Source organism: Streptomyces sp. SL06 (assembly GCF_058244745.1).
Window position 1 is genome coordinate 2857354 of sequence record NZ_JBSYOT010000002.1, and the last position, 114924, is coordinate 2972277.

92 protein-coding genes, 4 tRNA genes, 12 pseudogenes and 1 riboswitch (2 of these 109 cut by a window edge) are annotated in these 114924 nt (G+C 69.8%); of the genes and pseudogenes, 32 read left to right on the plus strand and 76 right to left on the minus strand.

What is annotated here, in order from left to right; genetic code table 11:
* From tuf to AC4IHM_RS12950, 5 genes and pseudogenes are all read right to left on the minus strand, one after another.
* A protein-coding gene (gene tuf, locus AC4IHM_RS12930; protein ID WP_490867206.1) for an elongation factor Tu crosses the window boundary here: on the minus strand, positions 1-1188 show its 5' portion. Its footprint begins 6 nt before the window's first position; only the first 1188 of its 1194 coding nucleotides appear in the window; the start codon lies at positions 1186-1188; its stop codon lies off the left edge, out of view.
* A 169-nt stretch (positions 1189-1357) separates the two neighbouring features.
* A pseudogene (fusA, locus tag AC4IHM_RS12935) lies at positions 1358-3485 on the minus strand (elongation factor G).
* Positions 3486-3524: 39 nt separating this feature from the next.
* Positions 3525-3995 carry a 30S ribosomal protein S7 gene (rpsG, locus tag AC4IHM_RS12940; RefSeq protein ID WP_003974303.1) on the minus strand — a complete coding sequence of 157 codons (471 nt, stop codon included), beginning with the start codon at positions 3993-3995 and terminating at the stop codon, positions 3525-3527.
* A gap of 2 nt (positions 3996-3997) precedes the next feature.
* Positions 3998-4369, minus strand: a complete 372-nt coding sequence (gene rpsL, locus AC4IHM_RS12945) for a 30S ribosomal protein S12 (protein ID WP_003948652.1) — start codon at positions 4367-4369, stop codon at positions 3998-4000.
* Between the two features lie 258 nt (positions 4370-4627).
* Positions 4628-5620 (minus strand): glycosyltransferase family 2 protein, encoded by a 993-nt coding sequence (locus AC4IHM_RS12950; protein ID WP_490867207.1) that lies wholly within the window; start codon positions 5618-5620, stop codon positions 4628-4630.
* A 93-nt stretch (positions 5621-5713) separates the two neighbouring features.
* Between AC4IHM_RS12950 and AC4IHM_RS12955 the strand changes: the two are divergent.
* Positions 5714-7004: pseudogene (locus AC4IHM_RS12955) on the plus strand (hypothetical protein).
* A gap of 69 nt (positions 7005-7073) precedes the next feature.
* On the opposite strand, the gene AC4IHM_RS12960 reads toward AC4IHM_RS12955, so the two are convergent.
* The 11 genes and pseudogenes from AC4IHM_RS12960 to AC4IHM_RS13010 form a co-directional block, all read right to left on the minus strand.
* Positions 7074-10973 carry a DNA-directed RNA polymerase subunit beta' gene (locus tag AC4IHM_RS12960; RefSeq protein WP_490867208.1) on the minus strand — a complete coding sequence of 1300 codons (3900 nt, stop codon included), beginning with the start codon at positions 10971-10973 and terminating at the stop codon, positions 7074-7076.
* A 98-nt stretch (positions 10974-11071) separates the two neighbouring features.
* A pseudogene (rpoB, locus tag AC4IHM_RS12965) lies at positions 11072-14558 on the minus strand (DNA-directed RNA polymerase subunit beta).
* A gap of 590 nt (positions 14559-15148) precedes the next feature.
* Positions 15149-15533 (minus strand): annotated as a pseudogene (gene rplL / locus AC4IHM_RS12970) (50S ribosomal protein L7/L12).
* Between the two features lie 123 nt (positions 15534-15656).
* On the minus strand, positions 15657-16187 hold the full coding sequence (gene rplJ, locus AC4IHM_RS12975; protein WP_398916628.1) for a 50S ribosomal protein L10: 531 nt from the start codon (positions 16185-16187) through the stop codon (positions 15657-15659).
* Positions 16188-16490: 303 nt separating this feature from the next.
* Positions 16491-17357 carry an SCO4651 family lipoprotein gene (locus tag AC4IHM_RS12980; protein ID WP_490867209.1) on the minus strand — a complete coding sequence of 289 codons (867 nt, stop codon included), beginning with the start codon at positions 17355-17357 and terminating at the stop codon, positions 16491-16493.
* A gap of 167 nt (positions 17358-17524) precedes the next feature.
* Entirely contained in the window at positions 17525-18367 is an 843-nt protein-coding gene (locus AC4IHM_RS12985; RefSeq protein ID WP_490867210.1) for an SCO4651 family lipoprotein, read from the minus strand.
* Between the two features lie 148 nt (positions 18368-18515).
* Positions 18516-19241 carry a 50S ribosomal protein L1 gene (gene rplA / locus AC4IHM_RS12990; protein WP_193482367.1) on the minus strand — a complete coding sequence of 242 codons (726 nt, stop codon included), beginning with the start codon at positions 19239-19241 and terminating at the stop codon, positions 18516-18518.
* 86 nt (positions 19242-19327) lie between these two features.
* On the minus strand, positions 19328-19762 hold the full coding sequence (rplK, locus tag AC4IHM_RS12995) for a 50S ribosomal protein L11 (protein ID WP_003974315.1): 435 nt from the start codon (positions 19760-19762) through the stop codon (positions 19328-19330).
* A gap of 179 nt (positions 19763-19941) precedes the next feature.
* Positions 19942-20799, minus strand: a complete 858-nt coding sequence (gene nusG, locus AC4IHM_RS13000; RefSeq protein ID WP_490867211.1) for a transcription termination/antitermination protein NusG — start codon at positions 20797-20799, stop codon at positions 19942-19944.
* An 80-nt stretch (positions 20800-20879) separates the two neighbouring features.
* Positions 20880-21167, minus strand: a complete 288-nt coding sequence (secE, locus tag AC4IHM_RS13005) for a preprotein translocase subunit SecE (protein ID WP_490867212.1) — start codon at positions 21165-21167, stop codon at positions 20880-20882.
* Positions 21168-21275: 108 nt separating this feature from the next.
* Positions 21276-21348, minus strand: a tRNA-Trp gene (locus tag AC4IHM_RS13010).
* 303 nt (positions 21349-21651) lie between these two features.
* Here AC4IHM_RS13010 and AC4IHM_RS13015 point away from each other — a divergent pair.
* Entirely contained in the window at positions 21652-22878 is a 1227-nt protein-coding gene (locus AC4IHM_RS13015) for a pyridoxal phosphate-dependent aminotransferase (protein ID WP_490867213.1), read from the plus strand.
* A gap of 125 nt (positions 22879-23003) precedes the next feature.
* On the plus strand, positions 23004-24035 hold the full coding sequence (locus tag AC4IHM_RS13020; protein WP_490867214.1) for an adenosine deaminase: 1032 nt from the start codon (positions 23004-23006) through the stop codon (positions 24033-24035).
* Positions 24036-24371: 336 nt separating this feature from the next.
* On the opposite strand, the gene AC4IHM_RS13025 is transcribed toward AC4IHM_RS13020, so the two are convergent.
* The 9 genes from AC4IHM_RS13025 to AC4IHM_RS13065 all read right to left on the minus strand — a co-directional run bounded on the left by AC4IHM_RS13025 (position 24372) and on the right by AC4IHM_RS13065 (position 29643).
* Positions 24372-25427 carry a UDP-N-acetylmuramate dehydrogenase gene (locus AC4IHM_RS13025; RefSeq protein ID WP_490867215.1) on the minus strand — a complete coding sequence of 352 codons (1056 nt, stop codon included), beginning with the start codon at positions 25425-25427 and terminating at the stop codon, positions 24372-24374.
* An 81-nt stretch (positions 25428-25508) separates the two neighbouring features.
* On the minus strand, positions 25509-25889 hold the full coding sequence (locus AC4IHM_RS13030; RefSeq protein WP_490867216.1) for a DUF3291 domain-containing protein: 381 nt from the start codon (positions 25887-25889) through the stop codon (positions 25509-25511).
* 33 nt (positions 25890-25922) lie between these two features.
* Positions 25923-27386, minus strand: a complete 1464-nt coding sequence (locus tag AC4IHM_RS13035) for an MFS transporter (RefSeq protein WP_490867217.1) — start codon at positions 27384-27386, stop codon at positions 25923-25925.
* 131 nt (positions 27387-27517) lie between these two features.
* Positions 27518-28075: a TetR/AcrR family transcriptional regulator gene (locus AC4IHM_RS13040; RefSeq protein WP_490867218.1), complete on the minus strand. Its 558-nt coding sequence runs from the start codon at positions 28073-28075 to the stop codon at positions 27518-27520.
* Between the two features lie 125 nt (positions 28076-28200).
* Positions 28201-28623 carry a MaoC family dehydratase gene (locus tag AC4IHM_RS13045; RefSeq protein WP_490867219.1) on the minus strand — a complete coding sequence of 141 codons (423 nt, stop codon included), beginning with the start codon at positions 28621-28623 and terminating at the stop codon, positions 28201-28203.
* 7 nt (positions 28624-28630) lie between these two features.
* Positions 28631-29083: an FAS1-like dehydratase domain-containing protein gene (locus tag AC4IHM_RS13050; protein WP_490867220.1), complete on the minus strand. Its 453-nt coding sequence runs from the start codon at positions 29081-29083 to the stop codon at positions 28631-28633.
* Between the two features lie 114 nt (positions 29084-29197).
* Positions 29198-29362, minus strand: coding sequence for a 50S ribosomal protein L33 (rpmG, locus tag AC4IHM_RS13055; RefSeq protein ID WP_003948671.1), 165 nt, complete (start codon positions 29360-29362; stop codon positions 29198-29200).
* A gap of 90 nt (positions 29363-29452) precedes the next feature.
* A tRNA-Met gene (locus tag AC4IHM_RS13060) sits at positions 29453-29525 on the minus strand.
* 45 nt (positions 29526-29570) lie between these two features.
* Positions 29571-29643 (minus strand) — tRNA-Thr (locus AC4IHM_RS13065).
* 260 nt (positions 29644-29903) lie between these two features.
* On the opposite strand from AC4IHM_RS13065, the gene AC4IHM_RS13070 reads away from it, so the two are divergent.
* The gene (locus AC4IHM_RS13070) at positions 29904-31202 is read left to right on the plus strand and encodes an amidohydrolase family protein (RefSeq protein WP_490867221.1); all 1299 of its coding nucleotides are present in this window, start codon (positions 29904-29906) and stop codon (positions 31200-31202) included.
* A gap of 206 nt (positions 31203-31408) precedes the next feature.
* Positions 31409-32065: an SDR family oxidoreductase gene (locus AC4IHM_RS13075; protein ID WP_490867222.1), complete on the plus strand. Its 657-nt coding sequence runs from the start codon at positions 31409-31411 to the stop codon at positions 32063-32065.
* Between the two features lie 10 nt (positions 32066-32075).
* Here AC4IHM_RS13075 and AC4IHM_RS13080 read toward each other — a convergent pair whose 3' ends face one another.
* The 3 genes from AC4IHM_RS13080 to AC4IHM_RS13090 all read right to left on the minus strand — a co-directional run bounded on the left by AC4IHM_RS13080 (position 32076) and on the right by AC4IHM_RS13090 (position 33737).
* Complete coding sequence (locus AC4IHM_RS13080) at positions 32076-32288, minus strand: hypothetical protein (RefSeq protein WP_490870821.1); 213 nt, start codon at positions 32286-32288, stop codon at positions 32076-32078.
* Between the two features lie 277 nt (positions 32289-32565).
* Positions 32566-33084: a hypothetical protein gene (locus tag AC4IHM_RS13085; protein WP_490867223.1), complete on the minus strand. Its 519-nt coding sequence runs from the start codon at positions 33082-33084 to the stop codon at positions 32566-32568.
* A gap of 224 nt (positions 33085-33308) precedes the next feature.
* Complete coding sequence (locus tag AC4IHM_RS13090) at positions 33309-33737, minus strand: DUF6009 family protein (protein ID WP_490867224.1); 429 nt, start codon at positions 33735-33737, stop codon at positions 33309-33311.
* Positions 33738-34064: 327 nt separating this feature from the next.
* Between AC4IHM_RS13090 and AC4IHM_RS13095 the strand changes: the two genes are divergently transcribed.
* From AC4IHM_RS13095 to AC4IHM_RS13115, 5 genes and pseudogenes are all read left to right on the plus strand, one after another.
* Positions 34065-34835 carry a transposase gene (locus AC4IHM_RS13095; protein ID WP_490866929.1) on the plus strand — a complete coding sequence of 257 codons (771 nt, stop codon included), beginning with the start codon at positions 34065-34067 and terminating at the stop codon, positions 34833-34835.
* 241 nt (positions 34836-35076) lie between these two features.
* The gene (locus AC4IHM_RS13100) at positions 35077-36009 is read left to right on the plus strand and encodes a hypothetical protein (protein ID WP_490867225.1); all 933 of its coding nucleotides are present in this window, start codon (positions 35077-35079) and stop codon (positions 36007-36009) included.
* Positions 36010-36722: 713 nt separating this feature from the next.
* Positions 36723-37040, plus strand: a pseudogene (locus AC4IHM_RS13105) (winged helix-turn-helix domain-containing protein); the annotation flags it as partial.
* A 95-nt stretch (positions 37041-37135) separates the two neighbouring features.
* Entirely contained in the window at positions 37136-38350 is a 1215-nt protein-coding gene (locus AC4IHM_RS13110) for an IS30 family transposase (protein ID WP_490867226.1), read from the plus strand.
* Positions 38280-38627, plus strand: a pseudogene (locus AC4IHM_RS13115) (NUDIX hydrolase); the annotation flags it as partial. The gene AC4IHM_RS13110 and the pseudogene AC4IHM_RS13115, both read left to right, overlap by 71 nt.
* Before the next feature lie 75 nt (positions 38628-38702).
* Here AC4IHM_RS13115 and AC4IHM_RS13120 read toward each other — a convergent pair.
* Complete coding sequence (locus AC4IHM_RS13120; RefSeq protein ID WP_490867227.1) at positions 38703-38885, minus strand: hypothetical protein; 183 nt, start codon at positions 38883-38885, stop codon at positions 38703-38705.
* 504 nt (positions 38886-39389) lie between these two features.
* Positions 39390-39471: transfer RNA gene (locus AC4IHM_RS13125), tRNA-Tyr, on the minus strand.
* Between the two features lie 236 nt (positions 39472-39707).
* Here AC4IHM_RS13125 and AC4IHM_RS13130 point away from each other — a divergent pair.
* Positions 39708-40196: a YajQ family cyclic di-GMP-binding protein gene (locus tag AC4IHM_RS13130; RefSeq protein WP_490867228.1), complete on the plus strand. Its 489-nt coding sequence runs from the start codon at positions 39708-39710 to the stop codon at positions 40194-40196.
* A 67-nt stretch (positions 40197-40263) separates the two neighbouring features.
* On the opposite strand, the gene AC4IHM_RS13135 is transcribed toward AC4IHM_RS13130, so the two are convergent.
* Entirely contained in the window at positions 40264-40530 is a 267-nt protein-coding gene (locus AC4IHM_RS13135; RefSeq protein ID WP_490867229.1) for a GlsB/YeaQ/YmgE family stress response membrane protein, read from the minus strand.
* 136 nt (positions 40531-40666) lie between these two features.
* A complete protein-coding gene (locus AC4IHM_RS13140; protein ID WP_490870822.1) occupies positions 40667-40981 on the minus strand; it encodes a YccF domain-containing protein in 315 nt (104 codons plus the stop codon).
* Between the two features lie 115 nt (positions 40982-41096).
* On the opposite strand from AC4IHM_RS13140, the gene AC4IHM_RS13145 reads away from it, so the two are divergent.
* The 3 genes from AC4IHM_RS13145 (at position 41097) to AC4IHM_RS13155 (ending at position 43976) form a co-directional block, all read left to right on the plus strand.
* Positions 41097-41498 (plus strand): YccF domain-containing protein, encoded by a 402-nt coding sequence (locus tag AC4IHM_RS13145; protein WP_490867230.1) that lies wholly within the window; start codon positions 41097-41099, stop codon positions 41496-41498.
* 76 nt (positions 41499-41574) lie between these two features.
* On the plus strand, positions 41575-41802 hold the full coding sequence (locus tag AC4IHM_RS13150; RefSeq protein ID WP_490867231.1) for a hypothetical protein: 228 nt from the start codon (positions 41575-41577) through the stop codon (positions 41800-41802).
* 212 nt (positions 41803-42014) lie between these two features.
* Positions 42015-43976, plus strand: a complete 1962-nt coding sequence (locus AC4IHM_RS13155; protein ID WP_490867232.1) for a recombinase family protein — start codon at positions 42015-42017, stop codon at positions 43974-43976.
* Here AC4IHM_RS13155 and AC4IHM_RS13160 read toward each other — a convergent pair.
* From AC4IHM_RS13160 to AC4IHM_RS13215, 12 genes and pseudogenes are all read right to left on the minus strand, one after another.
* A pseudogene (locus AC4IHM_RS13160) lies at positions 43912-44070 on the minus strand (YccF domain-containing protein); the annotation flags it as partial. The gene AC4IHM_RS13155 and the pseudogene AC4IHM_RS13160 sit on opposite strands and share 65 nt — an antisense overlap.
* A complete protein-coding gene (gene htpX / locus AC4IHM_RS13165) occupies positions 44067-44930 on the minus strand; it encodes a zinc metalloprotease HtpX (protein ID WP_490867233.1) in 864 nt (287 codons plus the stop codon). The gene htpX and the pseudogene AC4IHM_RS13160, both read right to left, overlap by 4 nt.
* Before the next feature lie 261 nt (positions 44931-45191).
* Positions 45192-46715, minus strand: a complete 1524-nt coding sequence (locus tag AC4IHM_RS13170; RefSeq protein ID WP_490867234.1) for an NADH-quinone oxidoreductase subunit N — start codon at positions 46713-46715, stop codon at positions 45192-45194.
* Positions 46712-48286, minus strand: a complete 1575-nt coding sequence (locus AC4IHM_RS13175) for an NADH-quinone oxidoreductase subunit M (protein WP_490867235.1) — start codon at positions 48284-48286, stop codon at positions 46712-46714. The genes AC4IHM_RS13170 and AC4IHM_RS13175 overlap by 4 nt, the downstream gene beginning before the upstream one ends.
* Before the next feature lie 6 nt (positions 48287-48292).
* Entirely contained in the window at positions 48293-50287 is a 1995-nt protein-coding gene (locus AC4IHM_RS13180) for an NADH-quinone oxidoreductase subunit 5 family protein (RefSeq protein WP_490867236.1), read from the minus strand.
* Complete coding sequence (nuoK, locus tag AC4IHM_RS13185; RefSeq protein WP_490867237.1) at positions 50284-50670, minus strand: NADH-quinone oxidoreductase subunit NuoK; 387 nt, start codon at positions 50668-50670, stop codon at positions 50284-50286. Before nuoK (AC4IHM_RS13185) ends, AC4IHM_RS13180 begins: the two co-directional genes overlap by 4 nt.
* On the minus strand, positions 50670-51374 hold the full coding sequence (locus AC4IHM_RS13190) for an NADH-quinone oxidoreductase subunit J family protein (protein WP_490867238.1): 705 nt from the start codon (positions 51372-51374) through the stop codon (positions 50670-50672). Before AC4IHM_RS13190 ends, nuoK (AC4IHM_RS13185) begins: the two co-directional genes overlap by 1 nt.
* On the minus strand, positions 51371-51931 hold the full coding sequence (locus AC4IHM_RS13195; protein ID WP_490867239.1) for a NuoI/complex I 23 kDa subunit family protein: 561 nt from the start codon (positions 51929-51931) through the stop codon (positions 51371-51373). The genes AC4IHM_RS13190 and AC4IHM_RS13195 overlap by 4 nt, the downstream gene beginning before the upstream one ends.
* A complete protein-coding gene (locus tag AC4IHM_RS13200) occupies positions 51931-52899 on the minus strand; it encodes a complex I subunit 1/NuoH family protein (protein ID WP_490867240.1) in 969 nt (322 codons plus the stop codon). Before AC4IHM_RS13200 ends, AC4IHM_RS13195 begins: the two co-directional genes overlap by 1 nt.
* Positions 52896-54422, minus strand: coding sequence for an NADH-quinone oxidoreductase subunit C (locus AC4IHM_RS13205; protein ID WP_490867241.1), 1527 nt, complete (start codon positions 54420-54422; stop codon positions 52896-52898). The genes AC4IHM_RS13200 and AC4IHM_RS13205 overlap by 4 nt, the downstream gene beginning before the upstream one ends.
* Positions 54419-55060 (minus strand): NADH-quinone oxidoreductase subunit B, encoded by a 642-nt coding sequence (locus AC4IHM_RS13210; protein ID WP_490867242.1) that lies wholly within the window; start codon positions 55058-55060, stop codon positions 54419-54421. The genes AC4IHM_RS13205 and AC4IHM_RS13210 overlap by 4 nt, the downstream gene beginning before the upstream one ends.
* Positions 55051-55488: an NADH-quinone oxidoreductase subunit A gene (locus AC4IHM_RS13215; protein WP_490867243.1), complete on the minus strand. Its 438-nt coding sequence runs from the start codon at positions 55486-55488 to the stop codon at positions 55051-55053. The genes AC4IHM_RS13210 and AC4IHM_RS13215 overlap by 10 nt, the downstream gene beginning before the upstream one ends.
* 186 nt (positions 55489-55674) lie before the next feature.
* On the opposite strand from AC4IHM_RS13215, the gene AC4IHM_RS13220 reads away from it, so the two are divergent.
* The 8 genes and pseudogenes from AC4IHM_RS13220 to AC4IHM_RS13255 form a co-directional block, all read left to right on the plus strand.
* Complete coding sequence (locus AC4IHM_RS13220) at positions 55675-56895, plus strand: sensor histidine kinase (RefSeq protein WP_490867244.1); 1221 nt, start codon at positions 55675-55677, stop codon at positions 56893-56895.
* Between the two features lie 145 nt (positions 56896-57040).
* Positions 57041-58408, plus strand: a complete 1368-nt coding sequence (locus AC4IHM_RS13225; RefSeq protein WP_490867245.1) for a sensor histidine kinase — start codon at positions 57041-57043, stop codon at positions 58406-58408.
* 252 nt (positions 58409-58660) lie between these two features.
* A complete protein-coding gene (locus AC4IHM_RS13230; protein ID WP_490870823.1) occupies positions 58661-59320 on the plus strand; it encodes a response regulator transcription factor in 660 nt (219 codons plus the stop codon).
* 257 nt (positions 59321-59577) lie between these two features.
* A complete protein-coding gene (locus tag AC4IHM_RS13235; protein ID WP_490867246.1) occupies positions 59578-61506 on the plus strand; it encodes a 2-oxoacid:acceptor oxidoreductase subunit alpha in 1929 nt (642 codons plus the stop codon).
* Positions 61499-62557 (plus strand): 2-oxoacid:ferredoxin oxidoreductase subunit beta, encoded by a 1059-nt coding sequence (locus tag AC4IHM_RS13240; protein WP_490867247.1) that lies wholly within the window; start codon positions 61499-61501, stop codon positions 62555-62557. The genes AC4IHM_RS13235 and AC4IHM_RS13240 overlap by 8 nt, the downstream gene beginning before the upstream one ends.
* Positions 62558-62740: 183 nt before the next feature.
* The gene (locus tag AC4IHM_RS13245) at positions 62741-63595 is read left to right on the plus strand and encodes an SDR family oxidoreductase (protein ID WP_490867248.1); all 855 of its coding nucleotides are present in this window, start codon (positions 62741-62743) and stop codon (positions 63593-63595) included.
* Between the two features lie 135 nt (positions 63596-63730).
* Positions 63731-64777, plus strand: a complete 1047-nt coding sequence (gene rarD, locus AC4IHM_RS13250) for an EamA family transporter RarD (protein WP_490867249.1) — start codon at positions 63731-63733, stop codon at positions 64775-64777.
* Between the two features lie 97 nt (positions 64778-64874).
* Positions 64875-65051 (plus strand): annotated as a pseudogene (locus AC4IHM_RS13255) (VOC family protein); the annotation flags it as partial.
* 105 nt (positions 65052-65156) lie between these two features.
* Here AC4IHM_RS13255 and AC4IHM_RS13260 read toward each other — a convergent pair.
* Positions 65157-65336 carry a hypothetical protein gene (locus AC4IHM_RS13260; RefSeq protein WP_490867250.1) on the minus strand — a complete coding sequence of 60 codons (180 nt, stop codon included), beginning with the start codon at positions 65334-65336 and terminating at the stop codon, positions 65157-65159.
* Between the two features lie 902 nt (positions 65337-66238).
* Here AC4IHM_RS13260 and AC4IHM_RS13265 point away from each other — a divergent pair.
* On the plus strand, positions 66239-67744 hold the full coding sequence (locus AC4IHM_RS13265; protein WP_490867251.1) for an NsdA family TPR-like regulatory protein: 1506 nt from the start codon (positions 66239-66241) through the stop codon (positions 67742-67744).
* Positions 67745-67772: 28 nt separating this feature from the next.
* Positions 67773-68081: a bifunctional diaminohydroxyphosphoribosylaminopyrimidine deaminase/5-amino-6-(5-phosphoribosylamino)uracil reductase RibD gene (locus AC4IHM_RS13270; RefSeq protein ID WP_490870824.1), complete on the plus strand. Its 309-nt coding sequence runs from the start codon at positions 67773-67775 to the stop codon at positions 68079-68081.
* A 1575-nt stretch (positions 68082-69656) separates the two neighbouring features.
* Here AC4IHM_RS13270 and AC4IHM_RS13275 read toward each other — a convergent pair.
* The 6 genes and pseudogenes from AC4IHM_RS13275 to AC4IHM_RS13300 form a co-directional block, all read right to left on the minus strand.
* Positions 69657-69932, minus strand: a complete 276-nt coding sequence (locus tag AC4IHM_RS13275) for a DUF7848 domain-containing protein (protein ID WP_490867252.1) — start codon at positions 69930-69932, stop codon at positions 69657-69659.
* A complete protein-coding gene (locus AC4IHM_RS13280; RefSeq protein ID WP_490867253.1) occupies positions 69929-70156 on the minus strand; it encodes a hypothetical protein in 228 nt (75 codons plus the stop codon). Before AC4IHM_RS13280 ends, AC4IHM_RS13275 begins: the two co-directional genes overlap by 4 nt.
* A gap of 90 nt (positions 70157-70246) precedes the next feature.
* The gene (locus AC4IHM_RS13285) at positions 70247-71095 is read right to left on the minus strand and encodes a helix-turn-helix domain-containing protein (RefSeq protein ID WP_490867254.1); all 849 of its coding nucleotides are present in this window, start codon (positions 71093-71095) and stop codon (positions 70247-70249) included.
* Positions 71096-71101: 6 nt separating this feature from the next.
* Positions 71102-71617: a DUF6879 family protein gene (locus AC4IHM_RS13290; RefSeq protein WP_490867255.1), complete on the minus strand. Its 516-nt coding sequence runs from the start codon at positions 71615-71617 to the stop codon at positions 71102-71104.
* Between the two features lie 4 nt (positions 71618-71621).
* Positions 71622-71864 carry a hypothetical protein gene (locus AC4IHM_RS13295; protein WP_423421194.1) on the minus strand — a complete coding sequence of 81 codons (243 nt, stop codon included), beginning with the start codon at positions 71862-71864 and terminating at the stop codon, positions 71622-71624.
* A 693-nt stretch (positions 71865-72557) separates the two neighbouring features.
* A pseudogene (locus AC4IHM_RS13300) lies at positions 72558-72722 on the minus strand (transcriptional regulator); the annotation flags it as partial.
* A gap of 147 nt (positions 72723-72869) precedes the next feature.
* On the opposite strand from AC4IHM_RS13300, the pseudogene AC4IHM_RS13305 reads away from it, so the two are divergent.
* Positions 72870-73836: pseudogene (locus AC4IHM_RS13305) on the plus strand (M28 family metallopeptidase).
* Between the two features lie 26 nt (positions 73837-73862).
* On the opposite strand, the gene AC4IHM_RS13310 reads toward AC4IHM_RS13305, so the two are convergent.
* Both AC4IHM_RS13310 and AC4IHM_RS13315 read right to left on the minus strand, forming a co-directional pair.
* Positions 73863-74492, minus strand: coding sequence for a hypothetical protein (locus AC4IHM_RS13310; protein ID WP_490867256.1), 630 nt, complete (start codon positions 74490-74492; stop codon positions 73863-73865).
* Between the two features lie 1361 nt (positions 74493-75853).
* Complete coding sequence (locus tag AC4IHM_RS13315; RefSeq protein WP_490867257.1) at positions 75854-76786, minus strand: NADP-dependent oxidoreductase; 933 nt, start codon at positions 76784-76786, stop codon at positions 75854-75856.
* Positions 76787-76847: 61 nt separating this feature from the next.
* On the opposite strand from AC4IHM_RS13315, the gene AC4IHM_RS13320 reads away from it, so the two are divergent.
* Complete coding sequence (locus AC4IHM_RS13320; protein ID WP_490867258.1) at positions 76848-77450, plus strand: TetR/AcrR family transcriptional regulator; 603 nt, start codon at positions 76848-76850, stop codon at positions 77448-77450.
* A gap of 57 nt (positions 77451-77507) precedes the next feature.
* Here AC4IHM_RS13320 and AC4IHM_RS13325 read toward each other — a convergent pair whose 3' ends face one another.
* The 4 genes and pseudogenes from AC4IHM_RS13325 to AC4IHM_RS13340 all read right to left on the minus strand — a co-directional run bounded on the left by AC4IHM_RS13325 (position 77508) and on the right by AC4IHM_RS13340 (position 81897).
* Complete coding sequence (locus AC4IHM_RS13325) at positions 77508-78392, minus strand: ABC transporter permease (protein WP_490867259.1); 885 nt, start codon at positions 78390-78392, stop codon at positions 77508-77510.
* A complete protein-coding gene (locus tag AC4IHM_RS13330) occupies positions 78379-79374 on the minus strand; it encodes an ABC transporter ATP-binding protein (protein WP_490867260.1) in 996 nt (331 codons plus the stop codon). The genes AC4IHM_RS13325 and AC4IHM_RS13330 overlap by 14 nt, the downstream gene beginning before the upstream one ends.
* A gap of 35 nt (positions 79375-79409) precedes the next feature.
* Positions 79410-80640 (minus strand): annotated as a pseudogene (locus AC4IHM_RS13335) (LolA family protein).
* A gap of 246 nt (positions 80641-80886) precedes the next feature.
* On the minus strand, positions 80887-81897 hold the full coding sequence (locus AC4IHM_RS13340) for a polyprenyl synthetase family protein (RefSeq protein ID WP_490867261.1): 1011 nt from the start codon (positions 81895-81897) through the stop codon (positions 80887-80889).
* 660 nt (positions 81898-82557) lie between these two features.
* Positions 82558-82723: riboswitch (cyclic di-AMP (ydaO/yuaA leader) on the plus strand.
* A 4-nt stretch (positions 82724-82727) separates the two neighbouring features.
* Here AC4IHM_RS13340 and AC4IHM_RS13345 point away from each other — a divergent pair.
* Positions 82728-83222 (plus strand): transglycosylase SLT domain-containing protein, encoded by a 495-nt coding sequence (locus AC4IHM_RS13345; RefSeq protein ID WP_490867262.1) that lies wholly within the window; start codon positions 82728-82730, stop codon positions 83220-83222.
* Positions 83223-83263: 41 nt separating this feature from the next.
* Here AC4IHM_RS13345 and AC4IHM_RS13350 read toward each other — a convergent pair whose 3' ends face one another.
* Complete coding sequence (locus tag AC4IHM_RS13350; protein WP_490867263.1) at positions 83264-84073, minus strand: HAD family hydrolase; 810 nt, start codon at positions 84071-84073, stop codon at positions 83264-83266.
* A gap of 219 nt (positions 84074-84292) precedes the next feature.
* Here AC4IHM_RS13350 and AC4IHM_RS13355 point away from each other — a divergent pair, with 219 nt between their 5' ends.
* Genes AC4IHM_RS13355 through AC4IHM_RS13365 form a run of 3 tightly spaced genes read left to right on the plus strand, consistent with a single transcriptional unit; the run spans position 84293 to position 87541 of the window.
* Entirely contained in the window at positions 84293-85405 is a 1113-nt protein-coding gene (locus AC4IHM_RS13355) for a GNAT family N-acetyltransferase (protein ID WP_490867264.1), read from the plus strand.
* Positions 85406-85433: 28 nt separating this feature from the next.
* Positions 85434-86747 (plus strand): glycosyltransferase family 2 protein, encoded by a 1314-nt coding sequence (locus AC4IHM_RS13360; RefSeq protein WP_490867265.1) that lies wholly within the window; start codon positions 85434-85436, stop codon positions 86745-86747.
* Between the two features lie 38 nt (positions 86748-86785).
* Positions 86786-87541, plus strand: a complete 756-nt coding sequence (locus AC4IHM_RS13365) for a polysaccharide deacetylase family protein (RefSeq protein WP_490867266.1) — start codon at positions 86786-86788, stop codon at positions 87539-87541.
* A gap of 9 nt (positions 87542-87550) precedes the next feature.
* Here the strand turns inward: AC4IHM_RS13365 and AC4IHM_RS13370 are convergent, their stop codons facing one another.
* The 5 genes from AC4IHM_RS13370 to AC4IHM_RS13390 all read right to left on the minus strand — a co-directional run bounded on the left by AC4IHM_RS13370 (position 87551) and on the right by AC4IHM_RS13390 (position 94601).
* Positions 87551-88645 carry a glycosyl hydrolase gene (locus AC4IHM_RS13370; RefSeq protein ID WP_490867267.1) on the minus strand — a complete coding sequence of 365 codons (1095 nt, stop codon included), beginning with the start codon at positions 88643-88645 and terminating at the stop codon, positions 87551-87553.
* The gene (locus AC4IHM_RS13375; protein WP_490867268.1) at positions 88642-89091 is read right to left on the minus strand and encodes a hypothetical protein; all 450 of its coding nucleotides are present in this window, start codon (positions 89089-89091) and stop codon (positions 88642-88644) included. The genes AC4IHM_RS13370 and AC4IHM_RS13375 overlap by 4 nt, the downstream gene beginning before the upstream one ends.
* Before the next feature lie 15 nt (positions 89092-89106).
* The gene (locus AC4IHM_RS13380; RefSeq protein ID WP_490870825.1) at positions 89107-90903 is read right to left on the minus strand and encodes a glycosyltransferase; all 1797 of its coding nucleotides are present in this window, start codon (positions 90901-90903) and stop codon (positions 89107-89109) included.
* A gap of 289 nt (positions 90904-91192) precedes the next feature.
* Entirely contained in the window at positions 91193-93436 is a 2244-nt protein-coding gene (locus AC4IHM_RS13385) for a lipopolysaccharide biosynthesis protein (RefSeq protein ID WP_490867269.1), read from the minus strand.
* Complete coding sequence (locus AC4IHM_RS13390; protein ID WP_490867270.1) at positions 93429-94601, minus strand: DegT/DnrJ/EryC1/StrS family aminotransferase; 1173 nt, start codon at positions 94599-94601, stop codon at positions 93429-93431. The genes AC4IHM_RS13385 and AC4IHM_RS13390 overlap by 8 nt, the downstream gene beginning before the upstream one ends.
* Before the next feature lie 515 nt (positions 94602-95116).
* On the opposite strand from AC4IHM_RS13390, the gene fahA reads away from it, so the two are divergent.
* Both fahA and AC4IHM_RS13400 read left to right on the plus strand, forming a co-directional pair.
* Positions 95117-96349, plus strand: a complete 1233-nt coding sequence (gene fahA, locus AC4IHM_RS13395) for a fumarylacetoacetase (RefSeq protein ID WP_490867271.1) — start codon at positions 95117-95119, stop codon at positions 96347-96349.
* A gap of 276 nt (positions 96350-96625) precedes the next feature.
* The gene (locus AC4IHM_RS13400; protein ID WP_490867272.1) at positions 96626-97564 is read left to right on the plus strand and encodes a M56 family metallopeptidase; all 939 of its coding nucleotides are present in this window, start codon (positions 96626-96628) and stop codon (positions 97562-97564) included.
* 85 nt (positions 97565-97649) lie between these two features.
* Here the strand turns inward: AC4IHM_RS13400 and recQ are convergent, their stop codons facing one another.
* From recQ to AC4IHM_RS13465, 13 genes and pseudogenes are all read right to left on the minus strand, one after another.
* Positions 97650-99698: a DNA helicase RecQ gene (gene recQ, locus AC4IHM_RS13405; RefSeq protein WP_490867273.1), complete on the minus strand. Its 2049-nt coding sequence runs from the start codon at positions 99696-99698 to the stop codon at positions 97650-97652.
* A gap of 223 nt (positions 99699-99921) precedes the next feature.
* Positions 99922-101580, minus strand: a complete 1659-nt coding sequence (gene nuoN / locus AC4IHM_RS13410; protein ID WP_490867274.1) for an NADH-quinone oxidoreductase subunit NuoN — start codon at positions 101578-101580, stop codon at positions 99922-99924.
* Positions 101577-103148 carry an NADH-quinone oxidoreductase subunit M gene (locus AC4IHM_RS13415; RefSeq protein WP_490867275.1) on the minus strand — a complete coding sequence of 524 codons (1572 nt, stop codon included), beginning with the start codon at positions 103146-103148 and terminating at the stop codon, positions 101577-101579. The genes nuoN and AC4IHM_RS13415 overlap by 4 nt, the downstream gene beginning before the upstream one ends.
* A gap of 5 nt (positions 103149-103153) precedes the next feature.
* Positions 103154-105118, minus strand: a complete 1965-nt coding sequence (nuoL, locus tag AC4IHM_RS13420) for an NADH-quinone oxidoreductase subunit L (protein WP_490867276.1) — start codon at positions 105116-105118, stop codon at positions 103154-103156.
* Between the two features lie 14 nt (positions 105119-105132).
* Positions 105133-105432, minus strand: coding sequence for an NADH-quinone oxidoreductase subunit NuoK (gene nuoK, locus AC4IHM_RS13425; RefSeq protein ID WP_003974374.1), 300 nt, complete (start codon positions 105430-105432; stop codon positions 105133-105135).
* A complete protein-coding gene (locus tag AC4IHM_RS13430; protein WP_490867277.1) occupies positions 105429-106268 on the minus strand; it encodes an NADH-quinone oxidoreductase subunit J in 840 nt (279 codons plus the stop codon). The genes nuoK (AC4IHM_RS13425) and AC4IHM_RS13430 overlap by 4 nt, the downstream gene beginning before the upstream one ends.
* Positions 106265-106906 carry an NADH-quinone oxidoreductase subunit NuoI gene (gene nuoI / locus AC4IHM_RS13435; protein ID WP_490867278.1) on the minus strand — a complete coding sequence of 214 codons (642 nt, stop codon included), beginning with the start codon at positions 106904-106906 and terminating at the stop codon, positions 106265-106267. The genes AC4IHM_RS13430 and nuoI overlap by 4 nt, the downstream gene beginning before the upstream one ends.
* A complete protein-coding gene (nuoH, locus tag AC4IHM_RS13440) occupies positions 106899-108275 on the minus strand; it encodes an NADH-quinone oxidoreductase subunit NuoH (RefSeq protein WP_490867279.1) in 1377 nt (458 codons plus the stop codon). Before nuoH ends, nuoI begins: the two co-directional genes overlap by 8 nt.
* Positions 108272-110800 (minus strand): NADH-quinone oxidoreductase subunit G, encoded by a 2529-nt coding sequence (locus AC4IHM_RS13445; protein WP_490867280.1) that lies wholly within the window; start codon positions 110798-110800, stop codon positions 108272-108274. Before AC4IHM_RS13445 ends, nuoH begins: the two co-directional genes overlap by 4 nt.
* Positions 110797-112146, minus strand: a complete 1350-nt coding sequence (nuoF, locus tag AC4IHM_RS13450; RefSeq protein ID WP_490867281.1) for an NADH-quinone oxidoreductase subunit NuoF — start codon at positions 112144-112146, stop codon at positions 110797-110799. Before nuoF ends, AC4IHM_RS13445 begins: the two co-directional genes overlap by 4 nt.
* A complete protein-coding gene (gene nuoE / locus AC4IHM_RS13455) occupies positions 112143-113015 on the minus strand; it encodes an NADH-quinone oxidoreductase subunit NuoE (protein ID WP_490867282.1) in 873 nt (290 codons plus the stop codon). The genes nuoF and nuoE overlap by 4 nt, the downstream gene beginning before the upstream one ends.
* Positions 113012-114347: pseudogene (locus AC4IHM_RS13460) on the minus strand (NADH-quinone oxidoreductase subunit D). Before AC4IHM_RS13460 ends, nuoE begins: the two are co-directional and overlap by 4 nt.
* Positions 114344-114924, minus strand: the 3' portion of a protein-coding gene (locus tag AC4IHM_RS13465) for an NADH-quinone oxidoreductase subunit C (protein ID WP_490867283.1). 175 nt of this gene lie beyond the right edge of the window; the window shows 581 of its 756 coding nt (coding positions 176-756); the start codon falls outside the window, past its right edge; it ends in the stop codon at positions 114344-114346. The pseudogene AC4IHM_RS13460 and the gene AC4IHM_RS13465 overlap by 4 nt, the downstream one beginning before the upstream one ends.

Genomic DNA, 114924 nt, shown 5'->3' on the forward strand with positions numbered 1-114924 from the left:
GTTGATCTTGGTGACCTGGCCGGCGCCCACGGTCCGGCCACCCTCGCGGATGGCGAACTTCAGGCCCTCTTCCATGGCGACGGGCTGGATGAGCTCCACCTTCATCTCGGTGTTGTCACCCGGCATGACCATCTCGGTGCCCTCGGGGAGGGTCACGACGCCGGTCACGTCCGTCGTACGGAAGTAGAACTGCGGACGGTAGTTGTTGAAGAAGGGGGTGTGACGGCCACCCTCGTCCTTCGACAGGATGTAGGCCTGGGCCTCGAACTCGGTGTGCGGGGTGACCGAGCCCGGCTTGATGATGACCTGGCCGCGCTCAACGTCCTCGCGCTTGATGCCACGAAGCAGCAGACCGACGTTCTCACCGGCCTGGCCCTCGTCGAGGAGCTTCCGGAACATCTCGATGCCGGTGACCGTGGTGGTGGTCTTGTCCTGCTTGATGCCGATGATGTCGACGGTCTCGTTGACCTTGAGGATGCCGCGCTCGATACGACCGGTGACGACGGTGCCACGACCGGTGATCGTGAAGACGTCCTCGATCGGCATCAGGAACGGCTTGTCAACGTCGCGCTCGGGCTCCGGGATGGCCTCGTCCACGGCCTTCATCAGCTCGAGGACCGAGTTGCCCCACTCCTTGTCGCCCTCAAGGGCCTTCAGGGCGGAGACCTTGACGACGGGAACGTCGTCGCCCGGGAACTCGTACTCGGAGAGCAGCTCACGCACTTCGAGCTCGACGAGCTCCAGGATCTCCTCGTCGTCCACCATGTCGGCCTTGTTCAGGGCGACGACGATGTACGGAACGCCGACCTGGCGGGCCAGGAGCACGTGCTCCTTGGTCTGCGGCATCGGGCCGTCGGTCGCGGCGACCACGAGGATGGCGCCGTCCATCTGCGCGGCACCCGTGATCATGTTCTTGATGTAGTCCGCGTGACCCGGGCAGTCGACGTGCGCGTAGTGACGCGTCTCCGTCTGGTACTCGACGTGCGCGATGGAGATGGTGATACCGCGCTGGCGCTCCTCGGGAGCCTTGTCGATCTGGTCGAAGGCCGAGGCCTCGTTCAGGTCGGGGTACGCGTCGTGCAGCACCTTGGTAATGGCGGCCGTGAGGGTCGTCTTACCGTGGTCGATGTGACCGATGGTGCCGATGTTGACGTGCGGCTTAGTCCGCTCGAACTTCGCCTTCGCCACTGGGTTCCTCCTGTGGAGTGGTTCTGTACGCCTTACTCATCGGCGCCAGGTGATCTTTGCTGGAAAGCCCGGGTGCCGAGGGCATTCCACCGGTTCGCGGCGGAATGCCCCATGCAGGCTCCGGGGTCAAGCCTAAAGCGTGTGAACGGGGTCCGTTGAACGGAGTCCGTTACTCGCCCTTGGCCTTCGCGATGATCTCCTCGGCGACGTTCCGGGGAACCTCGGCGTAGGAGTCGAACTGCATCGAGTAGCTCGCGCGACCCGATGTCTTGCTGCGGAGGTCTCCGACGTAGCCGAACATCTCCGACAGGGGCACGAGCCCCTTGACGACGCGGGCACCCATCCGCTCCTCCATGGCCTGGATCTGGCCACGACGGGAGTTGATGTCACCGATGACGTCACCCATGTAGTCCTCGGGCGTGGTGACCTCGACGGCCATCATCGGCTCCAGGAGCACGGGCGAAGCCTTGCGCGCGGCCTCCTTGAAGGCCTGCGAACCGGCGATCTTGAACGCGAGTTCGGAGGAGTCGACCTCGTGGTAGCCACCGTCGATGAGCGTGACGCGGACGCCCGTCATCTCGTAGCCGGCCAGGATGCCGAACTGCATGGCCTCCTGCGCACCGGCGTCCACCGAAGGGATGTACTCCTTCGGGATGCGGCCACCGGTGACCTTGTTCACGAACTCGTACGAGGCGTCGCCGCCCTCGATCGGCTCGATCGCGATCTGCACCTTGGCGAACTGACCGGTGCCACCGGTCTGCTTCTTGTGGGTGTAGTCCACGCGCTCGACGGTCTTGCGAATCGTCTCACGGTAGGCGACCTGCGGCTTACCGACGTTGGCCTCGACCTTGAACTCACGGCGCATACGGTCGACCAGCACCTCGAGGTGCAGCTCGCCCATACCACCGATGATGGTCTGGCCCGTCTCCTCGTTCGTGTGGACCTGGAAGGACGGGTCCTCCTCGGCCAGCCGCTGGATCGCGACGCCCAGCTTCTCCTGGTCGCCCTTCGACTTGGGCTCGATGGCGACCTGGATGACCGGCGCCGGGAAGTCCATGGACTCCAGGATGACCGGGTTCTTGTCGTCGGACAGCGTCTCACCGGTGGTGGTCTGCTTCAGGCCCATGACGGCGACGATGTCGCCGGCGCCCACCGACTCGATCTCCTCACGCTTGTTCGCGTGCATGCGGTAGATCTTGCCGATGCGCTCCTTGCGGCCCTTGACCGAGTTCAGCACCGCGGTGCCGGACTGCAGACGGCCGGAGTACACCCGGACGAAGGTGAGCTTGCCCAGGTGCGGGTCGCTCATGATCTTGAACGCGAGCGCGGCCAGCGGCTCGTCCTCGGACGGCTTGCGCTTGACGACGACCTCGGGGTCCTTGACGTCGTGGCCCTCGATGGCCTCGACGTTCGAGCGGGGTCGGCAGGTAGCGCACGACCGCGTCGAGCAGGGGCTGAACGCCCTTGTTCTTGAACGCGGTTCCGCAGAACACCGGGGTGACCGTGGTGTCCTCGGACTTGCCGGAGGCGATGGTGATACGACGGATCGCGGCGTACAGCTGCTCCTCGGTGGGCTCCTGGCCCTCCAGGTACAGCTCCATGATCTCTTCGTCGTTCTCCGCGACGGCCTCGACCAGCTTGCCGCGCCACTCCTCGGCGGCCTCGGTGTGCGTGGCCGGGATGTCGACGGTGTCGTACATCTCGCCCTTGGCGGCCTCGGCGGACCACACGAGCGCCTTCATGCGGACCAGGTCCACGACGCCCTGGAAGTCGGCCTCGGCACCGATCGGGAGCTGCATGACGAGCGGCTGGGCGCCCAGGCGGTCCGAGATCATGTCCACGCAGCGGTGGAACTCGGCGCCGGTGCGGTCCAGCTTGTTCACGAAGCAGATGCGCGGCACGCCGTAACGGTCGGCCTGACGCCACACCGTCTCGGACTGCGGCTCGACACCGGCGACACCGTCGAACACGGTCACGGCACCGTCGAGCACACGCAGGGAGCGCTCCACCTCGACGGTGAAGTCGACGTGCCCCGGGGTGTCGATGATGTTGATCGTGTAGTCGTTGTCCTCGAGCGGCCAGTGACAGGTGGTCGCAGCAGAGGTGATCGTGATGCCACGCTCCTGCTCCTGCTCCATCCAGTCCATCGTGGCAGCGCCGTCGTGGACCTCACCGATCTTGTACGACACGCCGGTGTAGAACAGGATCCGCTCGGTGGTGGTCGTCTTGCCCGCGTCGATGTGGGCCATGATCCCGATGTTGCGGACCTTGGCCAGGTCAAGTGAAGTGGTAGCCATAAGGCTTCAGTCTTCTCTCGGTCTCGATGTGGGTAGCGACTACCAGCGGTAGTGCGCGAAGGCCTTGTTGGACTCGGCCATCTTGTGCGTGTCCTCGCGCTTCTTCACAGCGGCGCCGAGGCCGTTGGAGGCGTCGAGGAGTTCGTTGAGCAGACGCTCGGTCATGGTCTTCTCGCGACGGGCGCGGGAGTAACCGACGAGCCAGCGCAGCGCGAGGGTGTTGGCGCGACCGGGCTTGACCTCGATCGGCACCTGGTACGTCGCACCACCGACACGGCGGGACTTGACCTCGAGGGTCGGCTTGATGTTCTCGAGAGCGCGCTTCAGCGTGATGACCGGGTCGTTGCCGGTCTTCTCGCGAAGGCCCTCCATGGCGCCGTAGACGATGCGCTCGGCGGTGGAGCGCTTGCCGTTCAGCAGCACCTTGTTGATCAGGGAGGTCACCAGAGGAGAACCGTAGACCGGGTCGATGATGACCGGGCGCTTCGGGGCGGGGCCCTTACGAGGCATTCTTACTTCTCCTTCTTGGCGCCGTAGCGGCTGCGGGCCTGCTTGCGGTTCTTCACACCCTGGGTGTCAAGTGAACCGCGGATGATCTTGTAGCGAACACCCGGCAGGTCCTTCACACGGCCGCCGCGCACGAGCACGATGGAGTGCTCCTGCAAGTTGTGCCCCTCACCCGGAATGTAAGCAGTGACCTCGATCCCGCTGGTCAGACGCACACGCGCGACCTTACGCAGGGCCGAGTTCGGCTTCTTCGGGGTGGTCGTGAACACACGCGTGCAGACGCCACGACGCTGAGGGGAACCCTCAAGTGCGGGCGTCTTGTTCTTCTCGACCTTGTCCTGCCGGCCCTTGCGGACCAGCTGCTGGATCGTAGGCACTACTTCTCCGGTTTCTGTGTGCCGAATGGTGAAGCTAACCTGGAACATCTCCGACCCACGCGGTCGGGTGTGTCGAACCCGCGGACCCCGGCCGCCAGGCGGAAGGAGGCGCGGATTGCGGTGGCCGGTCACGGCCCCGGTGCGGTTGTAGGCACGCACGAGGGCCAGGGCACACCCCAGGCACAAGGTCTGAGCGTACCTACCGCATTCGCTGCGGTCAAAACAACTGTGCCCCACCCCCGGTGGCCGCCCGCCCGCTCAGCCCCGCGGCACCGGGATCCGGGGCTCGTCCGGGGCCGCCGTGTCGTGCCGGACGAAGTACGTCGGGCGGTTCTGCACGGCCGTGTATATCCGCCCGACGTACTCGCCGAGCAGGCCGACGCAGATCAGCTGCACTCCCCCGATGAACACCACCCCGGTGAACAGCGAGGTCCAGCCGGGTACCGTGCGGCCCAGCGCGAAGGCGGTCAGCGTGTAGACCAGCAGCCCCAGGCAGACGACGAACGCGCCGGCGCCCAGCCAGGTGGCGATGCGCAGCGGGGCCGCAGAGAAGCCGGTGACGCTGTCGACGGCGAGGCGGACCATGCGGCCCAGCGGGTACTTGGTGCGGCCCGCGGTGCGCGGTGCGCGCTCGTACGTCACCTGCCCGCTCGGAAAGCCCAGCCACGGCACCAGCAGGCGGTACACCCGCTGCTGGTCCGGCAGCGCCTTCAGCGCGTCCACGGCGGCCCGGCTGAGCAACCGGAAGTCGCCGGCCTGCGCGGGGACCGAGGGGCCCGCAAGGCGCCGCATGAGCCGGTAGTAGACGCCCGCCGTCCACCGCTTGAACCCGGTGTCGCTGCTGCGGTCGGCGCGCACCCCGTAGACGATGTCGAGCCCCTCCGCGCGGGCCAGCGCCAGCATCTCGGGGACCTTCTCCGGCGGATCCTGGAGGTCGGCGTCCAGGCTCACCACATAGGCGCCGACGGCCCGGTCCAGGCCGGCGGTGAGGGCCGCCTGGTGGCCGGAGTTGCGCCGCAGCGCGACCACGCGCAGCTCCGGCCAGCCCAGCCGGAAGGCGGCGAGCAGTTCCGCCGTACGGTCCCCGCTGCCGTCGTCCACCGCGACGACCTCGTGCGGGACGCCCAACTCGGCGAGGACCGGCCGCACTCTGCTGACCAGCGCCGGCAGGACCTCTTCCTCGTTGTACATCGGGATGACGACCGACAGCACGACCGGTTCGTGCCGTTCCCCGTCCGGTTCCTCGGGCACCGCGCCTCCCCTCCCCCTGACACTGAGCACAGATGTGCGACTCTTGTGCGATCTTATGGCAGCAATTGACGGTTGAGGGTGGGGATGACAGCCATGGACACGGCCGCCGGCGGCCCGGCGGCCGACCCGTCGGCCGCACCGGAGCGGCGGACCGACGGGCCCCGGGAACGCTTCTGGAAGACCTGGCCGCCCACCCTGCCCGCCGGCGCGCGGTCCTACCTGCCCCCGCTCGTCCTGTACGGCGTCTCGAAGCTCGTCGGCCTCGCCGTCTTCGCCTCCCTGCTGGAGTACGCGGGGGACTACCGCGGGAAGAATCCGCGCTTCGGCGGCGGGGCGCACTGGTGGGAACGTCCTGGCCTCCTGGGACGGCTGGTGGTATCTCCAGGTCGCCGAACACGGCTACCACCCCTCGCTGGTGCCGATCGAGTCCGGGGGCCTGTTCACGGTCCAGCAGAACTCGGTCGCCTTCTTCCCGCTCTACCCGGCCCTGATCCGCATGGTCTCGGAGTCCACGGGCCTCGGCCTGTACGGCTCCGGGATCCTGGTCTCCGTCCTGTCGTCGTTCGTCGCGGCGGCGGGCGTCTTCGCGGTGGTCCGCCTCCTGGCCGGAGCCCGTGCGGGCACGGTCGCCGCGGGACTGTGGGCGGTCGCCCCCGGCGCGGGCGTCGAGTGGGCCGTCTACTCCGAGTCCCTGTTCGTCGCCATCGCCGCCTGGGCCTGCTATGCGGTGATGACCCGGCGCTGGGTGGCGGCCGGACTGCTCGCCTTCGTCGCGGGCCTGAACCGCCCCACCTCCGCCGTCCTCATCGGCGCCGTGGGCCTGGCCGCCCTGGTGACGCTGGCCCGCCCCGGGACGCGGCGCGAACACGGCGTGCGCGGCCCGGTGTACGCGATGCTCGTCGCGCCGCTCGGGCTGCTCTCGTACATCGCCTGGGTCGGCCTGCGCACCGGCGAGGCCACGGCGTACTTCACGCTCCAGCGCGAGGGCTGGGCGCACTTCTTCGACTACGGCGCCTACACCTGGGACGTGCTGCGCAATCTCGCGGTGGGCCGCGGTGACTACCCCTTCGCCTTCTCCACCCCGGACCTGCTCTCGCTGCAACTGGTCCTGGCGCTGCCCTTCCTGATCGCCCTGATGCTGCGCAGGCGGCCCCCGCTGGTGCTCGTCGCGTACACCCTGGCGACCGTCGTCACGGTCCTGGGCACCCAGCAGATGTTCGGCAACACGATGCGCTACCTGCTGCCCGCCTTCCCGCTCCTGCTCGCCCCGGCGGCGGCCCTGAGCCGCCTGAAGCAGCCCGGCCTCGCGGTCTTCTTCACCACGGCCGCGGTCGCCTCCGGCTGGTACGCGCACTACGTCATCTTCGAGCTGGGCGTGCCGTAGGAACCCGCCGCGCACACGCCGAAGGGCGGCCACCCCACGGGGTGACCGCCCTTCGTTCGAACTGCCCGTCTACTGGTTGTACGGACCGTAGTCGTAGTCCTCCAGCGGAACGGCCTGGCCGGAGCCCGTGCCGAACGGCGAGTAGTCGATGTCGTCGTAGCCGACGGCCGAGTACATCGCGGCCTTGGCCTCCTCGGTCGGCTCGACCCGGATGTTGCGGTAGCGGGACAGGCCCGTACCGGCCGGGATGAGCTTACCGATGATGACGTTCTCCTTGAGGCCGATCAGGGAGTCGGACTTGGCGTTGATCGCCGCGTCCGTCAGGACCCTGGTCGTCTCCTGGAAGGACGCCGCCGACAGCCACGACTCGGTCGCCAGCGAGGCCTTGGTGATACCCATCAGCTGCGGCCGGCCGGAGGCCGGGTGACCGCCCTCCTGGACCACACGACGGTTCTCGGTCTCGAACTTCGACCGCTCGACCAGCTCGCCGGGCAGCAGCTCGGCGTCGCCGGACTCGATGATCGTCACACGGCGCAGCATCTGCCGGATGATGATCTCGATGTGCTTGTCGTGGATCGACACGCCCTGCGAGTTGTAGACCTTCTGGACCTCGCCGACCAGGTGGACCTGGACGGCCCGCTGACCGAGGATGCGCAGCACGTCGTGCGGGTTGGTGGCACCCACGGTGAGCTTCTGGCCCACCTCGACGTGATCGCCCTCGCCGACCAGGAGACGGGCGCGCTTCGAGATCGGGAACGCCGTCTCGTCGCTGCCGTCGTCCGGGGTGACGACGAGCTTCTTGGTCTTCTCGGTCTCCTCGATCCGCACCCGGCCGGAGGCCTCGGAGATCGGGGCGACACCCTTCGGGGTACGGGCCTCGAAGAGTTCGACGACACGCGGCAGACCCTGGGTGATGTCGTCACCGGCCACACCACCGGTGTGGAAGGTGCGCATCGTCAGCTGGGTGCCGGGCTCACCGATGGACTGGGCGGCGATGATGCCGACCGCCTCACCGATGTCGACCAGCTTGCCGGTGGCCAGCGAACGGCCGTAGCACATGGCGCAGGTGCCGACCTGGGACTCGCAGGTCAGGATCGAACGGGTCTTGACCTCCTCGACACCGTGGTGCACCAGCTGGTCGATGAGCACGTCACCGAGGTCGACGTTGGCCGGCGCGATCACCTTGCCGTCGATGACGACGTCCTCGGCGAGCATACGGGCGTACACGCTGGTCTCGACGTCGTCCGCCTTGCGCAGCGTCCCGTCGGCCTCGCGCACGGCGATCGGCAGCTTCAGACCGCGCTCGGTGCCGCAGTCCTCCTCGCGGATGATCACGTCCTGGGAGACGTTGACCAGACGACGCGTGAGGTAACCCGAGTCGGCGGTACGCAGAGCGGTGTCCGCCAGACCCTTGCGGGCGCCGTGCGTGGAGATGAAGTACTCCAGCACGGACAGGCCCTCACGGAACGAGGCCTTGATCGGACGCGGGATCGTCTCGTTCTTCGCGTTCGACACCAGACCACGCATACCGGCGATCTGACGCATCTGCATCATGTTGCCTCGTGCGCCCGAGTTCACCATCATGAAGATCGGGTTGGTCTTGGGGAAGTTCTCGTTCATCGCCTCGGCAACCTCGTTGGTCGCCTTGGTCCAGATGTTGATGAGTTCCTGCGTGCGCTCGTCCTTGGTGATCAGACCGCGCTCGTACTGCTTCTGGACCTTCTCGTCCTGCGCCTCGTAGCCCTTGACGATCTCCTTCTTCGCCTCGGGAACGACGACGTCGGAGATGGCCACGGTGACACCGGAGCGGGTCGCCCAGAAGAAGCCGGACGCCTTCAGGTTGTCGAGCGTCGCCGCCACGATGACCTTCGGGTAGCGCTCGGCGAGGTCGTTGACGATCTCGGAGAGCTGCTTCTTGCCGACCTCGTAGTCGACGAACGGGTAGTCCTCGGGCAGCAGCTCGTTGAAGAGCGCGCGGCCCAGCGTGGTCTTCAGGGTGAAGGTGTCGCCCTGCTGCCACTCCGGCTCACCCTCCTCGCGGACCGGGGGAACCCAGCCGCGGGGCGGGATGGTGCCCACCGGGAAGCGGATGTCGACCTTCGACTGGAGCGACAGGTCGCCCGCGTCGAACGCCATGATCGCCTCGGCGGCCGAGCCGAAGGAACGGCCCTCGCCCTTGAGGTCGCGGCCCTCGCCGTCGGTGGTGAGGAAGAACAGACCGAGGACCATGTCCTGGGTCGGCATCGTCACCGGACGGCCGTCGGCCGGCTTGAGGATGTTGTTCGAGGACAGCATCAGGATGCGGGCCTCGGCCTGCGCCTCCGCGGACAGCGGCAGGTGCACGGCCATCTGGTCGCCGTCGAAGTCCGCGTTGAACGCGGTGCACACGAGCGGGTGGATCTGGATGGCCTTGCCCTCGACCAGCTGCGGCTCGAAGGCCTGGATGCCGAGGCGGTGCAGGGTGGGCGCGCGGTTCAGCAGAACCGGGTGCTCCGCGATGACCTCTTCCAGCACGTCGTACACGACCGTGCGGCCGCGCTCGACCATGCGCTTGGCGCTCTTGATGTTCTGCGCGTGGTTCAGGTCGACCAGGCGCTTCATCACGAACGGCTTGAAGAGTTCCAGCGCCATGGCCTTGGGCAGACCGCACTGGTGCAGCTTGAGCTGCGGGCCGACGACGATGACGGAACGCGCCGAGTAGTCGACCCGCTTGCCGAGCAGGTTCTGGCGGAAGCGGCCCTGCTTGCCCTTGAGCATGTCGGACAGCGACTTCAGCGGACGGTTGCCGGGGCCCGTGACCGGGCGGCCGCGGCGGCCGTTGTCGAAGAGCGCGTCCACGGCCTCCTGGAGCATGCGCTTCTCGTTGTTCACGATGATCTCGGGCGCGCCGAGGTCGAGAAGCCGCTTCAGGCGGTTGTTGCGGTTGATCACGCGGCGGTACAGGTCGTTCAGGTCGGAGGTCGCGAAGCGGCCACCGTCCAGCTGCACCATCGGACGCAGGTCCGGCGGGATGACCGGCACGCAGTCCAGCACCATGCCCTTGGGGCTGTTGCTGGTCTGCAGGAACGCGGATACGACCTTGAGGCGCTTGAGCGCCCGGGTCTTCTTCTGGCCCTTGCCGGTGCGGATGATCTCGCGGAGGCGCTCGGCCTCCTCGTCGAGGTCGAAGGACTCCAGGCGCTTCTGCAGCGCCGCGGCACCCATCGAGCCGTCGAAGTAGGTGCCGAAGCGGTCGCGCAGCTCGCGGTAGAGCAGCTCGTCGCCCTCAAGGTCCTGGACCTTGAGGTTCTTGAACCGGTTCCACACCTCGTCGAGGCGGTCGATCTCGCGCTGCGCACGGTCGCGCAGCTGCTTCATCTCGCGCTCGGCGCCCTCGCGCACCTTGCGGCGCACATCGGCCTTGGCGCCCTCGGCCTCCAGCTCGGCCAGGTCGGTCTCGAGCTTCTTGGCGCGGGCCTCCAGGTCGGCGTCGCGACGCTGCTCGACCTGCTGGCGCTCGACGGAGACGTGGGCCTCCAGCGAGGGCAGGTCGCGGGTGCGGCGCTCCTCGTCGACGTACGTGATCATGTACGCCGCGAAGTAGATGACCTTCTCCAGGTCCTTCGGGGCGAGGTCGAGCAGGTAGCCCAGCCGCGACGGGACGCCCTTGAAGTACCAGATGTGGGTGACGGGAGCGGCCAGCTCGATGTGGCCCATCCGCTCACGGCGCACCTTGGCGCGCGTGACCTCGACGCCGCAGCGTTCACAGATGATGCCCTTGAAGCGGACGCGCTTGTACTTGCCGCAGTAGCACTCCCAGTCCCGGGTCGGACCGAAGATCTTCTCGCAGAAGAGTCCGTCCTTCTCGGGCTTGAGGGTGCGGTAGTTGATGGTCTCGGGCTTCTTGACCTCGCCGTGGCTCCACTGACGGATGTCGTCAGCGGTAGCCAGACCGATCCGGAGCTCGTCGAAGAAGTTGACGTTGAGCACTATGCGTCAATCCCTCTCAGGGTTGTAAGTCTTGGGGTCTGAAACGGGGGTCCTGGGGCCGGCGGGCCTTGATCGCTCAAGGCCCGCCGAAACTCCCGTCAGACCTCTTCGACGCTGCTCGGCTCGCGCCGGGACAGGTCGATGCCGAGCTCCTCCGCCGCGCGGAAGACGTCCTCGTCGGTGTCACGCATCTCGATGGACATGCCGTCCGAGGACAGCACCTCCACGTTGAGGCACAGGGACTGCATCTCCTTGATGAGCACCTTGAAGGACTCGGGGATGCCGGGCTCAGGGATGTTCTCGCCCTTGACGATGGCCTCGTAGACCTTCACGCGGCCGGTCACGTCGTCGGACTTGATGGTCAGCAGCTCCTGGAGGGCGTACGCGGCGCCATAGGCCTCCAGCGCCCACACCTCCATCTCACCGAAGCGCTGGCCACCGAACTGGGCCTTACCACCCAGCGGCTGCTGGGTGATCATCGAGTACGGGCCGGTCGACCGGGCGTGCAGCTTGTCGTCGACCAGATGGTGGAGCTTGAGGATGTACATGTAACCGACCGAGATCGGCTCCGGGAACGGCTCACCGGAGCGGCCGTCGAACAGCCGCGCCTTGCCGGACGGGAGCACCATGCGCTCGCCGTCGCGGTTCGGGATGGTGTGCTGGAGCAGGCCGGCCAGCTCGTCCTCGCGCGCACCGTCGAAGACCGGGGTGGCGACGTTGGTGCCGGGCTCGACCTTGTCGGCGCCGATGACCTGGAGCCGCTGCGCCCACTCCTCCGCGAGGCCGGAGACGTCCCAGCCGCGGCTGGCGAGCCAGCCGAGGTGGATCTCCAGGACCTGTCCCGGGTTCATCCGGGACGGGACGCCCAGCGGGTTCAGGATGATGTCGACCGGGGTGCCGTCCTCCAGGAACGGCATGTCCTCGATCGGGTTGATCTTGGAGATGACGCCCTTGTTGCCGTGCCGGCCGGCGAGCTTGTCACCGTCGGTGATCTTGCGCTTCTGCGCCACGTACACGCGCACCAGCTGGTTCACACCGGGGGGAAGCTCGTCGCCCTCCTCGCGGTCGAAGACGCGGACGCCGATGACCTTGCCGATCTCGCCGTGCGGGACCTTCAGCGAGGTGTCACGGACCTCACGGGCCTTCTCGCCGAAGATCGCGCGGAGCAGGCGCTCCTCCGGGGTCAGCTCGGTCTCGCCCTTGGGCGTGACCTTGCCGACCAGGATGTCACCGGCGACGACCTCGGCGCCGATGCGGATGATGCCGCGCTCGTCGAGGTCGGCGAGGACCTCCTCGGAGACGTTCGGGATGTCCCGGGTGATCTCCTCGGGGCCGAGCTTGGTGTCACGGGCGTCGACCTCGTGCTCCTCGATGTGGATCGAGGAGAGGACGTCGTCCTGCACGAGGCGCTGCGACAGGATGATCGCGTCCTCGTAGTTGTGACCCTCCCACGGCATGAACGCGACCAGCAGGTTCTTGCCGAGCGCCATCTCGCCGTTCTCGGTGGCCGGGCCGTCGGCGAGGACCTGGCCCTCGATGACCCGGTCGCCCTCGGCGACGATGACCTTCTGGTTGACCGAGGTTCCCTGGTTGGAGCGGGAGAACTTGGCCAGGCGGTACGTGATGTACGTGCCGTCGTCGTTGGTGGTGGTGATGTAGTCCGCGGAGACCTCCTGGACCACACCCGCCTTCTCGGCCTTGACCACGTCGCCGGCGTCGGCGGCGGAGCGGTACTCCATGCCGGTGCCGACGAGCGGGGACTCGCTCTTGATGAGTGGCACGGCCTGGCGCATCATGTTCGCGCCCATGAGCGCGCGGTTGGCGTCGTCGTGCTCGAGGAACGGGATCATGGCGGTGGCGACCGACACCATCTGGCGCGGCGAGACGTCCATGTAGTCGACCTCGTCGCCGGGGACGTAGTCGACCTCGCCGCCACGACGGCGGACCAGGACGCGGGCCTCGGCGAACCGCATGTCGTCGTTGAGCGTGGCGTTGGCCTGCGCGATGACGAAGCGGTCCTCCTCGTCGGCGGTCAGGTAGTCCACGTCGTCCGTGACCTGGCCCTCGACGACCTTGCGGTAGGGCGTCTCGATGAAGCCGAACGGGTTGATCCGCCCGTAGGAGGCCAGCGAGCCGATCAGACCGATGTTCGGGCCTTCGGGCGTCTCGATCGGGCACATGCGGCCGTAGTGCGACGGGTGGACGTCGCGGACCTCGAAGCCGGCCCGCTCACGGGAGAGACCACCCGGGCCGAGCGCGTTGAGACGACGCTTGTGCGTCAGACCCGACAGCGGGTTGTTCTGGTCCATGAACTGGGACAGCTGGCTGGTGCCGAAGAACTCCTTGATGGAGGCGACGACCGGCCGGATGTTGATCAGGGTCTGCGGCGTGATCGCCTCAACGTCCTGGGTGGTCATGCGCTCGCGCACGACGCGCTCCATACGGGCCAGACCCGTACGGACCTGGTTCTGGATCAGCTCGCCGACATTGCGGATGCGGCGGTTGCCGAAGTGGTCGATGTCGTCGGTCTCGACGACGATCTCCCGGCCCGACTCGCCGACCGTCTCGGTCTCACCGGCGTGCAGCTTCACCAGGTACTTGATGGTGGCGATGACGTCGTCGGTGGTGAGGACGCCGGCGTCCAGCGGCTCGTCGGCGCCGAGCTTCTTGTTGACCTTGTAGCGGCCCACCTTGGCCAGGTCGTAGCGCTTCGGGTTGAAGTAGAGGTTCTCCAGAAGCGTCTGCGCGGCCTCCCGGGTGGGGGGCTCGCCCGGACGCAGCTTGCGGTAGATGTCGAGCAGCGCGTCGTCCTGGCCCTGGGTGTGGTCCTTCTCCAGGGTGGCGCGCATGGACTCGTACTCGCCGAACTCCTCGAGGATCTGCTCGGTCGTCCAGCCGAGGGCCTTGAGCAGGACGGTCACGGACTGCTTGCGCTTGCGGTCGATGCGCACACCGACCATGTCGCGCTTGTCGATCTCCATCTCCAGCCAGGCACCCCGGGACGGGATGATCTTGGCGGAGAAGATGTCCTTGTCGGACGTTCTTGTCGATGGAGGAGTCGAAGTAGACGCCGGGGGAACGGACCAGCTGCGACACCACGACACGCTCGGTGCCGTTGATGACGAAGGTGCCCTTGTTGGTCATGAGCGGGAAGTCGCCCATGAAGACCGTCTGGGACTTGATCTCGCCGGTCTCGTTGTTCGTGAACTCGGCGGTGACGAAGAGCGGGGCCGCGTACGTGAAGTCGCGGTCCTTGCACTCGTCGATGCTGTTCTTCGGGGGCTCGAAACGGTGGTCGCGGAACGTCAGCGACATCGACCCGGAAAAGTCCTCGATCGGCGAGATCTCCTCGAAGATCTCTTCCAGGCCGGACTTGGTGGGAACGTCCTGACCGGACTCCAGAGCCGACTCGACGCGAGCCTTCCACGCGTCGTTGCCGAGCAGCCAGTCGAAGCTCTCGGTCTGCAGCGCGAGAAGGTTCGGAACCTCGAGGGGCTCCTTGATCTTTGCAAAGGAGATGCGCAGCGGGGCGGTGCTGGCAGCGTTGTTCGTATTCGCGGTCGAGGCATTGCGCGAGGCGGCCAAGAGGGGGTCCTTCCGAGGGCTCGGACTCACTACGCGCGTACCGGCCCCTCTTCCGTGCACGAAGACAGGGGGTGCCTGATGTGGCTGAAGAGCCAGGTCGGGCATGCTCTGGTCGTCGGTGCTCGGGCGAGGGCAGACCCCTGGTGACGGGCAGGGGGCAGCTAACAGGCAGCGCAAAGGGTCAGTGTAGCCACTTGGCACACTGATGTCCAGTGCAGCTCTCGGGGACCGTGTTCGCTCCTCGTTGTTCTCACCACCTGTGCGGCAAGGCCTCGCCCTCAACGCACCCAGATACTGCCCTCTTCGCCGTCGATCCATGCCTCGGATTCGGATCCTTGTGACGACGCCCTGAGAATTGCGCGCTGCGTGCGGTTCGTCAAGGCCCCCCTTGCCCAAACCGGTTGTCGCCTGGGGGCTCTCAGGGCCCCGGCGACGGCACGACGAAGATCACCCTACTCTTCACCGTCACGCGTGCAAGGCAGCCGCCGCCGGACCCCGGACACACCGAAGAGCGACCACCCGGATGGATGATCGCTCTTCGGTGCCTGGGCGTTACAGGCCCTGTTCGGACCCGTGGCGCCCGTACGGTCCTACTTGACCTCGACGGAGGCGCCGGCGCCCTTGAGGGACTCGGCGGCCTTCTCGGCGGCGTCCTTGGCGACCTTCTCGAGGACGGGCTTCGGGGCGCCGTCCACGAGGTCCTTGGCCTCCTTCAGACCCAGGGAGGTCAGCTCGCGCACGACCTTGATGACCTGGATCTTCTTGTCGCCGGCACCGGTGAGGATGACGTTCGAACTCGTCCTGCTCGGCCTCGGCCTCGACGGGCGCGGCCGGACCGGCCGGACCAGCGACGGCGACCGCGGCGGCGGCGGTGACGTTGAACTTCTCCTCGAAGGCCTTCACGAACTCGGACAGCTCGATGAGGGTCATCTCTTCGAACTGGGCGAGCAGGTCGTCCTGGCTGAGCTTCGCCATGATGGCGGTCCTTCCACTAATTCGGCAGGTGCCGGATGTACGGGGTGAGGCGGGCGTACGTCGGGCCCGCAACGACCCTCACCTCGTGCGGTTCACGCGGCGAGGATCGGAAAGCGAGCCGAGTTACTCGGCACCGCCCTGCTCGTCCTGCTTGGCACGGAGCGCGTCCACGGTGCGGACGAGCTTCGAGGGGAGCGCCTGGAAGAGCTGAGCAGCCTGGGACTGCTTGCCCTTGAAGGCACCCGCCAGCTTGGAGAGCAGAACCTCGCGGGACTCGAGGTCCGCGAGCTTCTTGATCTCGTCGGCGGACAGCGCCTTGCCGTCAAGGACACCGCCCTTGATGACGAGGTTCGGATTGTCCTTGGCGAAGTCGCGCAGACCCTTCGCCGACTCCACCGGGTCACCGGTGATGAAGGCGACAGCCGTCGGACCATTGAAGTGGTCGTCCAGCGTCGAGATCCCGGCCTCATTGGCCGCAATCTTGGTCAGCGTGTTCTTCACCACGGCGTACTGGGCGTTCTCACCGAGCGACCGGCGCAGCGTCTTGAGCTGCGCCACGGTGAGACCGCGGTACTCGGTCAGCACGGCGGCGTTGGAGCTGCGGAACTTGTCCGTCAGCTCGGCAACCGCGGCAGCCTTGTCGGGCGTCGCCATAGAGCCTCGGCCTCCTTCCGGGTGATTCGGACCGCGCGGACCCGAAGGAGGACTGGGGAAAACGAAACGCCCCGGCGCAGGCGCACGGGGCGTGGCTCGACCGGGGTCACACTCATGGAGCGGGATTCCGGGAGCACATCCACAGTCACCTGCGCGGGTCGTCCGCAGTTCAGCGGATCCTTCGGCCACCGTGCCCTCTCACGAGCACACGGCAACGACCAGCGGTCTTTGGCTTCGAGTGGAAGCGTACGGGAACGGGGCAGTGTCAAGCAAATCCACCCCTGCGGCGACCCGGCAGGCCGGTCAGCCCTGCTGGGCCTCCTTCATCATCTCGGCCATGTCGAGGGTGTCCCCGGCCGGCGGGGCGGTGACCTTCACGGGCTCGTTGAAGCCGAGGAAGGTGATGGTCATGTCCAGCGGGCCGCTCTCGGCGTCGCCGCGCATGCGGAGCTGCTTGGTCCGCTCTCTCCCGTCGACCCACATGTCCACCGTGAGCTTGCCGACGCCCATCTTCTTGTACTGCTCGACGCTCCCGCGGCGGCTCTCCCGGGTGGCCTTGTCCTCGCCCGCGAGGGACTTCTCCAGGTCGGCGAGGGAGACCGCGCCCCTGTAGTGGGTGGTCTTCACACCGTCGACGGTCTCGCCGCCGACCTTCTCGACATCCTCGGCGTCGGTGAGGAACGAGGACTCGACCGCCGGGTTCCTCTCGACCTGGGAGCTGCCGGCCATCTGGTTCAGCTCCTCGTCGGCACCCAGCGCGGCCAGGTCGAACTTGACCCAGCTCTTGCCGTCCGTCTCCTTGGCGATCTCGGCGTTGCCACCGACGTACATGGCCTTGTCGACGAGCCGGATCTCCGCCTCGGAGGCGCCGGCACCCCGGTCGAGCGCGGTCATCTTCATGCTCATCGCTACGGCGGGCTTGACCTGCATCTCGGCCGTGGCCTCGACGCGCCCCTCCTGCGGGGTCTTCCCGGTCATGCGGTAGCGGAAGGAGTCGATCTGCTCCGTGTTCTTCGCCGCCTTGGCGACGGCCGCCGCAGCCGGGGCCATCTCCGGGGCCGTCTCCGGGGACTTCTCGTCACCGCCGCCCTTGGAACAGCCCACCGCGCCGGCGGCGAGCAGCAGCGCGGCCAGCCCGGCGCCGACCGGCGTGCGCAGGCAAGTCTTCATGGATTTCCCCCCACGGGATTCAAGGAGCACAGAACACAGGAGACGGACTGCCGCCACACAGCGACTTCTCCACCACAAGGACGCGAGCGTAGCCGGAATGGTTCGAACGATCTTGTTGATTTCCGCCCGCCCGGCCGGGCGCTCGGTGCCCTGACCTGCGGGCCGGGTCACAGGCCGCCACCCTGTCCCTTCAGCAGCTCCTTGAAGTCCGCCGTGTCGCCGGACGGGGGCCGCTCGGTGGAGACGGCGACCCCGTAGTCGCTGTAGTACGCGGTCTGGGTCAGCTTCCCGGTCTCCGTGCGCCCCCGCTCGACCTTCTTGACGAGCAGGTCCCGGTCGTCGACCCAGATGTCGACGCTCTGGGCGGTGGCCCCGCCCACCGTGCCGGACCAGTGCGTGGTGCGCCGACCGCGGGTCGTCTCCTCGCCCACCTCGCGCACGTCACCGGAGGCCAGCAGGAGCTTCACCGCCTGGTGGGGCGTGGTGTTGCGCATCTGGTCCGCGAACCCGGCGCCCGCGCCGTCGCCGAGGTCCTCCAGGTCGGCGTAGACGTACTTGATCCAGTGCCGGCCGCCCGCCCGTTCGGCGAACTCGTCGCCCATCCTGGCGTAGTAGGCGTCGGGCAGGTACCGGGCCTCCATCGCGGTGGTGCCGAGCCCGCGCATGGTCTCGGCGGTAGTGCCGCCCGTGTACGTGATGGTCAGGGTGCCGGTGAGGCCGTCGCCGTCGCGCCAGCCGAGGACGCCCGCGGCGTCGAGGGACAGTTCGCGGCCCATGACGGTCGTGGACTCGACCCGCGCCGAACCCGCCCGTTCGGTGGCCCGCTCCACGGAGCGCAGGGACGCGGCCGACGGTCCGGTGAGGGCCGGGGCCGGGGTGCTCGCGGACGGCGGGTCGCCGGGCCCGCCGGAGGAGGTGCAGGCGGTGACGCACGCCAGCACGGCCGACACCGCGATCGAGACGCCCGTACGGCGTACCGCCGGGCCCGCCGCCCGCGCCGTGCTCGTCATCCGGCCACCACCCCTGCCGCCCTCGCCCCGTACGTGAGTTCGCTGCCCGCACGTTAACCCAGGCCTGCGGCGTCCGTACGGGAAAAGGGGACGGGCCCCGCACCTCGGAAGGTGCGGGGCCCGTGAACCGGTGGGGCGAGCTGCTCGCTCAGACCGCGGCCGGGTCCTCCTCGACGAGGAGGTTGCGGGTGCGGTTGGAGTCGATCGGAATGCCGGGGCCCATCGTGGTGCTGATGGCGGCCTTCTTGATGTAGCGGCCCTTGGCGGCGGACGGCTTCAGACGGAGGATCTCCTCCAGCGCCGCGCCGTAGTTCTCCACCAGCTTGGTGTCGTCGAACGACGTCTTGCCGATGATGAAGTGCAGGTTCGAGTGCTTGTCGACGCGGAACTCGATCTTGCCACCCTTGATGTCGTTGACAGCCTTGGTGACGTCCGGGGTCACGGTGCCGGTCTTGGGGTTCGGCATGAGACCACGGGGACCGAGCACGCGGCCGAGGCGGCCGACCTTGCCCATGAGGTCCGGGGTGGCGACGACGGCGTCGAAGTCCAGACGGCCCTTCGACACCTCGTCGATCAGTTCGTCGGCGCCGACGATGTCGGCGCCCGCGGCACGCGCGGCCTCGGCACGGTCGCCGGTCGCGAAGACCAGGACCCGGGCGGTCTTACCGGTGCCGTGCGGGAGGTTCACGGTGCCACGGACCATCTGGTCGGCCTTGCGCGGGTCGACACCCAGGCGGAAGGCGACCTCGACGGTGCCGTCGAACTTGGTCGTGGAGGTCTCCTTGGCGAGACGGACGGCCTCGAGCGGGGCGTACAGCTTCTCCCGGTCGATCTTGGCGTCCGCAGCGCGGAGAGACTTGCTGCGCTTGCTCACTACTGCTCCTGTGGCTTCTTAGGAGTCGTGGTCCGGGCCGAGCCGGCCCTTCCACACTTCTGTCTGGCTTACGGGGGTGGTGGAGGTCAGCCCTCGACCGTGACGCCCATGGAACGAGCGGTACCGGCGATGATCTTCTCCGCCTGGTCCAGGTCGTTGGCGTTGAGGTCGGGCATCTTGGTGGTGGCGATCTCGCGGACCTGGTCACGCGTGATCTTCGCGACCTTGGTCTTGTGCGGCTCGCCGGAGCCCTTCTCCACGCCCGCGGCCTTGAGGATCATCTTGGCGGCCGGCGGCGTCTTGGTGATGAAGGTGAAGGAACGGTCCTCGTAGACCGTGATCTCCACCGGGATGACCCAGCCGCGCTGCGACTCGGTCGCGGCGTTGTAGGCCTTGCAGAACTCCATGATGTTGACGCCGTGCTGACCCAGCGCGGGGCCGACCGGCGGGGCCGGGTTCGCGGCACCGGCCTGGATCTGGAGCTTGATGAGCCCCGTGACCTTCTTCTTCTTGGGAGGCATTGCTCTCCGGGTCCTTTCGATTCGGGTCCTGCCTGCGCACCGGGGCGACCCGGACACAGGCATACCGCACAACGATAACGGGTACAGATGCGCGGCCAAAAACCGAGCAGGTCAGGCGGTCGCTCGCGCGAGGGCCTGACCTGCTCGGACGCTGTGGGTCCAGCCGAACCTGTGACGAACTAGTTCTTCTGGATCTGGTCGAAGCTCAGCTCGACCGGGGTCTCGCGGCCGAAGATCTCGACGAGGCCCTTGACCTTCTTCGAGTCGGCGTTGATCTCGTTGATCGTGGCCTGCAGCGTCGCGAACGGGCCGTCGGTGACCGTGACCGAGTCGCCGACCTCGAAGTCCAGGACCTGGACCTCGACCTTGCGCTGCGGAGCCGGCTTGCCCTCGGCCTCGGCTGCCTCGCGGGCCGCCTTCTCCTCGGCCTCCGGGGCGAGCATCTTGACGATCTCGTCCAGCGTCAGCGGGTACGGGTCGTAGGCGTTGCCGACGAAGCCGGTGACGCCGGGGGTGTTGCGGACGACGCCCCAGGACTCGTTGGTCAGGTCCATGCGGACCAGCACGTAGCCGGGCAGCTTGTTCTGCCGGATCGTCTTGCGGTCGCCGTTCTTGATCTGGACGACCTCTTCCTGCGGCACCTCGGCCTGGAAGATGTAGTCCTCGACGTTCAACGAGACGGCGCGCTGTTCGAGGTTGGTCTTCACGCGGTTCTCGTAACCGGCGTAGGTGTGGATGACGTACCACTCGCCGGGGAGGACGCGCAGCTCCTGGCGGAGCTTCTCGATCGGGTCCAGCTCGGGCTCGGGCTCGACCTCGGCGCTCTCCGCCTCGGGGCTCTCCGCGTCGGCGGTCTCGCCCTCGGCCTCCGTGGTGGTCTCCGCGGCCTCCGCCGCGTCCGCGGCGACGGCGTCGTCGGCAGCCTCGACCTCGGTGGAGGCCTCGGTGTCCTCGTTGCCGGCGCCCTCGACGGTGCCGGGCACGTCCTTGACGGACTCGACCGGCTCGATGGCGTCGTTCACGTTCGGGTCAGACACTGTGGCTGCTTCTTCCTGGATACATAGGGGTGGAACACGCGAAAGGGGCGCCGGGTACCTCGGCGCCCTTCGCTCTCGACTCAGCCGAAGACGTATTTGGCGGCGTGGCTGAATCCATAGTCAATCAGAGTCACCAGGCCGATCATGATGACCACGAAGATGATCACCACGGTGGTGTACGTCGTCAGCTGATTGCGGCTCGGCCAGACAACCTTGCGCAGCTCCGCGACAATCTGGCGGTAGAAGAGCGCGAGGCGCTTCAGCGGGCCCTTCTTGGCGCGCTTGCCGCCCTTGCGCGACTTCTTGTTGGAGTCCGGCGCCTCGTCCTGGGCATCAGGCATGTCGATGGAGCCCACGGCGTCCGTCACTCGTCCTCACCTGATTCCGGGTCGTGGCCGTGCCGCGCCCGGTTGGAGCCGCACGGCGGTGCATTGCTGTACGTACATGCGCACACATCCTGGCGAAGGTGTGTGTAGCAGGGCCGGAGGGACTTGAACCCCCAACCGCTGGTTTTGGAGACCAGTGCTCTACCAATTGAGCTACGACCCTTTGTTCGTCCACCAACGTACCGCATCCGCCCGGATGCTTGGTGTGCACCGGGTGAGTGCGGGCCGCTGAAGGCCAACGAGGTAGGAGTGTACGTGCTCCCGGGCCCAGCGTCGAACAGAAAGCGCGCGTGGGAGGCCATGTCCGGCCGTTCCGGCCGAAGATCGCCCTGGCCGCGGGGCGGATGGGGGGCGGTGGCGCGGGACATCCGGACTGTTGTTCAGGTGTCCGCCTCGGCCGCTTCGATCCCGTTCAGTCCGTGAAACCCGTGTGCCGGGGAAGTTTCCGGTCTGAAACGATGGGGTCATGAGCGCTGCAACCCCTCCCACCGAGCGCCGGGTCTCCGCCCGAGTCGGCGCGATTTCCGAGTCCGCGACCCTCGCCGTGGACGCCAAGGCGAAGGCCCTCAAGGCCGCCGGACGTCCGGTGATCGGCTTCGGCGCCGGTGAGCCCGACTTCCCGACGCCGGACTACATCGTCGAGGCCGCCGTCGAGGCGTGCAAGAACCCCAAGTTCCACCGCTACACGCCGGCCGGCGGGCTGCCCGAGCTGAAGGCCGCGATCGCCGCGAAGACGCTGCGCGACTCGGGCTACGAGGTCGACCCCTCGCAGATCCTGGTCACCAACGGCGGCAAGCAGGCCATCTACGAGGCGTTCGCCGCGATCCTCGACCCGGGTGACGAGGTCATCGTCCCGGCGCCGTACTGGACGACGTATCCGGAGTCGATCCGGCTGGCCGGCGGTGTCCCCGTCGAGGTCGTCGCCGACGAGACCAGCGGTTACCGGGTGAGCGTGGAGCAGTTGGAGGCCGCGCGCACCGAGAAGACGAAGGTCGTCCTCTTCGTGTCCCCGTCGAACCCGACGGGGGCCGTGTACGGGGAGGCCGAGACCGAGGCGATCGGCCGGTGGGCCGTCGAGCACGGCCTGTGGGTGCTGACCGACGAGATCTACGAGCACCTCGTCTACGGCGACGCCGTGTCCGTGTCCATGCCGGCGCTGCTGCCCGAGCTGCGGGACAAGTGCATCGTGGTCAACGGCGTCGCGAAGACGTACGCGATGACCGGCTGGCGGGTCGGGTGGGTCGTCGGCCCGAAGGACGTCGTCAAGGCCGCGACGAACCTCCAGTCGCACGCCACGTCCAACGTGTCCAACGTGTCCCAGGCGGCGGCGCTGGCCGCGGTCTCCGGTGACCTGGAGGCGGTGGCGAGGATGCGGGAGGCCTTCGACCGGCGCCGTCGGACCATCGTGCGGATGCTCAACGAGATCGACGGTGTGGTGTGCCCGGAGCCGGAGGGCGCGTTCTACGTCTACCCGTCGGTGAAGGCGCTGCTCGGCAAGGAGATCCGCGGCAAGCGTCCGCGGGACACGGTCGAGCTGGCCGCGCTCATCCTGGAGGAGGTCGAGGTCGCGGTGGTGCCGGGGGAGGCGTTCGGCACACCGGGGTACCTGCGGCTGTCGTACGCGCTCGGGGACGAGGACCTCGTCGAGGGCGTGAGCCGGATCCAGAAACTGCTGGCGGAGGCGCGGGACTGAGCGCCCTTCACCGTCCTGGCAGGGCACCCCTCGGCGTCGAGGGGTGCCCTGTTTGTTTGTGCGAGCAAGACCACGAACGGGGAAAGTGCTGTCGGGTCGGGCGTGCCGTACGGCAGGATCGCGGAATGGAGCGTGTACGTGATGTCTCTGAACTGCCGAAGGCCCATCTGCATCTGCACTTCACCGGGTCGATGCGGCCCGCGACCCTGCTGGAGCTGGCCGACAAGCACGGCGTGCGTCTGCCCGAGACGCTGACCGAGGCGCTGGGCCACGGGGAGTCGCCCAAGTTGCGGGCGACGGACGAGCGGGGCTGGTTCCGTTTCCAGCGGTTGTACGACGCGGCGCGGTCGTGCCTCCAGGAACCGGAGGACATCCAGCGGCTGGTGCGGGAGGCCGCGGAGGAGGATCTGCGGGACGGGTCGGGGTGGCTGGAGATCCAGGTGGATCCAACGTCGTACGCCCCTCGGCTGGGCGGGCTGATTCCGGCGCTGGAGATCATCCTGGACGCGGTGGAGACGACCGTGCGCGACACCGGGATCGGGATGCGGGTGCTGGTCGCCGCGAACCGGATGAAGCATCCGCTGGACGCGCGGACGCTGGCGCGGCTCGCGGTGCGGTACGCGGACCGGGGGGTGGTGGGGTTCGGGCTGTCCAACGACGAGCGGCGGGGTATGGCCCGGGACTTCGACCGGGCGTTCGCGATCGCGCGGGACGGAGGGCTGTTGTCCGCGCCGCACGGGGGTGAGCTGACCGGGCCGGCGTCGGTGCGGGACTGTCTGGACGACCTGGAGGCCGACCGGCTCGGGCACGGGGTGCGGGCGGCGGAGGATCCGCGGCTGCTGAAGCGGCTGGCGGACCGGCAGGTGACGTGCGAGGTGTGCCCGGCGTCGAATGTCGCCCTCGGTGTGTACGAGAAGCCGGAGGACGTGCCGCTGCGGACGCTGTTCGAGGCGGGGGTGCCGATGGCGCTGGGCGCGGACGATCCGCTGCTGTTCGGGTCGCGGCTGGCGGCCCAGTACGAGTTCGCGCGGGAGCACCATGGGTTCACGGACGCGGAGTTGGCGGAACTGGCGCGGCAGTCGGTGCGGGGGTCGGCGGCGCCCTCGGATGTGAAGGCGAAGCTGCTGGCGGGGGTGGATGACTGGCTGGCCCTGTGATGCCTGCGGCGGCCTGGGCGGGTTCGGTGGGGGTGCGGGTAGCGCGTTCGGTTCGGTGGGGGGCGGGGGCGTGCCGGGGGGTGTCCGTGCTCGGAACGGCGCGGAATCGGTCACTTGCAGGGGCGCGGACGCCAACCACTGCGGGCGCCCCCCAGCTGCGGGCAGTCGTGCCTCCCCCAGTGCCTGAACGCCCTGGGAGGTACCCCCAGGGCGGCACGGGTGGGCGCAGCGGCACCCAGGGGCGCCGGGCTGCGCAACGCCCCCCGGCCCGCACCCACGCCGGGTGCCTCCGCGACGCCGGGCCAGGAACCCGAACCCACCCCCGCCCGCCGGAGGCTAGAGGCTGGTGCCGACCGTCACCGGCTCGTTGACCAGCGTGACGCCGAACGCCTCGCGGACTCCGGCGACGACCTCGCGGGCCAGGGCGAGGAGATCCTCCGTGGTCGCCCCGCCCCGGTTGGTGAGGGCGAGGGTGTGCTTGGTGGAGATGCGGGCGGGACCGGTGCCATAGCCCTTGGTGAAGCCGGCCTTGTCGATCAGCCACGCCGCGGAGGTCTTGATACGTCCCTCCCCCGCCGGGAAGGCGGGCGGCTCCGTGCCGGCGCCCAGGCGTTCGTCCACGCGCGCGCGAAAGGCCGCGAACTCCTCGTCCGTGAGGATCGGGTTGGTGAAGAACGACCCGGCCGACCAGGTGTCGTGGTCCTCGGGATCCAGGACCATCCCCTTGCCCGCGCGCAGCTTCAGCACGGTGCCCCGCGCGTCGGTCAGCGGGACCCGCTCGCCCGCCTCGACACCGAGGGCGCGGGCCGTCTCGGCGTAGCGCAGGGGGGCGGAGAGGCCGCCGGCGTCCTCCAGCTCGAAGCGGACCCGCAGGACGACATACCGCTCGGGCTCCGCCTTGAAGCGGCTGTGGCGGTAGGAGAAGGCGCAGTCGGCGTTGGAGAGGGTGACCGTGCGGCCGTTCCTGCGGTCGTACGCCGTCACCTCGGTGATCGTGGAGGCGACCTCCTGGCCGTACGCCCCGACATTCTGGATGGGGGTGGCGCCGGCCGAGCCGGGGATGCCGGCCAGGCACTCGACGCCGGCCAGTCCGGCCCCGACGGTGCGGGCGACGGCGTCGGTCCACACCTCGCCGGCCGCGAGCTCCAGCGTCGTGCCGTCGAGCCGGAAGCCGCGCGTGGCGATGTGCACGGCGGTGCCGTCGAAGCCCTTGTCGCCGATGACCAGGTTGGAGCCACCGCCGATGAGCAGCAGCGGTGCGCCCGCGTCGTCGGCCTCGCGGACGGCGGCGATCACTTCGGCGTCGGTGGTGGCCGTGATCAGCCGGGCCGCCGGTCCTCCCAGGCGGAAGGTGGTCAGCGGGGCGAGGGGAGCATCGTGGAGTTCCTGCACGCGCCCAAGACTACGAGACGGCACTGACAGCCCCGGGCAGCGGGAAACGCCCCGGCCGGTCGGCGGGGCGTTTCCCGTTCCTCACGTCAGGCGCCGGCGTACCTCGGCCCAGCTCACGGGGAGTTCGTCGCTCGACGCCGGCCAGGAGGCGAACTTCGAGTGCCGCATCTGCGCGGCCAGCCCCCGGGAGGTCGGCGCGTGGGTGCCGGAGCGGGCGAAGTCCTTGAGGGCCTCGGGCGACTCCCAGGCGGACACTGTCCAGAAGATCCGCTTGAGGGGCTGCGCCTTCAGGGAGGCGCCGTACGCCCCGGGCGCGCTCCTGACCTGCCACCACACGCCCGGCGTGCGCGCGAGGAACTTCAGCGCTCCCCACAGGGTGCGGGTCTCGAAGCGGGAGGCGAAGACGTGAACCTCGGTGGCCTGCGGAGGCTGGTTCGGCACGGTCCAGGGAAGGGTGGGCATGGCGGGCTCCTTCGGGGCTCGTCCGTTGTGCGGTCAGTGGGCGGTCGTCTGTGCGGCCGGGACGAGGGCCGGCTCCGCCTCCGGGGTGTCCGTCGGTGTCCGGCCGTTTTGGCGGCGGGACGGGATCGACAGGACCGCGACGCCGCCGAGGGCGACCACCATGGCGCCCACCACGACCGCGGGCCGCAGCCCGTCGACGAAGGACTGCGCGGACGTGTAACCGCCCTGGGCCGCGAAGATCGAGGACATGACGGCGATGCCGAGCGCGCCGCCCAGCTCGCGCAGCGCGTTGTTGGCACCGGAGGCGATGCCCTGTTCCTTCGCCGCGACGCTGGACATCACCAGTGCGGAGGCGGGAGCGAAGTACAGGGCCATGCCGATCCCGCTGAGGATGAGACCGGGCAGCTGGATCGCGTACGAGGCGTCGGCCGTGACCACGAGGGCGAGGAAGCCGAGGCCGGCCGCCTGGAGGAAGAGTCCGGTCGCGACGACCGGGCGTCCTCCGATCCGGTCGGAGAGGATGCCGGCGATCGGCGCGACCAGCATCGGCATGCCGGTCCAGGGCAGCATGCGCAGGCCCGCCTCGGTGGGCGAGTAGCCGAGTACGCCCTGCATGTACTGGCTGAGCAGGAAGATCGAGCCGAACATGCCCAGGAACATCAGCAGGCTCGCCGCGTTGATGCCGGCGAAGGCGCGGGAGCGGAACAGCCGCATGGGGAGCATGGGGTTCCTGGCGCGGGTGCTGTAGAGAATGAAGCCGGCGAACAGCGCGGCGCCGGCGAACAGGGCCGTCAGTACCACCGTGCCGGTCCAGCCGTCGACGGGCCCGCGGACCAGGCCGTACACGATGCCGAAGAGTCCGCTGCTGGCGAGCAGTGTGCCGGGGATGTCCAGTGGGGCGCCGGTGCCGTGCGACTCGGCGAGGCGGAGGCGGGCGAGGGGCAGCAGGGCCAGCCCCAGTGGGACGTTCAGCCAGAAGATCCACTGCCAGGAGATGTGCTCGGTGAGGCTGCCGCCGACCAGGGGCCCGGAGGCCACGGCGAGCCCGTTGACGGCGCCCCAGATGCCGTACGCCATCCCGCGGCGTTCGGCGGGCACGGCGGCCGTCAGCAGGGTGAGCGTCAGCGGCATCATGATCGCGGCGCCGACGCCCTGGACCGCGCGGGCGGCGATGAGCGAGTCGATGCCGGGCGCCATGGCCGCGGCGGCGGAGGCGGCGGTGAAGACGGTGATGCCGACGAGGAAGAGCTTGCGGCGGCCGAAGCGGTCACCCAGGGCCGCGCCGAACATCAGGAGGACGGCGAAGGTGAGCGTGTAGGCGCTCACGGTCCATTCCAGGTCGTGCAGCGCGCCGCCCAGGTCCTCCCGTATGGAGGGCAGGGCGGTGGTGACGACGAGGTTGTCCAGGGCCGCCATGAAACCGGCGACGCCGGTGATGACAAGGGCCCAGCCGACTCCCCCGCCGCGTGTGCTCTGACGTGCGCTGTGCTGTGACATCTCTCTCCCAGAGGGTGGCCGCTGCTTGTGTTGTGTGGGGTGCGTCGTGGTGGTTGCGCCCAGGTTGATTAGTAATTGATTACTAACTTTTTCGGGCGCACGGAAGCGCGTACGGCCGCCGCCCTGCGGTGCTAGGAGCCGCCCGGCACCGTGACGTGGACACCGGCCCAGATCCGGTGCTCCGCCGGAAAGCCCATGCCGGCCAGGGTGTTGATGAGCATGCCGTACGCCATGAAGTTGGTCGCCTCGTCGACGTCGCCGCCGAGAGGCAGGCGCACGGCGTCCCAGAGTTCCAGCCAGCCCTTGCGCACCATCTCGCCGAACTCGTGGTCCCCGCTCGCCTCGGCCGCCGCGACCGTGACGTACACCTGCAACTGCATCTGGAGCTTCTCGGGCTGCTCGGTGATCAGCCGTGTGTAGGCCTCGGCCATGGCTTGCAGGGCGTCTTCGCCGTGCAGGCCCTCGGACGCCGTCTCGAATACGCGACGGGTGTCCTGGAGGCAGCGCTCGGCCACCGCGAGGAAGATCGCCCTCTTGCTCGCGAAGAGCCGGAAGAGGTACGGCTGGGAGACCCCCACCCGCTTGGCGATGGCCTCCGTGGACGTGCCGTAGTAGCCGCCCCGGGCGAACTCGCTCATTGCGGCGCGGATGACGCTCTCGCGCCGCTCCTCTGCGCTCATCCTGACCATGCGAGAAAGTTAGTACTCAATCACTAACTACGTCAAGGCGTCCCCCGCGCGGCGGCGGAAAAGAGGAGCGGTAAGGGGCGTTCTCCATGGAGAACGCCCCTTACCGATGCCCTGCTCGGGGTCCGTCAGGCGAGTCGTACGACCGCTCGGGACATGCCGAGGACCTTCTGGCCGGCGCTGGTGGCCGTGAGGTCGACGCGGACGGTGTTGCCGTCGAGCTTGGCCCCCACCTTGCCGCTGACCTCGATCACGGCGCCCTGGTCGTCGTTCGGGACGACGACGGGCCTGGTGAAGCGGACGCCGTACTCCACGACGGCGCCCGGATCGCCCGTCCAGTCGGTGACCACGCGGATCGCCTCGGCCATGGTGAACATGCCGTGCGCGATCACGCCCGGCAGGCCGACCTCCTTGGCGAACTTCTCGTTCCAGTGGATCGGGTTGAAGTCGCCGGAGGCGCCCGCGTACCGCACGAGCGTGGCGCGGCTCACGGGAAAGCTCTGCGCGGGCAGCTCGGTGCCGACCTCGACGTCGCTGTACGTGACCTTCATGGGGTGCTCACGCCTCCTCGGCCGCGCGGGCCACGAGCTTGGTCCAGGCGGTCACGACGTGCTCGCCGGCCTCGTCGTGGACCTCGCCCCGGACGTCCAGGATGTCGTTGCCTGCCATCGACTTGATCGCCTCGATGGTCGAGGTGACCGTCAGCCGGTCACCGGCCCGCACCGGACGGACGTACGCGAACTTCTGGTCGCCGTGCACCACCCGGCTGTAGTCCAGGCCGAGCTGCGGGTCCTCGACGACCTGACCGGCCGCCTTGAACGTGATCGAGAACACGAAGGTCGGCGGGGCGATCACATCCGGATGGCCGAGCGCCTTGGCGGCCTCCACGTCGGTGTAAGCCGGGTTGGCGTCCCCCACCGCCTCCGCGAACTCGCGGATCTTCTCCCGGCCCACCTCGTAGGGCGCGGTCGGCGGATAGGTCCGCCCCACGAACGACTGGTCGAGCGCCATGGCTCGCAACCTCCTGCTGTTCTCCGCGACGGTGATGCCGACTGGGGCACCGCTGATCAAACGACACGAGGCCGCCCCCAAGCCTCGGGGACGGCCTCGTGTACGAGCCTGTTTCTATCGCGTTTCGCGGTGCGCGGTGTGCGCGTTGCAACGCGGGCAGTGCTTCTTCATCTCCAGTCGGTCCGGGTTGTTACGCCGGTTCTTCTTGGTGATGTAGTTCCGCTCCTTGCACTCCACGCAGGCCAGCGTGATCTTCGGGCGGACGTCGGTGGCAGCCACGTGAAGTGCTCCTTGACGAACGGATTGATGGTATTAACGCAGGAAAGAGTAGCCGATTGAAGGACCGACCCCGCAATCGGCTACTGTAAGTAGCGGTGACCGGACTTGAACCGGTGACACAGCGATTATGAGCCGCTTGCTCTACCGACTGAGCTACACCGCTGTGATGCGATCGGACCCGCCTCGCGACGGGAACCTCTCACACCAGAGCCCCAAAACGGAATCGAACCGTTGACCTTCTCCTTACCATGGAGACGCTCTGCCGACTGAGCTATTGGGGCGAGCGATGAAGACATTACACGGTCGCCCGCCGTTCGCCCAAATCCGTTTCGCCGTCCCTGCCCCGACCCGTCCCGGCCCCGCGGAGCGCCCCGCGCGCACGCCTGCGACAGGTCCCCCGCGCGGTCTACCACACCGGTACGACTATTGCGCTCCTCCGCGTTCCGGGCTGATCACGGTCCTAGGCTCGACTCACTCTGCGTGATCTTGCTCCCCCACTGCGCAGCCCCGAGCCCAGCAGCCCCGAGCCCAGAGGAGCGCGATGCCCGAAAGCCAGCCGCAGCCGCCCCACTCGCCCTCCCCCTCGGGCCGCGGCTCCCTCCTGCTCTCCGGAGCGCGGCTCACCGACGGCCGGACCGTGGACGTACTGCTGTGCGGCGGGCGCATCGAGGCGGTCGGCACGGCCGGCAGCCTGGCGACGACGCCCGCGTCGGGCCCCGGCACCCGAGTGGACCTCGACGGATACCTGCTCCTGCCCGCCCCCGCCGATCCCCATGTCCACGGCGACACGGCACTCACGGCCGACGCGCCCGGACCCGTCTCCCACGACCCCGAGGACATCCGGCGCCGGGTCACGGAGGCCGCCCTGCTCCAGCTCGGACACGGGGCGACCGCGCTGCGGGCCCACGTGCGCGTGGGTGACGTTCCGGGGCTGGGCGCGCTGACCGCCGTACTGCGGGCGCGGCGCTCGCTGCGCGGGCTGGCCGGGCTGACCGCCGTGGCGATGCCGCGGGTGCTGACCGGAGTGGCCGGGGCGGACGGGCTGGCGATGCTGCGGGACGCGGTCAAGATGGGTGCCGACGTGGTGGGCGGGTGTCCGGACCTGGACCCGGATCCGACGGGGTACGTGGAGGCGGTCCTGGAGGTCGCCGCCGAGCACGGCTGCCCGGTCGACCTGCACACGGACGCCGCCGATCCGGCGCGGCTTGCCCGGCTGGCGGCGATGGCGGGCGGGCTGCGCCCCGGCGTGACCCTCGGTCCCTGCGAGGGCCTGGGCCGGCTGCCCGCCGAGGCCGCCTCCCGGGCCGCCGACCGGCTCGCGGCGGCCGGGGTGACGGTGGTCTGCCTGCCGCAGGGCGCGTGCGGCGCCGTGGACCACCCGGACGGCATGGCTCCGGTACGGCTGCTGCGGGCGGCCGGGGTACGGGTCGCCGCCGGGAGCGGTGCGCTGCGCGACGTGTCCAACCCGGTCGGCCGCGGTGACCCCCTGGAGGCGGCGTACCTGCTGGCCTCGCGCCACGGGCTGCGCCCCGAGGACGCCTACGACGCGGTGAGCACGGCGGCACGGGCGGCCCTCGGCCTGCCCGAGGTGCGGCTGGAGGCGGGCTTCCCGGCCGAACTCCTCGCGGTGCGCGGGGACCGGCTGGCGGGCGCGCTGTCCCTGGCGTACAGCCGGATCGTCGTGCACCGGGGGCGCGTGGTGTCCCGCACGAGCGCGGTACGGGAGTACGGCGACTCCACGCCCTCGGCGCCGGACCTCGGACTGCCCCGACAGGGACGGACCGACGGGGCGCGGCGCAGGGGCGGGGGGAGGCCGGGGGGACGGGGGGAGACGGGGTGAGGGGGCTTGGGGGGATAGTCCCGGGAAGGCCCTGGGGCTGAGGCCTGGGGAGAGGTCCCGGTCGGAACGCGGCCGGCGGGGCGGGCTGTGCTGTGCTGTCGCGAGAAGTGCGGACGGCTCCGGAGCCGCGACGTGCGATGTGCGGTGTGCGGTGTGCGGTCGAAGTCGTGCGGCGGGGGCGGGCGTCGGGGCGTACGGTCGAAGACATGCGCATTGTCATCGCTGGTGGTCATGGTCAGATCGCGCTGCGGCTGGAGCGGTTGCTCGCCGCGCGCGGTGACGAGGTGGCGGGCATCATCCGCAAGGCCGAGCAGGCCGACGACCTGCGGGCGGCCGGCGCCGAACCGGTCGTGCTCGACCTGGAGTCGGCCTCGCTGGAGGAGGTCACGAAGCGGCTGCGGGGCGTGGACGCGGCGGTCTTCGCGGCGGGGGCGGGCCCCGGGAGCGGGACGGCACGCAAGGACACGGTGGACAGGGCGGCGGCGGTCCTGTTCGCGAACGCGGCGGTCCGGGCGGGCGTGCGGCGCTTCGTGGTCGTGTCCGCGATGGGCGCCGACCCCGGGCACGAGGGGGACGAGGTCTTCGACATCTACCTGCGTGCGAAGGGCGAGGCGGACGCGTACGTGCGTTCGCTGGACGAGCTGGACTGGACGATCCTGCGTCCCGGTGCTCTGACGGACGACGCGGGCACCGGCCTCGTACGCCTGGAGGCGCACACGGGCCGCGGTCGGGTCCCGCGCGACGACGTGGCCGCCGTACTGGCGGAACTGGTCGACACCCCGGCCACCAAGGGGCTGACGCTGGAGCTGATCGGCGGTTCGGCGCCCGTGTCGGTGGCGGTGAAGTCGGTGGCCGGGAACTGAGGGCGGGGCGTCAGAACAGGGGCAGTTGCCCGGGGAAGTGCGGGACGACGTACCCGTCCAAGGACGGCTGCACGGCGCCGAGTTGCGCCGACCGGCGCGACCCCGGACAGGAGACCAGCTCGCCGTTCCCCCGCGCCCCGGGCGGATCGTGACGCGCGTACCGCCCGGCGACGACGGCAATCTCACGACGGCACGCGGGGCAGGTTCTACGACGGGAGGACAAGGCCATACCCCCAGTCTGCCCGCGCCCCACAGACCCCGCGCGGCCCTTTCCCCCACGAGACCTGACGAAGTGACCTCACGACCTGCTGTTACGCAGGCTACGAGACCCTTTATTCCTGTGTGGCGACGCCAGAATCCGAACCTGGGAAGGTTGAGCCGACAGTTTTACAGCGGGCTCACTGCACCTCCTAAGACCTGCGTTTTTCCTCCACTGCCAACACCTCGGGGGACGCCTGGGGGACGGGTAGGCGCACTGCCTCACTCCTCAACAGTTCCGCTCACGGCTCCGGTACAGCCAAAGTCTGTTCGCCGCCATTCCACTTCACGCGAATGGAGTACGGTACTGGAGCCCCCCACGCGCCGATCAGTAGGAACTCCACCGCTTCTTGCGGCGGTACAACTGCGTCCTCCGGCAGAGCACGCGTCAATCCACGGGGGTACTCACCGACGTCGACATGCACGCCGGTGGCGACGACCGATCCGGTGTTGCGCAGAACGTAGGCCTGCCCCTTCCTATGACGTAGCTGCCACTCCGCCGCGCCTTCTCCTGCACCAGTTCCGGGCGGAGGCGGCTCACCACTGGCTTGACGAGACTGCTCCAATGCCCTGACAAGCTCACTCAGGGTCTGCTCCATCGCGTATGCACGGCGCTCCTGCGCCTCAGCTTGCCTGGTGGCGATCTGTGAGGCTTCAGCCTGCGCCTCATCCCGCACAGATTGCTCGTGTCGCTGCCGAGCCTCGCGTTTTGTCTGTTGCCAGTACTGGGCTGCCGTGAGGAGGATGGCCAGCAACGCCACTGCGGAACTGGCCCACGTGGCGGCATCCCCCGTCTCTATAGCCATAGTTGCCATGCCGTGGACTTTAAGCCAATAAGCAGCACCACACGTTGAGCTTTGAACATCAGCAGCAACGTTCCCGAAGCGGACTCCGCTCACCCGTTCCCACCTGCGGATTCCGGCGAAACCGGTGCCACTGGTGGACGCCCAGGAGAGGGCGAGTGCGGCTTGTTAGCGCGACATGCCTACGTCTCAGATAGCGGAGCCCCCCAAGCGCGCTCGGTAAGCTCTCCCCACACCCCTGGCGCAATGGTCCGGGGATCGACAGCCTCTGAGGGCGCCGACTGTCGGTACGTCCCGCTTGGCTGCTCAGACCGGTCGTGCTCCCTGACCCAAAACACTCGGCGGACGAACTGGCCCGGCACGTCTCCGCTCGGCGCATCGGCCCGCAGTACCGCGTACCCCACTCGCCGCCCGGTGCCGTGCCACGACACCGGGCGCCGGCGAGTCGACGCGGAGAGTTCAATGGACTGCCGCACGTAGTCGAATCTCTCGATGTCCTCTGTCCACACGATGCCGTCCTCGTACTCCAGGGCTGTCGTGTTCGCCTGCATCGGTCCCCTCCTAGTAGACGCTGAGGAAAACGGTAGGGCCGCCCAGACATGGCAGAACATCTAGTTCTGGCCCATCTACACCGGCACATCGATCCCCATCGACGACTGGCGGGCGCGGATGTGGCTCGATACGTGGGTCTAGCTGGACAAACACACCACGAGGGCGCGGCGGTCTGCCGCGCCCTCGTGGTGGTTCTCGGTCGTTGGTGGCCGTCGTTGGTCCCCCTCGTACGGCCCAGTGACGGCCCAAATGGAGGGCGCAGCAGATTCACAGTCCACCTTGGATCACCTCACGGATCGATCGCTGACCTGGTGAAATAATCAACGGTCACGGCGCCCCCTAAGGGTTGTCCCGTAACCGCTGGCCACGGGTGAGATGATCTTGTCGTGTCTGGTGTGATCACGGCGTCGGAGCCCTCCTGGATAGCCCCGTTCACCGGGCTGAGCTCGCGTCAGTTCGGCAAGCTGATCACAGCCCTGCGCCGGGAGGGTGCAGACCCGGTGTGCATGGGCCGACCCTGGAGCCTGCCGCTGGAGGACCGGGTCCTGCTGGTCGCCGCGTACTGGCGAACGAACCTCACCATGCGCCAACTGGCTCCGCTGTTCGGGGTGTCGAAGTCGGCTGCGGACCGCATCATCGACCACCTGGGCCCGGCGCTCGCGCTCCAGCAGCGCAAGCGGTTCCGCAAGGACACCGTGCTCATCGTGGACGGCACCCTGGTCCCCACCCGCGACCACCAGGTTGCCGAGCAGTCGAAGAACTACCGGTACTCCACCAACCACCAGGTCGTCATCGACGCCGACACCCGGCTCGTCGTCGCCGTCGGCCGGCCACTGCCCGGCAACCGCAACGACTGCAAGGCATGGGAGATCTCGGGCGCGAAAGCCGCCGTCGGCCGCACCACCGTCATCGCCGACGGCGGCTACCGCGGCACCGGCCTGGTCATCCCACACCGCCGCCAACCCGGCCAGGCAAACCTCCCGGCCTGGAAGGAGGAACACAACGCCTCCCACCGAAAAGTCCGCGCCCGAGTCGAGCACGCCTTCGCCCGCATGAAGACCTGGAAGATCCTCCGCGACTGCCGCCTGAAAGGCGACGGCGTCCACCACGCCATGCTCGGCATCGCCCGCCTACACAACCTGATCGTCGCTGGGTGACGGGCAAACGGCCAGGTCATCGGCCCGTCCGAGATCATTTACGGGACAACCCTTAGAGCTGTCCACGTGGTCGTCCACGATGGGGAGCCCCTTGAACAGATCAGGCTTCGACAGCGCCAAGCAACCTGTCCGCCCTCCGCGCCCCTACTCCATGCCCTCGCGCTCGCCCTTTCGCGTCATCACTGCACTGCGCAAGCGATAGCATCACCACTCAAGCTCGAATCGCGAGGGGGGCTTCGTGGTGGCAAGCCGCATCAGGACGGTTTCATTCTGGGAGATCGTGCGGGCGAAAGATGATCACAACCCACGAATGGAGCAAGTGCCCTGGCAACACGCGCTGGAGGACTTGTCCTCCAAGCCGTGGGGGCAACGACTGTTCATTACGCCGGATGGCGATCAATTCATTGGCGAGGCCAAGTTTTACTCAGACACTTTGCACTTGCTCGTTGGTCGCATCGGATCTGGAGATCTACACGCAGTCGACTTCGACCACGGACACATCGAAGACCTGCGCCTCGACGGCAATAAGGGCTTCATTGACCTAACGACGATTTACTTCCTCGATTACGGCAATATCATCGGAATTATGGGTGGCAGCCAAGCGGCGCCTCGCTCCTCAGCGATCCAGTACTGGCTGAACGCCAGTGGAATGCTGACTGAAGAGATCACTGTTTGGCCAGTCATCAGCCAGGATGTATGGACAAAGCTACAGCAGGCCAGCGCGGTTCATAACTTCGAGTTCACCTTCAGGCCCAATCCTTCCTTTGTGCCACCGCACAACACCTCCCTATTCGGATTTAAGCAAACTAGCGAACGCTACTCGGACCATCGCATCACCCTCAAGTTCGAGGTCCCCAAACGCGGACCCGCAACCTCTCGTGCCAGGGGGCAAAGAAGATTGCAGGAGGATGCGATGCAGTTCATGCGGGACATCGGCTACATGATTGGGCCGAACGGCCTGGAACGAGCCCGTGCGCAGGTGACCTCACCAACAGGAGATGGCTTCACCAAGGATGAGGCTCTGGACTTCCTCAAGCACCGAGTGACGGCGAAGAAGCGCGTAGAGATGCGGAGCGGCGAAGATAGGCGCCCACGCTATACAGCGGCAGTCGACGCCATCCATGAGGCCGCTAGGGAACACGTCAACGACCTGAAGGCCGCTGTCAGTGGCTAGGACTACAGTGGCAGGCCTCAGCCTAGGGGGGTAGCCACATGTCAGCCTTTGGCGTCTTCATACAGCGTATCCGCAACCTGTGGGGCGAACGTCCAGTAGCCGACTGGATCACAGCCTTGACGCTAGTCGGCGGCCACCTCCTCTATTGTCGGCTAGCCGGAGTCGATCCGCTATTCACTCCCATCTCAGGGGATCGCCGTAAGGACATCTACACCACACTAGCTTCAGCCTCAGCCTTGATCGGAGGATTCGGCACAGCGGCCATTAGCCAGTATGCAACGGCTAACGGTAGGCGAATGCTTGAAATGCGCCGCCGCTTCGGCACCAGCCTCCGCCGGAACTGGTCAAGCATCCTTTCCGCGATGCTAATCGTGACGGCCGCATGCCTGATTGCCCTAATAGTGGACACCGAAAAAAAGCCTGGCGACATTGGCTGGATGATCGAGCTTTCCCTTGCTTTGGCCGCGCTCCGCGCAGTGCGCCTACTTTGGCTTTTTGGCATGCTAATCGATGTGGCCGACCAGGATGTTACAGAGCCTCGCCGGTCTCCTGCAGTAGCTGTTTCGCGACCGACTACTCCAAGCACTGGTTCCACAAATACGCGCGGAGCACGCTGATGCTCTGAGCCGCTCCAGACACAGACGCGCCGTTGAGGTGCACCGCTCGAGCGATAGCCTGGTACGCACCACGTCAGAACGGAGAGTGCTCCGCGGATGGGACCGAAGACGACAAAGGTCTACGAGACGCTTCGCACGCGACTCGCGTCAGGCGAGTATGCCCCCGGCGACAAGCTCCCCTAAGAACGCACGCTCGTGGAAGAACTCGGCATCGGTCGGACGGCTCTACGGCAGGTGCTCGCTCGTCTCGTCTCCGAAGGACAGTTGGAGGTACGAGGATGTAGCTCGTACAGGGTGCCAGGCGCGGTGAGCGTTCAGCGTCCGGAAGGGCTGGAACCCTGGCGCATCCACGGCGAGCGCGGCGTGTACGACAACCGATTGGTCAGGCTCCACCTGTGGGACGTAGAGCCCCCCCCCTTGAGTTCTAGTGGTCGTTGCAACACCCCAGCTCAGGGGATGCAATGGACTTCGAGATCCGGGAGAACCGGAGGCCCGGAGGCGGGCGAAGGATGACCCGCGAGCGGGCCGCATACTTCCAGCTCATGGAGCAGGGGTACAGCACGCGGGAAGCCGCCCGGATAGTCGGTATCAACCTGCGCACCGGCAAGCGGTGGCGCAACGGCTGGCACTCACCGCCAGGCGGCCGGAAGGCAGTTCCTCCGATCTACCCGGTCCCGGGGCAGGTCCAGGCAGCGGGCTCGGAGGAACTGCCTCCCGCGCCGTCGCGGTATCTCCAGGAGCGCGACCGCATCCACATCGCCGACCGGCTGCGCGAGAAGGCGTCCGTCCGGCAGATCGCCGCCGAGCTGGGCCGCAGCCCCTCCACCATCAGCCGCGAGATACGCCGCAACCGGCGGCCCATGCCCAAGGGCGGCTTCACCTACCAGCCCTTCCACGCCCACCGCCGGGCCGAATGTCGCCGCCCCCGGCCCAAGGTGGGCAAGATCGGCCAGAACCCCGAACTGCGCGACTTCATCCAGGAACATCTGGCGATGCGCTGGAGCCCCGAGCAGATCTGCCACGCTCTGCGGGCACGCTTCCCCGACCGGCCGGAGACGCACGTGACCCACGAGACGATACACCAGGCGCTCTACGTCCAAGGCCGCGGAGAGCTCCGCCGGGAACTGACCCGCTCGCTACGGACCGGCCGCGCCATGCGCCGCCCGCACCGCCACGCCTACAAGCGCCAGCCGGGCCCCATCAAGAACATGGTCATGATCAGCCAGCGGCCCGCCGAGGCGGCCGACCGAGCCGTCCCGGGCCACTGGGAGGGCGACCTGATCATCGGCAAGAACGGCAAGTCGGCGATCGGCACCCTGGTCGAACGCTCCACCCGCTACCTGATGCTCGTCCACCTGCCCACCGGTCACAGCTCCATGGCCACCCGCAACGCGCTCGCAGCGAGCATCGAGTCCCTCCCGCGCCACCTCTGGCGGTCCCTGACCTGGGATCAGGGCTCCGAGATGACCGCGCACCGGTCCTTCAGCGTCGCCACGGGCATCCCGGTCTTCTTCTGCGATCCGGCCAGTCCCTGGCAGCGCGGCTCCAACGAGAACACGAACGGGCTGCTGCGGCAGTACTTCCCCAAGGGCACCGATCTGGCCGCACACACCGCCCAGGACCTCGCGGCCGTCGCCGCCGAACTGAACAGCCGGCCACGCAAAACGCTCGGCTGGGAAACCCCAGCCGAGCGTCTCGCTAGGCTCCTGGCCACAGCCAGTTGATCACTGTGTTGCAACGACCCCTGGAATTCGCCCCCCCCCGGGGGTGGAGCGGTTCGAACACCACGTCGTGAGGCTTCACCACGTGGCTATTACCGCCGTCATCGACGATCAGGACCGCGTTCCGATGATGTGGCGGTACCGCTTCGTCCCGAAGCAATTCGGCTGGGAACTTCCCGGCGGCATCGTCGACGAGGGAGAGGACCCGGCGGACACGGCGCTGCGGGAAACCGTCGAGGAGACGGGATGGCGGCCCAAGTCGCTGGAACACGTCGTGAGCTAGCAGCCCATGGTCGGCATGGTCGACTCGCCACACGCAGGTGCGTGCCGGAGTCGTCGTACTCGGCTCGCGGTGTCAGGTCGGCGTGTGCAGGCCACCGCGAGCGTCAAGGAGGGTCGGGGCCATCACCCCTCCCACCTCCTCAAGTCCCTGCCCGGCGCCCCGTACGCCCTGCCAACGGGCCAGATACGCGCCGTTCAGGAAGATGCTCGGCATGTCCGGGTCCCGGCCCTCGGGGCCCCGCGGGATGACGGCCATGACCGGTTTCAGCGCACGCCGACAATCGTCCGGCATTCCTGCGTGCGCGCACCAGGTCGACGGCGAACGACGGTCTCCCCGCCTCGCAAAGCGCGTACGCGTCTGTTCATCCACGGCGTGAGCCAGGTACATCGGCTCTTCGGCGTCCCGCCCCGCGCACTCGGCGAGTTCGTAGTGCCGCCACGCTCACTCAACCGCCCCCGAGTCGATTACCTGCCACGTCGCGCGAAGTCGAGGGCCGAGAGGTGGCCGGTCGTCCGGGGTGCGCAGTAGTTCGGTCTGGTCGTTGAACGCCTTCACGATGGGAGCACATCGCTCACAGGGCACGGTGCCCGGCAGTCAGCCCGGAAGACCCCCAGCACGCCGGGCTCGGTTCCGGCGTGGATGCGATGGAGTCCGCCCGTCGCGCCGGCCACAGCGTCGCCGTGCCGCGCAAGGTGTACGCCAACAAGAAACCCCCTCTGATCAACGAAACTCGCTGATCAGAGGGGGTTCCCCTCAGCGTGGCGGCGCCAGGATTCGAACCTGGGAAGGCTGAGCCGGCAGATTTACAGTCTGCTCCCTTTGGCCGCTCGGGCACACCGCCGGGGTTCGCTGCCTGTCGAACCGCTTTTCGGCGGTGCTCCGTGGCAACGACGTAAACGATACCCGATGGGGAGGGGTGCTTCGCCACCCGATTGATCGCCGCCGGAGGGGTGGCGGGTGGCTAGGCTTGGGCGGATGCGGCCGAGGAGCCCCGCCGGGCCCGGCGGCCGTCGATGTATGCCGGTACGGAGCCGATACGCGGCCCGACACGCACCCAGATACAAGGAGCCACAGGACATGGCCGACTCCAGTTTCGACATCGTCTCGAAGGTCGAGCGGCAGGAGGTCGACAACGCCCTCAACCAGGCCGCCAAGGAGATCTCGCAGCGCTACGACTTCAAGGGCGTGGGCGCCTCGATCTCGTGGTCCGGGGACAAGATCCTCATGGAGGCCAACTCCGAGGACCGGGTGAGCGCTGTCCTCAACGTCTTCCAGTCCAAGCTGATCAAGCGCGGCATCTCGCTGAAGGCTCTGGACGCGGGCGAGCCCCAGCTCTCCGGCAAGGAGTACAAGATCTTCGCGTCGATCCAGGAGGGCATCTCCCAGGACAACGCGAAGAAGGTGGCCAAGCTCATCCGCGACGAGGGTCCCAAGGGCGTGAAGGCCCAGGTGCAGGGTGAGGAGCTGCGGGTCTCCTCGAAGAGCCGGGACGATCTGCAGAGCGTGATCACCCTGCTGAAGGGCCAGGACTTCGACTTCGCGCTGCAGTTCGTGAACTACCGGTGACATGAGCCACCGACGCGGAGGGCGGGCACCCGGCGGTGCCCGCCCTCCGCGTTCGCCGCGCTTGTGTTCAGTTGCGCGAGTTGCCGAACAGGAGCCGGTAGGCGACCAGGAGCACCAGGGAACCGCCGATCGCCGCCGCCCAGGTGGTGCCGTCGTAGAAGTCCTTGCTGACGGGGTGGTCCAGCCAGCGGGCCGAGATCCAGCCGCCGATGAACGCGCCCGCGATGCCGATGAGGGTCGTGCCGATGAGCCCTCCCGGGTCGCGGCCCGGCAGCAGGAATTTGGCGATGGCTCCGGCCAACAGTCCGAGGATGATCCAGCTGACGACGGTCATGCCGTTAACCTGCCCTTTCTCCCTGTGCCTGCGGTGTTCGTGTCTCTGGGTGAGGAGACGCCCCGACCGCACCCGGTGGTTGCGCCGATCGGTACGGAGCCGCTCACGGCCGCGGTCCCCGACACGGGCGGCCGCGCTACCAGCCAGTCTGCCGAGTGGGGCCGGCGGCCGTGAACGGCTGGTCCGTGCGCACGATCTCGCGGCCCAGCGGGAGCAGGGAGACGGGGATCAGCTTGAAGTTGGCGATGCCGAGCGGAATGCCGATGATCGTGACGCACAGCGCGATCCCGGTGACGATGTGACCGAGGGCCAGCCACCAGCCCGCCAGGAGCAGCCACAGCACATTGCCGACGCAGGAGGCCGCGCCCGCGTCCGGGCGCTCGACCGCCGTGTACCCGAAGGGCCACAGGGCGTAGACCCTGATGCGGAAGGCCGCGATGCCGAGGGGAATCGTCTCCGAACGTTCCCGATCGCGCTACAAGGGCTCTGCGGTTCCGTCTGGACGCGTGACCTGCTGATACTGATGGAGGCAGGTAGTACCGACGGACGACCGAGAGGTAGCGACCATGAAGGTGTTCAACCTGCTACTCAATGTGCTGTGGCTCGTCTTCTGTGGCATCTGGATGGCGATCGGCTATCTGATCGCCGCCCTGATCTGCTTCATCTTGATCGTCACCATCCCGTTCGGCATTGCGTCGCTGCGCATCGCTGGATTCGTCCTCTGGCCGTTCGGCCGGACCACCGTGGACCGGCCTGGCGCCGGCGCAGGGTCGTTCGTTGGCAACGTGATCTGGGTGATCTTTGCGGGCTGGTGGCTCGCACTGGGCCACCTGCTCACAAGCATCCCGCTGTTCCTGTCGATCATCGGGATCCCCTTCGGGTGGGCTAACCTCAAGCTCATTCCTATCTCGCTAATGCCGCTGGGGCGGGAGGTTGTGGCCACAGACCAAGCTTTCGGCGGTCGCTGAAATCGCGCAGTCCCGGCGGAGTCGATGATCCCATCCAATCCCTTTGAACCCATCGAGCGCGCTTACGCTTTAATGTGTGAGCGCGCCTTACTCCACCACCTACGCCGCACTACGCGCCGAACGCGCCCACCACCTCGGCCACACCGAAACCCCCGGCACGATCACAGACGCGCACTGGCGCTATATCGGCTCCGGACACACCCCAGGCGCCGCCCTCATCGCCGCCGGAATCGCTGAAGATCTTGTTACTGCCCGCGAATTGAAGCGAGAGTTCGCCGCCCGCGAGTGGGGGTTCAGTGCCTGACACCTGTTGTCATTTGGACGCCTGACAAGAGGCTGTCACCGGCTGAACGTGCGCTACTGCTGCAAATCCTCTTCGGCCCTAGGAGACACAGCCGTTGGAATACCACTTTGGCTGACAAACCAGCAGATTCGGCGGATGATAGAGGGGTTGATGCAGACGCCCCGGCAGCGGCTGCAACCGCCCCGGGGCTGGCCGACTGACTAGGAGTCGACGTGTCCCATGTAAGCACAGCCCTGCCCTCCCCCGCTGCCCCCGGTTCTCGCCCTGCAAGTGCATTACGAGCCGTCGATTACCTGCGGGTCTCCACCGAGGAACAGAAGAAGGGCTACGGAGTAGCCAGGCAGAGCCGGAAGACCACACGTCACATTGCACACAAGCAGTGGCACCACATCGGAACATACAAGGATGAAGGGGTCTCCGGCTCCCTGGAGGCGGCTGACCGGGGCGATCTCAAACGCCTGATGGAAGACGCCCAGAAGAACCCCCGCCCCTTCGACATCGTCGTGGTCCCTGACGGCCGTGTGATCGGGCGGAAGGGGCGTGCTTTCTGGCGCTGGGTATGGGCCTTGGAGGACCTCGGTGTCTACGTCGCCGTGGTCGCCGACGACTACGACAACACGACATCCGACGGCCGTAAGAAGATGCGCCGGGACGCCGACTACGCCGAGACCGAATGGGAGACGATCCGCGATCGCACCCAGGGCGGCTTGCAAGAAAAGGCCGAGCTGATCCCGGCCGCGCACATCGGCGGACGACCGCCCTACGGATACCGCATCGCCAACAAAGACACGCCCGGTTCGTACCTGATGGTTGACGAGGCTGAGGCAAACATCATTCGGTACGTCTACGAACTCGTGGTCGGCGAGGGACTCAACCTGCGCAAGACCACCATTCGTCTCAACGCGGAAGGGATCACAGCCCGGTCAGGCCGGGCCTGGACCCGCGACAATTTGCGTGACCGAATCATGTCGTCCCCTGTCCTCGACGGTGCCCTTCTGTTCCGCGGGAAGCACGCGAAGACTGATGAAAACGGCACCCCTGTGTGGGGCGACTCCGTAGAGATTGTACTGCCACGGATCCTTACTCCTGAGGAATCCGCAGAACTCCGACGTAAGGTCGCCGAGACGGCCAAGCACAGTAGCGGCCAGCGTGAGTTCTACCCGCTGTCTGGTCGGATCGTCAGCCTCTGCCGGAAGACATACACAGGCATCAGCCGTGCAGCCGAACGGGAGGGTGCACGCTACTACCGGTGCGCGGGCAACGCTCCGAAAGACCTGAGCGCGAAGTCCTGCGGCTGTTCCTATATCGATGCTGACGCGCTCGAAGGTCACGTCTGGCAGAAGGTCATGGAGATCGCTAGCGACAGCAGGAAGCTTCAGGAGCCGGCTGCCGAGTGGATCGGGACGGCCGACGGCGACAAGTCCGCGCTGGCGGATCGCATCGCCAACCTTGACCAGCAAATCGAGGGCATGAACGCATCGATCACGGCCGTCATCGTCGCGACAGCCAAGCAGAGCGCGTCCGCAGAAGCCATCGAGGCCGCTACCGCAGCGCTCAACGAGGAACTTCAGCAGCTCACGAACCTACGCAGCGAAGCAGCCGAATGGCTGATGGAGATCGAGGAGTCGGACCAGTACGCCCAGGACCTTCGAGCGCTCGCCAGCATGGCGCGGAAGTCGTTCCCCGACATGGAGCCACAGCAGCAGGCGGCGATTCTGTCCCTGCTGGAGCTGAAGGTCAGGGTTACTGGCCCGGTGCCTGATGGGCGGCGTGGTGGAGTCCCCTGCACCGTACGCGCCTGGTACGCCTCCGCCGGCCTCGACGTACCTGCGGCGTCGCTGTCTGACGACGACTGGGCCAAGGTTGCACCGCTCTTGCCCAAGGGGCGCACGGGCACCGTTCGGCGCTCTGTGGACGCGATCTTCTACAAAGCGCGCACAGGAAAGTCCTGGCCTGCTGTGATCAAGGAAACCGGCTGCACCATCCAAGCATCGAAGCACTTCAATGCGTGGACCGCCGATGGCACCTGGGAGCGTGTGAATGCCTCCTTGGCGCACGTCGCGCGAGTCCCCCTGCCGGAGCCTGAACTACTGCCTCCGATGATCATCGAAGGGCGCGTCGACCCGAGCGCGATGCTGCACCCAGAAGGACGATACCGAACGGGATGCCGATGATCGTGATGCAGAGCAGTATGCCCGCGAAGAGGTAGCCGAGGAACAGCCAGAAGCCGCTGAGCACGAGCCATACGAGGTTGAGGATGGTCTTCACTGCTGACGACCTGCCATCTTTTCGAGTCGGGCGATGCGTTCCGCCATCGGCGGGTGGGTGGAGAACATCTTCGAGAGTCCCTGCCCGGGACGGAAGGGGTTCGCGATCATCATGTGGCTGGCGGTCTCGATCCGGGGCTCCGGGGGCAGCGGAAGCTGCTTCGTGCCGTACTCCAGTTTGCGCAGGGCGTCGGCGAGGGCGAGCGGGTCGCCGGTGAGCTGCGCGCCGGAGGCGTCGGCCTCGTACTCCCTGGAGCGGCTGATCGCGAGTTGGATGACGGAGGCGGCGAGCGGACCGAGAAGCATGATGAGGAGCATGCCCAGCAGACCGGGTCCGTCATCGTCGTTGGACCGCCCGATGGGGATCAGCCAGGCGAAGTTGACCAGGAACATGATCACGGAGGCGAGAGCGCCCGCGACGGACGAGATCAGGATGTCGCGGTTGTAGACATGGCTCAGTTCGTGTCCGATGACGCCGCGCAGCTCGCGCTCGTCGAGCAGCCGCATGATGCCCTCGGTGCAGCACACGGCCGCGTTGCGCGGATTGCGGCCGGTCGCGAAGGCGTTGGGTGCCTCGGTCGGTGAGATGTAGAGGCGCGGCATGGGCTGGCGGGCCTGGGTGGAAAGCTCGCGGACCATGCGGTACAGCGCCGGGGCCTCGAACTCGCTGACCGGGCGGGCCCGCATCGCGCGCAGGGCGAGCTTGTCGCTGTTCCAGTACGCGTACGCGTTGGTGCCGAGGGCGACGAGGACGGCGACGACGAGTCCCGCTCGGCCGAAGAAGCTGCCGATGACGATGATGAGCGCGGACAGTCCCCCGAGGAGGACTGCGGTCCTGAGCCCGTTGTGCCGGCGGTGCACGGTACGCCCTCCAAGTGGTGCAGCAGGGGAACCCTTTGCTTGCTGGTCTCGCTCGCTGTGGTTGCTTCCCGGACTCCGGTGCCACCGGTGCCGTGGCATCACGTCCAGTGGACCCTTCCGTACTGGTCAACGCCAGGCGGGGGCCGCCAGTTCCCCGGTGCTCGGGCCGGCCCGGGTGGTCCGGACGGGTGACGGCCGCGGCGTGCGGCACACGCGCGTGGAGGCCGGGTGGCGCACGCGCGCGTGCCGCCGCGGTCGGGCTCAGAAGAGTCCGGTGTCGGCGAAGCGCAGGATCAGCTGGGGCGCTCCCGAGAGGGCGACGGCGAGGACCGCGGTCACGCCGATCGCGGCCGTGAGGGGGGCGGGGACGCGGTGCCGGACGGTCTCGCCCTCGGGTGCCCGGAACAGCAGGGCCGTCCATTGGAGGTAGTAGAACAGCGCGATGACGACGTTGACCGCCATGACGACGGCCAGCCAGCCCAGTCCGGCGTCGACGGCCGCGGAGAAGACGGTGACCTTGGCGAAGAGGCCGATGACGCCGGGTGGCAGTCCGGCGAGGCAGAGCAGGAAGAACGCCAGGAGCAGGGCTGTCATCGGGTGGGAGGCGTACAGGCCGCGGTAGTCGGCGACGCGGTTCAGGAGCCTCGTACGGCCCACGAGCGCGGCCACGGCGAAGGCGCCGAGGTTCACCGCGCCGTACATGAGGGCGTAGGCGACGGTGGCGCCGACGGAGCGTTCCGGGTCGTCGGAGTACGCGGCGGCGGCGATCGGCACCAGGAGGTAGCCAGCCTGTCCGACGGACGACCAGGCGAGCAGGCGTACCGCGCTGTACGCGCGCGTGGGCTGCTGGCGCAGGGCGCCGACGTTGCCGACGGTCATGGTGAGGGCGGCCAGGGCGGCGAGGGCCGGGCCCCAGACGTGGGCGTAGGACGGGAGGGCGACGACCGTGACGAGGATCAGGCCGGAGAAGCCGACGGCCTTGCCCACCACGGACAGGTAGGCCGCGATCGGCAGGGGGGCGCCGACGTAGGTGTCGGGCACCCAGAGGTGGAAGGGTACGGCCGCCGTCTTGAAGGCGAAGCCGACGAGGGTGAGTACGACGCCGGTCTGGGCGAGCGTGGTGAGCTGCCCGTCGACGTGCTGGATGCGGTCGGCCACCTGGGTGAGGTGGAGGGTGCCGGTGGAGGCGTACACGAAGCTGACGCCCATGAGGCTGACCGCGGTCGCGGTGACCGAGGACAGGAAGAACTTCAGGGCCGCCTCGGAGGACCGGCGGTCGCCCCGGCGCAGGCCGACGAGGGCGAAGGCGGGCAGGGAGGCGACCTCCAGGGCAACGACGAGGGTCGCGAGGTCGCGGGCGGCGGGCAGGAGCGCGGCACCGGCCGCGGAGGAGAGCAGCAGGAACCAGTACTCGCCCTCGGGCAGTCCGCGGTCGGCGTCCTTCACGGCGGTGACCGACAGCAGGGCGGTCAGCAGGGCGCCGCCGAGGACCAGGAACTGGAGGGCGAGGGCGAAGGTGTCCGCGGTGTAGCTGCACACGCCGGGCTCGCCGGTGAGGCAGAACGTCGAGCGGTCGCCGTCGACCAGGGGCAGCAGTGTGAGCGCGGCGACGGCGAGTCCGGCGATCGAGACCCAGCCGAGCAGCGGCTTGCGGGCGTCGTTGACGAACAGGTCGGCGACGAGGACGACGAGTGCGACGAGCGCCGTGACGGTGGGCGGCGCGATGGCGAGCCAGTCGACGGACTGGACGAGGTTCTGGGCCAGGGGCTGGGCCGTGAAGCTCATCGGGTGCCTCCAGACAGGAGCTGCTGCACGGCCGGGTCGGTCAGTCCGAGGAGGGCCTTGGGCCACAGCCCGGCGACGACGGTCAGGACGACGAGCGGGGTCCAGGCGGCGAACTCGTACGTGCGTACGTCGGCGAGCCCCGGGGCTTCCCGGGGTACGGCGCCCATGCAGACACGGCGGACCACGATCAGCATGTACGCGGCGGTCAGCAGGGTGCCGAAGGCGGCGACGGTCATGAAGGTGAGGAAGGCGGGGCGGCTGAGGCCGTCGTGGGGGTCGAAGGCGCCGAACAGGGCCAGCATCTCGCCCCAGAACCCGGCCAGGCCCGGCAGGCCGAGCGAGGCGACCGCCGCGAAGGCCAGCAGGCCGCCCAGGCGCGGTGCCCTGCCGTACAGGGCGGCTCCGGTCTCCTCGGCGAGGGTGTCGAGGTCGGTGCTGCCGGTGCGGTCCTTGAGGGCGCCGACCAGGAAGAAGAGCAGGCCGGTGATGAGGCCGTGGGCGATGTTGGCGAACAGGGCGCCGTTCACGCCGGTCGGGGTCATGGTCGCGATGCCGAGCAGGACGAAGCCCATGTGGCCGACGGAGGAGTAGGCGATGAGGCGCTTGAGGTCGCCCTTCGCGCCCCGTCCGGCGAGGGCCAGGCAGGCCAGGGAGCCGTAGATGACGCCGACCACGGCGAACGCGGCGAGGTAGGGCGCGAAGGTGTGGAAGCCGTCCGGCGCGGCCGGCAGGAGGATCCGGACGAACCCGTACGTGCCCATCTTGAGCAGGACCCCGGCCAGCAGGACCGAGCCGACCGTCGGAGCGGCGGTGTGGGCGTCGGGCAGCCAGCTGTGCAGCGGCCACATCGGGGTCTTCACCGCGAGCCCGAGTCCGATCGCCAGAACGGCGATGACCTGCACGGATGTGGTCAGTGACCGGCCGTTGTCAGTGGCGAGTGCCACCATGTCGAATGTGCCCGCCGTGATTCCGATCAGGAGCAGGCCGAGCAGCATGACGACGGATCCGAGGAGCGTGAAGAGGATGAACTTCCAGGCGGCACCGGCCCGTCCCTCGCCGCCCCAGCGGGCGATGAGGAAGTACATCGGGATGAGGACCGTCTCGAAGGCGAGGAAGAACAGGATCAGATCGAGGGCGGCGAAGGTCGCGAGGGTGCCGGACTCCAGGACGAGCAGCAGGGCGACGAGGGCCTTCGGGCTGGGGCCCGCGGGCGGCTTGAAGTACGTGTAGAGCGCGCAGAGGAAGGTCAGCAGCGCGCTCAGGACCAGCAGGGGGAGGGAGATGCCGTCGATGCCGAGGTGGATGCGCACGTCGAGCGCGGGGATCCAGCTGATGTCGGTGCTGGCCTGCATCTTCGACGGATGGTCGTGGTCGAAGCCGAGCACGAGGGCGATCGCGGCGGCGAGGACGGCGCCGGTCACGGTGATCCCGTGGCGGAGCACGGCCTGCTCGGGCGACTTTCCCTTCAGTCCCGGCGGGGCGGGCAGGAGGGCGGCGACGGCGCCCAGGAGCGGGCCGACGACGACGAACGCGAGAAGGAACCGCATCACGGACTCGTTGATATCGATCACGCCTGCTCACGCTCCCGTGGCGACGAGGACGGCGGCGACCGCGAGGACGACGGTGCCGGCGAGCAGCGCGCTCACATAGGTCTGCACATTGCCGGTCTGGGCGCGGCGTACGGCGGCCCCCAGCCAGCGGGGCAGGGTGCCCGCCCCGCGTACGTAGGTGTCGACGACCTCGCGGTCGAGGAAGCGGACGAGGCTCGCGCCGGCCCGCACGGGGCGGACGAAGAGCGCCGTGTACACCGCGTCCAGGTGGAAGCCGACGGCCGCGTGCCGGTGCAGCGGCCCCAGCAGGAGCCGTCCGGGGTCCGACGGGTCGGGGGCGTCGGCGATGTTCCCGTAGGCGGGCTCGTGGCTGGCGATGGCCTCGGCCTCCACCAGGCCGGCGTCGCCCTCCGGGTGGGCGGCGACGGCGCCGAGCGGGGGCCGGTCCGCGAGCGCCGTGGTGTGGCGCCAGGCGGCGTAGGTGACGAGGCCGCCGACCAGGGCCACGCCCGTGCCGAGCACGGAGGTGGTGAGGGTCGGGGTGAGGTCCTGGCCGTCGAACCAGTCGGGCAGCAGCCGGAAGGCCAGGCCGCCGAGGGCCAGTGACGGGACGGCGAGCGCCCAGAGCACGGCGTTCATGACCATCGGCTGCCTGCCGTGGTCGGGGGCCTCGATGCCCCGGCCGCGGAAGGCGAGCAGCCACAGGCGCGTCGCGTACGCGGCGGTGAGCAGGGCCGTGACCACGCCGGCGATCAGGACGGTCCAGCCCGCGGCGCCGGGCGCGTGCTCGGTGTGGCCGGTGGCCACGTGCTCCGCGGCGCCGAGGACGGACTCCTTGGAGAAGAAGCCGCTGAAGGGAGGGATCGCGGCGAGTGCGAGCAGTGCCACGGTCATCGTCCAGTAGGCGTCCGGGACGCGGTCGCGCAGGTGGCGCATGCGGGACATGGCGGCCAGCGAGTTGGTGCCGGCGGCGTGGATGATCACGCCGACGGCGAGGAAGAGCAGCGCCTTGAAGGCGCCGTGGGTGAGGAGGTGGAAGACGGCGGCGCCGCGGTCGCCCGTGGCGAGGGCGCCGGTCATGTAGCCGAGTTGTCCGATCGTCGAGTAGGCGAGGACGCGCTTGATGTCGTCCTGGGCGAGCGCGGCGAGCGCCGAGCCGACCATCGTGACGGCGGCCATGACGGCGAGGACGACCATTGCGGCCCGTGAGGCCTCGAAGAGCGGGAGGAGCCGGGCGACGAAGTAGACACCGGCGGCGACCATCGTCGCGGCGTGGATGAGCGCGGAGACGGGTGTCGGGCCCGCCATCGCGTCGGGGAGCCAGGTGTGCAGCGGGAACTGCGCCGACTTGCCCGCCACGCCTGCCAGGAGCAGCAGGGCGATCGGCGTGGGGTGGTCGAGCGAGCCGTTCGCCACCGCGCCGAGGACCTTGGTGATGCGGAAGGAGCCGGTGTCGCCGGCCAGCGCCAGCAGGCCGATCAGGAAGGGGACGTCACCGAGCTTGGTCACCAGGAAGGCCTTGAGGGAGGCCGCGCGCGCCTGTGGGGTCTCCCAGTAGTGGCCGACCAGGAAGTACGAGCAGATGCCCATGATCTCCCAGCCGACCAGGAGCACCATCAGATCGCCGGAGTAGACGACGAGGAACATCGCGAAGGTGAACAGGGAGACCAGAGCGGCGTACGAGGGGTAGCGCGGGTCGTCGCGCAGGTAGCCCGTCGAGTAGATCTGCACGCAGGTGGCGACGCAGCCGACCAGGACGGCGACGAGGGCGGCGAAGCCGTCGATGTGCAGGGCGAGTTCGACGGGGACGGAGCCGGTGGGCGTCAGCTCCGTGGCGGCGTCGACGGCCCGGCCGCCGCCCTGGCGGGCCGCGACGAGTACGGCGAGGACGAGGGCCGCCAGGGTCGGCAGTACGGCGAGGGGGCGGACGTATCCGGGCGCCGTGCGGCCCAGGAGGAGGCCGGCGGCGGCCCCCAGGAAGGGAAGGAGGGGGACGAGTACGGCGAGGGTGGTCGTGGTCACGCGGGGGCCTCAGCCTTCTCGGCGGCCGTCCCGGTCGCGGGGGTGTCGGGTTCGTCGGGGTCGTTGCCCTCGGCGGTGTCGCGGAGCTTGTCGATGTCCGAGGTGCCGCGGTTGCGGTGGACGGCGAGCACGATCGCGAGGCCGATGCCGATCTCGGCGGCGGCGATGGCGATGGTGAACAGGGTCAGGGCCTGGCCGGAGTGCAGGCTCTCCTCGGCGGCCCTGCTGAGCCAGACGTTGAAGGCGACCAGGTTGAGGTTGACGGCGTTGAGCATCAGCTCGACCGACATCAGGACGAGGATCGCGTTGCGGCGGGCGAGGACGCCGTAGACGCCCGTGCAGAAGAGGAGGGCGGAGAGGACGGCGGGATAGGCGAGGTGCATCAGCGGACACCGCCCTGGTCGGCGCGGCCTTGGTCGGCCTCCTGGTCGGGGGCGGGCGCCTGGTCGGGGGCGGGCGCCTGGTCGGGGGCGGGCGCCTGGTCGGGGGCGGGCGCCTGGTCCGTTCCGGCCCTGCGGGACAGGACGATGGCGCCGACCAGGGCGGCGAGGAGGAGGACGGAGAGGGCCTCGAAGGGGAGAACCCAGTTCTGGAAGAGGCTCGCTCCGGTGACGGCGGTGGAGCCGGCGGCCGGGCCGTCCAGGTCGATCCAGGTGGTGCGGAAGGCGTCCACGACGACCCACACCAGCGCCGCCGCGGAGGCCGCGGCCACCGTGAGGGCGGCCCAGCGGTTGCCGGAATCGGCGTCCGGGGACCGGCCGATGGGTGCCCTGGTGAGCATCAGGCCGAACAGGATGAGGACGACGACGGCACCGACGTAGATGAGGACCTGCACCCAGGCGATGAACTCGGCGGTGAGGAGGAGGTATTCGACGGCGAGGCCGCCGAGGGCGACCACCAGCCACAGGGCGGCGTGGACGAGCTGCCGGGTGGTGACGGTGACGACGGCGGCGCCGAAGGTGACGAGACCGACGAGGAGGAAGGCGATCTCGACGCCGGTCGGGGAGAGGAAGCCGTGGGACTCGGCGGCGGCGGTCGTCGGGTGCGCGTGCGCGGCGAGGTGGCCGGCGGTCGTTGCGAGGGTCATGCCCGGCCCTCCTGTGCGGGCCGGTCCGTCTGCTGCTGGGCGGCCAGTTTGTCGGCGGTCTTGCGGGCGGCGGCGAGTTCCTTGGGCTCCTCCGCGGCGGGGTCCAGGGCGGGCGGGGCCGGGACCGTCCACATCCACTCGCGGAGCTTGTCGCGTTCGTGGGTGAGGTCGCGGATGTCGGTCTCGGCGTACTCGAACTCCGGGGACCAGAACAGGGCGTCGAAAGGACAGACCTCGATGCAGATACCGCAGTACATGCACAGGGAGAAGTCGATGGCGAAGCGGTCGAGGACGTTGCGGCTGCGGTCGCGGCCCCCGGGGGTCGCGGCCGGGACCGTCTCCTTGTGGGAGTCGATGTAGATGCACCAGTCGGGGCACTCGCGGGCGCACAGCATGCAGACCGTGCAGTTCTCCTCGAACAGGCCGATCACGCCGCGGGTGCGGGGCGGCAGGTCTGGCTGGGCGTCGGGGTACTGCTCGGTGACGGTCTTCCTCGTCATCGTGCGCAGGGTGACGGCCAGGCCCTTGGCCAGGCCGCTGCCGGGGACGGGGGCCATTACGCGATCACCACCTTGACGATGCCGGTGAGGGCGATCTGGGCGAGGGAGAGGGGGACGAGGAGGGTCCAGGACAGTTTCTGGAGCTGGTCCTCGCGCAGGCGCGGGTAGGTCACGCGCAGCCAGATCACGACGAAGGCGAGGACGGCCGTCTTCAGCAGGGTCCACACCCAGCCGAGGCCGTCGGCGCCCCAGGGGCCGTGCCAGCCGCCCAGGAAGAGGACGGTGGTCAGTCCGCACAGGACGACGATCCCGGCGTACTCGGCGAGGAGGAACAGGGCGAAGCGCAGGCCGGTGTACTCGGTGTAGGCGCCGAAGATGATCTCCGAGTCGGCGACCGGCATGTCGAACGGGGGGCGTTGCAGTTCGGCCAGCCCGGCGACGAAGAAGACGATCGCGCCGACGATCTGCCAGGGCAGCCACCACCACTCGAAGGCGTCGAGGATGCCGACGAGCGAGACCGTGCCGGCCGCCATGGCGACGGAGGCGGCGGTGAGCAGCATCGGGAGTTCGTACGCGAGGAGTTGGGCGGCGGTGCGCAGGCCGCCGAGGAGGGAGAACTTGTTGGCGGAGGACCAGCCGGCCATGAGCGAGCCGAGGACACCGACGCCCATGACGGCGAGGACGAAGAAGACGCCCGCGTCGATGACCTGGCCGACCGCGCCCTCTCCGGGGCCGATGGGGATGGCCAGGACGACCAGGAGGTACGGGAGCAGCGCCACGGCGGGGGCGAGTTGGAAGATACGGCGGTCCGCGTCGGCGGGGACCACGTCCTCCTTCTGCGCGAACTTCACCCCGTCCGCGACGAGTTGGGCCCAGCCGTGGAAGCCGCCGGCGTACATCGGACCGAGGCGGCCCTGCATGTGGGCCATCACCTTGTGCTCGGTCTGGCCGACGAGCAGCGGGAAGGTGAGGAAGACGACGAAGACGATCAGGAGGCGCAGGGTGACGTTGAGCGCGTCGTTCACCGGGGGCCTCCTGGGGGGTTCGTCGGGTCGTTCCGGGGGCTGTCTGAGTCACTTGTCGTGTCGGGCTCTTCGGGAGTGCCGGGGTCACCGGGCGTGCCCAAGTCACCGGGCGTGCCCGGCTCACCGGGGCTGCCGGAGCCACCCGGGGCGTCCGACTCATCGGGAGCACCGGAGGCACCGGGGCTCTCCGGCTCGTCCGGGGCACCGGAGTCACCGGGACTGCCCGGCCGGTCCGGAGCCTCCGGGGCGGGGGTGGCGTCCGGGCTCGGTTCCGTTCGTCGGCGGGGCTCGGGCTCGGCCGTGTCGTCGAACGCCGGGCGGGCGTGATGCCACGGGGCGTCCGGGCTGCGGGGGGTCGCGGGCGCCGGTTCCGTGGGGCGCGCGGACGTGGCCGCGGCGTCGCCGTCGCCGCCACTGGTGCCGGGCTCGGTGTCCGCCGCGTCCGGCTGACCGGCGTCGGCCGCCGCCCGCCGGCTCGCCGGGACCGGCGACGTGCTGCGGGCACCCCTGGGCGCGGCGGCGCCGTCCGGCCGGTCGCCGTCCCCGCCCCGCGGTGGGCTTGAGCCTTCGTCGGCACCCGGTGCGCGGCGCGGCGTCGAGGCACCCGAGTCGGCGGTGTCCTGCTGCCCGTCAGCCGTCTCGGCGGCGGGCGGCGCCTCCGCAGGAGTGTCCGCCCGCTGGGACGCGGACCCCCCGGCCGCGCTGCGCGCACGTCGCGCCACCGGGCCGGCCGACGGCTCGGCACCCGGGGCGGCCTGACTGGCGGAGCCCTCCGCCGCCGTACGCGACCGGCGCGGACCCGCCGTACCCCGGCCCGCCGAACCCTCCACACCCGGAGCCGCCTGACTCGCCGAACCCTCCCCTGCCGTGCGCGACCGGCGGGGTGGGCGGTCCGTGGGGGGTGTTCCCGCTGGGCGGCCCGTTCCGCGGGGTGGGCGGGAGGGGGCGGGGGGCAGTTGGCCCTTCAGGGGGCCCCATTCGTTGGGGTCGGGGACGCCCGGTGGGAGCATCTGGCGGCGACGGGGGCCGCCGTGCTCGGACTCGCCCGGTTCCTTGGCCCCCGGCCACGCCTTGGCGACGCGGGCGGCGAGGACGAAGTCCTTGCGCAGCGGGTGGCCCTCGAAGCCCTCCGGCAGGAGCAGGTGGTCCAGCCCGGGGTGGTCCTCGAAGGCGACGCCGAACATCTCGTGGGTCTCGCGTTCGTGCCAGGCCGCGCCCGCGTACACGTCGACGGCGGTCGGCAGGACCGGGGACTCGTGCGGGACCGTCGTACGCAGCAGCAGCCGGCGTACCGGTCCGAGCGCCACGACGTGGGCCGCGACGCGGAACCCCGTGCCTGGTTCGTCGACCGCGCTCAGCCAGTCGAAGTACGTGCAGCCCAGCCGGTCGCGCGCGGTCCGCAGGGCGGGGATCCAGGACGCCGGCGGTACGTCCACGGTCAGGACGCCGTACGACTCCTCGGCCGTGGCCTGTGTGCCGAAGAGTTCCCCGGCGTCGGCGGGCAGCCAGCCGACCGCGGTCACCGCCCCTCCCCCGAGCCGGAGGCCGAACCCGAACCCGAGCCCGGGGTCGGGGTCGGGGTCGGCGGTCGCACCAGGCCGCTGCGCAGCGCGGCCGTCGAGGGCCGGGGCACGGCGCCGTACCGCTCCCCCAGCGACTCCCGGGCGATCTTCTCCTGGAGCTTGAGGATGCCCTGGAGCAGCGCCTCGGGGCGCGGCGGGCAGCCGGGGACGTAGACGTCGACGGGGATGATCTGGTCGACCCCCTTCGTCACGGAGTAGGAATCCCAGTACGGGCCACCGCAGTTGGAGCAGGCGCCGAAGGAGATGGCGTACTTCGGCTCGGGCATCTGCTCGTACAGGCGTTTGACGGCCGGCGCCATCTTGTCGGTCACCGTGCCCGAGACGACCATCAGGTCGGCCTGGCGGGGGCCCGGCGCGAAGGGGATGACGCCGAGCCGGATGAAGTCGTGGCGGGCCATCGACGCGGCGATGAACTCGATGGCGCAGCAGGCGAGGCCGAAGTTGAAGACCCAGAGGGAGTACCGGCGGCCCCAGTTGAGGACGACCTTCATCGGCTCGGGGGCCAGGCGTGCGAGCGTGCCCAGCCTCTTGGGCTCCGGCAGCGGCACGGGGGCGGAATCGGAGGGGTTCACGTCCACGACAGGACGCCCTTCTTGTATGCGTACAACAGCCCCACGGCGAGGAAGCCGAGGAAGACGAACATCTCCACGAGGGTCGTCGCGCCGTAACCGGGGTCGGCGAAGACCGTCGCCCAGGGGAAGAGGAAGATCGAGTCGACCGCGAAGACGACGTAGAGGAAGGCGTAGACGTAGTAGCGGACCTGGGTGTGCGCCCAGCCCTCGCCCACGGGGTCGACACCGCACTCGTACGTCAGCAGCTTCTCCGGCGTCGGGACCACGGGCCGCAGCAGGCGCCCGGCTCCGAAGGCGACGGCGACGAAGAGCACCCCCACGAGGGCGAGCAGTCCGACGACCGAGTAGGACTGGAAGTAGTCCGAGGCAAGCCCGACGGTCGCATCGGCGGAGACATCGCCGGCGGTCATGTGGCCGACGGTCGGTTCCGGCACGTGCGCCCCTCGCTCCCTGTCCTGAACACCGGTGTTCGACGATCTGTACGCACGGGAGTCTAGGGCCTGTTAAAGGGGCGGTAAGCAGTCCGTCGCACCTTGGGACGCGGGGTGGGGTTTTCCTCAGTGGATCCCGGCGGGTCCACCTCATGGCGTCGTGCCGCAGCGCACGGCACGCTGACTCGTATGACCGAACACCTCTCGGCACCGGCACCCGCCCGGACCACCGGCGCGGCGACCGGCGACCGCCCGCCGCCGGCCCGTTTCGCCTACGACCGGCACACCTGGAAGGAGATCGCCCACCTGCTGGCGAATCTCCCGGCGTCGCTGCTCGGATTCGTCTACGTCGTGACGACGCTGTCCGTCGGCGTCGGGTTGACGGTCACGGTGATCGGGTTCCCGCTGCTGGCGGCCGGACTGCTGGGCGCCCGGCAGCTCGGCAAGCTGGAGCGGGCGCGGGCCCGGGTGCTGCTCGGGGTGCGGGTGGAGGAGCCGAGCCCGCTGCCGTTGCGGAGCGGGAGCGGGTTCTTCGCGCAGCTGTGGATGTCCTTGAAGGACCCGGTGGGCTGGCGCACGGTCCTGTACGACTTCATCCGGTTCCCCTGGGGCGTTCTCACCTTCGCCGTCACGCTGGCGTCGTTGTTCGTGCTGTGGCCGGTGCTGCCGTTCATCGCGCGGGGCTTGGCCAACGCGGACCGGGCGATGGTGCGCGCGCTGCTCTCCCCGTCCGACGAGCTGGAGCGGCGGATCGCCGAGCTGGAGTCGGACCGGGGGGTCGTGGTCGACACGGCCGCCGCCGACCTGCGGCGCATCGAACGCGATCTGCACGACGGGGCGCAGGCCCGCCTGGTCAATCTGGCGATGGGGCTGGGCCTGGCCAAGGAGAAGCTGCTGGAGGATCCCGACGCGGCGGCCGCGATGGTCGACGAGGCGCACGGCGAGGTGAAGCTCGCCCTTCAGGAGCTGCGGGACCTGGCGCGCGGCATCCATCCCGCGGTGCTGACCGACCGCGGTCTTGACGCGGCGCTCTCCTCCGTCGCCTCCCGCTGCACCGTGCCGGTCAGGGTGACGGTCGACCTGGCGGAGCGGCCCGCGGCGGCCATTGAGGGCATCGCCTACTTCACCGTCTCGGAGCTGCTCCAGAACATCAGCAAGCACAGCGGGGCCAGGTCCGGGTCCGTGGAGGTGTGGCGGTCCGCCGACCGGCTGCTCATACAGGTGGGCGACGACGGCCGCGGGGGCGCGCGCCTCGACGGCGGTACGGGGATGAAGGGGCTCGCGGACCGGCTGAGCGCCGTCGACGGCCTCTTCGTCGTGGACTCGCCGGAGGGCGGTCCGACGGTGGTCACGGCGGAGCTGCCGTGGCGCGACCGCGCGAACGCCGACGCCGCGTCCGGCACGAGGTGACGGACGGGTGCGGCGGACGCGCCCGTGCGAGGTGGGGAAAACCCCCCGCCGCGGACGCCGACGGGCTCCATGGCCCGTGGGCCCGCGGTCGAGGAGGGTGGAGTAACAGGAGCACAGCCGTAGTACGAGGAGAAGGACGGCACCGATGGCCACGGATTACGGACAGGACTACGGGTTCGGAAGCGGGCCCGGATTCCCCGGGGAGACCGGTGCGCGTCGCCACCGGCTGCCGGCGGGGCTGCGGGCACCGTTCGAGGCGCGCAGTTGGCGCGAGTTCGGCTATGTGCTGGTGAGCCTGCCGATCGGCGTCCTGCTCTTCACGTACGCCGTCACGATGGTGTCGCTGGGGGCGGGCCTGCTGGTGACGTTCCTGGGGGTGCCGGTGCTGGCGGCGGCGCTGGCCGGATGCCGGGGCTTCGGGGCGATGGAGCGGGCGCGGGCCCGCGCGCTGCTGGGGCTGCGGGTGTCCGAACCGGAGCCGCTGCGGCTGAAGAAGCAGGGCGCGATGGGCTGGATGGGAGCCGTCCTCAAGAGCGGCGCCTCCTGGCGGAGTCTGCTGTACGCGCTGTTGCAGTTCCCGTGGTCGGTGTTCTCGTTCGTCGTCGCCGTGAACGTCTGGGCGTTCGGGTGGGCGATGCTGACGTACCCGCTGTGGTTCTGGGTGTTCCCGATGTACGCCGGTCAGGACGGGCTCCAGCTGTACGGCGACGCGACGCACCGGGTCTACCTGGACAACCCCTTCGAGATCACCGTGACGGCGCTGGTCGGGCTGCTGTTCACGCTGGCGACGCCGTGGATCGTCCGGGCGCTGACGATGGTGGACCGGGTGATGGTGCACGGGCTGCTCGGGCCGTCGCGGCTGGTGACGCGGGTCGTGGAGCTGGAGTCGGACCGGGGGGTGGTGGTCGACACGGCCGCCGCCGACCTGCGGCGCATCGAGCGCGACCTGCACGACGGGGCGCAGGCCCGGCTGGTCGGCCTGGCCATGGATCTGGGGCTGGCCAAGGAGAAGCTGAGGGAGGACCCGCAGGCCGCGGCGGTCATGGTGGACGAGGCGCACGGCGAGGTGAAGACGGCGCTCCAGGAGTTGCGGGACCTGGCCCGCGGGATCCACCCGGCGGTGCTGACCGACCGCGGTCTTGACGCGGCGCTCTCCTCGGTCGCCTCGCGCTGCACGGTGCCGGTGCGGGTGGAGGTCGATCTGACGGAGCGGCCGGCGTCCGCCATCGAGGGCATCGCGTACTTCACGGTGTCGGAGCTGCTCCAGAACATCAGCAAGCACGCGGGGTCCACGGCGGCGACCGTGGAGGTGTGGCGGGCGGAGGACCGGCTGATGCTCCAGGTCGTGGACAACGGCGTGGGCGGAGCGGCCGTGTCGCCCGGGTCGGGTCTCGCGGGGCTGGCGGAGCGGCTCGACGCGGTGGACGGGATCCTTGTGGTGGACTCGCCGGCCGGGGGGCCGACGCGTGTGACGGCGGAGCTGCCGTGGCGCAGCGAGCCGGCTCTCGGGTGAGCCGGCGGGGAGCGGCCGGACCCGGACCGGCGTCCCGTGCTTCCCGTTCTCTTCCTGTTGCCTCTTCCCGATGCTTCTTCCTGTGGCCTCTTCCTGTTGCTTCTTCTCGTGCCTCTTCCCGTTGCTCGAACGCATCCGGTCTCCGATGCTGGGATGCTGGACCCGTCGTACGACGGTTCGTGGCCGCGGCGTGGGCCGCGCGGGCCGTGAGACGGACGGGGCTGTGGGGGGCCGAGGATCGTGGAGGACAGAGTGCGGGTGGTCATCGCCGAGGATTCAGTGCTGCTCAGAGAGGGGCTGACCCGGTTGCTGACCGACCGCGGGCACGAGGTCGTGGCCGGTGTCGGGGACGGTGACGCACTGGTCAAGACCATCACCGAGCTGGACGCGCAGGGCGAGCTGCCGGACGTTGTGGTGGCGGACGTACGGATGCCGCCGACGCACACCGACGAGGGGGTGCGCGCCTCGGTGCAGTTGCGCAAGGCCCATCCCGGGCTCGGTGTACTGGTGCTCTCCCAGTATGTGGAGGAGCGTTACGCCACGGAGCTGCTGGCCGGTTCCAGCCGGGGCGTCGGCTATCTGCTCAAGGACCGGGTGGCCGAGGTGCGGGAGTTCGTGGACGCCGTGGTGCGGGTGGCGCAGGGCGGTACGGCCCTGGACCCGGAGGTGGTCGCGCAGTTGCTCGGGCGCAGCCGCAAGCAGGACGTGCTCGCGGGGCTCACCCCGCGGGAGCGGGAGGTACTGGGGCTCATGGCCGAGGGGCGGACGAACTCGGCGATCGCCCGGCAGCTCGTGGTGAGTGACGGGGCCGTGGAGAAGCACGTCAGCAACATCTTCATGAAGCTGGGTCTGTCCCCGAGCGACGGTGACCACCGGCGGGTTCTCGCCGTGCTCACCTATCTCAATTCCTGACACCGGTGGCCCACGCCTCGGGCACGTCGACCGGGCTCGACGGCCGGTCGTTCGCCCAGAACCCTCCGGAACTCCCTCCGGGACTCGTCCGGAACCCGTCCGGGAGACCGTGGAACGGCGGGGCCGCCGGGCGTCACCGAGTCGTGTCCATCATGCGAATGTCCACTGGAAGTGAACACCTGCGGACGTAGGGTTGATCCGGGACGGTCGGTGGTAGACCAGTCCCCGGACAGCCGTCTCGAGGGAGGTCCCGTTCAGTGACCAGCCAGGTCAGCAGCCCAGCGGAGCAGGCCGACGGAACCGTCGTAGGAGAGCAGCGCAAACCGGTCGGGACGAAGGACGTCCGCCGGCTGGACCGGGTGGTCATCAGGTTCGCGGGTGACTCGGGTGACGGGATGCAGCTCACGGGTGACCGTTTCACTTCGGAGACGGCGTCGTTCGGCAACGACTTGTCGACGTTGCCGAATTTCCCGGCCGAGATCCGGGCGCCTGCGGGGACGCTGCCGGGTGTCTCGTCCTTCCAGCTGCATTTCGCCGATCACGACATCCTCACGCCGGGGGACGCGCCGGACGTGCTGGTGGCGATGAACCCGGCCGCGCTGAAGGCGAACATCGGTGATCTGCCGCGCGGTGCGGAGATCATCGTGGACACGGACGAGTTCACCCGGCGCGCGATGCTGAAGGTCGGCTATGACACCTCGCCCCTGGAGGACGGCTCCCTGGAGGGCTACCGTCTGCATCCGGTGCCGCTGACGACGCTGACGGTGGAGGCGCTCAAGGAGTCCGGCCTGAGCCGCAAGGAGGCCGAGCGCAGCAAGAACATGTTCGCGCTGGGGCTGCTGTCGTGGATGTATCACCGGCCCACGCAGGGTACGGAGAGGTTTCTGAGGTCGAAGTTCGCGAAGAAGCCGGAGATCGCCGCGGCGAACATCGCCGCGTACCGGGCGGGCTGGAATTTCGGTGAGACGACGGAGGATTTCGCGGTCTCCTACGAGGTGGCGCCGGCCGGGTCGGCGTTCCCGCCCGGCCTGTACCGCAACATCTCCGGGAACCTGGCGCTGTCCTACGGTCTGATCGCCGCGGCGCGGCAGGCGGACCTGCCGCTGTTCCTGGGCTCGTATCCGATCACGCCGGCCTCGGACATCCTGCACGAGCTGTCGCGGCACAAGAATTTCGGGGTGCGCACCTTCCAGGCGGAGGACGAGATCGCGGGGATCGGGGCGGCGCTGGGCGCGGCGTTCGGCGGTTCGCTGGCGGTGACGACCACTTCCGGTCCGGGTGTGGCGCTCAAGAGCGAGACGATCGGGCTGGCGGTCTCCCTGGAGCTGCCGCTGCTGGTCGTGGACATCCAGCGGGGCGGCCCCTCGACGGGCCTGCCGACCAAGACGGAGCAGGCGGACCTGCTGCAGGCGATGTACGGGCGCAACGGTGAGGCACCGGTCCCGGTGATCGCCCCGCGCACCCCGGCGGACTGCTTCGGGGCGGCCCTGGAGGCGGCACGGATCGCGCTGGTCTACCGCACCCCGGTCCTCCTGCTCTCCGACGGCTACCTCGCCAACGGCAGCGAACCCTGGCGTATCCCCGAGCCGGACGAACTGCCGGACCTGAGCGTGCAGTTCGCCAAGGGCCCCAACCACACCCTGGACGACGGCACCGAGGTCTTCTGGCCCTACAAACGCGACCCGCACACCCTCGCCCGCCCCTGGGCCGTGCCCGGCACCCCCGGCCTGGAACACCGCATCGGCGGCATCGAGAAGCAGGACGGCACCGGGAACATCTCCTACGACCCGGCCAACCACGACCACATGGTCCGCACCCGCCAGGCCAGGATCGACGGCATCGACGTCCCCGACCTCCACGTCGACGACCCCGACCACGCCCGCACCCTCGTCCTGGGCTGGGGATCGACCTACGGCCCCATCACCGCCGCCGTACGCCGCCTGCGCACCGCCGGACAGCCCATCGCACAGGCCCACCTGCGCCACCTCAACCCCTTCCCCGCCAACCTCCACACCGTCCTCAAGCAGTACGACACGGTCGTCGTCCCCGAGATGAACCTCGGCCAGCTCGCCACCCTGATCCGGGCGAAGTACCTCGTCGACGCCCGCTCCTACAACCAGGTCAACGGCATGCCGTTCAAAGCCGAACAGCTCGCCACCGCCCTGAAGGAGGCCATCGATGACTGACCCCGCCGCACTGCTCCAGCTCGTGCCCAGGGCCCACGCCAAGCAGTCCATGAAGGACTTCAAGTCCGACCAGGAAGTACGCTGGTGCCCCGGCTGCGGCGACTACGCCATCCTCGCCGCCGTCCAGGGCTTCATGCCCCAGCTCGGCCTCGCCCGGGAAAACATCGTCTTCGTCTCCGGCATCGGCTGCTCCTCCCGCTTCCCGTACTACATGAACACCTACGGGATGCACTCCATCCACGGCCGCGCCCCCGCCATCGCCACCGGACTCGCCGCCTCCCGCCGCGACCTGTCCGTCTGGGTCGTCACCGGCGACGGCGACGCCCTCTCCATCGGCGGCAACCACCTCATCCACGCCCTGCGCCGCAACGTCAACCTCAAGATCCTGCTCTTCAACAACCGGATCTACGGCCTGACCAAGGGCCAGTACTCCCCCACCTCCGAGGTCGGCAAGATCACCAAATCGACCCCGATGGGCTCCCTCGACGCCCCCTTCAACCCCCTCTCCCTCGCCCTGGGCGCGGAAGCCTCCTTCGTCGCCCGGACCCTCGACTCCGACCGCAGACACCTCACCGAGGTCCTGCGCCAGGCCGCCGCCCACCCCGGCACCGCCCTGATCGAGATCTACCAGAACTGCAACATCTTCAACGACGGCGCCTTCGAAGCCCTCAAGGACAGACAACAGGCCGAGGAAGCAGTCATCCGCCTGGAACACGGCCACCCCATCCGCTTCGGCACCGACCACACCAAAGGCGTCGTACGCGACCCCCACACCGGCGACCTGACAACCGTCACCGTCACCCCGGACAACGAAACCGACATCCTCGTCCACGACGCCCACGCCACCTCCCCCACCACCGCCTTCGCCCTCACCCGCCTCGCCGACCCCGACACCCTCCACCACACCCCCATCGGCGTCCTGCGCTCCGTCCAACGCCCCGTCTACGACACCCTCATGGCCGCACAACTCGACACCGCCGCCCAACACGACGGCACAGGCGACCTCACCGCACTCCTCGCCGGCAACGACACCTGGACCGTCGTCGGCTGAGACCGGCGGCGCTTCGGCACAGCCCACCGGCCCGGACGGGACACGTCCGGGCCTCTCCGCATGCCCTCGGGCCCTCTACCCTTACTTGCACGTAAGTACCGCACTTCAAAGTATGCACTGTGATTTGGTTAGCGAGGCGCCTAGGGTCGGTGGCAACCGCACCCCACAAGGAGTACTGAAGCCATGAGCATCGTCGTCACCGGAGCCACCGGACACCTCGGCCGCCACGTCGTGCGGCAACTGCTGGAGAAGGTGCCGGCCGACCAGGTCACCGCCGTCGTCCGGGACCGCGCCAAGGCCGCCGACCTCGCCGCACTGGGCGTACGGCTCGCGGTCGCCGACTACAACTCCCCCGAGACCTTCGACAACGTCTTCGCATCCGGCGACCGGGTGCTGCTGATCTCCGGCAACGAGTTCGACAAGGGGCGCGTGGGCCAGCACACCGTCGTGATCGACGCGGCCGGGAAGGCCGGCGTCGCCCTGCTCGCCTACACCAGCGCCCCCGCCGGACTCAAGGCCGCGCTCGCCGACGACCACCGCGCCACCGAGGCGGTGCTGACCGGCTCGGGCGTGCCCTACGTCCTGCTGCGCAACGGCTGGTACCACGAGAACTACACCGAGCAGCTCGCCCCGGTCCTGGAGCACGGTGCCGTCGTACAGGCGGCCGGCGAGGGCCGGCTCTCCTCCGCCTCCCGCTCCGACTACGCGGCCGCCGCCGTCGCCGTACTGACCGGCGAGGGGCACGAGAACAAGGCGTACGAGCTGGGCGGCGACGAGGCGTGGAGCTTCGCCGAGTACGCGGCCGAGCTGAGCCGGCGGACCGGCAAGGAGATCGTCTACCGCCCCGTCTCCGTCGAGGCCCTCACCGGCATCCTGACCGGCGCCGGGCTGCCCGAGCCGCTGGCCGCCGTCCTCGCGGGCGTGGACGCCTCCATCGAGAAGGGCGAACTGGTCGTCTCCACCGGCGACCTGTCCCGGCTGATCGGCCGGCCGACCACACCGCTCGCCGAGGCCGTCGCCGCCGCGCTCAAGGGCTGACCGGCGCCGGACCGCACGGCACCCCGCCTGTCATGATCGTATTGCGAAACGGGTATGACAGGCGGCAGGTGGCGGCGTTACCTTCGTCGTGGCACGCGTCCGTCCCCGCGTGCCGCGCGCGAGAGGGAGGTGCCCGTGCCCGGGTCGTCCAGGAGTGAGCAGCGAATAGGCCTGCTGAACGGCTTCGCGGCATACGGCATGTGGGGCCTCGTCCCGCTGTTCTGGCCGCTGCTCAAGCCCGCGGGGGCCGGGGAGATCCTCGCTCACCGGATGGTGTGGTCCCTCGCCTTCGTCGCCGTCGCCCTGCTCTTCGTACGGCGCTGGTCCTGGGCCGGTGAGCTGCTGCGGCAGCCCCGCAGGCTCGCCCTGGTCACCGTGGCCGCGGCCGTCATCACGGTCAACTGGGGCGTCTACATCTGGGCCGTGAACAGCGGCCATGTCGTCGAGGCCTCGCTCGGGTACTTCATCAACCCGCTGGTCACCATCGCGATGGGCGTGCTGCTGCTCAAGGAACGGCTGCGGCCCGTGCAGTGGGCGGCGGTCGGGACCGGCTTCGCGGCCGTGCTCGTCCTCACCGTCGGCTTCGGCCGGCCGCCGTGGATCTCCCTCTGCCTCGCCTTCTCCTTCGCCACGTACGGCCTGGTGAAGAAGAAGGTCAACCTCGGCGGCGTCGAGTCGCTGACCGCCGAGACCGCGATCCAGTTCCTGCCCGCGCTCGGTTACCTGCTGTGGCTGGGCGCGCGGGGCGGGTCGACCTTCACCACGGAGGGCCTCGGGCACTCGGCGCTGCTCGCCGCGACCGGGGTGGTCACCGCGATCCCGCTGGTCTGCTTCGGCGCCGCGGCGATCCGCGTGCCGCTGTCCACGCTGGGGCTGCTGCAATACCTGGCCCCGGTCTTCCAGTTCCTGCTCGGCGTCCTGTACTTCCGTGAGTCCATGCCGCCCGAGCGGTGGGCCGGGTTCGCCCTGGTCTGGCTGGCCCTCACGCTGCTCACCTGGAACGCGCTGCGCACGGCCCGCCGGACCGCCCGGACGCTCAGGGAGCAACTGGAGCGGGCGGGCACCGGTGTGCCGCCGGGCGCGAGGGGCGGCCCGGGGGAGACGGGGGTCGTGGCCTCCGGAACGCCGGCCACCGGGTCCACCGGGTCCGGACGGCTCGGCACCAGGGCGTCGAAGCGGTAGCCTCCCCGCCCCTCCCCTCCTCACCAGCGCTTGTCGCGCCCGGGACGGAGGGGGCGCCTTGTCCTCGTGCGACAGCGGTGTCAGTCCGGGGGACACGGAGGCCAAGACCGGTAAGAACCGACTCCACCTCGACCTGCACTCGAACGAGGGACGGTGCCAGGACGAGGTCACCCGGCTGGAGGCACTGGGGGCCAGCGTGCTGCGGCAGGTGAAGGAGCCGGGCGGGGAGTGGGTGGTGATGGCGGACCCCAACACTTCTGACTATCGGTTCTGAGCGTATCGGCTGGTCCGGCAACACAGAAGCCCCGCACGGCACTTGGGCCGCACGGGGCGTTTTCATGTGCGCGGACGGGGCTTGTCCGGCGAGTGCTTCAGGGCATCAGCTCTCGTATGTCTCCAGACAGGCAGGGCACGTGGCGGCACGCTGCCACTCGGTGACCTTGCCTGTCTGGCCGCATACCGGCTTTCCGTCGCTGAGCTTGTGAACGGTCAGCACGTCGTCCCCGACCGTGCCCGTGAGTTCGCCAGTGGGCGCCAGGAGGTCTTGGTCATCGGTCATGGTCACTGGCTGGTCTTTCTGGTCGCGTTGCGGGGGTCGTTCGGGTGGCCCGAGAAGGTGTGGGTGTGCATGTCGATCACGACTTGGCGAGCCATCACGGTGCTGTTCGTCGCGATGGCGGCCGTCAGGCTTGCGCGTAGCCGGGCGCACACCGGGCACCTGTCGGGGTCTACTCGGTCGGCGCGAGGGGTTCTCAGGTCTGCATCCAGGAGCAGAAGCGGCGGTTCGCTCACCCGATGCTCGCCCCCTGGTGCCGGGGGCATGGGAGCGGGCAGGGAGGGGAGTTGGGGCCGGAGAGGTAGACGACCCCGGACTGTGTGTCGAGCGCCCCGCCGTACTGCGCCCACCAGCCCTCGGGCGAACCCGCATACGGTCCGGCGGGATCATCTACGAGACTGACCAGCTCAGGGGCGGGTAAAGGGCTGACGCGGACGCGGGACCGTTTCGCGGGGGCGGTCACTGGGGGCACTCCAAGTGCCGGTACCGAACGGCCGGACTGAGTGGGGCTTGCCGGAGTTCAACCCGGCGGCAGGGTTCGAGCGACTCGATTCGCTGCTCACAGTCAGGGCACGTCTCCCCTGAGGGCGCATAGGTCGTGTACTCGTCCTGTCTCGCGTCGGTGTCAGCCTCTGCACGCTCGGAACTTCCGAGAAGTCTGGTTGTAGCTTTGGGCACTGCCGTCAACCTCCTACCGGTTGGTGGCCACGCCCCCGGACGTTCGCCGCGTCGCGGGGGTCTGACCGTTCGGCACGTGGGTCGCGCCGTCTGAAAGCTTCAGCCGGACAGGACCCCTCCGGGAACCGCGAACGGGGAACCCCGCAAGCCCATTTGGGGAACCCCTCTGGAGCGCCAGGACTACCCTGGGACGAGATCACTTCCGTCCCGGCAAGGTGGTGGCGCTTATGGACGATCGCGAGACACGGCGCATCGGTTACTCGCTGACGATCCCCAACACGCTGCTACAGAGCGATGCCATGCGCGGAGCCTGCGCCACCCGCGATTTCCAGGAGATCTTCCGTCTCGTCAACAGACGTACGGGCTCCAGCTACGCAGTGATGGCTGCCGCAGTCGGCAAGATGACCAGTTCACGCGTGAGTGATGTAATCCGCGGCGTACGGAGAATTCGCGGACAGGAAGTGATCGAGCGCATCGCTGATGGCTTCGGCATCCCCGGCGAAATGCTTGGGTTACCCCAACGGCCGTGGGAGGGTTCCCCGGAAGAAGCCCGCCTGCCCCAACCGTCGACTTACCCTGACCCAAGTCGAGAGGCAGTGGAAGCGGCATATCTCGTACCGCAGAACGATGAAGAAACGCTTGGTGCTACTCATTCCGACGCGCTTCTGGTCTCGGTATGGATCGGGGGGAGGAAACAGATCGTGCCCATCAGCCGGCGAACCCTGATTACTGGCGCGATTGGTGCTGCTCTACAAGCAACAGACCTAGCGCGATTTCCGGAACTCGGTAACGAATCCCATCCAGCCTCTGCACCGTTACCGAAGCTCGACGTAACTCGCATCGAAGCAGCGATAGAGCATCTCCGGGACATGTGGCATTCCCTTGTCCGGGCGGACAATCTATTTGGTCCACGGCACGCTCTCACGTCAGTGCGCCAACAACTATCCATCCTCGAATCTCTTCTGGAATACGCCAGAGGTGCGCAGCGCTCCGAGTTGCTGAGACTCGCCGCCCAATATGCCGAGTCCGCTGCATGGCTGCATGAAGATTCGGCGGACATGCCGAACGCCATAAAATGGACCAGCCAAGCCATGGAATGGGCAACCGAGTCCGGCGACCAAGCTATGGTGACGTGGACGCTTTTCCGTAAGAGTCAGCAAGCCACCACGAAGAAAAACGCGCCACAGGCTATTAGCCTGGCTCAAGCTGCTCAACGAAATAGCTCCGCTCTTGCACCGCCTATGCGAGCTGCTGCCATACAGCAGGAAGCTCACGGCTACGCATTGGATGCAGACGAGGTTTCCTGCCATACCCGTCTGGATGACGCCCACGGCTTTGCAGCCTCGCCGGATACAAAAGGAGACGCCCGTTCCGGGCACGGAGACTTCTGTACTGCGAGTTACATTGAGATTCAGCGCGCTAGTTGCTGGCTAACCCTCGGGCGGCCCGATCTGGCCGTCCCGATTTTTGAAACTGCACTCGACAAGCTTCCCGACGCCTACCAGCGTGACAGAGGCCTCACACAAGCGCGCTTGGCGCTTGCGTACGCAGGAATACGAGAGTACGACTCGGCGGCAGCGCAAGCCGCCTCCGCACTGAGCATCGCGCGTAGTTCCGGTTCGTTGCGTACGATGCATGAGACGGTGTCCGCAGTTAACGCACTCGGGGAAGTCCATACATCACAGGCAGTGTCTCAACTCTTTGACGCCATTAGGGAAGAGGGGAATTTCTGAAGTGGCGAGTGTGCGCGAGATGGCGGCCATGCGTCGCGCAATCGCGATTTCGGCCCAGGGACTGGGGTCAACCAGCCCGAACCCGCCTGTTGGCTGTGTAATTCTCGACAGCGAGGGGCGGACGGTTGGTGAGGGCTATCACGTGCGTAAGGGCGAATCACATGCGGAGGTCAATGCACTTACCGCCGCCGGGAAACGGGCAGAGGGCGGAACGGCTGTCGTAACACTGGAGCCATGCAATCATTACGGACGCACACCGCCATGCCGCGAAGCCCTGCTCAATGCGAATGTAGCGAGAGTGCTCATTTCCGTAATGGACCCAACGTTCTCGGGGTGAAGGCGGGGCAGCGCTCCTACGGAGAGCCGGAGTAGAAGTTGAACAGGATTTCCTCACAGATGAGGCATTTCTTGTTCTGGGCCCTTGGAGAGCGTCCTTGAATGATGGCCGCCCATTCATTACGTGGATCTATGAAGCGGGCACAGATGGGAAGCCTGACCTTAATTCTGCACACGGTGTCGTCTTTGGGGAAGTGGATTCGCTCCGAGAATCGCACGATCTCGCAATTAGCCATGAAGGTGGTATCGAAGAAGGAGTTCCGGGGGGCCACGGCACCGACGCATTCCATCTCCCAAATAGAGCATTGAGCGGCCATGCCGATGAAATGGTGACCATGCTCGGCGGTACAGGAGCACGGTCTATTTTGCTATCCGGTGCAGTTGATGAATTTTCCCGGATCGCTTCAGCGGGAATGGTTGACCAGGTGATCTCCTACCTGCCGCGAACATCACCCTCTTGGTTGCCTGGGGAAGATGTTGGCAGAATTATTGCAATTCCGAATGGATATCGACTGACCGAGGTTACCCGAACAGCATCACATGTCCGCTTGGTAGGGCGCAGAATTTAGTTATGGCGACTCTGTGTAGCGGTGAGGGTCTCTCGCGTGCTACTCAAAGGCGACGGCGTGCACCACGCCATCCTCGGCATAGCCCGCCTCCACAACCTCACCCTGACCGGATGACACAGAAGCAGGCAGGTCAGCCAGAATGCCGTAGATCATTTACGGGACAACGCTTACCTCAAGAATCAGACTGCCCGGAGTCTCTACGAGCGCGCACGCCTCGTTGCTCCGCCATCGGTTGCGGTCTGAGAATAAAACAGGAATGCCCCCCCACCGCGCCGATCATCCATTATCGAACGCTGCACGCGGGGGCGGGTGTTGCTGTTAAATACTTCAATGAGCCATGCGGGTTTTCTGCCTCCCTGCCGATCTGGAGCGGGAGGGGAGGGGAGTACTCGCGCGCAGATTGGAGACGGCCCCCACGGCGCGGACGAATGCGGGCCGCTCGGGCAACAGGTGCGTGATGAGCAGCGAGGACGGGCGGGCAGCCGGCTCGGGGGCGAAGTCGGCAGCGACGCGCGACCAGTAGGTGTTGAGTCGGGCTCTGTCGGACGGTTCCAAGGGACTCCCCTTCCCTTCCGGGGTGTAGCCGGTCCGGGTGGCGACGCGTCAGGGCAGCCGCTACCCGGACCGGAGTCAATGGGTGGTGCCAGGGGTCGCGGGCGGGTTGGCGCTCTCGAACGGGCAACGGCCCTGGTGTCCCTCGCACAGCGGGCACGCCTGCCCCTCCGGGCTGATCACCCGACAGTCGGGGATCTGCCGGACACGGTACGGCGGGATGCGGTCCGTCCAGACGACCCAGACGGCCCCGCTGTGTGGCCCATCCAACTCGCGTACGAGAGCCCAGTGTTCTTCGTCGCCGGGGTGGTCGCCGGGGTGGTCTTCGAGGGCACAGGAAACTACCTCCTCCACCTCCTTGCCGGGCCAGACGACGACGGACAGGGCGAGTGCGGCCACGCGGGGCGGGATCGGGGTCTCGGCCCCGCAGACACGGACCGGAGCGCTTACGGCGGTCATTGAGCATCACCGAACAGTTCCGGGGTGGCGGCGACGTAGCGCAGCTCGGGCGCGTAGGCGTACGACCGGTGGTCGGGGTTCTCGGCGGCGTGGCGAAGCGCCCAGTCTTCGGCGGACGCCCCGTCTTCGGTGCGCTCGGACTCGGCTCCGCAAACGATTCCGTCTTCGTCCTCGCTGGTGCACCGGTACAGGTGCGTGACGGGGGCGGCGTCGGGCTCGCGGTCGGGCTTGACGGTCCAGGAGACGAAGCGGAACAGACTGCGGGTGCTCATGCGGCACGCACCGTCTCTTGTTCGGCGCGCTGCTGCTCGGCGGTCTCCCGTTCCGCCGGGGTCGGCTCGCGCACGGTCGCGGGCTCGGCCTCCCACTCACACCCGCCACGCACGGGGCGGAGCATGGAGCGGGGGCCGCCCCTTCCCATGAACACGCCGAGCTTGCCGTTCGCGTCCACCAGCAGCGTGCCCAACTCGGGCGGTTCAGCACGATCTTGGCTCACCGGGTAGCCCCCTTACGTAGCGCGATTCCGTACTACGCTAGGTAACTCAACAGCAGGCGGCCAAGCCGATTCTATGCGATTGCACGCCACTTACTGGATGGCTTCTCGGGCCCCATTGATCAGCGCTTTCGCCTTGGCTCCATAAACGGCCATATCAGCCATTCGCGAAAATGTCTCCGAATACGCTTCAATCTCACTGGGTTGCGTAAGGGTTAGATATCCTGAGACCAGTTCAACATTCACTTGCATGGAATCGTAAATCCAGAAATTCTCAACGGGCAGTTGCATACGCTGCCCTTGCATCGGAATTACTCCGATGCTCACGTTCGCCAACCCGATTACTGTTATGATGTGTGCGAGCTGTTCATCGTGCGCCTCCACGGAACTCAACGAGTTTCGCAGAACGGACTCTTCGACCAGAAAAGAGAAAGCCCGCCGCCCCTCGCGGATAACCCGCTGCCGCTCCATTCTCGCGGCTACCGCGTCCGCAACGTCGTCCAATGTGACCCGTTGCTTCTGAATCATCCGCAGCACATCTTCGGTATATTGATAAGTTTGCAGAAGTCCAGGAAATGCCCACGAGCTGTACGAACGGAACCTTTGGGTTCGCTCATACAGCGGAAGTCGCTCAGTTTGAGAGCGCCGAAGCCCGGCCCGCTCTAGTCGGCGCCAGGTACGCCACATGCCCTCTACGTCACGTAGAGAAGCAAGCAAGTCCGGTATCTGGTCCTCCGCTCCACAAGCGGCACACCAAAGGCGGATGTCATCTTCGCTCGGTCGAGTTTTCCCGGTTGCGATCCGAGATACTTTGGAAGGATGCCAGCCGCACAAAGCGGCCAGCCCTTTCCCTTCCAGCCCAGCGTCTTGCGCTAGTTCGCGAAGCCTGCCCGCAAGAATCTGGCGGGCTTGCTGAACGCTAGAGGATTCCGATTGAGACATGGCGAATTAGACCGGCGAGTATCCTTCGTGCGGGATCGCGCGTTCCCAGACAGACTCAAAGGACGCTGTGCACCAGTTCGCCAAATCGGGATCTTCGGTGTACTCGCGTTCCATCAGAACACCGTCACCGCTGAAATGATGAAAGAGGACGAGACTACTGTCAAACACCCAGAAGTCCACGGCGGGCACGGCAAGATTCTTGGTCTCTCGCCGAGGTAGCCACCGCACTTCTTCCCCAGCCAGGCAGTTGGTCAGCGTGTAGGCGTACTCCCACTGTACGTATTCGCTCAACGGCTCGGAGACAACGCGCGCCCTCCGTACTTTCACTCCGCGACTGACGGCCGACTGAACGGCTTCGTGCCAGCCCTCCCACCAAGTGTCCCGGTTTTCGCGCGTGAACTCCCTATTCCCGTTGCGCCATTCCAAGTAGTCCGGGTCGCTACTTGCGTAGTGGTCACGAACTTCAAGGTGAATGGCGGAGGTTGTGGCCTTTGCCAGTGGCTCACGGGCTGGGGGCTTCACGCGGCTATTCTCCATCCGGGCGCGGGATGTACTGAATCATGACTTTGGGAAGGCGGATGACGCTCTCATGGCTCGGCACGTCAGTGCCGTGCCCGGGAATCGAACCGATTTCCTGGCACGCCTTCACCTCTTCTTCCGTTGCGGTGTACGACTGGATCAGTAGATCCCCAGAGTCTTCGTCCAGCCAAATGGTGGGCGAGTCGTCCTTGCCGGTGTTCGGAATGATCCCAAGGAAACGCAAGCGCATGACTACCCCCTGTGTCGATCTGATTGCAGATGATTGCTCGATCGTTGCCCAGTGGGGGAAGGCCGTCAAGTGCGCCTGCCAGAACAGTAGTTGCTACTGACACGCGAAAAGCCCCCGTACCACCCGTCCTCGTGAGGGCAGGCAGTACAGGGGCTGTACGGGGTGTGGGTGTCGGTCGCCGGCTCATGCGCGCGGTGAGGCTTGCCGCGTAGGCCACGGCCAAGAGCCCGACCGCCAGGACGACGCGCCGCTACTCCCGAGGGGCGCCCCCGCGCAAAGGGCGGTAGCTGCGGCGCGATCTTTTTGCCTCCCTGCCGTGCAACCTCGGGAGGGGCAGGGGGCCACCCCCTGGTCAGAACGGCGGACGCTCGGCTTCGAGCTGCGAGCGACGTTCGGCAGCGAAGCCGCCCGGCTGATGCTTCGCGGTCTCCCGCGAGTGACACGACGTGCACAGCGGACGAAGCCGATGCCACGCATCCAGATCGGCGACGCCCCGAGCGAGCAGCGCGCGACGTGCTTCGGGGAAATGGTCGGCGACCGTCGCGGGCTTCGTGCACAAGACGCACCACGGGTGCGCGTAGAGGTAGCGACGCCGGACGTTCGGCCACGCTCAGCCGTAGGCACTCGTCCCCGGTGTCTCGCGTTGGGCGTTCGCCTCACGCTGGTGAGCGGCACAGCGGCCACCACGGGCGCCTGACTTCTCCACGCCGTCGAGTTGACGATCACGGGCACGAGCAGCGCGTCGGAGGACTGTTCGAGAGCGCCTGTCGCGCGCTCCAGGCCCGTCAGCGCCAGATCCGTCCTGCCCATGCGTACGGCGACATGCCCGGCGGGTTGCAGCGCCTTCGCCAGGGCTGCGCGTGTCGCCAGGAGACTTCGATATACGCAACGCCGTGGCCGAATAGCCGTCTTGACGGAAGGTCAGTCACGGCCACACCATCCAGGCACCCCCATCACTGTGGAGTCCCCTACCCCGGGACTCCCTAGGAATTCGGAGCCCCCCACATGAAGCTCCCCCTTTCCGGGCGTGCGCTGGCGGCCGGTGCCGTCGCTGTCGTCACCCTGGCGGCCGGTGGATCCGTGGCCGGCGCGGCGTCCGCCGCCGAGCGTCCCGTCGCCGGACCCGCGGTCCTCGCCGCGCCCGACATATCGATAGCCAACGTCAAGGCACGCCTGACACGCTTGCAGTCGATCGCCACGGCGAACGGCGGCAACCGTGCCCACGGCCGCCCCGGCTACCAGGCGTCGATCGACTACGTGAAGGCCGAACTGGACGCGGCCGGGTTCACCACCACGGTCCAGCAGTTCACCGCCTCCGGCAGCACCGGCTACAACCTCATCGCCGACTGGCCCGGCGGCGACACGAATCAGGTTGTCATGGCCGGGTCACATCTGGACAGTGTCACCTCCGGTCCCGGCATCAACGACAACGGCTCCGGCTCAGCAGCCGTCCTGGAGACCGCACTCGCCGTGGCCCACTCCGGCTACCAGCCCACCAAGCACCTGCGGTTCGCCTGGTGGGGAGCGGAGGAGCTGGGGCTGCTCGGCTCCCGCCACTACGTCAACAACCTCGCCGCCGCCGACCGGGCGGAGATCAGCGGCTATCTGAACTTCGACATGATCGGCTCGCCCAACCCCGGGTACTTCGTCTACGACGACGACCCGACGATCGAGAAGACGTTCAAGGACTACTTCGCCGGACTCGGCATCTCCACCGAGATCGAGACCGAGGGCGACGGCCGCTCCGACCACGCGCCCTTCAAGAACGCGGGCATCCCCGTCGGCGGTCTCTTCAGCGGCGCGGACTACCGCAAAACGTTCCGCGCAGGCGGCCAAGTGGGGCGGCACCGTGGGCCAGCCGTTCGACCCCTGCTACCACTCGTCCTGCGACACGACCGCCAACATCGACGACACCGCCCTGGACCGCAACAGCGACGCCATCGCGTACGCGCTGTGGGAGCTGTCGCAGTAGGCCGCCGCCGGTGAGCCGGCCTGCCGTCAGCCGGTCCGGACGCGTTCGGCGAGGCGGCCCATGCGGGTGCGGGCGGACTCCAGTTGCTCGGCGTCCTCGGCGGCCGGCCCGTCCTCGGCGGCGAGTTCGTCCCACAGGCCGACCAGGTCGCGCCCCAGCTCCAGGCCCCGTGCGGGATCGCGTACGGCCCGCCAGGCGGTGGCTGCGCTCTGGACGTTGCCGTACGCGGCCTCGCCGTCGCCCGCTCGGCGGTGGATCCGCGCCAGGTCCAGGGAGAGGTGGAGGGCGCGGTCCGGGTCGCCCGACAAGTAGGCGATGTACGCGGTGAGTTCGCGGAGCCGGAGTACCTCCGGGTGCTCCGGCCCCAGCGTGCGCGAGGCCTCCGCCACGGTCTGCTCCGCCAACTGTGCCGCCGCCTGCGTACGTCCCTCCTTGACGGCCTCGTTGATCCTCGCCGTCGGTGCCGCGAGGAGCGCGGGAGCGGTGGCGTCACCCGGTGCGGTGATCGGCGCGTCCCCGAGCACCGCCTCGGCCACGGCGTCGAAGCCGCGGGCGGGGGTGGGCTTGGCCTCGGCCTCGACGACCAGACTCGACTTGGGGGTGGTGGAGCGCTTGGGTGCGACGCCGGTGCCGGGCTCGGGGCGGGTTCCGGGCATGGGCCTGGCCGCCTGCTCGGGTCCGGTGAAGGGCTCGGGTCCGCTGAAAGGCTCAGGTCCGGTGAAAGGCTCGGGCCGGACAGCAGCCTCGGGCCAGACGGCAGGCTCGGGGGCGTGAGCCGGGGCGGGGCCGTGGGCCGAGCTTGGACCGTAGGCCGGGGCAGGGCCGTAGGCCGGACGCGGGCCATAGGCCGGGGCAGAGCCGTGGGTCGGGCTTGAGCCGACTGTCGGCTGAGGTCCCGGAACCCGCCCCGGGCCCGGAGCCGAGGTCAGGGCCGAGTCCGGACCCGAGCCCGGAGCCCGGCCCGAGCCCGGAGCCGAGTCGGAAACCGGGACAGGGCCACGCGTCGGGTCGCACGCAGGACCCGGCACAGACCCAGCGCCCGCCACAGGACCCCGCACAGCCCCAGGGCCCCCAAACCCCGGCACTCCCCCCCGACCCCCCTCGGCGTCCAGCGCCAGCTGCGGGTCAGGCCCGGAGGGGCCGTCCATCCGAGGGGGTGGGCCGAATGCTCCCGTCGGTGGCGTCACCGTGCCGGGGCTCGCGGTCGGTTCCGGCAGGGCGCGCAGCGTGAAGGTCGGTGCCGAGTCGTCCGCCCGGCGTGGCGCGGGGGCGCTGTCCCTCGGTGGCTCCACCGGGCGCAGGACGTGCGTGGCCCGGTCCCGTCGTACCGCCTCCCGGTCGGGAGCCGTCGGTACCGGGTCCGCGGCGAGGTGGCTGGAGCCGTCCGGGTCGACCCGGAGCGGGACGGAGTAGCCGATGCGCTCGTCGTGGATCGTGGCGAGGACAGGACGGCCGGCGGCGAGGGCGAGGCGGTGCAGGCGGTTGAGGACGGCGTTCTGGACCTCCTCGCCGGGGGCGGCGACGACCAGCGAACCGTCGACCGAAGCGCTGCGCGCGCCGGAGTCGTCGCCCGGCACGCGGACGTCGACCGGCGTCGCCGCGGGATCGGGCGAGCGCCCGGCGTGCTCGTGGTCCCGCTGCTTGTCGCGGCCGAGTCGAGACATCGTTCCCCCACTCATCGGCGGCTTCCGTCGGTGGTCCGCATCCCCGTACCGTCCAGAGCCTGTCGTGCCTGTCGTGCACCTACCTTCGAGTCTCTCCGCTCGCTCGCGATTCTCACGTCACCGGGGTGTCACAGGCTCGTTCCAGGAGATCCCGCGCGGAGTGGACGCGCGGGGGTGCGTGACACGGCAGGGGAGCGGGCAGGCGAACAGGCATGCGACAGGGACCGGAGATCTGGATCCGCGGACCGGTGGCCGTGCCGGAGCCGCCCGCCCCCTCCCCCTCCCCCACCCGCGCACGGCGGCGCCGCATCGGCGGCGGATGCTCACCCCGCTGTTGAAGGCGGGCCCCGGGTTCAGTGCAGCAGCGAGATCTTGCCGCGGGCATGCCCCGTCTCGCTGAGCGTGTGGGCGGCCACGATCTCGGCAAGGGGGAACGTCCCCGCGAGAGGTATCCGCAACCGCCCCTGTGCGGCCAGCTCGACGGCGATCGGCAGACCGTACATCGCGGGCGGGTCGCCGGAGCCCAGTGTCGTGCCCGCCGAGGCGATCGACAGGTGCACACCGTGGGCGGCGGCATCGAGGTCGGCAACGGTCACCACGCGTGCCGGGTCGCCGGCGATGGCCACCAGGTCGGGCAGCGCGCCGCCCGCGCAGTCGAACACCGCGTTCACACCGGACGGCGCGAGGCCACGGACCCGCTCCACCAGTCCCGGCCCGTAGGTGGTCGGTTTCGCGCCGAGGGAGCGCAGGAAGTCGTGGTTGTGCTCGCTCGCGGTGCCTATCACCGTGGCGCCGCGCTCGACCGCGATCTGGACGGCGACAGTCCCGGTTCCGCCGGCTGCCCCCTGCACCAGCACCGTGTCCTCGCGGGTCACCGCGAGCCGGTCGAGGACGCGAAACGACGTCTCGACGGCGCCCGTCGCGCCTGCTGCCTCCTCCCACGTCCAGGTGGCTGGTCTGGGCGTCCACACGGCCAGGACCGCGTAGTCGGCGTTGGCGCCGCGTTCGCTGCTCGTCGCGCCGAACACCTCGTCCCCGATGCCGACGTCACTGACGCCCTCACCGACCTCGTCCACCACCCCCGCGGCCTCGTAGCCGGTGCGGACCGGCAAGACTGCCGGCAGCACCTCCCGCATCGCCCCTGACCGCTGTCTGACCTCTCCGGGTGACACGCTGGACGCCCGCACGGCAATGCGGATCTGTCCCCGGCCCGCGTGGGGTGGCGGTACGTCGACGATCGAAAGGACGCTGGGCGGGCCGTACTCGGCGTACTGGACTGCTCTCATGGCTTCGAACCTAGGCAAGCGCTCTGCCCGTACGACGAAAGTGAGAGAAGAGGTGGTCGAAGTGCTTCACTTGCGCGCGGACGCCGACGACAACCGCAGGCGCATCCTGGCGGCGGCCCGGCTGTCCTTCGTGGCCGAGGGGCCTGCCGTACCGGTGCGCGAGGTCGCCCGCCGTGCCCGGGTGAGCACCGCCACCGTCTACCGGCGCTTCCCGACCAGGCAGGCGCTGCTCCTCGCGGCCTTCGCCGAGGACATAGCCGTGTGCTCGACGGCCGTCAGGGACGGTCTCGCGGCGAGGGACCCGTGGCAGGGACTGTCCCGGGCGGTCGAGAGGCTCGTGACCGCGTACGGCGGTGATCCACGGGTCCAGCCCATCCTGGTGCGGCTCTCCCGTGAACCGGAGTTCGCGGCCGAGCACGAACGGACAGTGCGCGGAATGCTTGAGCTGATCCGACGCGCCAAAGACAGCGGCGCACTGCGCGCGGAGATCGTCCTGGAGGACATCGTTCTCGCCATGCAGGCGGCCCACGGGGTCCGGGCAGGCTCTCCTGCGGCACAGGCAGCGGCCACTCGCCGACTCGCCGGGCTGATCATCCAGTCGTTCCACGCGACCGCCGACGCGGCTCCCCTGCCACCCGCGGTCCGGCTTCCCACTCGTTCCTGACAGGCCGGACGGAAGGCCGGGCTCGGGCCACGCCATGGCACCGCACGCCGTGACGCCCTACGCCGTGATGTCCTTGGTCGTGAACCGCGCCCAGGCCGCCGAGCCGAAGACCGCCGCGTAGAGGGCCTGGAGGCCGAGGTTCTTCGTCAGGTCGTCCCAGTAGACCGGCTCGCGCATCACGTCGGCGAAGGACAGCCAGTAGTGCGAGAAGAAGTACGGCTGGAGCGCGTGCAGCTGCGGGATCTGGTCGAGGATCTGGATGGTGATCAGCAGCCCGACCGTCGTCGCCATCGCCGCGACGCCGCTGCCCGTCAGGGTCGAGACGAACAGGCCGAGGGCGGCGACGCCGACCAGTGAGGCGGCGACGACCAGGGCCATCAGCAGCGCCCGCCCCAGGCCCTCGGCGTAGCTGATCCGGGTGCCGGAGATGGTGGTCAGGTCGCCGAGCGGGAACAGCAGCGCCCCGACCGCGAGCGCCGAGACCGCGACCACCAGGGTGGCGGCGAGGCAGAACGCGATGACCGTCACGTACTTGGTGAGCAGCAGCCGGGTACGGCCGGCCGGCGCGACCAGGAGGTAGCGGAGCGTGCCCGCACTCGACTCGCCCGCGACGGCGTCGCCCGCGACGACCCCGACGGCCATCGGCAGGAAGAAGGGGAGGGTCGCGGCGAGCGCGGTGAAGACCAGGAACAGACCGTTGTTGCTGACCTGCGAGATGAACGCCGGTCCTCCGCCCCCGTCCCCGAGCGACGAGCCGTCACCCGTCTCGATCTTCACGGCGACGCCCACCAGGACCGGCACGGCGGCCAGCACGCCCAGCAGGGCGAGGGTGCGCCAGCGCCGGAAGGTGGTCAGCAGTTCGTTGCGCAGGAGCCCGAGGGACCACAGCGGACTCGGCGCCCGCGCCGCGGCCCCCGGTGCCTCCGCCTCAGCCCGCGACATCGAACCCCTCCCCCGTCAGCGCCACGAACGCGTCCTCCAGCGAGGCCCGTTCCAGAGCGAAGCCGCGGACCCGGACGCCGGCCGCGACCAGTGCGGCGTTCACCTCGGCGAGGTCGCGCTCCGGTGGCTCCGCGCCCACCCGGTCCCCGGCGACGACCACGTCCCCGGCCCCCTGCTCCTTCAGCACCCGGGCGGCCTCCCCCGTGTCCGGCGTGGTCACCACCAGCCGGCCGCGCGCCCCGGCCGCCAGGTCGGCGACCGCGCCCTGGGTGAGCAGCCGGCCCCGCGCCATCACGGCGACGTGCGTGCACACCTGCTCGATCTCGTCCAGCAGGTGGGAGGAGAGGAAGACGGTGGTGCCGTCGGAGGCGAGTTCGCGTACCAGGGCGCGGATCTCTCGCATGCCCTGGGGGTCGAGTCCGTTGGTCGGCTCGTCCAGGACCAGCAGGCGGCGCGGCCTGAGCAGCGCGGCGGCGAGGCCGAGCCGCTGCTTCATGCCGAGCGAGTACGCCTTCGCCTTCTTGCCGGCCGCCGCCGCGAGGCCGACCCGGTCCAGCGCCGCCGCGACGCGCTCGCGCCGGGTGCGCGGGTCGGCGGTCGGGTCGGCGGCGTCCTGGCGCAGCAGGTTGTCGCGGCCGGAGAGGAAGCCGTACAGGGCCGGGCCCTCGATGAGGGCGCCGACCCGGGGCAGTACGGTGCGGGCCGCGCGCGGCATGGGCCGGCCGAGGACGCAGGCGGTGCCCGAGGTCGGTTCGATCAGGCCCATCAGCATGCGGATGGTGGTGGTCTTGCCGGAGCCGTTGGGGCCGAGGAAGCCGAAGACGCTGCCCGCCGGGACGGTCAGGTCCAGACCGTCGACGGCGAGCTGTCCGCCGCGGTAGCGCTTGGTGAGCGCCCGGGTGGCGATGACGGCGTCGCCGTCATCGCCACCCGGGCGCTCCCGGTCCGTGCGCTCCGGCTCCGTGACGGACGGCTCGGCCATCGGCTCCCTCTCTTCGTGCTCCGCGTCCCGCGCGCCTACTTCGCGGCGTCGGCCGCCTTCACCAGGGCGTCCTTGGTGACCGCGCCGGCGTAGACCTTGCCGTCGTCCGTGATCAGGGCGTTGACCAGGCGGGTCTTGAAGACCGTGCCCGAGCCGAAGTCGCCCTTGACCTGGTCGCCGAAGGAGCCGAGGAAGCCGCCGAGGTCACCGAGGTCGCCGCCCGCGGACGAGGTGGGCGGGCCGCCCTCGGCGCCGGTGTCGAAGGTGGCGATCGAGTTCCAGCCCTCGCCGACGACCTTGAGTCCGTCCAACTCCCCGGCGAGGTCGCCCTCGGCCTCGGCCTCGCGCCCGTGCTCCGGGGCCTTGGCCGCCCCGGCGTCCTCGGTGACCTTCGCGCCCTTGGGCGGGGTGAAGTCGAAGGTCGACGCGTCCGGCCTGGCGAAGCTGACGCGGGTGAAGCCCGCGTCCACGACGGCGGCGCCGCCGCCGGCCGGGGTCAGCGTGAACTTCAGCGGCGTGCCGGTCTCGGCGTCCACGGCCACGGTGATCGAGCCGACCGTGGATCCGGCCTGCCTGGGCTTGACGACCAGCTTGTACGCGTCCCGGCCGGCGACCTGCGCGGTGCCGTCCACGGTCACGGACGTGGTGTCGTCGACCGCTTCGAGCGCCTGGGCGGCGAGGTCCTTCGGGGTGGCCGGCAGGTCCTTCCCCGGCCGCTCGGCGCTGTCGGAGACGGTGGAGTGGTAGACCTCGTTGGACCCGCTGTCGTAGCCCCAGAACGTCCTTGCCGTTGTGGATCAGGCTGTACTCGGCGGCGTTCTCCAGCAGCGAGAGCTTCTGCCGGTCGGGGCCGTCGGCCGCGACGCGCAGGGTGTGGGTGCCGGACACCAGCTCGGTGAGCCTGGCCGACGGGTCGGCGGCGGAGCCGTCCTCGTCCCCGCCCGAGCCCGGTCCGCCGGACATCCCGGAGAGCAGGCCGCTCTCCAGGCCGCCGAGGTTCGGCAGGCCCAGGTCCGTGCTGATGCGGACCGTGCCGGACAGCTGCTGGACGTCCGACTCGGCGATCTTCTGGATGAGTTGCTCCGCAGTGACCTTCGGCAGGTCGGGATCGCCGGAGTCGGCGAGCGCGGGGACGAGCCCGATCGTCGCGGCCGCCACTCCCATCACCGCGACCGGGACGACGTACCGCGCGGCCCTGCTCCGTCCGGTCCGCGGGTCCTCGTCCCGCACGGCGGTCGTGTTGTCGTCGGAATCGATCGGTGCCATGTGTGCCTTACCTCCGTCGTCGGCGGCGGCTGTCTCGCGACTTCGCACTCGTCCACCCGTGAGCCGCCATTCTCACCCGAATCGGTGAGGACTGGTGTTTTCCCCTGGTGTCCATCTGACCAAATCGGCCGTGCGGAAGCGTCAGACCCCGGGCTCAACTCCGCGTACTCCTGCGGGATGACACAGAGCGGCGGCGGCTCCCCCGGCCCGTAGGGGTCGGGTACGCCGTCCGGCACCGGGGCGCGCTCAGCCGGCCCGGTGCACCACGGCGTCGCACAGTTCCACCAGGGCGTTCTTCGACTCGCACTCCTTGAGCGGGGCCAGCGCCGCCCGAGCGTCCCTGGCGTACCGGACGGTGTCCCGCCGCGCCTGCTCCAGCGCGGGGTGGGCGCGCAGCAGGCGCAGCGCCTGTGCGAGCCGCGCGTCGTCGCTCAGGTCGGAGTCGAGCAGCTCGCACAGGGCGATGTCCTCGGCGAGCCCCAGCCGGTCCGCCCGCTCGCGCAGCCGCAGCACCGGCAGGGTGGGGATGCCCTCGCGCAGGTCGGTGCCGGGTGTCTTGCCCGACTCGTGGGAGTCGGAGGCGATGTCCAGTACGTCGTCCGCGAGCTGGAAGGCGACGCCGAGCCGCTCGCCGTACTGGGTCAGCACGCTCACGACCGTCTCGTCGGCGCCGGACATCATCGCGCCGAACCGGCAGGCGACCGCCACCAGCGAGCCCGTCTTGCCGCCCAGCACGTCCAGGTAGTGGTCGACCGGGTCCCGCCCGTCCTGGGGTCCCGCCGTCTCCAGGATCTGGCCGGTGACCAGCCGCTCGAACGCGAGGGCCTGCACGCGGACCGCCTCGGGCCCGAGGTCGGCGAGGATCTGCGAGGCGCGGGCGAACAGGAAGTCGCCGGTGAGGACCGCGACCGAGTTGTCCCAGCGGGTGTTCGCGCTGGCCACTCCGCGCCGCACGGCGGCCTCGTCCATCACGTCGTCGTGGTACAGCGTGGCGAGGTGGGTCAGCTCCACGACCACGGCCGCGGGCACGACCCCGGGGGCGTAGGGGTCGCCGAACTGGGACGCGAGCATCACCAGCAGCGGACGGAACCGTTTGCCGCCGGCGCGCACCAGGTGCTGGGCGGCCTCCGTGATGAAGGGCACCTCGCTTTTGGTTGCCTCAAGCAACCCTTCCTCGACAGCAACCAATCCGGCCTGGACATCGGCTTCCAGAGCCTGGTCCCGCACGCTCAGCCCGAACGGCCCGACGACGGTCACGAGGGGTCTCCTGTCTGCTGGTGTCCACTGGCGATTACCTGGTATGTCGATAGGTCGCTGCCACCACTCAAGTCAGCGTATCCGGTCACGTTTCGATCACCGCTAGCGCCCGCCGTTACAGGCCGGTCGGTATCGGATCATGAGCGGTATGCCTTTGATCAGGTGATATGAGCAGATATTGGCCGATATTTTCGAGGGCCCGCGAGCCGGGGCGCGCGCGGGCCGGACGTCACCACCGAAGATCCCATCACTCCCCCCAGCGGCCCGCACTCCGAGAACGTCACCCATCGGCGTCCGCACCCACCCTCCCGCTTCCGAACGCATGCCCGCACAACGGAACGGGATGCCGGGCGAAGCATTCCCGGGCCGGGGGCGGTTGGCTCACACTTAGACCTAATGCCCGATTTGCCATGCTTGTTGGGCCCCGTGAGTTGGCTCACTCCGTTCCGCCCGCGGGCAACCCCGCCGCAACCTGTGCCCCGCCTTTGCCCCGCAAGCGAGTTGAGCCTTGGCACCCGCAAAGGATCAAGTGCCCCAAACAGTCCAAACCAAGGTCAACATGGGTGTCGGGTGATTCCCGCACTTGTTCCGGACATGTGCTCTCGCATACGTTCCCGGCCTGTCGGGCGGACGCCGAATCCTGCCACCGCCCGAACGCACTGTCATCCATCCAACAAACTCGCAGGCAGGAGCGGGGGACCCAGGTAAGTCGCCGCGCCGGTCACCACCGGAGCGGCTCGGGGTGAAGCCGTGCCCGTCAGGGCCCGGCCGGGCACCTCCCCGCCCGAACCCGACAGCTCACCTCGCAGGCGTAAGGAGAGGGATTCCGCATGTCTGCCAACGGTCACAACCGTCCCGCCCGGACCGCTCGCATCGCCCGCAGGCTCGCCGTGGCCGGCACCGGTGCCGCGGTGCTCGCCCTGCCGCTCATCGGCGCCACCGGCGCGTCCGCGGCCACCCCGGCCGCCGCCACCCCCGCCGCGGCCACGGTGGCGACGACGTACCCGAACACCCTCGACGGCTGGATCCGCGAGTCGCTCGACATCATGGCCCAGCACGGCATCCCCGGGTCGTACGAGGGCATTCACCGCAACATCATGCGGGAGTCGTCCGGCAACCCGCTCGCCATCAACAACTGGGACATCAACGCCGTCAACGGCACCCCGTCCAAGGGCCTGCTCCAGGTGATCGACCCGACCTTCCAGGCGTACCACGTGGAGGGCACCTCCTGGGACCCCTACGACCCGGTCGCCAACATCACCGCGGCCTGCAACTACGCGGCCGACCGCTACGGCTCGATGGACAACGTCTTCAGCGCGTACTGAGCCGTACCCGCGCACCGGCCGCACGTGAGACCGCGGCCTGCCTAGGAAGTACCGAAGATCCGATCGAGGACGACGGCCACGCCGTCGTCCTCGTTCGTCGTGGTGACCTCGTCGGCCACCGCCTTGAGTTCGGGGTGGGCGCCGGCCATGGCGACGCCGTGCGCCGCCCAGTCGAACATGGGGATGTCGTTGGGCATGTCCCCGAAGGCGATGGTGCGCCGCCGGCTCAGCCCGAGGTGCTCGGCGGCCAGCGCCAGGCCGGTCGCCTTGGTGATGCCGCAGGGCTGGAGTTCCACCGTCCCGGGACCCGACATCGTGACCGTCGCAAGGGAGCCGACCACCGCGCGCGCGGTCACCGCCAACTCGTCGTCGGTCAGGTCGGGGTGGCGCAGCAGCACCTTGCTGATCGGCGTGCGCCACAACTCCTCGCGCCGCTCGACCCGCACCGCGGGCAGCGTCGGGTGGGGCATCAGGTACTCCGGCTCGATGAGCGTCAGGCCGTCGACGCCGTCCTGGTCGACCGCGGCGTGCACCTGGCCCACCTCGGCCTCGATCTTGCCGAGCGCGGTCTCGGCCAGTTCCCGGTCCAGGGTGACCGACCACAGCATCCGGTGCGCGCCGGCGTCGTACACCTGCGCGCCCTGTCCGCACACCGCGAGCCCCGTGCAGCCGAGGGCGTCGAGCAGGGGACGCACCCGCGGCGCCGGCCGCCCCGTCACCACCAGATGCCGCGCACCGGCCCCGGCCGCCCGCGCCAGCGCGGCCAGCGACCGGTCGGAGACGGTGTCGTCGCCGCGGAGCAGCGTGCCGTCGAGATCGGTGGCGACGAGTGAATATGCGGTGCGGTCCATGATCAGAGAATACGGACACCGCACCTGTCCGACTCACCCGCGACCGCTTCCGAGCGAGGACGCGGCGAGTTGGTTCGAGTGCGCTCAAGGACGTACGAACATGTCCGAAACCTGGCACATCATCGGCTAAACCCGGTTGAGGGCCTGTGCACCGGTTGGCGACAACACGCTCCGCCACCTACCGGCCGGGCGGCCCCCGGAGGTACCTTCCTGTTGTCCATGGGGGGACTTGATCGGGGGGTCGGGTTGAACAGCGGACGTGTGCGTGTGCTCAGGCCGCAGGAGCTGGGCGAGGGGGAGCGGGAGCACTGGCGCGAGCTGCGCGCCAAGTCGACGGCGCCGCGCAACCCGTTCATGGAACCGGAGTTCACCGACGCCGTGGGCCGGGTACGGCCGCGGGCACGGGTGGCGGTGGTGTACGAGGGCGGCGAGGCGGCCGGCTTCCTGCCGCACGAGCACGGACTACTGGGCCGCGGCCGGGCGATCGGGCTCGGGGTGTCGGACTGCCAGGGCGCCGTGCTGTGCCCCGGCCTCGCCCCCGACACCCGCGAACTGCTGCGGGCCTGCTCCCTGTCGAGCTTCGCCTTCGACAACCTGGAGGCCGAGCAGAGCCTGTTCGCGCCGCACGCCGCCGAGGAGCACGCCACCTACGTCATCGACGTGGCCAACGGGTACGAGGCGTACGAGAGCGTACTGCGCGCCCAGTCCCCCAAGTTCCTGAAGACCACCCTCGCCAAGGAGCGCAGGCTCGGCCGCCGGGCCGGGGAGGTCCGCTTCGTGTTCGACGAGCGCGATCCGGCCGCGCTGCGCACGCTCATGGCGTGGAAGTCGGCGCAGTACCGCAGGACGGGACGCCGGGACCGGTTCGCACAGGAGTGGATCACCCGGCTGGTCGGGCGGCTCGCCGAGACCCGGGCGCCGCAGTGCGCGGGCACGCTGTCCGTGCTCTACGCCGCCGGCCGGCCGGTGGCCGCCCACTTCGGGCTGCGCTCGGCGACCGTGCTGGCCTGCTGGTTCCCGGCGTACGACCCGGACTTCGCCAAGTACTCGCCGGGTCTGGTCCTGCATCTGCGCATGGCCGAGGCAGCGGCCGCCGAGGGCATCGGCATGCTGGACATGGGGCGGGGCCCGGCGGAGTACAAGGACTCCCTGAAGACCGGTGAACTGCCCGTGTACGAGGGCGCGGCGACCCGTCCGGGGGCGGGCGCCGCGCTGCACTGGCTCGGCCGCGAACCGGCCCGCCGCGCGCACGCCTTCGTGCGCGAGCGGCCCCGGCTGGCGTCGCTGGCGGTACGGACGCTGCGGGGCGCGGCCCGGCTGCGCCGGTCATGACGGAGGGCAACCACGAGGGGGTGGGCGCATGGCGGGTGCGGGGCGTGCGCGGCAGCGGACACGGCGGGAGACGGCGGCGTTCCTGAGCATCGGGCCGGTGCAGGTCGCCGAGCTGGATCTCGACGGCACGGGTGGGGGCGAGGGGCCGGAGGGCGCGGTACTGAGGCCGGGGCCGGGCAGTGGGCCCGTGACCTGCGGCGCGGTCTTCCTCCTGGTCAGACGGGAGGGCCGGCCCGTCGGGAGCGTGCTAGGGCAGGTGCCCGAGGGGGCGGACCCCGCTCGGGTCCTGGCCGGACTCGCCCGGGAGACGGCCCGCGGGGCGCCGCCCGGGTCGGTGCCGCCCGCGCCGCCGTCGGCCGGTGTCGTGGTCGCCACCCGGGAGCGCGCGGGCCGCCTCGCCCGTGCGCTGGACTCGCTGCTCGCGCAGGACCACCCGGACTTCGAGATCGTCGTCGTCGACAACGCGCCCGTGACCGGCGAGACCCGGCAGCTGGTCGAGCGGAAGTACGGCGAGCGGGTGCGGTACGTGTGCGAACCGGTGCCGGGACTGGCCGCCGCGCACAACCGGGGCCTCGCGCTCGTGCGGGGCGAGGTGGCCGCCTTCACCGACGACGACGTGGTCGCCGACCCGCGCTGGCTCACCGAGCTGACCGCGCCCTTCGCCGCCGACCCGCGCCTGGGCTGTGCCACGGGGCTGATCCTGCCCGCGCGGCTGCGCACCCCCGCCCAAGTCCTCCTCGAGAGCCACGGCGGCTTCGCGAAGGGGTTCACGCCACGGACGTACGACCCGGAGCACCCGCCCGCCGACGAGCCGCTCTTCCCGTTCACCGCGGGCCGGTTCGGCTCCGGCGCCAACATGGCCTTCCGTACGGCGGTGCTGCGGGCGGTCGGCGGCTTCGACCCGGCGACCGGCGCGGGCACGCGCGCGCGGGGCGGCGACGACCTCTACGGCTTCGTCCGCGTCCTGGCCGAGGGACACCGGCTGCGCTACACCCCCTCGGCGCTGGTCTGGCACCACCACCGGGAGACCTGGCGGGACCTGGAGACCCAGGCGTACGGCTACGGCGCGGGCCTCACCGCGTACCTCACCGCGATCCTGGTGAACCGGCCCGCGCTGCTGCCGGCCTTCCTCGCCCGGCTGCCCGGCGGGCTGGCCCACGCACGGGCCCTGACCGCCGCACGGGAGAGCGGCGGCGGCGGCGCGCCGGGCGCCCACGACGAGCGGACCCATCCCTGGCCGCGGCGCCTGTCCCGGTTGCAGCGCCGGGGCATGCTGTACGGCCCCGTCGGCTATCTGCGCGCCCGCCGCGCCCTGCGCACGGTCGGGCTCGATCCACGATGAGCCCGGCGCCCATACCCGTCCTCCTCTATCACGCGGTGATGGACGATCCGCCCGCGTGGATCGCCGAGTTCACCGTCGCCCCCAAGGCCTTCGCCGCCCATCTGGACGCGATCGCCGACAGCGGCCGTACACCGGTCACGATCAGCGTGCTCGCCGACCACCTGGCCGGACGGGCACCGCTGCCGCCCCGGCCGGTGCTGCTCACCTTCGACGACGGCTTCGCCGACCTGCCCGGACCCACGGCCGAGGCGCTGGCCGGGCGCGCGCTGCCCGCCACCGCCTATCTCACCACCGGCGCCATCGCCCCGGGCGGCCGCAGTCTGCTGCCGCCCGCCCCGATGATGACCCTCGACGCGGCGGCCGGGCTGGAGCGTTGCGGCGTGGAGATCGGCAGCCACACCGTCACCCACGCCCAGCTCGACACCCTGTCCGCCAAGGACCTGGCGCGGGAACTGCGCATGTCCAAGGCGGTCCTTGAGGACGCCCTCGGGCATCCCGTGCGTCATCTCGCCTACCCGCACGGCTACAACAGCGCGAAGGTGCGGGCGCTGTCGGCCCGCGCCGGGTACGAGACGGCGACCGCCGTGCGGCACGCGCTCAGCTCGGACCGCGACGAGCGGTACCGCATCGCCCGGCTCATCGTGCGGCGGAGCCACACGGTCGCCGACGTCGAGGCGTGGCTGGCGGGCGGGGGCGCCCGGACCGCCCCCTACCGCGACGGTCCCAGGACGGTGGCGTGGCGGTGGTACCGGCGGGGCCGGGCCCTGGTCCGGGGGCCCGAGTTCGCGGGGTGAGGCCCCCGGTCAGTCAAGCGGCTGGTTGAGGAGGGGGTCGGCGACGGCCTTGCGCAGGGCCGCCCACGCCCGGTCGTCTGCCACGGACAGGTCGCAGTGCGGGCCCGGATCGCGGTGGTTCCACTGGAGGGCCGCCTTGACGCCGTCCAGGTCCTTGAGCACCCGGGGCACCTGCGCGTACCACTGCGCCTGCCGGTCCGGCCGCTCCGGATCGGACGCGCTGCCGAACTCCGAGAGCATCAGGGGCTTGTCGGCCGACAGGTGGGCGCGGATCCAGTCGTGGGTGGCGTGCTGCGTCCGGGCGAAGCTGCGCCAGTCCGTCTTGTGGCACAGGTAGTAGTTGTACTGGTTGTAGCCGATCCAGTCGACGTAGTCGTCCCCCGGATACATCTGCTCGAACAGGTCGGCGTGGTTCAGGTAGCCGGTGATGATCCAGGTCCACACGACGTTGTCCACGCCCAGCTCCCGGAACCGGTCGTGGATGTGCCGGTAGGCCCGGACGTAGTCGGCCGGGGTGCCGTTGTCCGGCGTGCGGGTGTCCATCTCCAGGTCGAAGGAGAGGAACACCTTCTTCCCCGTGCGCTCCCCGTACTCCCTGACGCGCCGTGCCTGGACGTCGATCACGGAGGCGTCCAGGTCGCCGTCGGCGATCTGCCTCCAGGTGGGCTGCTGCCGCTGTGTGCCGCCCCACCACTTGCTCTCCCAGGACAGCAGCAGCATGCGGTCCTCGCCGACGCGCTGCTCCTGCTCGGTGAGCAGCCGGCCCTCCTGGCGGGTCCGCGTGACCGCGGACATGTCGTGGTACGTGTACACGATGTCGAGCCTGCGGCCGGCCTTCTCCTCGTAGGCGTGCACCTTCTCGGCCAGGTCGGACCTGTCGTGCGGCACGAAGGCGCCGAACCAGGCTCCGCAGGGCGGTTCGAGGAGCGCGGTCGGGCGGCACCTCGCGTCGTCGGCCGAGCCGGCCGGGCCGGAGGCGTCGCGCAGGGCGAGCACCGCGACCAGGACCGCGCAGACGGCCGCCACGGTCGTGATCAGCAGACGGCGTCGGCCCCGGGCCACGAGGGCCCTGGGTCCGCGGCGGGCGGGACGGGCGAACCTCACAGAGCGGAACCCTTCCGTGTCCTCGGCGCCGCCCCGGACTCCCCGGGCGGCGGGGCGGCACGCAGGCGCGGGCAGAACGCGGCGAGCGTGGTCAGCAGGGTGAGCGTCAGCAGGACGCGCTCCCCGCTGAAGGCGTGCGCGGCTATCAGTACCGTGGCGACGAGCATCGCGCCGCTCACGCTCAACAGAACGGCCAGCATCAGCCGTTCGAGCAGGTCGGAGTGGCGTTCGAAGGCCGCGTCCGCGCGCTCGACGGGGCCCTCGGCACGGCGGGCCCGCAGCGCCGGGCCGCAGATCCCGACCAGGGCAGCACCCGGGCCGACGGTCAGGAAGGCGACGACCGCCGCGCCGCGCGGCGGTGAGCCGTCGGGCAGGGCGAGCGCGGCGAGCGCCAGCCAGCCGCCGAACGGGGGCAGCATACGGATCACGAGGTCCTGCGGTGTCATGGCTCGCGCCCCTCCTCAGCTCGCCGGTTCCAGGACGTAGAGCACGCCCGCGTCGTTCTCCGCGACCAGCCGGAATCTCGGGGACGCGGCCACGGACTCCCGCAGGCGCTCCAACTGGGCCTCGTCCAACTGGCCGTTCATCTCCGAGTTGGCCATCTGGCCCTGGGTGAGCAGGAAGTAGGCGCGGGCCGGTTCCGCCACGGCGGCCATGTCGCGGGCGAGGACGGTGGCCGGGTCGCGCACGATCTCGTCGACGTGCCGCCGGTCGTCGTCGAGGAACCAGTAGTGGTCGACCCGCCAGTACTGCTCGTAGGCGAGCGGGTAGTTCCGGTTGGCGGCGACGACCAGGGAGTTGTCGGGTGCCTGGTCGAAGAGCCCCTGGACCAGGGCCACTTCGCTGGGCGGGAAGTAGCTGACGCGGTCCTTGCCCGAGTAGCTCGGCACGAACGCGAGGGTCGCGGCGAGCAGCACGAGCGGCGCCGCCCACCCGCCGTACCGCGGCGAGGGGGCGGGCGTGACCGGTGGCCGTCCGCCCGCCCCCCGCGCGGCGCCGGCCGGGGTGCGGACCCTGGGCAGCAGCGCGGCGGCGGCGAAGAAGGCCGCGCCCGGCAGCATGAACATCAGTACCCGGAAGATCATCTCGCTGCCGTAGCTGCTCGCCACGAACATCGGCAGCGGGGCCGCCGCGACCACCAGCAGCGGCAGCGCACGGTGCCGCAGCACCCGCCGGCGCAGCACTCCGGCCAGCGCGAGCAGCAGGACCGATCCCGACAGCAGGCGGGCAGCCCAGGAGGTCACCACCGCCCCGGTGCCGGTGGGGGTGGTCCCGTACCCGGTCTCGACGTTGGCGCCGATGTCGCCGACGGAGCGGATCATGTCCGGCATGGCGGCGGACAGGAAGGGCAGCGCGGCGGTGAGGCACCAGGCCAGGAAGATCACGACCGTCGTGGCCGCCGGTACCCAGTCCCGGTGACGGCGGGTGAGGGCCAGGGCGACGAGCGTGACGACGAGCATGCCGGGTGTCAGCTGGTGCGAGACGACGACGGCGACGACCAGCACGCTGAGCAGCACGGTCCACACCGCGGGCCGCTGCCCGACGCCGCGCCCGCCGGAGCGGCCGTAGCGGCGCAGTACCACCGCGATCACGCCCAGGTGCAGGAGGAAGGCGACGGACTGCGGGGAGAAGTAGTCCTGGCCCACCCAGTTGGCGACGCAGAACAGCCACACCGCGGTCCAGATCAGCCGCCGGTCCTGGGTGAAGGTCCGGTAGATCAGCAGCAGCGGGAGCAGCAGCAGGACGCCGGAGACCAGTGGCCACCAGGCCATGTACATCGCGGCGCTGTCCACGCCCAGCAGCCGCACCAGCGCGGCCTGCGCGGCGAAGAAGCCGGGCCACTGGTCGTAGACGGCCATGTCACCGAGCCGGTCCGCGCTCTGCAGGCCGCCGGACGTGAGCAGGTGGTCGACGACCGCGTCGTGCTTCCACGCCCACGCGTACAGCGGGGTGGGATAGAGGACGGCCTGGGTGGCCCGCTCCATCACCAGCAGGCCCAGGACGTACGCGAGCGACCAGCCGTTGCCTCGGCGCGGGTCGCGGGCCGTGTACCAGAAGCCTCCGGTGAGCAGCACGAGCCCGGCCCAGAAGGTGGGGTGCAGCGCGCTGACGAGGCCGAAGTCGTCCAGCCCCGACACGTCGGTGTGCCGTACCGCGTAGACCCACAGGGCGAGTGCGGCGAGCAGGGGGACGGCCGGCCGGGCGGCGGCGACGCGGACGGGCCGGAAGAAGGGGTCGAGGTCGGACAGATCCGTCACGGGCGGCCCGGGTACGGAGCGGAAGGGCCCCCGCGTGGCAGGCGGGCGGTGGGCACCCGCGATGCCCGGCGGGGTGGGCATCCGGCCGGGCCGGGCGGACACGTCGTCGCCGGAGGTGCCGGCCGACTCCTGCGAGGTGCGGCCGGACGCGGTCGCGTCCCGGGCCCGCGCGTCCGGGGTCTCCTGCCCGGACACGGGCTCTGGTGCGGACCTCTCCCGTGGGCTTGCTGGCGGACGCACGACGGTTCCCCCTGACGATTCGGCCCTGGCGATTCGGCTCTGTGCTTGATCAGTCCCTGGACGTGCCGTTCGGTCTGGTGCGGTGCGGGGGCTCCGCCGGGAGGGCCGGACGGCGCGGCGACAGGAGCAGGACGGCGAGGAGGAGCAGCAGGAGCAGCGGCGGCGCGAGGGGCGCGAGCTGCGCACGCCAGACCCAGCCCGCCACCGCGGCGAGATACACAAGCCCCCAGCGTCCCGGCCACGGCAGCCGGCCGCCCAGCTTGGCGAGCAGCAGCCACAGCGGCACGAGACACAGCACCTGGAGGACGAGCGGCGTCCAGCGCAGCAATGGGCCGGGCCCGTCGAGCCCCAGCGCCTGCGCGAGCGGCCCGGCCGCCTTCGCGTACAACTGTCCGCCGACCGCCTCCGGTTCCCGGCCGAGCGCGACGGGCGCCGCGTACAGGGCGAGTACGGCGGCGCCCAGCGCGGTGCCGGGCAGCCGCGGGTCGGGCACGGCGCACAGGGTCACGGCCGCCACGAACACCACGAGCAGCAGGGTCCCCGCGACCAGCGCCGGCGGGGGCAGCCCCCGCAACAGCTCCTGTCCGGTCACCTCGGACCCGGCGTTCGTGCCGCCGCCGAGCCACGGCAGGTCGCGCAACGCCCACCAGAAGACCACGGCGGCCACACCGAGCAGCGTCCACAGGACCGCCCGGAGACGGCGCTCAGGGATCGGCCCGGGTGGCGCCTCGGGGCCGGGGCGCCGGGCGATCACCGCGGGGGTGTCCGCCGCCGGGCCCTGCCTTTCGTACCCCGGTCGCCCGGCGGACAGGGCGACGGTGTCCCCCCGTGGCACCTCGTCGGAGCGCTCTCCCTCGTACGCCGCCCGCCGGGCCCAGCTCGTGCCGTACCCCGCGGTGGCGTTCAGCCGGGCCCAGCGGGTGCCGTAGGAGGTGCCGGGGCCCGGCTTCCGGCCGCCGGGCCCGCCGGAACCACCGGCCCGGTCGGCGCCGCGCAGGACGGCGCGCAGTCCGGGCACGCAGCCGACGGCGACCACCGTCATGCTCACCAGCACCGCCCAGCCGGCGCCCGCGATCCCGGCCGGCGAGAACAGCATCGCCGCGCTGCCCAGCACGAGGACGCACATGGCACCCTGCACCGCCGCGAGCACGCCGGTGCGCCCCTGGACGCGCAGCACCCCGATGTACAGCTCGACCACGATCCTCGGCAGCGCCCCGACGGCGAGCAGCCGCAGCACCGTAGAGCCGTGCTCGGCGTAGTCCCGGTCGAAGGGCGCGAGGATCTGCGGGGCGAAGACGACCAGGAAGAGCACCACCGGCACCAGCAGCAGCGTCATGCGGCGCAGCGCTCCGCGGACGCCGTCGGCGAGGCGGCGCGGGTCGTGCGAGGCGTGCGCGGTGAGGGACGAGGCCATGTTGATGGCCATGAACTCCATCGTGCCGCCGACGGTGTAGGCCACGTAGAAGTAGCCGTTCTGCGCGGCGCTGAAGTGCACCGCCACCATCACCGGCAGCAGGTTGATCATCGCCAGGCTGAACACCGCGCCCAGCGAGTCCCCGGCCAGGAACCGGCCCATCTCCCGTGCCCTGGGCGGCTCCACGTCGTGGTCGGCGGCGGCCTGGCGCGGAATGAGCCGGCGGAAGATCAGCCAGCCGAGCGGCAGGGTGGAGAAGGCGATGGCCACGGCCCAGGACACGAAGATGCCGAGCACCGGCAGCGTGCCGGCGAAGACGGCCAGCAGGACCAGCTTCCCGACCGAGAACACCGCGTTCCCCGCGGGCACCCACTCCGCCTTGCGCAGCCCGGTCAGCACGCCGTCCTGGAGGGTGAGCAGCGCCCAGGCCACACACGCGGCGACGAACAGCGCCCCCGCCCCCGCCGTGCCCAGCGGGGCGTACGACGCGCCCCACAGGTCGAGGGTGAGCAGGAAGACGACGGCGGCCGCGGCGACGACCACCGAACTGGCCGCGTACGCGCGCCACACCAGCGGCCCGGTCGCCCGGCCGGCCCGCGGCACGAAGCGGACCACGGCGCCGATCATCGTGGTCGCCGTGACGCTGGCGAGCAGCCGCATGGCGGCGATGGCGGCGGAGCCCTGCCCGACGGCCTCCTGCGAGTAGTAGCGGGCGGCCACGAGCCAGAAGCCCAGGCCGAGTACGGCGGAGACGCCGGTGCTGAGCATCAGGAAGTAGGCGTTCTTGAAGAGCGAGTCGCCACCGTGCCCGCCCGCCGGCGGTGTCGGGCCGCCGCCCGCGGGTGCCGCCGCGGCCTCCTGCACCCGGGTCTCAGCCACCGGACGGAACCAGCCCTTCCGGCACCTCGGCGGGTTGCGCTCCCGACTCATCGAGCGCCGCGACCACCGCGCGGGCCCGCAGCGGATCCACGGGCAGCGCGTGCCGCGCGAACCAGCGCGCCCCCTCGGGCGAGGGCGACGGGTCGGTGAAGGCGGCGCCCGCGTAGTCGTCCAGGGGCGGGTCGTAGAGGTAGCCGACGACGATGCCGCGCCGGGCCAGCGCCCGGACCGCCGCGTCCCGGTCCGCCACCAGCAGCGGCACCCGGAACAACGGCCGTACCCCGCCCGGCGCTTCCGCATGCCCGGCCCGCGTCGCCCAGCGGGTCGACAGCAGCAGCTCCGTGCCCGCACGGCAGCCCGCGAGCACGTCGTCCAGCCGGTCGAGCCGGCGCCCGACGCGCCCGAGCCGGAAGCGGCCGGCGCGCAGCCGGTAGTCGTGCATGTCGACACGGACCCAGGGGTCGTGGGCGTCGAGGCCGGGGGCCGACGCCGCCGCGCGCGCCAGCTCGGCCGGACGCAGCGGCATCCGGATCTCGTCCCGCTCCGTCAGCCCCAGCAGCCGCATCGTGGCCCAGGCGGCGCGCCGCAGCCGCAGCCCGCGTACGGCGGCCTCCGCGTACGGCCGCAGGGCGTAGGCGACTTCGGCCGTCGTACGGCGCGGCAGCAGCAGCTCGTCGCAGGTCTTCTCCAGCGTCTCCCGCAGCCCCGGGTCGGCGACCGCGAGGATGCCCCCGGCCTTGGCTCCGACATGCTTGGACAGGCTGAAGACGGAGGCGTCGCCCCAGGCGCCGACCGGCCGGCCGCCCACCTCGCTGCCGATGGCGTGCGCCGCGTCCTCGATCAGCGGGATGCCCAGGGCGTCGCAGCGGGCCCGCAGGGCGGGCGCCGGGTCCGGGTTCCCGTACAGGTTGGTCGTCAGTACGGCGGACAGCGAGCCCCACACCTCGTCAGGCACGGCGTCGACGTCGATGGAGGCGTCCGACGCCTTCAGCGGCGCCTGCACCGGCCGCAGCCCGGCCGCCAGCACCACGAAGAGGATCACGTCGTCGTTGACCGGCGACATCAGCACCCGGCCGCCCGGCGGGCACCAGTGACGCAGTGCCGCGTACAGCCCGAAACGGCACGACGGTACATACACGCACTCCCGGCCGAGCCGGCCGCGCATGGTCGCTTCCAGCCGTCTCCTCGGCCGCGAACCATCCCGCACCGAACCCGGACCGGCCTCCCCAATGGCCATCCGCTCCCCCTGGTGTGCCGTCGAAGGCCCCCTCCCCGAGACCTTCCGGCACCCGCCCAGAGTCGCCCCGTTCGCACCACTGCGTCAAGATTGCGTACCGGCCTGTGGACAACTTCCCGTGCCCGAGCGGAAGCGGAGTGCCACCTCCACGGCCCCGTACGCGGGCGCGCGCCGACGGCCCGGGAGCCCTCCCACCGGTCCCTCCGCTCGCCCCGCGCACCGGCTCCCGGGGCGCTCCTCGCACGTCAGACCGCCTGCGCGCGAGCTGACCGGCACGCGGCGCCACGTCCCCGCGCACTGCCCAAGACCGGCATGCCACCCGTAACGTGTGGCCCGACCACGCGCCACGTGGCACACACCCGATCACGTGGCGCACACGGCGGCGCACGGCGCACATGGCGCGCACGGCGCACCTGGCGAGCACGAAAGCGAGGCAGCACCCGATGCCCCCCTTCGATGTCCCCGAGGGCGATCCCTTCGGCCCGCACAACCTTCCGTACGGCGTGTTCTCGATCCCCGGCACGCGGGAGCCGACCGTGGGCGTCCGGCTCGGCGACCACGTCCTCGACGCCGGCGCGGCGGCCCACGCACTCGGGTCGCCGTACGCCTCCCTGCTCGCGCGGCCCACCCTGAACCCGCTGCTGGCGGCCGGCCGCACGGCCTGGTCCGACGTGCGGCGCGCGCTGACCGCCTGGGTGACGGTCCCCTCGCACCGCGAGACCCTGGAGCCGCTGTTCCACCCGCTGTCGTCGGTGAGCCTGCACCTGCCCTTCGAGGTGGCGGACTACGTCGACTTCTACGCCTCCGAGAACCACGCCCGCAACGTCGGCCGGATCTTCCGCCCCGACGCCGCGGACTCCCTCACGCCGAACTGGAAGCACCTGCCGATCGGCTACCACGGCCGCTCCGGCACGGTCGTCGTGTCGGGCACGGACGTCGTGCGGCCGTCCGGGCAGCGCAAGGCCCCGGCCGACGCCGCCCCGGTGTTCGGCCCGTCCGTCCGCCTCGACATCGAGGCCGAGGTCGGCTTCGTGGTGGGCGTGCCGTCGCAAAGGGGCACTCCGGTGGGGCTCGGCGACTTCCGCGCGCACGTCTTCGGGCTCTGCCTGCTCAACGACTGGTCGGCGCGGGACGTGCAGGCCTGGGAGTACGTCCCCCTCGGCCCGTTCCTCGGCAAGTCCTTCGCCACGTCGGTGTCCGCGTGGATCACGCCGCTGGACGCCCTGGAGGAGGCCCGGGTGGCGCCGCCCGAGCGCACGCACGAGCTGCTGCCCTACCTCGACGACACGGCCGGGGAGCAGGACGAACCCGCAGGCTACGACCTGCGGATCTCCGTCGCCCTGAACGGCCACGTCGTCTCCGAGCCGCCGTTCTCCACCATGTACTGGACGGCCGCCCAGCAGTTGGCCCACATGACGGTCAACGGCGCCTCGCTGCGCACCGGCGACCTCTACGGCTCGGGCACGGTGAGCGGGCCCGCCGAGCGGGAACGCGGCTCGCTGCTGGAACTGACCTGGAACGGCCGCGAGCCCCTGGAACTTCCCGACGGCAAGCGGACGTTCCTGGAGGACGGGGACGTGGTGACCCTCTCGGCCTGGGCGCCGGGGCCGGACGGCGTCCGGGTGGGGCTCGGCGAGGTGACCGGCCGGGTGGTCGGGCAGACGGCCGGGCGATAGCCCCGCACCCCCGCGTCCCGGATTCGGTGCCCGCCGACACCTGACTCACACCGCCCGGCGGCGTCATACTGGCGTCGGGCGGTGCGCGCGGCACCTCCGTGGGCCGGATGCCCCCGTGTCCACCGGGCCCGGCACGACCGGCGCCGCGGCACCACCGCGCAGCGAGCACCGCCCGGCCGCCCCGCACAGATCCAGTCCAGCTCAGATTCCAGTCCAGCCCAGATCCAGCACAGCCAGAGCCGCACGCCCTTCCGATCAGGATCCGGAGCCCGTGGCATGACCGTCTGCCTGCTCCTGCTGTTCGCCGTCGCCGTGACCGCCGCGGTGCCGGTCCCGCGCGCGCTGACCCGGTCCGCGTGGCCCGAGCGGGACCCCGTGGTCGCGCTGTGGGTGTGGCAGTGCCTGGTCGCCACGGTCCTGCTGTGCTGCCTGACGGCCCTCGCCCTCGGTGCCGCCGCCGTCTTCGGCACCGTCCGCGCCCAGCTCTTCGCCCCCGCGCCACCGGCGGTGACCGCGGCGTACAACCTCTCCGCCGGCCCGCCCTGGACGGCCGGGGTCACCCTGCTGCTGGCCGGGGGCGCCGCCTGGACGACCGCCATGCTCGCCCGCGAACTCGTCGAGGCCCGCCGCCGGCGCGCCCTGTCCCGCGCCCACCTGCGTGAGCGTGCCCCCGAACTGCCCGCCGGGCTCCCGGGCGCCCGCGGGCCCCTGCTGGTCCTGGAGGACGAGTATCCGGACGCCTGGTGGATGCCCGGCAGCCCGGCGCAGCTCATCGTCACCACCGGCGCCCTGCACCGCCTCACCGACCATCAGCTCGACGCCGTCCTCACCCACGAGCGGGGCCACGCCCAGGCCCGCCACGACTGGCTGCTGCATCTGTCCACCGCGCTGGCCACCGGCTTCCCGCGTGTCCCGCTGTTCGCCCACTTCTGTGAGCAGACCCACCGCCTGGTCGAACTCGCCGCGGACGACACCGCCTCCCGCCGCTGCGGCCACCTGACGACGGCGCTGGCGCTGATCGAGCTGAACCAGCACCGCGGCGTCCTGTCTTGCGCCTCCAGCCACCGCCTCCTCGGCGAACGCGTCGACCGCCTCCTGGCACCCCCGCCCCGTCTGCTCCCCCGGCACAGAGCCCTCACCACGGCGACGGCCGCCCTGATCCCCCTCCTCCCGCTGCTGATCACCTTCGCCCCGGGCCTGACGGCCCTGGCCTGAGCAGCGGCCGGAACCGCCCGTGGCCGCCACAGCCGCGCGCGCCCGACGCGGCGGTCTTCCGGCGTGAACCGGCCGAACGCCTCGTCTATATCCAGTCGTCGGGCTCGGGCTCCGGCTCGTGCTCGGGCCAGTCGTCCGCGCCGGGGTGCGCGCCGGAACCGGTGCCCGGACCGGTCGACGGGGCCGGTGCGGTCGCCGGCGCGGGGGCAGCGGCCGGTGCGGGGGCAGCGGCCGGTGCGGCCAGTCCCGCCAGCACCTCGATCACGCCCTCGCCGTACGTCGCGCGCTTCTTCTCGCCGACGCCGCTGATGCCGCCGAGCTGCCCGACCGAGGTGGGCCACACGGTGGCGATCTCCCGGAGGGTGGCGTCGTGGAAGATGACGTACGCCGGGACGCCCTGCTCCCGGGCCTGCTCGGCCCGCCAGGCGCGCAGTGCCTCGAAGGCGGGCAGCAGCTCCTCGGGCAGCTCGGCCGCCGCCGTCCTGGCCTTGCGGTCACCGCGGGCGGTCGTCGCGCGCGCCGCCGCCGGCTTCTTGGGCTCCTTGCGCAGCGGCACCTCGCGCTCCCGCCGCAGCACCTCTCCGCTGGCCTCGGTCAGCACCAGCGTGCCGTACTCGCCCTCGACCGCGAGCAGGCCCTGGGCCAGCAACTGCCGGGCGACGCCCCGCCACTCGCCCTCGGACAGCTCCTCGCCGATGCCGAACACGGAGAGCTGGTCGTGGTCGAACTGGATGACCTTGGCGGTGCGCTTGCCCAGCAGGATGTCGATGATCTGTCCGGCGCCGAACTTCTGCCCCCGCTCCCGCTTCAGCCGCACCACGGTCGACAGCGCCTTCTGTGCCGCGACCGTGCCGTCCCAGGTCTCGGGCGGGGTGAGACAGGTGTCGCAGTTGCCGCAGCCGGGCCGGTCCGGGTCCTGCCCGAAGTAGGCGAGGAGCTGACCGCGGCGGCACTGGACGGTCTCGCACAGGGCGAGCATCGCGTCCAGGTGGGACTGGGCCCGGCGGCGGAACACCTCGTCGCCCTCGCCGGACTGGATCAGCTTGCGCTGCTGTATGACGTCATTGAGGCCGTACGCCATCCAGGCCGTGGACGGCAGCCCGTCGCGTCCGGCGCGGCCGGTCTCCTGGTAGTAGCCCTCGACGGACTTGGGCAGGTCCAGGTGGGCGACGAACCGCACGTCCGGCTTGTCGATGCCCATGCCGAAGGCGATGGTCGCCACGACGACCAGGCCCTCCTCGCGCAGGAACCTCGACTGGTGCGCCGCGCGCGTGCCCGCGTCCAGGCCCGCGTGGTACGGGACGGCCTCGACGCCGTTGCGCGAGAGGAACTCGGCGGTCTTCTCGACCGAGTTGCGCGAGAGGCAGTACACGATGCCCGCGTCCCCCGCGTGCTCCTCGCGCAGGAAGCCAAGCAGTTGCTTCTTGGGGTCGGACTTCGGCACGATCCGGTACTGGATGTTGGGCCGGTCGAAGCTGGCGACGAAGTGCCGCGCCGACGGCATGTCCAGCCGCTCGGTGATCTCGCGGTGGGTCGCGTGCGTGGCCGTCGCCGTGAGCGCGAGCCGGGGCACGTCCGGCCAGCGCTCGCCGAGCAGGGACAGGGCGAGGTAGTCGGGCCGGAAGTCGTGGCCCCACTGCGAGACGCAGTGCGCCTCGTCGATGGCGAACAGGGAGATCTTGCCCCGGGAGAGCAGGTCGAGGGTGCCCTCAAGGCGCAGCCGCTCGGGCGCCAGATACAGCAGGTCCAGCTCGCCGGCGAGGAACTCGGCCTCCACCACGCGCCGCTCGTCGAAGTCCTGCGTGGAGTTCATGAAGCCGGCCCGCACGCCGAGCGCCCGCAGCGCGTCCACCTGGTCCTGCATCAGCGCGATGAGCGGCGAGACCACGATCCCGGTGCCGGGCCTGACCAGGGAGGGAATCTGGTAGCACAGCGACTTGCCGCCGCCGGTCGGCATGAGCACGACGGCGTCGCCGCCCGCCACCACATGCTCGACGACCGCCTCCTGCTCGCCGCGGAAGGCCTCATACCCGAAGACCCGGTGCAGCGTGGCCACCGCCTCGCTGACGTCGCCGTCCACCTGCCTCACCCCTGCTGACTGTGCCGTCTCGCCGATCACACCCGTCCCGCCCATCTTCCCGTCCCCCGTACGTCCTGCCGCGCCCGTCCGGCCCGCCTGGTCCGTCCTGCCCCGACCACTGCCTCAACGATAGGGGTCCGCGCCGACAGCCACGGAGTTATCCACAGGCTCACCCGTCGCGGACCGTCTCCCGGCGACCGGTCCACGCGCACACGGCGGCGGCCCGGCACCCCCGAGGGGTGCCGGGCCGCCGTACCGGCCGGGCGCGGGCGCCGCGTCAGCGCACGAACACCCCCGCCTGTCCCGCCAGGTCCAGGAAGTACTGCGGGGCCACACCCAGCACCACGGTGACCGCCACCCCGACGCCGATCGCCGTCATCGTCAGCGGTGAGGGCACCGCGACGGTCGGGCCCTCCGGCCTCGGCTCGCTGAAGAACATCAGCACGATCACACGGATGTAGAAGAACGCGGCGATCGCCGAGGAGATCACACCGACCACGACCAGCGGGGCCGCGCCGCCCTCCGCCGCCGCCTTGAACACGGCGAACTTGCCGGCGAACCCGGAGGTCAGCGGGATGCCCGCGAAGGCCAGCAGGAACACGGCGAACACCGCGGCCACCAACGGCGACCTGCGGCCGAGCCCCGCCCACTTCGACAGGTGCGTCGCCTCGCCGCCCGCGTCGCGCACCAGCGTCACCACGGCGAAGGCGCCGATCGTGACGAAGGAGTACGCGCCCAGGTAGAAGAGGACGGACGAGATGCCCTCCGGGGTGGTCGCGATGACACCGGCGAGGATGAAGCCCGCGTGCGCGATCGACGAGTACGCCAGCAGCCGCTTGATGTCCGTCTGCGTGATGGCGACGATCGCGCCGCCCAGCATGGTGATGATCGCCACGCCCCACATCACCGGCCGCCAGTCCCAGCGCAGGCCGGGCAGGACGACGTAGAGGATGCGCAGCAGGGCGCCGAAGGCGGCCACCTTGGTCGCCGCCGCCATGAAGCCGGTCACGGGCGTCGGCGCGCCCTGGTACACGTCCGGCGTCCACATGTGGAACGGCACCGCGCCCACCTTGAACAGCAGGCCCATGACGATCAGCGCGGAGCCGACCAGCAGCAGCGCGTCGTTGCCCATGGTGTCGGCGAGCGCCGGTGTGACGCTCTGCACGGTGCCGTCGACGACCTGCGCGATGGTGCCGTACGACATGGAGCCCGCGTAGCCGTAGAGCAGGGCGATGCCGAACAGGGTGAACGCCGAGGCGAAGGCGCCGAGCAGGAAGTACTTGACGGCCGCCTCCTGCGACATGAGCCGCTTGCGGCGGGCCAGCGCGCACAGCAGGTACAGCGGGAGGGAGAAGACCTCCAGGGCCACGAAGAGCGTCAGCAGGTCGTTGGCCGCCGGGAAGACCAGCATGCCGGCGACGGCGAAGAGCAGCAGCGGGAACACCTCGGTGGTGGTGAACCCGGCCTTCACCGCCTTCTGTTCGTTCTCGCTGCCCGGCACGGCGGCGGCCTGCGCGACGAAGGAGTCGACGCGGTTGCCGTGCGCCTCCGGGTCGAGCCGCCGCTCGGCGAAGGTGAACAGGGCGACCAGGCTGGTCAGCAGGATGGTGCCCTGGAGGAACAGGGCCGGTCCGTCGACGGCGACGGCGCCCATGGCCGTGATGCCCGCCTTCGTCGTGCCGTATCCCCTCGTCGCGAGCGCGACGACCGCGGCGAAGGCGGCGACGATCGCGACGACGGACACGAACATCTGGGCGTAGTAGCGGGATCTGCGCGGCACGAAGGCCTCGACCAGGATGCCGATGACCGCCGCGCCGATGATCACGAGGACGGGCGAGATCTGCCCGTACTCGATCTTCGGTGCGTCGATCTTGGCAATCGGGTCGGCCGCTGCCGCCGCCGTTGTCCACAGGCTGTGGACGGCTGTTGCGCTCACTTGGCCGCCTCCACCTCGGGCTGGGGGTCCTTCTTCTGAACGTCGGACATGGTCTGTCTCACCGCTGGGTCGACGATGTCCGTGACGGGCTTCGGGTAGACGCCCAGGAAGAGCAGCAGCGCCACCAGCGGCGCCACGACGACCAGCTCACGCACCCGCAGGTCGGGCATCGAGGACACCTCCGCCCGCACCGGGCCCGTCATCGTCCGCTGGTAGAGGACGAGGGTGTAGAGCGCGGCGAGGACGATGCCGAAGGTGGCGATGATGCCGATCACCGGGTAGCGCGTGAACGTGCCGACCAGGACCAGGAACTCGCTGACGAACGGCGCGAGGCCCGGCAGCGACAGGGTCGCGAGGCCGCCGATCAGGAAGGTGCCGGCGAGCACCGGGGCGACCTTCTGCACTCCGCCGTAGTCGGCGATGAGCCGCGAGCCGCGCCGGGAGATCAGGAAGCCGGCGATCAGCATCAGCACCGCGGTCGAGATGCCGTGGTTGACCATGTACAGCGTGGCGCCGGACTGGCCCTGGCTGGTCATCGCGAAGATGCCCATGATGATGAAACCGAAGTGCGAGATCGACGCGTAGGCGATCAGCCGCTTGATGTCGCGCTGGCCGACCGCGAGCAGCGCCCCGTAGATGATGCTGACGACCGCCAGGACCAGGATGACCGGCGTCGCCCACTTGCTCGCCTCCGGGAACAGCTGGAGGCAGAAGCGGAGCATGGCGAAGGTGCCGACCTTGTCGACGACCGCCGTGATGAGCACGGCGACCGGGGCGGTGGACTCCTGCATGGCGTTGGGCAGCCAGGTGTGCAGCGGCCACAGCGGGGCCTTCACCGCGAAGGCGAAGAAGAAGCCGAGGAACAGCCAGCGCTCGGTGCTGGTCGCCATGTCGAGGGAGCCGTTGGCTCGGGCCGCGGCGATCTCGGTGAGCGAGAAGTTCCCGGCGACCACGTAGAGCCCGATCACCGCGGCCAGCATGATCAGACCGCCGGCCAGGTTGTAGAGGAGGAACTTCACCGCGGCGTACGAGCGTTGCGTTGCCGCCGTCTTCTCGCCGTGCTCGTGGGCCCGGTCCCCGAAGCCGCCGATCAGGAAGTACAGCGGGATCAGCATGGCTTCGAAGAAGATGTAGAAGAGGAAGACGTCGGTGGCCTCGAAGGAGAGGATCACCATCGCCTCGACGGCCAGGATCAGGGCGAAGAAGCCCTGCGTCGGCCGCCACCGGCTGGAGCCGGTCTCCAGCGGGTCGGCGTCGTGCCAGCCGGCCAGGACGATGAACGGGATCAGCAGCGCGGTCAGCGCGATCAGCGCCACCGCGATGCCGTCCACGCCCAGTTCGTAGCGGACGCCGAAGTCCGCGATCCAGGAGTGGGACTCGGTGAGCTGGTAGCGGTCGCCGCCGGGGTCGAAACGGATCAGCACCGTGACCGCCAGCGCGAGCGTGGCCAGCGAGACCAGCAGCGCCAGCCACTTGGCCGCGGTGCGTCGCGCGGCCGGCACGGCTGCCGTGGCGATCGCCCCGACGGCGGGGAGCGCCGCCGTGACTGTCAGCAGGGGAAAGGACATCGCTATCAGACCGCCCTCATCAGCAGGGTCGCGGCGACGAGGAGTGCCGCACCGCCGAACATCGAGACCGCGTACGAGCGCGCGAAGCCGTTCTGCAGCTTGCGCATCCGCCCGGACAGGCCGCCGACCGAGGCCGCCGTGCCGTTGACCACCCCGTCGACCAGGGTGTGGTCGACGTAGACCAGGGAGCGCGTGAGGTGCTCGCCGCCGCGGACCAGGACGACGTGGTTGAAGTCGTCCTGGAGCAGGTCGCGCCGGGCGGCCCGGGTGAGCAGCGACCCGCGCGGGGCGACGGCCGGGACCGGGCGGCGCCCGTACTGCGCCCAGGCGAGGGCGACGCCGACGACCATGCAGACCACCGTCGCCCCGGTGACCACCCCGGCGCTGATCGGCGCGTCACCGTGGTCGTGCCCGGTGATGGGCTCCAGCCAGTGCAGGAAGCGGTCGCCGATGCTGAAGAAGGCGCCGCCCGCGACCGATCCCACGGCCAGCACGATCATCGGGATCGTCATGAGCCCCGGCGACTCGTGCGGGTGCGGCGGCTCGTGGGCGCCGCGGGTCTCGGCTGCGGGCTCCACGTCGGGCTTGGCCGGCGAGGGCGCCGGGGCGTCGCGCCAGCGCTCCTCGCCGAAGAACGTCATCAGCATCACGCGCGTCATGTAGTACGCCGTGATGGCCGCGCCCAGCAGGGCGCAGGCGCCGAGGATCCAGCCCTCGGTGCCGCCCTTGGCGAACGCCGCTTCGATGATCTTGTCCTTGGAGAAGAAGCCGGACAGGCCCGGGAAGCCGATGATGGCGAGGTAGCCGAGGCCGAAGGTGACGAAGGTGACCGGCATGTACTTGCGCAGTCCGCCGTAACGCCGCATGTCGACCTCGTCGTTCATGCCGTGCATGACGGAGCCGGCGCCGAGGAACAGCCCGGCCTTGAAGAAGCCGTGGGTCACCAGGTGCATGATCGCGAAGACGTAGCCGATGGGGCCGAGGCCCGCGGCCAGCACCATGTAGCCGATCTGCGACATGGTCGAGCCGGCCAGCGCCTTCTTGATGTCGTCCTTCGCGCAACCGACGATCGCGCCGAACAGCAGCGTGACCGCGCCGACGACGGTGACCACCAGCTGGGCGTCCGGCGCGCCGTTGAAGATCGCACCGGAGCGGACGATCAGGTACACGCCCGCCGTCACCATGGTCGCGGCGTGGATGAGGGCGGAGACCGGGGTCGGGCCCTCCATCGCGTCGCCGAGCCAGGACTGCAGCGGCACCTGGGCGGACTTTCCGCAGGCGGCGAGCAGCAGCATCAGGGCGATCGCGGTGAGCTTGCCCTCGTCGGCCGCGCCCGCGAGCCCGGCCTCCCCGTGGCCGCCGAGCACCGGCCCGAAGGCGAAGGTGCCGAACCACAGGAACATCAGCATGATCGCGATGGACAGGCCCATGTCACCGACGCGGTTGACCAGGAAGGCCTTCTTCGCGGCGGTGGCGGCGCTCGGCTTGTGCTGCCAGAAGCCGATCAGCAGGTAGGAGGCGAGTCCGACGCCCTCCCAGCCGACGTACAGCAGCAGGTAGTTGTCGGCGAGGACGAGGATCAGCATCGCCGCGAGGAACAGGTTCAGGTAGCCGAAGAAGCGGCGGCGCCGCTCGTCGTGCTCCATGTACGCGACCGAGTACAGGTGGATGAGCGAGCCGACGCCGGTGATCAGCAGGACGAAGGTCATCGACAACTGGTCGAGCCGGAAGCCGATGTCGGCCTGGAACCCCTCGACCGGGATCCAGCTGAACAGGTGCTGGGTCAGGGTGCGGTCCTCGGCGCCGCTGCCGAGCAGGTCGGCGAAGAGCACGACACCGATCACGAAGGACACGGCGGCCAGCAGCGTGCCGATCCAGTGGCCGACGGCGTCCAGCCGGCGTCCGCCGCACAGCAGGACCGCCGCTCCGAGCAGAGGCGCCGCCACCAGCAGCGCAATCAGGTTCTCCACGATTCAGCGACCCCTCACAGCTTCATCAGACTGGCGTCGTCGACCGAGGCCGAGTGGCGGGAACGGAACAGGGACACGATGATCGCGAGCCCGACCACGACCTCGGCGGCGGCGACGACCATCGTGAAGAAGGCGATGATCTGGCCGTCGAGGTTGCCGTGCATGCGGGAGAAGGCGACGAACGCGAGGTTGCAGGCGTTGAGCATCAGCTCGATGCACATGAAGACCACGATCGCGTTGCGCCGGATCAGCACGCCGGTGGCGCCGATCGTGAACAACAGGGCCGCGAGGTAGAGGTAGTTGACGGGGTTCACTGCGACGCCTCCTCGGACTGCCCGGAGTCGGCCGCCTCGTCCGTGCGGTCGAGGCGCTCCTCGGCCCGCCGCTCCAGGGTCTTGACTTCGCCCAGGGCGTCCAGCGACACCTCGCGGATCTGCCCCCGCTCGCGCAGCGTCCTGCTGACGGTCAGCTCCGAGGGGGTGCCGTCGGGCAGCAGGCCCGCCATGTCGACCGCGTTGTGCCGGGCGTACACACCGGGTGCCGGCAGCGGCGGCAGTTGCTTGCCGTCGCGGACACGCCGCTCGGACAGCTCGCGCTGAGTAGTGGCGCGCTCGGTGCGCTCGCGGTGGGTGAGCACCATGGCGCCGACGGCGGCCGTGATGAGCAGGGCACCGGTGATCTCGAAGGCGAAGACGTACTTGGTGAAGATGAGGGAGGCGAGGCCCTCCACGTTGCCGTTCGCGTTCGCCTGGGCGAGGCCGCTGAACTCCGTGATGGAGGCGTTGCCGATACCGGCGATCAGCAGGATGCCGAAGCCGAGCCCGGACAGCAGGGCCAGCCAGCGCTGGCCCTTGATGGTCTCCTTCAGCGAGTCCGCCGCGGTGACACCGACGAGCATGACCACGAACAGGAACAGCATCATGATGGCGCCGGTGTAGACGACGACCTGCACGATGCCCAGGAAATAGGCGCCGTTGGCGAGGTAGAACACCGCCAGGACGATCATGGTCCCGGCGAGGCAGAGCGCGCTGTGCACGGACTTCTTCATGAAGACGGTGCACAGGGCGCCGATCACCGCGACCGTGCCGAGGATCCAGAACTGGACGGCCTCTCCGGTGGAGGTGGAGTAGGCGGCGAGCTGCGCGGTCATCGGCGGATCACCTCCTCCGACGCCGGTTCCTGCGCGCCGAAGGTGGAGGCGGCCTCCTGGACCACCTCTTGCTCGGTGTGGGCGGTCTGCTGGACGGTGCCGGGGGCGGCCTCGGTGACCAGGCCCCGGTAGTAGTCCTGCTCGTCCGTGCCCGGGTAGATGGCGTGGGGCGAGTCGACCATGCCCTCCTCGAGGCCGGCGAGCAACTGGTCCTTGGTGAAGATGAGGTTGGCCCGGCTGGAGTCGGCCAGCTCGAACTCGTTGGTCATCGTCAGCGCGCGCGTGGGGCACGCCTCGATGCACAGGCCGCACAGGATGCAGCGGGCGTAGTTGATCTGGTAGACGCGGCCGTAGCGCTCACCGGGCGAGTAGCGCTCCTCGTCGGTGTTGTCCGCGCCCTCGACGTAGATCGCGTCGGCGGGGCAGGCCCAGGCGCACAGTTCGCAGCCGACGCACTTCTCCAGGCCGTCCGGATGGCGGTTGAGCTGGTGCCGTCCGTGGAAGCGCGGTGCGGTGGTCTTGCGCTGCTCCGGATACTGCTCGGTCAGCCGCTTCTTGAACATGGCCTTGAAGGTCACACCGAAGCCGGCCACGGGGTTCAGGAAACCGGGGTCGGTCTCCTTGGGTTCCTCAGCCATCGGACGCCTCCTTTCCATCCGTAGATCCGCCCAGGGGTCCATCACTGTGAGTATCGGGCCCACCACTGACAATCAGCTCCCGCTCCCGGCGGGGTCGGCGTCGTGGCACCGGTGGCACCTCCTGTCCGGGCATCGGCGGCACGGGGAACCCGCCGGCCATCGGGTCGAAGCCGGCCGGCTCCTCGGCCTGGCCCTCGGCCCGCCTGCCCTTATCGCGGTACATGTCGACGACGAAGGACAGCAACAGCAGGACCAGGACTCCGCTGCCGATGTAGAGGGCGATGTCGGTGAAGCCGTAGTTCTCGTTCCTGAGCGCCCGCACGGTCGCGACCAGCATCAGCCAGACCAGGGAGACCGGGATGAGGACCTTCCAGCCGAGCTTCATCAACTGGTCGTAGCGGACCCGGGGCAGCGTGCCGCGCAGCCAAATGAAGAAGAACAGCAGCAGTTGGACCTTGACCACGAACCAGAGCAGGGGCCACCAGCCGTGGTTGGCGCCCTCCCAGAAGGTGCTGATCGGCCAGGGGGCCCGCCAGCCGCCGAGGAACAGCGTGATGGCCACCGCCGAGACCGTCACCATGTTCACGTACTCGGCAAGCATGAACATCGCGAACTTGATCGACGAGTACTCGGTGTTGAAGCCGCCCACCAGGTCGCCCTCGGACTCGGGCATGTCGAAGGGGGCGCGGTTGGTCTCGCCGACCATGGTGACGATGTAGATGATGAAGGAGACCGGCAGCAGCACGATGTACCAGCGGTCGTTCTGCTGGGCGACGATCTCCGACGTCGACATCGACCCCGAGTAGAGGAACACGGAGGCGAACGCGGCGCCCATCGCGATCTCGTAGGAGATCATCTGCGCGCAGGACCGCAGGCCGCCGAGCAGCGGATACGTCGACCCGGAACTCCACCCCGCGAGCACGATGCCGTAGATGCCGACCGAGGCGACCGCCAGGATGAACAGCAGGGCGATCGGCAGGTCGGTGAGCTGCATCGCGGTGCGCTGACCGAAGATCGAGACCTCGTTGCCTGCCGGTCCGAAGGGGATCACCGCGATCGCCATGAAGGCCGGGATGGCCGCGACGACCGGTGCGAGGACGTACACCGCCTTGTCGGCGCGCTTGACGACGACGTTTTCCTTGAGCATCAGCTTCATGCCGTCGGCGAGCGACTGGAGCATGCCCCAGGGGCCGTTCCGGTTCGGGCCGACGCGCAACTGCATCCAGGCGACGACCTTGCGCTCCCAGACGATCGAGAACAGCACGGTCACCATCAGGAAGGCGAAGCAGAACACCGCCTTGACGACGACCAGCCACCAGGGGTCGGTGCCGAACATCGAAAGATCTTCGGCGGCGAGGTACGGGCTCATGCCTCCACCTCCTTGGGGGCTGCGCCCGCGGGCGTCGCCGGGCCGATGCGGACGAGGGTTCCGGGCAGTACCCCGGCGTCGGAGGCGACGCCGGTGCCGGTCGAGTTCAGCGGGAGCCAGACCACCCGGTCGGGCATCTCGGTGACGTGCAGCGGGAGTTCGACGGAGCCCGCGGGGCCGGTCACGGCCAGCACGTCGCCGTCCTTGACGCCCGCCTCGGCGGCCGTGGCGGCCGACACGCGCGCGTGTGCGGCGTGCCGGGTGCCGGCGAGCGCCTCGTCGCCCTGCTGGAGAAGGCCCTGGTCGAGCAGCAGCCGGTGCCCGGCCAGTACCGCCTCTCCGGCGGCCGGCCGGGGCAGCGCGCCCGCGGTGTGCAGCGGTTCACCGGCCCGCGGCCCGTCCCAGGCGCCGAGCCGGTCGATCTCCGCGCGTGTGGTGCGCAGGTCCGGCAGCCCGAGGTGGATGTCCATGGCGTCGGCCAGCATCTGGAGCACGCGGCCGTCGGTGGGCGCGAGCCGGCGGGTCATCTGGTCGGGCTTGAGCGCGGCGTCGAAGGAGCGCACCCGGCCCTCCCAGTTGAGGAAGGTTCCCGGCTTCTCGGCGACCGCGGCGACGGGCAGGACGACGTTGGCGCGTTCGGTGACCTCGCCGGGCCGCAGCTCAAGCGACACCACGAAGCCGGCCTCGACGAGTGCCTCACGCGCGCGTGCCGGGTCGGGCAGGTCGGCGACCTCCACGCCCGCCACCAGGAGGGCCTGGAGTTCGCCGCGGGCCGCGGCCTCGACGATCTCGCCGGTGTCGCGGCCGTAGCGGTGCGGGAGGTCGGCCAGGCCCCACAGGGCGGCGACCTCCGCCCGCGCGCGCGGGTCGGTGGCCGGGCGCCCGCCGGGCAGCAGCGAAGGCAGCGCGCCCGCCTCGACCGCGCCGCGCTCCCCGGCGCGGCGCGGAATCCACACCAGCCGGGCGCCGGTCGCGGTGGCCGTCCGCACGGCGGAGCTGAAGCCGCCGGCCACGGAGGCCAGCCGCTCGCCGACGACGATCACGGCGCCCTCGGCGCGCAGCGCCTCGGCGGCCCCGACTCCGGACTCCTCAAGCCCGACGCCGCTCGCGAGGGCGTCCAGCCACTCGGTCTCGGTGCCGGGGGCGGCGGGAAGCAGCGTGCCGCCGGCCTTCTCCAGACCGCGGGTGGCGTGTGTGGCCAGCGAGAAGACCCGCTGGCCGTGCTTGCGCCAGGCCTTGCGCAGCCGCAGGAAGACGCCGGGCGCCTCCTCCTCGGACTCGAACCCGACCAGCAGCACGGCGGGCGCCTTCTCCAGCGCGCCGTAGGTGACGCCCGTGCCGTCCAGGTCACGGCCGCGGCCGGCGATCCGGGCGGCCAGGAAGTCGGCCTCCTCGGCGCTGTGCACGCGCGCGCGGAAGTCGATGTCGTTGGTGTCGAGCGCCACGCGCGCGAACTTGCTGTACGCGTAGGCGTCCTCGACGGTGAGCCGGCCGCCGGTCAGCACACCGGTGCGGCCCCGGGAGGCGAGCAGCCCCTGCGCGGCGATCTGCAGGGCCTCCGGCCAGGAGGCCGGTTCCAGGTCGCCCTCGGCGTTGCGCACCAGGGGCGTGTTCAGCCGGTCGCGCTGCTGCGCGTACCGGAAGCCGAAGCGCCCCTTGTCGCAGATCCACTCCTCGTTGACCTCGGGCTCGTTGGCCGCGAGGCGCCGCATGACCTTGCCGCGCCGGTGGTCGGTGCGGGTCGCGCAGCCGCCGGAGCAGTGCTCGCACACGGACGGCGAGGAGATCAGGTCGAAGGGGCGGGAGCGGAACCGGTAGGCCGCCGAGGTGAGCGCGCCGACCGGGCAGATCTGGATGGTGTTGCCGGAGAAGTACGACTCGAAGGGGTCGCCCTCGCCGGTGCCGACCTGCTGGAGCGCGCCCCGCTCGATCAGCTCGATCATCGGGTCGCCCGCGACCTGGTTGGAGAAGCGGGTGCAGCGGGCGCACAGCACGCACCGCTCGCGGTCGAGGAGCACCTGGGTGGAGATCGGCACGGGCTTCTCGTAGGTCCGCTTCCTGCCCTCGAAGCGGGACTCGGCCTGGCCGTGCGACATCGCCTGGTTCTGCAGCGGGCACTCGCCGCCCTTGTCGCAGACCGGGCAGTCCAGCGGGTGGTTGATGAGCAGCAGCTCCATCACACCGTGCTGGGCCTTCTCGGCGACCGGCGAGGTGAGCTGGGTCTTGACCACCATCCCGTCGGTGCAGGTGATGGTGCAGGACGCCATGGGCTTGCGCTGTCCCTCGACCTCGACGATGCACTGGCGGCAGGCGCCGGCCGGGTCGAGGAGGGGGTGGTCGCAGAACCGGGGGATCTCGATGCCGAGCTGTTCGGCGGCCCGGATGACCAGGGTGCCCTTGGGCACGCTGATCTCGACGCCGTCGATCGTCAGCGACACGAGGTCCTCCGGCGGGAGCGCCGCCTCTCCCCCTGCCGAGGCGCGTCGGCCCGCGGCGGAGCCGCTCAGGGACTGGGATACGGTCATGCCTTCACCTCCGTGCGGTCGGCCCAGGCCGTCGACTTGGCCGGGTCGAAGGGGCAGCCGCGGCCCGTGATGTGCTCCTCGTACTCCTCGCGGAAGTACTTGAGCGAGGAGAAGATCGGCGAGGCGGCGCCGTCGCCGAGGGCGCAGAAGGACTTGCCGTTGATGTTGTCGGCGATGTCGTTCAGCTTGTCGAGGTCGGACATGGCGCCCTTGCCGGCCTCGATGTCGCGCAACAACTGGACGAGCCAGTAGGTGCCTTCTCGGCAGGGTGTGCACTTGCCGCAGGACTCGTGGGCGTAGAACTCGGTCCAGCGGGTGACGGCGCGCACGACGCAGGTCGTCTCGTCGAAGCACTGGAGCGCCTTGGTGCCGAGCATGGAGCCGGCGGCGCCCACTCCTTCGTAGTCGAGGGGGACGTTGAGGTGCTCGTCGGTGAACATCGGGGTCGAGGAGCCGCCCGGTGTCCAGAACTTCAGGCGGTGGCCGGGGCGCATGCCGCCGCTCATGTCGAGGAGCTGGCGCAGTGTGATGCCGAGCGGGGCCTCGTACTGGCCGGGTCCTGCGACGTGGCCGCTGAGCGAGTAGAGCGTGAAGCCCGGGGACTTCTCGCTGCCCATCGACCTGAACCACTCCTTGCCCTTGTTGAGGATCGCGGGAACCGATGCGATCGATTCGACGTTGTTCACCACAGTCGGGCACGCGTAGAGGCCCGCGACGGCGGGAAAGGGGGGACGGAGCCGCGGTTGACCCCGGCGGCCTTCGAGCGAGTCGAGCAGTGCGGTCTCCTCACCGCAGATGTACGCGCCGGCGCCCGCGTGCACGGTGAGTTCGAGGTCGAGTCCGCTGCCCAGGATGTTCTCGCCGAGGAAGCCGGCCGCGCGGGCCTCGCGCACGGCCTCGTGCAACCGCCGCAGTACCGGGACGACTTCACCACGCAGATAGATGAAGGCGTGCGACGACCTGATGGCGTAGCACGCGATGACGATGCCCTCGATGAGGCTGTGCGGGTTCGCGAAGAGGAGCGGGATGTCCTTGCACGTCCCCGGCTCCGACTCGTCGGCGTTGACAACAAGATAGTGGGGCTTGCCGTCCCCCTGGGGGATGAACTGCCACTTCATCCCCGTCGGGAACCCCGCGCCGCCGCGTCCGCGCAGACCGGAGTCCTTGACGTACGCGATCAGGTCGTCCGGCGGCATCGCCAGCGCTTTGCGGAGCCCCTCGTACCCCTCGTGTCTCCGGTAGACGTTGAGAGTCCAGGACTCGTCCTCGTCCCAGAAGGCCGACAGCACCGGTGCGAGCAGCTTCTCCGGGCTGGTGCCCTTGATCTCGGCTGCCAAGGTCATCACTCCCCCTCCTCGGCTGTGGGCCCGGCCGGGTGGGACGGGTCGGATGCCGATGTGTCCTGCGGCGCGTCGTGCGAGCTGAGGTGCTCCGTCGGTGACGGGTCGTGCACGGCCCGGTCCTGCGGCGCGTCGTGCGGCCCGCCGTCCCGCGGGTGCACCACGCGCGCGGCGGGCGCCTCGCCCCTGGCCAGCTTCAGCCCGGCCAGGGAGGCGGGACCCGCGCTGCCGCCGGCCGCGACGGCGCCGTCCCGCTCGTCGGGGAAGCCCGCCAGGATCCGGGCGGTCTCCTTGAAGGTGCACAGCGGCGCACCGCGCGTGGGGCTCACCTCGCGTCCGGCGCGCAGGTCGTCGACGAGGCTCTTGACGCTCGCCGGGGTCTGGTTGTCGAAGAACTCCCAGTTGACCATCACGACCGGCGCGAAGTCGCAGGCCGCGTTGCACTCGATGTGCTCCAGGGTGACCTTGCCGTCCTCGGTGGTCTCGCCGTTGCCGACGCCCAGGTGCTCCTGGAGGGACTCGAAGATGGCGTCGCCGCCCATGACCGCGCACAGCGTGTTGGTGCAGACGCCGACCTGGTAGTCGCCGCTCGGCCGGCGCCGGTACATGGTGTAGAAGGTGGCGACCGCGGTGACCTCGGCCGTGGTGAGGTCGAGCATGTCCGCGCAGAACCGCATCCCGGTGCGCGTGACGTGGCCCTCCTCGGACTGCACGAGGTGCAGCAGGGGCAGGAGGGCGGACCGGGAGTCCGGGTAGCGGGCGATGATCTCGCGCGCGTCGGTCTCCAGCCGGGCCCGGATGTCGTCCGGGTAGGCGGGCGCGGGCAGCTCCGGCATGCCCAGGCTGACGTCCCGCTCCGAAGAAGAGGTGGTCACCGGTCGACGCCTCCCATCACGGGGTCGAGGGACGCCACGGCGACGATGACGTTGGCGATCTGGCCGCCCTCGCACATCGCCGCCATGGCCTGAAGGTTGGTGAAGGACGGATCCCGGAAGTGGACCCGGAAGGGGCGGGTGCCGCCGTCGGAGACGACGTGCGCCCCGAGTTCGCCCTTGGGCGACTCGACCGCCACGTAGGTCTGGCCCGGCGGTACCCGGAAGCCCTCGGTGACCAGCTTGAAGTGGTGGATCAGGGCCTCCATGGAGGTGCCCATGATCTTCTTGATGTGGTCGAGGGAGTTGCCCAGTCCGTCCGGTCCCAGGGCGAGCTGGGCGGGCCAGGCGATCTTCTTGTCGGCGACCATGACCGGGCCGGGCTGGAGCCGGTCGAGGCACTGCTCGACGATCCGGAGCGACTGCCGCATCTCCTCCAGGCGGATCAGGAAGCGGCCGTAGGCGTCGCAGGTGTCGGCGGTCGGGACGTCGAAGTCGTACGTCTCGTAGCCGCAGTACGGCTGGGCCTTGCGCAGGTCGTGCGGCAGGCCGGTGGACCTGAGCACCGGGCCGGTGGTGCCGAGGGCCATGCAGCCGGCCAGGTCGAGGTAGCCGACGTTCCTGCATGCGGGCCTTGAAGATGGGGTTCCCGGTGGCGAGCTTGTCGTACTCCGGGAGGTTCTTGCGCATCTTCTTCACGAACTCGCGGATGTGGTCCACGGCGCCCGGCGGCAGGTCCTGGGCGAGGCCGCCCGGACGGATGAACGCGTGGTTCATCCGCAGGCCGGTGATCAGCTCGTAGATGTCGAGGACCAGTTCACGATCGCGGAAGCCGTAGATCATGATCGTGGTGGCGCCGAGTTCCATGCCGCCGGTGGCGATGCACACCAGGTGCGAGGAGAGCCGGTTCAGCTCCATCAGCAGCACCCGGATGATGGTGGCCCGGTCGGGGATCTGGTCCTCGATGCCGAGGAGCTTCTCGACGCCCAGGCAGTACGCCGTCTCGTTGAAGAACGACGTCAGGTAGTCCATGCGCGTCACGAACGTGGTGCCCTGCGTCCAGGTCCGGTATTCGAGGTTCTTCTCGATGCCGGTGTGCAGGTAGCCGATGCCGCAGCGGGCCTCGGTGACCGTCTCGCCGTCGATCTCCAGGATGAGGCGGAGCACTCCGTGCGTGGACGGGTGCTGCGGCCCCATGTTGACGACGATGCGCTCGTCGTCGGCGCGGGCGGCCGACTGCACGACCTCGTCCCAGTCGCCGCCGGTGACCGTGTAGACGGTGCCCTCGGTGGTCTCCCGCGCGGAGGCCGTCGATGCTGACTGTGTGCTGCTCACGAGTACGACCTCCGCTGGTCCGGAGCCGGGATCTGGGCGCCCTTGTACTCGACGGGGATGCCGCCGAGGGGGTAGTCCTTGCGCTGCGGGAAGCCCTGCCAGTCGTCCGGCATCATGATCCGCGTCAGGGCCGGGTGACCGTCGAAGACGATGCCGAAGAAGTCGTAGGTCTCGCGCTCGTGCCAGTCGTTGGTCGGGTAGACGGCGGACAGCGACGGGATGTGCGGGTCGTCGTCGGGCGCGCTGACCTCGATCCGGATCAGCCGGTTGTGGGTGATCGAGCGCAGGTGGTAGACGGCGTGCAGCTCGCGGCCCTTGTCGTGCGGGTAGTGGACGCCGCTGACGCCGGTGCACAGTTCGAAGCGCAGGGCCGGGTCGTCGCGCAGCGTGCGGGCGACCCGGACCAGGTGCTCGCGCTCGATGTGGAAGGTCAGCTCCTCGCGGTCGACGACCGTCTTCTCGATGGCGTTGTCGGGCAGGAGTCCCTGCTCCTCCAGCGCGCCCTCCAGTTCGTCGGCGACCTCGTCGAACCAGCCGCCGTAGGGCCTGCTCGACGGTCCGGGGAGTCGGACGGAGC

Excerpts from the sequence above, each read along its gene's own strand:
- rpsG (WP_003974303.1), bottom strand. The coding sequence starts at position 3,995 with ATGCCTCGTAAGGGCCCCGCCCCGAAGCGCCCGGTCATCATCGACCCG.
- rplJ (WP_398916628.1), bottom strand. The coding sequence starts at position 16,187 with ATGGCGACGCCCGACAAGGCTGCCGCGGTTGCCGAGCTGACGGACAAG.
- AC4IHM_RS12980 (WP_490867209.1), bottom strand. The coding sequence starts at position 17,357 with ATGAAGACTTGCCTGCGCACGCCGGTCGGCGCCGGGCTGGCCGCGCTG.
- AC4IHM_RS12985 (WP_490867210.1), bottom strand. The coding sequence starts at position 18,367 with ATGACGAGCACGGCGCGGGCGGCGGGCCCGGCGGTACGCCGTACGGGC.
- rplK (WP_003974315.1), bottom strand. The coding sequence starts at position 19,762 with ATGCCTCCCAAGAAGAAGAAGGTCACGGGGCTCATCAAGCTCCAGATC.
- AC4IHM_RS13015 (WP_490867213.1), top strand. The coding sequence starts at position 21,652 with ATGAGCGCTGCAACCCCTCCCACCGAGCGCCGGGTCTCCGCCCGAGTC.
- AC4IHM_RS13020 (WP_490867214.1), top strand. The coding sequence starts at position 23,004 with ATGGAGCGTGTACGTGATGTCTCTGAACTGCCGAAGGCCCATCTGCAT.
- AC4IHM_RS13030 (WP_490867216.1), bottom strand. The coding sequence starts at position 25,889 with ATGCCCACCCTTCCCTGGACCGTGCCGAACCAGCCTCCGCAGGCCACC.
- AC4IHM_RS13035 (WP_490867217.1), bottom strand. The coding sequence starts at position 27,386 with ATGTCACAGCACAGCGCACGTCAGAGCACACGCGGCGGGGGAGTCGGC.
- AC4IHM_RS13040 (WP_490867218.1), bottom strand. The coding sequence starts at position 28,075 with ATGGTCAGGATGAGCGCAGAGGAGCGGCGCGAGAGCGTCATCCGCGCC.
- AC4IHM_RS13045 (WP_490867219.1), bottom strand. The coding sequence starts at position 28,623 with ATGAAGGTCACGTACAGCGACGTCGAGGTCGGCACCGAGCTGCCCGCG.
- AC4IHM_RS13050 (WP_490867220.1), bottom strand. The coding sequence starts at position 29,083 with ATGGCGCTCGACCAGTCGTTCGTGGGGCGGACCTATCCGCCGACCGCG.
- AC4IHM_RS13070 (WP_490867221.1), top strand. The coding sequence starts at position 29,904 with ATGCCCGAAAGCCAGCCGCAGCCGCCCCACTCGCCCTCCCCCTCGGGC.
- AC4IHM_RS13075 (WP_490867222.1), top strand. The coding sequence starts at position 31,409 with ATGCGCATTGTCATCGCTGGTGGTCATGGTCAGATCGCGCTGCGGCTG.
- AC4IHM_RS13090 (WP_490867224.1), bottom strand. The coding sequence starts at position 33,737 with ATGTTCTGCCATGTCTGGGCGGCCCTACCGTTTTCCTCAGCGTCTACT.
- AC4IHM_RS13110 (WP_490867226.1), top strand. The coding sequence starts at position 37,136 with ATGACCCGCGAGCGGGCCGCATACTTCCAGCTCATGGAGCAGGGGTAC.
- AC4IHM_RS13120 (WP_490867227.1), bottom strand. The coding sequence starts at position 38,885 with ATGGCCGTCATCCCGCGGGGCCCCGAGGGCCGGGACCCGGACATGCCG.
- AC4IHM_RS13130 (WP_490867228.1), top strand. The coding sequence starts at position 39,708 with ATGGCCGACTCCAGTTTCGACATCGTCTCGAAGGTCGAGCGGCAGGAG.
- AC4IHM_RS13135 (WP_490867229.1), bottom strand. The coding sequence starts at position 40,530 with ATGACCGTCGTCAGCTGGATCATCCTCGGACTGTTGGCCGGAGCCATC.
- AC4IHM_RS13145 (WP_490867230.1), top strand. The coding sequence starts at position 41,097 with ATGAAGGTGTTCAACCTGCTACTCAATGTGCTGTGGCTCGTCTTCTGT.
- AC4IHM_RS13170 (WP_490867234.1), bottom strand. The coding sequence starts at position 46,715 with ATGAGCTTCACGGCCCAGCCCCTGGCCCAGAACCTCGTCCAGTCCGTC.
- nuoK (WP_490867237.1), bottom strand. The coding sequence starts at position 50,670 with ATGCACCTCGCCTATCCCGCCGTCCTCTCCGCCCTCCTCTTCTGCACG.
- AC4IHM_RS13190 (WP_490867238.1), bottom strand. The coding sequence starts at position 51,374 with ATGACCCTCGCAACGACCGCCGGCCACCTCGCCGCGCACGCGCACCCG.
- AC4IHM_RS13195 (WP_490867239.1), bottom strand. The coding sequence starts at position 51,931 with ATGGCCCCCGTCCCCGGCAGCGGCCTGGCCAAGGGCCTGGCCGTCACC.
- AC4IHM_RS13220 (WP_490867244.1), top strand. The coding sequence starts at position 55,675 with ATGACCGAACACCTCTCGGCACCGGCACCCGCCCGGACCACCGGCGCG.
- AC4IHM_RS13225 (WP_490867245.1), top strand. The coding sequence starts at position 57,041 with ATGGCCACGGATTACGGACAGGACTACGGGTTCGGAAGCGGGCCCGGA.
- AC4IHM_RS13240 (WP_490867247.1), top strand. The coding sequence starts at position 61,499 with ATGACTGACCCCGCCGCACTGCTCCAGCTCGTGCCCAGGGCCCACGCC.
- AC4IHM_RS13245 (WP_490867248.1), top strand. The coding sequence starts at position 62,741 with ATGAGCATCGTCGTCACCGGAGCCACCGGACACCTCGGCCGCCACGTC.
- AC4IHM_RS13260 (WP_490867250.1), bottom strand. The coding sequence starts at position 65,336 with ATGACCGATGACCAAGACCTCCTGGCGCCCACTGGCGAACTCACGGGC.
- AC4IHM_RS13265 (WP_490867251.1), top strand. The coding sequence starts at position 66,239 with ATGGACGATCGCGAGACACGGCGCATCGGTTACTCGCTGACGATCCCC.
- AC4IHM_RS13270 (WP_490870824.1), top strand. The coding sequence starts at position 67,773 with ATGCGTCGCGCAATCGCGATTTCGGCCCAGGGACTGGGGTCAACCAGC.
- AC4IHM_RS13275 (WP_490867252.1), bottom strand. The coding sequence starts at position 69,932 with ATGAGCACCCGCAGTCTGTTCCGCTTCGTCTCCTGGACCGTCAAGCCC.
- AC4IHM_RS13285 (WP_490867254.1), bottom strand. The coding sequence starts at position 71,095 with ATGTCTCAATCGGAATCCTCTAGCGTTCAGCAAGCCCGCCAGATTCTT.
- AC4IHM_RS13295 (WP_423421194.1), bottom strand. The coding sequence starts at position 71,864 with ATGCGCTTGCGTTTCCTTGGGATCATTCCGAACACCGGCAAGGACGAC.
- AC4IHM_RS13310 (WP_490867256.1), bottom strand. The coding sequence starts at position 74,492 with ATGCCCGGAACCCGCCCCGAGCCCGGCACCGGCGTCGCACCCAAGCGC.
- AC4IHM_RS13315 (WP_490867257.1), bottom strand. The coding sequence starts at position 76,786 with ATGAGAGCAGTCCAGTACGCCGAGTACGGCCCGCCCAGCGTCCTTTCG.
- AC4IHM_RS13325 (WP_490867259.1), bottom strand. The coding sequence starts at position 78,392 with ATGTCGCGGGCTGAGGCGGAGGCACCGGGGGCCGCGGCGCGGGCGCCG.
- AC4IHM_RS13330 (WP_490867260.1), bottom strand. The coding sequence starts at position 79,374 with ATGGCCGAGCCGTCCGTCACGGAGCCGGAGCGCACGGACCGGGAGCGC.
- AC4IHM_RS13345 (WP_490867262.1), top strand. The coding sequence starts at position 82,728 with ATGTCTGCCAACGGTCACAACCGTCCCGCCCGGACCGCTCGCATCGCC.
- AC4IHM_RS13350 (WP_490867263.1), bottom strand. The coding sequence starts at position 84,073 with ATGGACCGCACCGCATATTCACTCGTCGCCACCGATCTCGACGGCACG.
- AC4IHM_RS13355 (WP_490867264.1), top strand. The coding sequence starts at position 84,293 with ATGGGGGGACTTGATCGGGGGGTCGGGTTGAACAGCGGACGTGTGCGT.
- AC4IHM_RS13360 (WP_490867265.1), top strand. The coding sequence starts at position 85,434 with ATGGCGGGTGCGGGGCGTGCGCGGCAGCGGACACGGCGGGAGACGGCG.
- AC4IHM_RS13365 (WP_490867266.1), top strand. The coding sequence starts at position 86,786 with ATGGACGATCCGCCCGCGTGGATCGCCGAGTTCACCGTCGCCCCCAAG.
- AC4IHM_RS13375 (WP_490867268.1), bottom strand. The coding sequence starts at position 89,091 with ATGACACCGCAGGACCTCGTGATCCGTATGCTGCCCCCGTTCGGCGGC.
- AC4IHM_RS13390 (WP_490867270.1), bottom strand. The coding sequence starts at position 94,601 with ATGCGCGGCCGGCTCGGCCGGGAGTGCGTGTATGTACCGTCGTGCCGT.
- fahA (WP_490867271.1), top strand. The coding sequence starts at position 95,117 with ATGCCCCCCTTCGATGTCCCCGAGGGCGATCCCTTCGGCCCGCACAAC.
- AC4IHM_RS13400 (WP_490867272.1), top strand. The coding sequence starts at position 96,626 with ATGACCGTCTGCCTGCTCCTGCTGTTCGCCGTCGCCGTGACCGCCGCG.
- recQ (WP_490867273.1), bottom strand. The coding sequence starts at position 99,698 with ATGGGCGGGACGGGTGTGATCGGCGAGACGGCACAGTCAGCAGGGGTG.
- AC4IHM_RS13415 (WP_490867275.1), bottom strand. The coding sequence starts at position 103,148 with ATGTCCTTTCCCCTGCTGACAGTCACGGCGGCGCTCCCCGCCGTCGGG.
- AC4IHM_RS13430 (WP_490867277.1), bottom strand. The coding sequence starts at position 106,268 with ATGACCGCGCAGCTCGCCGCCTACTCCACCTCCACCGGAGAGGCCGTC.
- nuoI (WP_490867278.1), bottom strand. The coding sequence starts at position 106,906 with ATGGCTGAGGAACCCAAGGAGACCGACCCCGGTTTCCTGAACCCCGTG.
- nuoH (WP_490867279.1), bottom strand. The coding sequence starts at position 108,275 with ATGAGCCCGTACCTCGCCGCCGAAGATCTTTCGATGTTCGGCACCGAC.
- AC4IHM_RS13445 (WP_490867280.1), bottom strand. The coding sequence starts at position 110,800 with ATGACCGTATCCCAGTCCCTGAGCGGCTCCGCCGCGGGCCGACGCGCC.